We start from the raw sequence: 115,343 nt of genomic DNA on the forward strand, positions 1-115,343 counted from the left end.
CGGGTCTCAGGTCAGAACCGGAACACTTCCATATCCGTACGAATTGGCACGGCCATCGGCATCTTCGGTTTCTGCGGCTCTGCCGGCCTGGCCTGTACCGGGGCTTGCTTGCGCGGCGCCTCGGCGATTGGCGGCTGGTTGGCCAATGGCTTGAGGGCTACCGACAGCTGCTGCGCCAGGTTCTGCAACAGCACGCCCTGGGCCTGGACCTGGGACGCGGTGGTGCCGGTGTGTTGCTCCTGCAGGTGCACGATACGGTTGTCGCGCACCTGGCCACGGCGGTCGATCAAACGCCACTGCGCGTCAAGGATCGCCGGCTGCGAAGCACCGGAGTCGAGCCGGGTAATCGTCAGCAACACCTGTACATCGGGGCTGAAGCCGGTAGGCGCTGGGGCCAGGACCACACGCTGGCTATCAAGATGACCCGCCACCTGGCGCAGCATCAGTTGGTTGATGTCGGACGATAAACTGCCCGCCCAGCGACCATCGGTGGAACCTTGCAGGCTGCCGTCGTTCTGACGTTGCAGCAGGGTTTCGCGTTGCAGGTAGTCAGCCACGACCACCGGGCCAAGCAAGACGGCCATGCCGGCGCTCTGTGCTGGCTGCGCTGGACTTCCGCTGTCCAGTTGATACAGCGACACCGGCTGGTGAGTGCTGCAACCCGCCAGCCCCAAAAGGCCAGCGAGCATGAAAATAAAAGGAAGGCGTGGAGCAGTCATCATCCCATCCAGGTGGCTGCCACAAGGCGAACCACAATGTAATACTTAAAAATAACCTAAACACGCTCGGCCACGCCGGCGCTGGAAAGGCCATATCATCCGTGAATATGCGCCATGACTCCAGCGCCAAAGCGTCGATCTACGCGTTAAATCGTAGATCGAGGGCTCTAATACGCGTTAAACCGGCGTTTCCACCAGCAAAGCATCCACTCGTTGGAAGCCACGCGGCAGTTTATTACCACGACGGCCACGCTCGCCCTTGTAATGTTCCAGGTCGTCAGGGCGCAATGACAACGTGCGCTTGCCGGCCTGAAGCACCAAGGTCGCACCTTCCGGGATCACTGCGATGTCGGTCACGTACTCTTCGCGACTGGCCACCCGCTCGCCGGGAATACCAATGATCTTGTTGCCCTTGCCTTTGCCCAACTGCGGCAGGTCGCTGATCTTGAACACCAGCAAGCGCCCTTCGGTGGTCACCGACGCCAGCCAATTGCTCTCGCGGTTCTCCACCGGCCGCGGCAGGATCACCTTGGCGTTGTTCGGCAAGCTCAACAGCGCCTTGCCCGCCTTGTTCTTGGCCTGCAGGTCTTCACCCTTGACCACGAACCCGTAACCCGCGTCGGAAGCGATCACATACAGCGCGTCGTCTTCCGGCAGCAGCACACATTCAAAATTCGCCCCCGGTGGCGGCGTCAGGCGCCCGGTCAGCGGCTCGCCCTGGCCTCGTGCCGAGGGCAAGGTGTGGGCCGGCACCGAGTAACTGCGCCCGGTGGAGTCGATAAACACCGCAAACTGGTTGGAACGCCCGGCCGCAGCCGTCTTGAAGCCATCACCGGCCTTGTACGACAAACCGGTGGCGTCAATATCATGCCCTTTGGCAGAACGAACCCAACCCTTTTCCGACAGAACGACGGTAATTTTCTCGTTCGGCAGCAACTCGGTTTCTGTCAGCGCTTTAGCTTCGGCGCGTTGCACGATCGGCGACCGACGGTCATCGCCATAGGTTTCAGCGTCTTTGATCAACTCACTGCGCACCAGCTTCTTGAGCTTGGCTTCGCTGCCCAGCAGGGCTTGCAGCTTGGCTTGCTCCTTGAGCAGGGCGTCTTGCTCGTCGCGCAGCTTCATCTCTTCCAGTCGCGCCAACTGGCGCAAGCGGGTGTCGAGGATGTAGTCGGCCTGGATCTCGCTCAGCTCGAAACGCGCGATCAGCTCGGCTTTCGGGTGCTCGGCGGTACGGATGATGTGGATCACTTCATCCAGGTTGAGGTAGGCAATCAGCAAGCCGTCCAACAGGTGCAGGCGGCGCTCGACCTTGTCTAGACGGAACTGCAGGCGGCGGCGCACGGTGTTGACGCGGAATTCCAGCCACTCCACCAGCAGGTTGCGCAGGTTTTTCAGCTGCGGCTTGCCGTCCAGGCCAATGATGTTGACGTTGACCCGGTAGCTGGACTCCAGGTCGGTGCTGGCGAACAGGTGCTGCATCAGGACTTCGTGGTCGACCCGGCTATTGGTCGGGATGATCACGATGCGGCACGGGTTTTCGTGGTCAGACTCGTCACGCAGGTCGGCGACTTGCGGCAATTTCGACGGTTTGGCCTGCATCAACGCGGCGATCTGCTCCAGCACCTTGGCGCCGGACACCTGGTGCGGCAGCGCAGTAACAATAATGTCGCCGTCTTCAATGTGGTACACGGCGCGCATGCGCACCGAGCCCTTGCCGGTTTCGTACATCTTCAGCAGGTCGGCACGCGGCGTGATGATTTCCGCTTCGGTCGGGTAGTCCGGGCCCTGGATATGCTCGCAGAGCTGCTCGACCGTGGCTTTTGGCTCATCGAGCAAACGCACGCACGCCGTGGCGACTTCACGCAGATTGTGCGGCGGCACGTCGGTGGCCATGCCGACCGCGATACCGGTGGTGCCATTGAGCAGGATATTCGGCAAACGTGCCGGCAACACCAAGGGTTCGTCGAGGGTGCCGTCAAAGTTCGGGCCCCAGTCGGCGGTGCCCTGCCCCAGTTCGCTCAGCAACACTTCCGAATAGCGCGACAGGCGCGCCTCGGTGTAACGCATGGCCGCGAAGGACTTGGGATCATCCGGCGCACCCCAGTTACCCTGGCCGTCCACCAGCGTGTAGCGGTAGCTGAACGGCTGGGCCATCAGCACCATGGCTTCGTAGCACGCCGAGTCGCCGTGGGGGTGGAACTTGCCGAGCACGTCACCGACGGTACGCGCCGACTTCTTGTGCTTGGAATCGGCGTCCAGGCCCAACTCACTCATGGCGTAGATGATGCGCCGTTGCACGGGCTTCAGGCCGTCGCCGATATGCGGCAAGGCACGGTCCATGATCACGTACATGGAATAGTTGAGGTAGGCATTTTCGGTGAAGTCAGCCAGCGACCGGCGTTCTACGCCGTCTAAGCTGTCTGCAAGGATGTCACTCATGCGGGCCTCATCATTATTGGGTAAGGCGCAGCGGAACTGCCGCAGCGCTGATTCAATTCAAAAAGTGGATAGCTCATGGGCGCGCGCTCCAGCCACCGGCGGGGGCGGCGAAACGATAGACCACGGGGCGTTTTTCGCCATCGGCGCGGGCGCCGAAGTTATTGTCGATACCCAGCCACGCCCCCTCGGCGTCGATCACCAAGGCTTCGGCCAGGCCATAGGGCTGGGCGTAGCGACGCTCAGGCGTCAGGGTTTCGTCGGCAAACGACCAGCACAGCTCAACTTTGGCCGTGATGGGATCGCGTCGGCAAATCTGGAATGCATTGCGCTCCAGGGTGAAAAGCTTGCCGCTGAACAGTGCCAAATCGGCAAAATCCTTGGACACCGCCTTGGCACTGGGGAACCTGGCCGGTTGCACTTCCTGGCCGGCCTCGCTCAGCAACACGCAGGGGCCGTCACAATCCCAGAGGCTCTGTGGACGCTTGATCGAGATTAAACCCCGTCGCTCGCGCTCGGCCGCCAGCCAAATCTGGTTACCTTCGGGATTTATCGCCAGGCCTTCGAACAAGGCATTGAAGTGCAGCAGCATGCCGCTGGCACGCGCTTCACGCACCATGCCGGGGGCAATTTTCAACCACTCGGGCGCCCCGCTCACAGGCACTTGCAGCACGGCGGCATGGGCTTCGCTGACGATGTAGCGGTTACCGGCGGCATCACAGGTGATGCCTTCAAAGTCCAGGTCGCCACCACGGATGAGCGCCGCGGCCTTGGTGCGCGAGCGCAGGCCCCAGGGCAAGCCGGAATCAGGCACTGGCGGCACGTCGATCTTCACCGCTTCGGCCTGCCAGGTCGGTGCGCTGATATCGAGGCGATAGATCTGGTCGTCGTCGCGGTCGGAAACCGTCCACAACTCCTTGCCGCACAGGGCGAGGCCCGACAGGTTGCCGCCGCGCATGCCGTCCACCGGGTGCTCGGACAGCATTTTCAGCTCAGCCGCAGGCGCAGCGAGCGCCTGGGTGGCCGCCAACCCGCTCAACATCAGGATCGCCAGGGCGACACCTGTGCGCATCAGCCCAGCACCTCGGCCAGGTTGCCTTTGGATTCCAGCCAGGCTTTGCGGTCCGGCGCGCGTTTTTTCGCCAGCAGCATGTCCATCATTTCCGAGGTGCCGGCGTAGTCTTCCAGGGTCAACTGCACCAGGCGACGGGTGTTCGGGTCCATGGTGGTCTCGCGCAGTTGCGGCGGGTTCATCTCACCCAGGCCTTTGAATCGCGTGACCTGCGGCTTGCCGCGCTTCTTCTCGGCGACCAGGCGGTCGAGGATGCCATCGCGCTCGGCTTCGTCCAGGGCGTAGAAAATTTCCTTGCCCAGGTCGATCCGGTACAGCGGCGGCATGGCGACATAGACGTGACCGGCATCCACCAATGGGCGGAAATGCTGCACGAACAGCGCGCACAGCAAGGTCGCAATGTGCAGGCCGTCGGAGTCGGCGTCGGCGAGGATGCAGATCTTGCCGTAGCGCAACTGGCTGATATCGGCCGCGCCCGGGTCGACACCAATGGCCACGGCGATGTTGTGCACTTCCTGGCTGGCCAGCACTTCGCTGCCATCGACTTCCCAGGTGTTGAGGATCTTGCCGCGCAACGGCAGGATCGCCTGGAATTCCTTGTCCCGCGCTTGCTTGGCGGAACCGCCGGCGGAATCACCTTCGACCAGGAACAGCTCGGAACGCATCGGGTCCTGCCCGGCGCAATCGGCCAGCTTACCCGGCAGTGCCGGGCCCTGGGTGATGCGTTTGCGCTCGACCTTCTTGCTGGCTTTGAGGCGACGGCCAGCGTTGTTGATCGCCAGTTCCGCCAGGGCCAGGCCCAGCTCCGGGTGCTCGTTGAGCCACAGGCTGAAGGCGTCCTTGACCACACCGGAAACGAACGCCGCCGCCTCGCGGGACGACAGGCGCTCTTTGGTCTGGCCAGAGAATTGTGGCTCCTGCATTTTCATCGACAGCACGAACGCGATGCGCTCCCACACGTCTTCCGGCGCCAGCTTCACGCCGCGTGGCAACAGGCTGCGGTATTCGCAGAACTCGCGCATGGCGTCCAGCAAGCCCTGGCGCAAACCGTTGACGTGGGTGCCGCCCTGGGCCGTCGGGATCAGGTTGACGTAGCTTTCCTGCACGCTGTCGCCACCTTCGGGCAACCACAGCAGCGCCCAGTCGACGGCTTCCTTGTTACCGGCCAGACTGCCGCAGAACGGCTCGTTGGGCAGGCGTTCGAAGTCGCTGACGGAATCTTCCAGGTAGGAGCGCAGGCCGTCCTCAAAGTGCCACTCGACCTTCTCGCCGGTGCCTTTGTCTTCAAAGGTAACCAGCAGGCCTGGGCACAGGACAGCCTTGGCCTTGAGCACGTGCTTGAGGCGGCTGATGGAGAATTTTGGCGAATCGAAGTATTTCGGGTCCGGCGCGAAGTACACGCTGGTACCCGTGTTGCGCTTGCCCACGGTGCCGATCACGGCCAGGTCGGTGGCTTTGTAGCCATCGGCGAAGGTCATCTCGTATTCGTTGCCGTCGCGCTTGACCCGCACCCGCACCAGCGTGGACAGGGCGTTGACCACGGAAATACCCACGCCGTGCAAGCCACCGGAGAACTGGTAGTTCTTGTTGGAGAACTTGCCACCCGCATGGAGCTTGGTGAGGATCAGCTCAACGCCAGGCACACCCTCTTCCGGGTGAATGTCCACCGGCATGCCGCGGCCATCGTCGGACACTTCCAGGGAATGGTCGGCGTGGAGAATGACATGCACCGACTTGGCGTGGCCGGCCAGGGCTTCGTCGACGCTGTTGTCGATGACTTCCTGGGCAAGGTGGTTCGGCCGGCTGGTGTCGGTGTACATGCCGGGGCGTTTGCGCACCGGGTCGAGGCCCGAGAGGACTTCGATGGCGTCGGCGTTATAAGAGCTAGCGCTGGGAGTGGCCATGGGGTCTCGTCGTGAGTCGTTCGATTAAAAAGTAACCTGCGGTTTCCAAGGCAATTACAGTGCCGAAAAATCGAAGGATTGATACTGATCTGCGCCAATGCCGGCAAAACTGAGCAACGCCGGCAATTGCGCGGCGAAGCCTTGGTAACCATGGTCGCCACCGGCCTGGATGCGCAAGGCACAGGCCCGGTAATACTGTTGGGCGAGGCGATAATCCAGTGTTTCATCGCCGGTCTGCAACCACACCTGATAGCGCGCGGCGTCCTGCGGGGCCGGCACTTCCAGCTCGGCCAGGGCCGTGACGTGGTCGTGGGTCAGTTCCCAGGTTTCATCGGTATAGAGGTTCTTCTGGGTGCCCAGGTAACCGTCGAACATCCGATGCGGGCTTACTGCCGGGTTGACCAGCAGCGCCTTGAGGCCATGGCGCTCGGCAAGATGGGTTGCATAGTAGCCGCCGAGTGAGCTGCCTACCAGCAGCGGCCGCCCCAGTTCGGCAATGGCCTGCTCCAATTGAGGAATCGCCTGACGCGGGTGGTGATGCAGGGCCGGCACACGCAGTTGGTCGGCCAGGCCGAGGTGGTCCATCACCGTGATCAACTGGCAGGCCTTGTTGGACGCGGGCGCGCTGTTGAAACCGTGGATGTACAGGATCGAAGCGGACATGCCGGGCTCTCCGTGCTTGCGCCAAAAGGGCGCAGTTTACAGGGATCCAAGCGCTGTGTGATGACCTCAATCCACAGGACACCAAAGTACTAATGTGGGAGGGGGCAAGCCCCCTCCCACATTTTGATCAGTGTTTACAGGGGTTAGTAGCCGTTGCTGCCGTAATCGATGGTGAAGGTGAAGCCCTGGACGCGTTCCACACCCGTCTCCAACCGCCCGTCGGCATGCAGGCGCAGCCAGCGATAGCCAGGCGCTTGCTCGCTGACCTTGAAATCCTCGCTGCCCGGCGCGAACTGGATGCAGGTGGACGGCGACGCCAACAGGCGCACGCCGTTGCGCTCGCGGTCGATTTCCTGGTGCACATGGCCCCAGAGCACCGCCCTTACCTGCGGGAAACGGTCGAGTACGGCAAACAAAGCCTCAGGGTTACGCAGCCCGATAGGCTCCATCCACGCGCAGCCGATGGACACCGGGTGATGGTGAAAACACACCAGGTGATGACGGCTCGGCGCCTCGCTCAAGGCCTGGGCGAGCAATTGCAGTTGCTGGTCCTGCAGGTAACCGGGCACCGAGCCGGGCACGGCGGAGTCCAGCAGGGTGACGCGCCAGTTGCCGACATCGACCACAGGTTCCAGCAAATCACTGTGCACGGCGGCGTGGGCCATGACCTGCGGTTCGTCGTGGTTACCGGGGATCCAGCGCGTGGGAACGCCGAAGGGCGCGGTCATCTCGCGAAACTGCTGATAGGACTCCAGCGTGCCGTCCTGGGACAGATCCCCCGTGGCCAGCAGCAAATCAATCTGCGGCTGCTGCTCGCGCACCAACTCGATCACCCGCTGCAGGCTTTCGCGGGTGTTCATGCCCAGCAGCGTGGCATCCGCCTCGGCGAACAGGTGGCTATCGGACAGTTGCACCAGCAACGCCGGCGCATCGGGGTTCACGGTGGATACGCTCGGCAAGGCGCTCTCCCAGGGCAATCACAGGAAATGGACAGTTGGCGCGATTATGCTGGGGCAGGACGCAAAGAGGAAACCCTGGAAGCAGACGCAGTTCACATCTACCGCACGACTTCGAACTCATGGCCCAGGGCCAGGCAATGGCTCAGCCACTCACCGAGGAACACATTGAGTTGTGCTTTCTCATCGGGCTGGTGCATGAACACATTGGGGTAAGGATAGATGCTGCGAAAACGCCGCGCATGTTCGGCGCTGATCACTTCGGCCATCCGCGCGTCGTGGTACACCTGCACTTCCAGTTGCGGCACCGGCAGCCATGGCAGGCTGTGCTCCTGGCGAACGCGCAGGGTGGTGGTGTACGGGCAGTTGACGATGACTTCCAGGGCCAGCACGCCGAGCATCTGGTCGCCATGGGTCACGCCGATGCGCCGCGCGTCGGGCGTGTGGCGCATGTCGGGGAGCAAGCGCATCAGCCGCGCATAGTTGGCCTCGCAGGCGGCTTGCAGCCCGATCAGGTCGACTCGGTATCGTTCCCGTGCCTTTACTGCCATAACCCCCTCACTTCCGCGCGATTAAGCGCAAGCCATTGCAGGGCGATGATGCTGGCTGCGTTGGAAATTTTGCCGTCACGCACCGCTTGCAGGGCATCTTCGAACGCCCAGGTGGTAACGCGTATGTCTTCTGCCTCTTCTTCCAATCCATGGACGCCCCCCACACCGGTGCTGTCGCAACGCCCCAGGTACAAGTGGACATATTCGGTACTGCCGCCGGGCGACGGGAAATACTTGGTGATCGGCCACAGCGCGGAGAATGTCAGCCCAGCTTCCTCCTCGGCTTCACGGTGTGCAACCTCCTCGGGTTGCTCATCCTTGTCGATCAGGCCGGCGACCATCTCGATCATCCAGGGGTTGTCGGTACGGCCCATGGCGCCGACGCGGAACTGCTCGTTCAAGACCACTTCATCGCGTTGCGGGTCGTAGGGCAGCACGCACACGGCGTCGTGGCGCACGAAGACTTCGCGGTTGATGATCCGGCTCATGCCGCCGTCGAATTTTTCGTGGCGCAGCTGCACGCGATCAAGCTTGTAAAAGCCTTTGTAGGCGTTGTCGCGCTGAACAATTTCGATCTTGCTCGGCGTCGATTTTGTAAAGTCCGTCATATCCCTTCCTCGTTAAGCCTGAGCAATGGGCGCCATCCTAACGCGCTCGCGGCCGTTGGTGCAGCCCCTTTGCGGTTGCCGGGATAGACGGCGGAGGTCAAACTCACTCTAATCAGCTTAGTGGCGAACTGACTGCCTTGCCGGTAGTCGAAGCTGCACAATTTCGCTCTTATCGATAGACGAAGGACATCCATGTCACTTTTAAAAATCGCTTCTGTGGCCTGCATCGCCCTGACCCTCGGCGCCTGCCAAAGCCTGTTCCAACCCAGCTGGCGCACCCCGCTGGAAGCCACCCGCGACACCACCGAACAAACCCGGCCGGGCTGCGCCAGCGCCGATTGCGCGCTGGTGAATATCGACACCGTGCACTTCGCCAAGGAACCCAAGCTGGATGCCTTGATCGAACAGCGCCTGCTCGAAATGAGCGGCGCCAACCCGCTGCCGACCAGCCTTGCGACCTATCGCGAGCAATTCCTGCAGACCGCGGCGCCGAACAACAGCATGTATCTACAGGCCAAGGTACGCGAGCAGCATGACGGCTTGGTGATCATCGAACTGTCCAGCTACCTGGACCAGGGCGCCACCCACGGCGAGCCGGGCCGCGCGTTCATCAACTATTCGCGCCAGCAGCAAAAGGCCCTGTCGCTGACCGACATGCTGCTGCCCGGCAAGGAAGAGGCCTTCTGGAAGGCCGCCCAGGTTGCGCACAACAGCTGGCTGATCAGTACGCGCCTGAGCCTGGAGCCGGAGTTCGTGAAAACCTACCCCTTCCAGAAAACCCCGAACGTGGCACTGACCTACGGCGGCGTGATCCTCAAGTACCCCACCACCACCATCGCGCCGTATGCCTTGGGCCACGTCGAGTTGCAGATTCCCTATTCGCGCCTGGACGGCATCCTCAAGCCTGAGCTGGTGCCTGTGCGCCACTGAAGGCCCGACCCAGGATGAACTGCAACAGCCCTGCCAGCACCAGTGCCGGCAGGGTCGCGCCGATATCCGGGTACAGGTTGGCCAGCAAGTGGTAAGTCCCGATGCCACCCAGCCAGGCCAATAGCGCCGTCCAACGCAGGCTGGCGACCACGCCCTGGCCTCGGCGACGCAGGATGAAGTGGTCCACCAGCACCACACCGAACAGCGGCGCAAACACCGAGCCAATCAGCAACAGGAAGTTCTGGTATTGCGCCAGGGGTGCAAAACACGCGATCAACGTGCAGACCACGCCAATGGCCAACGCCAGGTGCTCAACCTTCACGCGCAACAGCATGCCGCTGGACACCGCCGCCGAATGGATGTCGGCAAAGGCGTTTTCCGACTCGTCCAACAGGATCAGCAGCAGCGGAATCCCCAGGCCCGCCCCGGCCAACGCCAGCAACAGCGCATTCACTTCACCGCTCGGCGCAAACGCCAGGGTGTAGGCGACGCCCAGGCTCATCAGCCAGAAATTACCGATAAAAAAGCCCAGCGCGGTGCCCCCGAACACGCTTTTGGCGCGCTTGCCGAAACGTGAGTAATCGGCGATCAGCGGCAGCCACGACAGTGGCATGGCGATGGCGATATCAAAACCCACCGCAAACGGCATCGAGCCATCACCGGCCTGAGCCCAGAGGGCGGCGAGGTCGGCCTTGGCGAACAGGTTCCAGCTCAGCCACAGGCAAGCGGCGAGCAGCAGCCAGATGCCCCATTTGCGCAGGATCTGCCGCACGAAAGTCAGCGGGCCGCTGACCGCCAACAGGGTCGCCAGACCGCCGAAAAACAGGGTCCACAGCAATGGGCTGGCCAACAGGCTGCCGTCGCTGAACGCTCGAGTGCCCAACAGGCTGGCGGCGTCGCGCATCACAATGATTTCGAACGAGCCCCAGCCGATCAGCTGCAGCAGGTTCAGCAACGCCGGCAGGCTCGCGCCTTTGGCACCGAGGCTGAGCTTGAGGGCGGCCATGGCGGACAGGCCGGTGTCGCTGCCGATCACGCCGACGGCGGCCAGCAGCAGCACGCCCACCAGGGTGCCGAGGAAAATTGCCAGCAGCGAGCCGGACAGGCCCAGGCCCGGCGCCAGGAGGGCGCCGGTTTGCAGGACCATCAGGCCGATGCCGAGGGAGAACCATAGGGAGAACAGGTCGCGGGCGCCGAAGACTCTTTTGTCAGCGGGCACCTTGATGTCGGGGGAATAGGTGCTGGGTTGGATGTTCAAGGGTGGTATCTCTGAGGGGCATTTTGTTGTTTGGGTGATTGCTATCGGGGGCAAGCCCCCTCCCACATTTTGAATTGTGAACACTTTCAAAACTGTGGGAGGGTGCTTGCCCCCGATGAGGCCCTTACAGGCATCTACAATCCGGGATCAGACCTTCTTGTAAAGCTGACTCCCTTCCTGCTTGAACCGCTCCGCCTGCTCGGCCAAGCCCTTGGCCACATCCACATCCACCGCTTCAATGCGCTGGTTGGCCGCGTACTCACGCACTTCCTGGGTGATTTTCATCGAGCAGAATTTCGGCCCGCACATCGAACAGAAATGCGCGACCTTGGCCGAGTCCTTCGGCAGGGTTTCGTCGTGATATGAGCGCGCGGTGTCCGGGTCGAGACCGAGGTTGAACTGGTCTTCCCAGCGGAATTCAAAGCGCGCCTTGCTCAGGGCGTTGTCGCGAATCTGCGCGCCCGGATGCCCCTTGGCCAAGTCCGCCGCATGCGCGGCGATCTTGTAGGTGATGATCCCGGTCTTCACGTCATCCTTGTTCGGCAGACCCAAGTGCTCCTTGGGCGTGACGTAGCAGAGCATGGCGCAACCGAACCAGCCGATCATCGCCGCACCGATGCCGGAGGTGATGTGGTCGTAGCCGGGTGCAATGTCGGTGGTCAGCGGGCCGAGGGTGTAGAACGGCGCTTCGTCGCAGCATTCCAGCTGCTTGTCCATGTTCTCCTTGATCAGTTGCATCGGCACGTGGCCCGGGCCTTCGATCATGGTTTGTACGTCGTGCTTCCAGGCGATCTTGGTCAATTCGCCAAGGGTTTCCAGCTCGCCGAATTGCGCGGCGTCGTTGGCGTCGGCAATCGAGCCCGGGCGCAGGCCGTCGCCGAGGGAGAAGCTGACGTCGTAGGCCTTCATGATTTCGCAGATTTCGTCGAAATGCGTGTAGGTGAAGTTCTCTTTGTGGTGCGCCAGGCACCACTTGGCCATGATCGAACCGCCACGGGAGACGATACCGGTGACGCGCTTGGCGGTCAGCGGCACGTAGCGCAGCAGCACGCCGGCGTGGATGGTGAAGTAATCCACGCCCTGCTCGGCCTGTTCGATCAGGGTGTCGCGGAACAGCTCCCAGGTCAGGTCTTCGGCGGCGCCGCCGACTTTTTCCAGGGCCTGGTAGATCGGTACGGTCCCGATCGGCACCGGCGAGTTGCGGATGATCCACTCGCGGGTTTCGTGGATGTGTTTGCCGGTGGACAGGTCCATCACCGTGTCCGAACCCCAGCGAATGCCCCAGGTGAGTTTTGCCACTTCTTCTTCGATGGACGAGCCCAGGGCGCTGTTGCCGATGTTGCCGTTGATCTTCACCAGGAAGTTACGGCCGATGATCATCGGTTCCAGCTCGGTGTGGTTGATGTTGGCCGGGATGATCGCGCGGCCACGGGCGATTTCTTCGCGCACAAATTCCGGAGTGATGATTTTCGGCACGCTGGCGCCGAAGCTGTGGCCGGCGTGTTGCTGGTCCAGCAGGCCGCTGGCGCGGGCTTCTTCAAGCTTCATGTTTTCGCGGATGGCGACGTATTCCATCTCGGCAGTAATGATGCCTTTGCGCGCGTAGTGCATCTGCGTGACGTTGGCCCCGGCCTTGGCGCGACGCGGGTTCTTCACGTGGGCGAAGCGCAGGGCAGTCAGCTCTGCGTCGCTGAGGCGCTGCTGGCCGAAATGCGAGCTGAGGCCCGACAGGCGCTCGGTGTCGTCGCGCACTTCGATCCACGGCGAACGCACATCGCCCAGGCCTTTGCGCACGTCGATGATCACATTGGGGTCGGTGTAGGGGCCGGAAGTGTCGTAGACCACCACGGGCGCGTTGATTTCACCGCCGAAATCGGTGGGGGTCACGTCCAGGCTGATTTCGCGCATCGGCACACGAATGTCCGGGCGGGTGCCTTGTACATAGATTTTTTGCGAGCGGGTAAACGGCTGCACAGAGCCGGAGTCGACCTTGGCCGATTCACTCAAATGCACGGTGTTTTTTGGTTTTGTACTCATCACGGGCTCCAACTTATCCAGGCGGTGGATTGTTGTCGGAGCGAACCTGAGACGGATGGACGCACTGAAACCAGTGCTGTGCTTGGCGCACGGGCTGTTCGATTGTCGAACAACATCCCGGACGAAGCACAAGAGGACTCGCCGGGTGACGAGAAATCTTGTTCCCTACGCAGGCGCTAACCTGATCAGGTTCAACGGGATCCGGTATTTACCGATCTCAGCCTTCCAACAAGGCACCCCGACAAGAACGCGGCCAGTCTAGACCAAGCCGCGGGCAAATTGCCAATAGCGGAGCATTCAGCGTGATGAATGGCGTGATTGCGGGATTGTTGCGCCGTGTCACCGCCACTACACTCGATTGCCGCCACAGTGCTTGACGCCGGGATTGGCCAGCCTTAGCCTTGGGCGCTAAATTATCACCATAATATTTAATCTAGGGATCGCCTCATGCTGCGCAAACTCTCACTGGCGCTCGCCGTGTCTTGTGCGACCAACGGAATGGTCTGGGCAGCTGAAGCGCCCTTGTCCGCGAAAACCGACCTGGTCAGCGTCTACCAGGAAGCGGTGGACAACAACGCCGACCTGGCCGCCGCCCGCGCCCAATACGGCGCGCAAAAAGAAGTGGTGCCCCAGGCGCGCGCAGGCTTGCTGCCAAACCTGTCGGGTGGCGCGGATATCAACAATGTGCGCACCCAGATCGACACCCCAGCCGCCACCGCCAACCGCGATGCGCATTCCTGGCGCGCGACCCTGAGCCAGCCGCTGTTCCGCGCCGACCGCTGGTTCCAGCTGCAAGCGGCCGAGGCCACCAATGAGCAGGCCGCGCTGCAATTGTCGGCCACCGAACAGAACCTGATCCTGCAAAGCGCCGAAAGCTACTTCGCCGTGCTGCGCGCCCAGGACAACCTGGCCTCCACCAAGGCCGAAGAAAACGCCTTCAAGCGCCAGCTGGACCAATCCAACGAACGCTTCGACGTCGGCCTGTCGGACAAGACCGACGTGCTGCAGTCCCAGGCCAGCTACGACACCGCGCGGGCCAACCGGATCCTGGCCCAGCGCCAGGTCGACGACGCCTTTGAAGCGCTGATCACCCTGACCAACCGCCAGTACAACTCGATCCAGGGCATTGTGCACACGTTGCCGGTGTTGCCACCGCTGCCGAATGATGCCAAGGCCTGGGTCGAGACGGCCGGCCGCCAGAACCTCAACCTGCTCGCCAGCAACTACGCGGTGACTGCCGCCGAAGAAACCCTCAAGCAACGCAAGGCCGGGCATGCGCCGACCCTGGACGCCGTGGCGCAATACGAAAAAGGTGACAACGACGCGCTGGGTTTCAGCAACCCGAATGCCTTCGGCACGCCGTATCGCGGTGATGTGGAGCAACGCACCATCGGCCTGCGCCTGAATATCCCCATCTACAGCGGCGGACTGACCAGCTCGCAGGTGCGTGAGTCCTACTCGCGCCTGGGCCAGACCGAGCAACAGCGCGAGGGCCTGCGCCGCCAGGTGGTGGAAAACACCCGCAACCTGCACCGCGCGGTGAACACCGACGTGGAGCAGGTGCAGGCGCGCCGCCAGTCGATCATCTCCAACCAGAGCGCGGTGGAAGCCACGGAAATCGGTTACCAGGTGGGCACGCGCAACATCGTCGATGTGCTGGATTCACAGCGCCAGCTCTATGCGTCGGTGCGCAACTACAACAACAGCCGCTACGACTACATCCTCGACAACCTGCGCCTGAAGCAGGCGGCGGGTACGTTGAACCCAGGGGATCTGCAGGACCTGGCGCGGTATCTCAAGGCGGACTACAACCCGGACCGCGACTTCCTGCCGCCGGACCTGGCCAAGGCTGCGGCGGAGCAGCTCAAGGCCCGCCCAGGTTACTGATTCAACATAGATCCAAATGTGGGAGGGGCTGTGTCAGTTGATCAGGCGCCCAAGACCGTCCAGCAAACGCTTCAACGCGCCCTGATTGGCCTGCATCACCTTAAGCCCCGCCTCGGCCATCTTCCGCGCATCCCGCGGCAACTCGAACAACTGCCGCACCGCCTCGGCCAACCCTTGCGCGTCATCCACCTCACGCAACGCCCCGGCATCACGCATCATCGCGGTGATTTCGAGGAAGTTGAACACGTGCGGGCCCATGATCACCGGTTTTGCCAGCGCCGCCGGCTCCAGCGGGTTATGCCCCCCGGTGGCGACCAGGCTGCCGCCGACAAAGGCGCTGTCGGCCAGGGCATACAGAAACAGCAACTCGCCCATGGTATCGCCGAGCAGCACGGAGGTTTGCGCGGTGACGGGCTCGCCGCTGGAACGGCGCACCGTGGCAAAACCTTGCTGCCCGCACAGTTCGAACATCGGGCCAAAGCGCTCTTGATGGCGCGGCACCAGAATCAGCAATGCATTGGGGTAGCTTTCGAGCAATTGGCGATGGGCCGCGAGCACCACTTCATCTTCGCCTTCATGGGTGCTGGCGGCGATCCACACCGGGCGCTCGCTGGCACCCCATTGTTCGCGCAGGGCGGCGGCGCGGGCCGGCAGCTCGGGGTCGATGGTCAGGTCGAACTTGATCGAGCCGGTGACCTCGACGGTCTGCGGCCGCGCGCCGAGGCTGCGGAAGCGCTGGGCTTCGGTTTCGGTTTGCACGGCGAACAGGCTCATTTGCGCCAGCATGGGCGCGGTGAGCTTGGCAAATTTTGCATAACCCTTGGCCGAGCGCGCCGACAGCCGCGCATTGGCCAGCGCTACCGGGATCCCGCGCTGGGCGCAGGCGTGGATATGGTTGGGCCACAGCTCGGTTTCCATGATCACGGCCAGCTTGGGCTGCACGCGATCAAGAAAACGCTTGGCCGCGCAAGGCAAGTCATACGGCAGGTAGCAGTGCTGAATGCGCGGCTCATTGGCGAACAATGCCTGGATGCGCTCGGAGCCGGTCGGCGTCATGCACGTCACCGTGATTGGCAACGTCGGGTAACGCGCCAGCAGCCCGCGAACCATCGGCGCGGCGGCAATGCTCTCGCCCACCGACACCGCGTGCACCCAGATCCCGCCCGGCTGCATCACCGGCAAGCCATAGGAAAACCGCTCGCCGACGCGCTTGGCGTAAGCCGGCGCCTTGCGCGCGCGCAGCCACAGACGTAAGGCCACCAACGGCAGCGCCAGGTAAAACAGACAGCTATAGAGAGTTCTATTCATGGCGGCGGAGTTTATCGGCTTTTTCAGTCAATGGCCCGCAGGCACTCGGCAAAACGTTCGGTGAGGAAGCGCGCGGCGGGCCCGAGGTGTTCGTCGCGGCGCCACACCAGCTCCACCACCAGGGCCGGCGGGGTCCATTCGCTGTCCAGCTCGACCATTTGTTGCTGGTAGGCCGGGTATTGCACGATATGCCGGGGCAGCCACGCCCAGCCCAGGCCGCTCATCAGCCATTCGGCCAACACGTAGAAACTGTCGGCGCGCCACACCAGCGGGCTGGCGGCTTCGCTGCCGGGGTAGACGCTGGTCTGGGTCGACATCAACAGCTGGCGAAACTGCGCGAGGCGCTGGCAGGTCACGTATTTGTCCTGGGCCAGCGGGTGGTTGACGCCGCACACCGTGACCATTTCCACGCTGCCCACCACGCGCCGCTCCAGGGCCTCGGGGATCTGGTCGTGATAGAACAACAGGCCCAGGTCGGCCTTGCGCTCCACCAGCTTGCGCGCCACATCGCCCTGGGCGGCACTGGACAGTTGCACTTCGAGCAGCGGGTACTGCAACGCCAGCGCTTCGAGGCTGTCGAGCACCGGCTGGAACAACATGGCTTCATCCTGCGCCAGGCGCAGGCAGGCCTCTTCACCCCGGGTCAGGGAAAGCGCGCGCCCGTTGAGACGCTCGCACTGGCGCAGCACTTCGCGGGCTTCCTCCAGCAGCACCGCGCCGGCCTCAGTGAGGCTGGGCTGACGACCACTGCTACGCTCGAACAGGCTCACGCCAAGGTCTGCTTCCAGCAAGGCAATTCCGTTGCTGACCGCCGACTGCGCCTTGCGCTGCCCGCGCGCCACCGCCGAAAAGGAACGCTGCTCGGCGACGTCGACAAACAGGCGCATTTGCTCAAGATTCCACTGCATGGCCAACCCATCTTCTATTCGGATAGGTAATGACTTTACCCCATCTGGTAACCCTCTAAAATGCCGACCTTATCAAGCGTGCTGCACTTCGAGGATTGATCCATGAACCCTGCCTACTACTACCTGGCCATCGCCATCTGCTCGGAAGTGATCGCCACCGTTTCCATGAAAGCCATCAAGGGCTGGAGCACGCCGATCCCTTTGCTGCTGGTGATCGTCGGCTACGGCGTGGCCTTCTGGATGCTGACCCTGGTGGTGCGCACCGTGCCGGTGGGCGTGGCGTATGCCGTGTGGGCCGGGATGGGCATCGTGATGGTCAGCATCGCGGCGCTGTTTATCTACGGGCAGAAACTCGATGTGCCGGCGATGCTGGGCATGGGCCTGATTGTGCTTGGGGTTGTGGTGATTCAGCTGTTCTCGAAAACCGCCGGGCACTGACCGCTACTCAACAGCCTGTATACTGCGCCTCTTGTCTTGAACACTGAGGTCGCCGATGCCATCCGTTATTTCCACCGACGTTGTGATTGTCGGCGCCGGGGTTGCCGGCCTCTGGCTGAATGCGCGCCTGCGCCGCCAGGGGTTTTCCACGGTGGTGGTGGAAAGCGCCACCTTGGGCGGCGGGCAAAGCGTGAAGTCCCAGGGGATCATTCACGGCGGCGCGAAATACGCCCTGCATGGCGCCCTCACCGGCGCCTCCGAAGCGATTGCCGACATGCCGCGCCGCTGGCGCGAGGCCCTGGCCGGCAGCGGTGAGCTGGACCTGTCCGGCGTACGCCTGCTCTCCGAAGCGCATTACCTGTGGTCCCCGGGCACCCTCGCCGGCAACCTCACCAGCTTCTTCGCCAGCAAGGCCGTGCGCGGCCGCGTCGACCAGGTCAAGGGCGACGACCTGCCGCCCGCCCTGCAAGACCGCCGCTTCAAGGGCAAGGTCTATCGCCTGGCCGAACTGGTCATCGACGTGCCGAGCCTGATCGAACGCCTGGCGCAGCTGGCCGGGGATGGCCTGCTTGCCGGCCAGCACATCGAACCGCTGCTTGACGGCGACAGCCTGGTGGGCCTGAAGGTCGATGGCCGCGAGATCCGCGCCCAGCGCATCGTACTGAGTGCCGGCGGCGGCACTGCCGAGCTGTTGGCCGCCCTGGGCCTGAGCCAGCCGGCCATGCAAACCCGCCCGCTGCACATGATCATCGCCAAGGGCCCTGGCCTGAAGCCGCTGTACGCCCACTGCCTGGGCGGCGGCACCAAGCCGCGCATCACCGTGACCACCCACCCGGCCGCCGATGGCAACTGGGTGTGGTACATGGGCGGCGACATCGCCGAGGCCGACGGCGTGGCGCGTACCCCTGAAGAACAGATCGCCACCGCGCAGAAAGAGCTGGCGCAGTTGCTGCCGTGGATCGACATGAGCCAGACCCGCTGGGCCACCTTGCGCGTCGACCGCGCCGAGCCGCTGCAATCGGGCCTGAGCCGGCCCGACAACGCCTTCCTCGCCGAGCAGGGCAACCTGCTGGTGGGCTGGCCGACCAAGCTGGCCCTGGCGCCGGACTTTGCCGACCGAGTGATCAGCAGCCTGCAACGCGACGGCATCCGCCCAACGGCCGGCGAGCCCCTGCCCGACCTGCCAAAACCCGCCATCGGCGTACCTGCCTGGGAGCAACTGTTGCCATGAGCCTGCCTACCCTGCACGACCTGCATCGCCCACTGGGCAGCACCGGCCTGCTGGTGTCGCCGCTGGGCCTGGGCACCGTAAAGCTCGGCCGCGACCAGGGGGTGAAATACCCTAACGGCTTCACGATTCCGGACGACGACGCCGCACGCATGCTGCTGCGCCAGGCCCGCCAGCTGGGGATCAACCTGATCGACACCGCGCCGGCCTATGGCATGAGCGAGGAACGCCTGGGGCCGCTGCTGCGTGACCAGCGCAAGGACTGGGTGATTGTCAGCAAGGTCGGTGAAGAGTTCGAAAACGGCGTGTCCAGTCACGATTTCAGCGCGGCCCACACGCGGATGTCCATCGAGCGCAGCTTGAAACGCCTTGAAACTGATTTTATCGACCTGGTGCTGGTGCACTCCGACGGCAATGACCTGCATATCCTCAATGACTGCGAGGTCTACCAGACCCTGGCCGAGCTGAAACGCGAAGGCAAGATTCGCGGTTTCGGCTTCTCCGGCAAAACCGTCGAGGGCGGCGTGAAGGCTCTGGAACAAGGTGATTGCGCGATGGTCACCTACAATCTGAACGAACAGGCCGAAAAAGCCGTCATTGATTACGCGGCCGCCCATGGCAAGGGCATCCTGGTGAAAAAGGCCCTGGCCAGCGGCCATGTGTGCCTGGAGCCTGGAATGGATCCAATTCGCGCCAGTTTCATGTTGTTGTTTGCGCAAACGGGCGTCGCCAGTGCTATTGTCGGGACCATTAATCCGCTGCACCTGGCCCATAACGTGGCGACCGCTGCCCAAGTCATTCGTCAACTCTGATGCCGCCGACGCGGCCGACCCCGTCGCAGAAAGGAGCCGACATGCCGCGAACGCTCATAAGAAAAAACCCCAGCAACTTTAAAACACTGCCGCTGCACGTCGAAGCCACACCCGAAGGCCTGAGCTACCAGAGCGTGGGCATGCCGCTCAACTTTGCCCAAACCTTGCAGCGCCGCAAGCCGGTCGAGGTGGCCGACCCCGAACGCTTCGTGCTGGAACTGGCCAACCTCGGCGTGTCGGTACGCCTGACCCTGCACTGGCAAAACAAGGATTACTGGGTGCTGGTGCGCCAGCGTCGCCAGGACCGTGGTGACGTGGTGCTCAAGCTGATCTCCGGCTATGTGCCCGCCCACGAGTTGAACCTGCCGCTGCACACCGCCATCCAGGAGATTGCCGAGGAATGCCTGCTGGAGACGCCCGAGGGCTGGCTCAGTGGGCGCTTCAACGACACCTGGCTGCCGGCGCCCTACGCGGCGGCCCTGCATTACCGCGAGGCGCTGCCCTTTCGCTTGAGCCCGCTGTCCGGCGCCGCGCGCCCGGTGCGTTGCGCCACCACCCAACTGATCGAACGCCCACGGGCTTACGTGCACTTGCCCACGGCGTCGCTGCAATTGATTTATGACTTGCGGCTTGAAGTGCCGAAAGAGGCCAAGTCGCTGAGCCTGTTTCATGTGGATGAGCGGCTGGAAGGTGATCAGTTGGTGGCGCGCCTGGACCGTCAGCGCCCGGACCTGTACCTGATGCCGCTCAAAGACGGTCAGCCACTGGCCGAGCTGTACACCTTGAAGAAAGACCAACTGTACCCGGCCAGTACGCGGGGTTTGTACCTGGCGGAAAGCTTCGCCCAGCAGGAAGGCTGGCTGGTGCGTGAGGAGCGTATTCGCTGGAAGGATTGGCTCAGGCAGCAAGGCCTGGCGGCGCCGGAGAAAGAGTCGAAATTGAAGCGCCTGGCCCAGCGGGTGCTGCGCAAGATTGTGCCGAAGAAGAAAGTTAAAGGTTAAACCGCAATCAAAATGTGGGAGGGGGCTTGCCCCCTCCCACATTTGATTTAGGTTAGCTGTTAAGAAGGCGTTCCAGGCCAACTTTGAGTGGGGTGGGTTCCGGCAACTTGAAACTCGCCAACAACCGCTGGTTGTTCGCCCGCGAATGGCGGATATCCCCCGAGCGCGCCGGCCCGTAGGTCACAGGCGGCAAACTGCCCACCGCTTCTTCCAACGCCTGCAGCACTTGCTTGAGCGTGGTAGTGCGGTTCCAGCCCACGTTGATCGCACCCAACGGCGCTTCCGGTGTTTCGATGGCCTGCACCAGCACGTCGACCAGGTCTTCCACGTACATGAAATCGCGGGTCTGCTCGCCGTCGCCGAACACGGCAATCGGCAGGCCCTGCTGGGCGCGTTCGCTGAAAATGCTGATCACCCCGGAGTACGGCGAGGACGGATCCTGGCGCGGCCCGAAGATATTGAAGAAGCGGAAAATCACCGGCTCCAGGCCATGCTGGCGCCGGTAGAAATCGAAGTAATGCTCGCCGGCCAGCTTGTCGGACGCATAGGGCGTCAGCGGCGCCTTGGTGGTGTCTTCGTCAATCGAAGCACCCTCGCCGTTGTTGCCATACACCGCCGCGCTGGAGGCGAAAACCACACGCTTCACCCCGGCCTGGCGCATGGCTTCGCAGACATTCAAGGTGCCGACGAAATTGCTCTGGTGCGTGCTGACCGGGTCATCCACCGACGCCTGCACCGAGGCCACCGCCGCCAGGTGCACCACCGCCGTGGTGCCGATGGCGGCACGCGCCACCAAGGCCGCATCGGCGACGTCACCTTCCAGCAGCTCAACGCGCGGGTTGGCCAGCGGCAAGTTGCTGCGCTTGCCCGTGGACAGGTTATCCAGCACCCGCACGGCGTAGCCCTTGGCGAGCAGCGCATCGACCAGGTGCGAGCCGATAAAGCCCGCGCCGCCGGTAATCAGAACCCACTTTTCAGCGTTACTCATTGTTGCGGATCTTCTCGACAATGGCAGTGGTCGAGCTGTTCTCGACCAGGCCCAGGACTTTGACCTTGCCACCGTAGGCACTGACGATATCGGCACCCACCACCTGGTCGACGGAATAATCGCCGCCCTTGACCAGCACGTCCGGCTTGACCTGGGCCAGCAGGTTTTCCGGAGTCGCTTCAGGGAAGCTGATCACCCAGTCCACCGCACCCAGGCCGGCCAGCACGGCCATGCGCCGGTCAACACTGTTGATCGGGCGGCCCGGGCCTTTGAGGCGGCTGACCGAGGCGTCGTCGTTGACCGCGACGATCAGGCGATCGCCTTGGGCACGCGCCTGCTCCAGGTAGGTCACGTGGCCGGCGTGCAGGATGTCGAAGCAGCCATTGGTGAACACAATGCTTTCGTTGTGGGCACGCGCGTCGTCAATCGCCAGCAGCAATTGTTCGATGGTCAGCACGCCACGTTCCGAGCCTTCGGAACGCTGGATCGCGCGGCGCAGCTCAGGCGCGCTGATTGCAGCGGTACCCAGCTTGCCGACCACGATGCCCGCCGCCAGGTTGGCCAGGGCCACCGCGTGGGGCAGCTCTTCGCCAGCTGCGATGGAGGCGGCCAGGGTGGAGATCACCGTGTCGCCGGCGCCAGTGACGTCGAACACTTCCCGGGCGCGCGCCGGCAGGTGCATGGCCGGGTGGCCTGGGCGCAGCAGGGTCATGCCGTGCTCGCCGCGGGTCACCAGCAAGGCGCCCAGGTCGAGGTCGGCCATCAGCGTGGCGCCTTTGGTGACCAACTCGTGCTCATCGGCGCAACCGCCAACAATGGCTTCGAACTCGCTGAGGTTCGGCGTGATCAGGCTGGCCCCGCGATAAATCGAGAAGTCCTTGCCCTTGGGATCGGCCAGCACCGGGATGCCCTTGGCCTTGGCGGCCTGGATCAACACCTGGTGGTTCTTCAACGCGCCTTTGCCGTAGTCGGACAACACCAGCACCTTGATGCCTTCGAGCAGCTCGTCGACCTGGCCACTGAGGGCCAGGGCGTCGGTGGCGAAGGGTTCTTCGAAATCGATACGCAGCAATTGCTGGTGACGGCTCATGACCCGCAGCTTGACGATTGTGGGCTGGTGGGCAATGCGCTGGAACAGCGCGCGCACGCCGGCGCCGCGCAGGCTGTTGGCCAGGCTGTCGGCGGCTTCGTCGTCGCCGGTCACACCCACCAGGGAGGCCGGGGCGCCGAGGGCGGCAATATTGAGGGCAACGTTGGCAGCGCCACCCGGGCGGTCTTCGATTTGCTCGACCTTGACGACCGGCACCGGCGCCTCAGGGGAAATCCGTGAGGTACCACCATGCCAGTAACGGTCGAGCATGACATCGCCGACCACCAAGACAGGGGCTTGATCGAATCGCGGCATGGACAACTTCATGGAGCAACCCACATACAAAATGAACAGGGGCGCGATATTAGCACAGGGTGAGCGCCGCCTAGTTCGAGAGCTTTATCCGCGATGTGTCAGGCGGCAAAACTGCTCACTTTTTAAACAGAACCGTCAGGATGTGCTCCACGGCGTCGGTCAGTTCGACGTCATCGGTGTTGATTGTGCAGTCGGCAGCCAGCGGCGCCTCATAGGGGCTGTCCAGGCCGGTGAAGGCCTTGATGCGCCCTTCCAGTGCCGCGCGGTACAGCCCCTTGGGGTCGCGCCGCGCACACACGTCGAACGGCGTGCTGATATACACCTCGAAAAACTGCCCCGGCCCGAACAGCGCCCTGGCGGTGGCCCGGTCTGCATTGAACGGGGAAATGGCCGAGACGATCACGATCAAGCCCGCGTCCACCATCAACCGCGCGACTTCGCCAATACGCCGGATATTCTCCTTGCGCGCCGCATCGCTCATGCCGAGGTCATTGCACAAACCGGTGCGCAAATTGTCACCGTCGAGCACAAAGGTATGCCGCCCCTGCTCGTTGAGCTGCACTTCCAGTGCATTGGCCAGGGTCGACTTGCCCGACCCGGACAACCCCGTGAGCCACAGGCAGCAAGGCTGCTGATGCTTGAGCGCGGCGCGCGCCGCCACCGATAACGACAAGGCAAAGGGGCGAATGGCAGCAGAACCACCGGCAAGCGACTGACTATTCATAACCCAGGACCTCGTAATCACGTTGATAGGCACGTCGAACCAGACGGCGCGTGCGCACGGAGCAGAACTCCCTGACCGGCTCGCTGCGACGCCCGAGGGAAACATTCAGGTGTGGCAGGGATGAGCTCACCCCGAGGCGTTCGCACAGGTGCTGGAAATCCTGCTCCAGGGATTCCTGGCGCCCAAGAAAATCCATCGCCATGTGCCCCATGTGATCGACCAGGAAATCGGTCTGGGGCGCGAAGTGCAGTTGCCGACGCAGGTTGTCCGGGTGCAGCTAGCCGCTGACAAAAGCGTCGAAATCGCGGTAGCTGGAGACGAGTGCCTGGGCGTGCAGGTCGCGCGCGCCCATGTGGTTGCTGCGCAGGTAGGTGTAGGCCGAGTAGGCACGCTCCAGCGGGTCACGCACGAAGGCAAACTTGAAGCTGCGTTCGCAGTGTTCGGGAAATTGCTGCTGGTACCAGTAGTACGGCAAATGCCCCGGCCAGCGCCCCTCCAGCAGCGCCGAACAGACGCTGCTGCCGGCGCATTTGGGCACGTGGATAAACACACAATTGTGCCGCGCAAAGGCCGGGTTGAGCGTTGTCACACCCGACAGGGATTTATTGACTGCCTGGCGATCCACCACCGACAAGCGCCCCAGCAAAAACACCCGTTGGGGCTTGGGAAGCAGTTTCCACAACAGACGTTGCAACATTCCATTACCCACGCAAGAAGGTTAGCCCTCTCGTTCTTGATTCGAATCGAGGGGGCCAACATAACAAACGACAGGCGGTGAATTATTTGGCTTTGGTAAAGCCTGTAAGGGCTTTGACACAAAAACCGGGGCGCATTGCGCGCCCCGGTGTATCAGGTGATGTTGGCCGTTGCCGGCTCATCCAGGCCCATGGCGTGCAGGCGCGAATAATAGCCGCCCATGGCCAGCAGCTCGAGGTGTGTACCACGCTCGACAATTTCACCGTGGTCCATCACCAGAATCAGGTCGGCTTTCTCGATGGTGGACAAGCGGTGCGCAATCACCAGGGTGGTACGGCCTTTCATGACCTTGTCCAGCGCGGCCTGAATGTGGCGTTCCGACTCAGTGTCCAGCGCCGAAGTCGCCTCGTCCAGAATCAGCAACGGCGCGTTTTTCAGCAGCGCGCGGGCAATGGCCAGGCGCTGGCGCTGGCCGCCGGAAAGCAGCACGCCGTTTTCGCCGACTTCGGTGTCCAGGCCTTTTGGCAGCTCGGCGATGAAGTCCATGGCATAGGCATCCGCCGCGGCTTTTTCGATGTCGGCACGCGGTGCATCCGCCAGGTCGCCGTAGGCAATGTTGTTGGCCACGGTGTCGTTGAACAGGGTCACGTGCTGGGTCACTTGGGCCACGTGTCGGCGCAGGTTGCGCAGGCGGTAGTCTTCGATCTCGACCTCATCCAGCAGGATTTCGCCGGTTTCGTGATGGTAGAAACGCGGGATCAGGCTGGCCAGGGTCGACTTGCCGCTGCCCGAGCGGCCGACCAGGGCAATCATCTGCCCAGGCGCTGCGCTGAAGCTGATGTTCTTGAGTACTTCGCGCTCGGTGCCCGGGTAGGTGAAGCTCAGGTTGCGCACGTCCAGGCGACCGCTGACGCGATCACGCTCCACGGTACCGCCGTCGACTTCAGGCACTTCATCCAACTGTTCGAAGATGCTCTCGGCACCGGCCACGCCTTTCTGGATCGTCGAGCTGACTTCCGAAAGCTGGCGGATCGGCTTGGGCAGCAGGCCCGCTGCGGTGATATAGGCCACCAGGTCACCGGCCGTGGCATCGCCGCGCAGCAGCAATACCAGGAACATCAACGTGGCCATGGCGGTGTAGATCACCAATTGCAGCATCGGCGTGTAGACCGCGCCGGTCTTGTTCATGCGCAGTTGCTTGTCGGTGTTGCTTTGGCTGGCGGCGGCGAAACGCCGTTCTTCATAGCTTTCGCCACCGAAGCTGCGCACCACGCGGTAGCCCTGGATAGTCTCCGAGGCCACGTGGGTCACGTCGCCCATCGCGACCTGGATCTTCTTGCTCTGCTTGCGGAATTTCTTGCTGGTGCTGCTGACCATTACCGCGATCAGCGGCAGGATCGCCAACATCACCAGGGTCAGCTTCCAGTTCATCCACAGCAGGTAGCCGAACAGGAACACCACCGTCAGGCCTTCGCGGATCACCACCTTGATCGCATCCGTGGCGGCACCGGTCACCATGGTCACGTTGAAGGTGATGCGCGAAATCAGGTGGCCCGAGTTATGCGTATCGAAGTAGCGGTTGGGCAGTACCAGCAGTTTGTTGAACAACGAAACGCGCAGGTCATGCACCAGCCCCAGGGAAACCTTGGCCAGATAGTAGTTGCCCAGGAACGAGCCAAGGCCCTGCCAGGCCGCGATCAGGATGATCAGCAGCGGCACGGCCATCAGCAGTTTCAAGTCCTTGAACAGCGGGATCTTGGGCAGGAACACCACATCGGGATTGCTCAGGCCATCCACGAAGTACTTGAGAATCCCCGCGAGCATGGGCTGGGTGGACGCAAAAATCACGAAGCCCAAGATACTCAGCATGAACATGCCGAGATACGGTTTCACATAGCCCAGCAGCCGCAAATAGATTTTGAGGCTGGACTCCTGGTCCGCTTTGGGCGGTGTGTCACTCATGTGTCGGGCTCACTGATTGGATAGGACGCGAACTTTATCACAAGCATCGGGTTTGGCCCGCGCCCAGACCAAAACGCTGGCCAGCGCGATCGGTAGCCACGAAATGAACCACTCGGCGCGCGGCGTCCCGGTGAGGCTAGCCGCATCGAACTGCATGGCCAGGAACGAGAACACCCATACGCCGATGACACCCTTGCCGTAGAGCGTGTCGCGCGCCTTCCAGGCTTGCCACAACACGCCGAACCACAGCCCGCACCACAGCAACAAGCCCGGCAGGCCCAGTTCGATGGTGATGTGGGTGAACAGGTTGTGGGAGTGATCGAAATAAATGCCGTCCGCAAGTACCTTGTAATCTCCGCCCAGGCCCAGGCCGGTCCACGGGTGCTCGGAAATCATCTGCAGCGCCGACATGAAGATCTGCGGCCGATACGAAACGCCACGGGCCAGCATCAGCGATTGCATGGCAAAAAACACCGCCACTGCCGCCACGACCGCGCCGATGGCAATCACGGTGGTGCGCCGGTCGCGGCACCAGGCCGGCATGGCAACCACGGTCAACAGCAGGGCCAACGCGGCACCACGGCTCTGACTCAATACCACGAACAGCCCGAGGAATCCGACGGACAGCACCCACGCCACCTGCATCCAACGACCACGGGGCAGCCAGTGCAGCAGCCACACCGCCGCCACGCCAATCACGTAGGCGCCCAGGATCGGGTGGGACAACTGCCCCAGGCCTTCGAGGCGGGCCGACCAGGCATTATGCTCAACGCCATAAAACTTGATGATCGCCACCAGCGACGACAAGGCGAGGCCGAAACCACCCCACTGCATCGCGCGAATCACCCGTTCGGACTGGCCACAGGCAAACACCGGGAAAAACAGCAGGAACATGCCGATATACAGCAGCCGCTTGGTCTCACGCGACGGGTCTTCGGTATTGGTCCACAACAAACTGACCGCGCCCCACACCGCGAGCGCGGCAATCATCAGGCAGATCCAGCGTTGCTCACGCCAGACTTCCTTGAGGCGCTCACGGGACGACCAGGCAAACACCACCGCCGGCAACCACAGAAACAGCGTCAGCCCCTGCTGATAAATCTTGTTGGTTGGCGCGAAGGCAATCGCCAGCAAAAACCACAGTAACCCGAAAACCATCCATACCTGCGCCCAACGACTTGCTTGCATCACCCGCTCCTGAATACGTCCAACCCGCCAACCGGCATGGTTAAAAACCAAAACTTTCGGCATTATTACCGATCACTGTGCCCCGCGAATCCCACAAGGCTTTCCCACGATGCAATGTTCAAGGCTTGCCCAAGCCGATCTAGACAAGATGATTGAAGGTGCCAGAATCCTCGAGAAGGACAGCTACGGGCCGAAAGTCTACCTGCTGTCTGACGGAAATATCCTCAAACTTTTCCGGCGCAAACGCCTGTTTTCCTCGGCATTGTTTCGCCCCTACTCCAAGCGATTCATCGACAACGTCGCGCAGTTGCAACAGCGCGGCATCCCCACCTTGAGCGTAATTGCGTTCTTTCAACTGGAAGCGCCCGGCATGACCGCCGTGTTGTATCGGCCGCTGCCGGGGGAAACCCTGCGGCAGATTTCCAACCAGGAAGGCTTTGAGTGGGAAGCTAACCTCGGCCCGCTGGTGGCGCTTATCCGCCGCTTGCATGGCGCAGGCATCTACTTCCGTTCCTTGCACCTGGGCAACATTGTCGTGACGCCAGACAATGAAATGGGGCTGATCGACGTGGCCGACATGCGCTTCCTGCGCGCCCCCCTGAACCCGGAACTCGCACGGCGCAACCTGCAGCACTTCGCACGCTATATTGCGCGCGAGAAGCTGAACGATCGCTTTCCAATGCAGGCATTGGAGCAAGCGCTGCTAGCGGCATGAAAACAGGCGCTGGGAGGTCTCACTGAAGTCCTTCCAGGCTTGCTCCGGCGCCAGTGCCCGCGACTGGGCCTCGGCCACCTCTGGCGCAGAGGCCGCGAAGGCACGCTCCATCAGATGCGCCCAGGCCTGCGTATTGTCTGACGGGGCGTACCAGCCGGCGTCGCCCAACTGCTCGCGAAACACCGGCAACTCACTGGTCAGCACGGGCACGCCGGCCATCACCGCCTCTTGCACGATCAATCCCAAGCCCTCTTGCGTCGACGGAATGGCCACCCAGTCAAACGCCCGGTACAGCGTCGCCGCGTCCGGCAGATGACCCGGCAGTGATACTTTGCCCTGCAAGCCGAGCTGCTTGATGCACGCTTCAAGGGCCGGCCTTGCGGGCCCTTCGCCGATGATCACCAGGTGCGCGTCAGGCAGGTCGGCCGACACGTCGGCGAACGCCTCCAGCAAACAGCCAAAGCCTTTGCCGTCGACCAATCGGCCCACCGCCCCCAGCACCGGCGCGCCGTGCAGCGCCAGGCCCAGGCGCGACCGCGCCTGCTCTCGGGACAGCCCGGCGGCACGGAAAGCTACAGGGTCAAAGGCGCTGCGCAGCACCGCCACCGGCCGCTCCAGATAACGCTCAAGGGAGGCGGCCAGGGTTTGCGACACCGCTGCCAGGGTCAATTGCCCCGTGGGAAACTGGTCAAACAGCTGGCGGTCGGCCCGCCGCAGGCGCGTAGCCCCATGAAACACCACCACGGCCCGCACCTGCGGCACACGCTGGAGCACGGGCAACATCACCCGGGCAACCCCGATCCCGTCCAGCAAGACGATTTCCAGCTCGGCAGGCAGCGCCTTCTGAAAACGCGCACGCATAAAGGGGGTCAGCAATTTCCACAGGTGTCGGCCCTTGAGCCGCGCGGATGAGAGCTTCCACTCGTGCGCCGGCTCACCGCCATCCGCACTGCCTTGAAGCAGCCAGGTGTCGATCGGTGCATGGCTCACGGCGTGGGAAAGTATTTGCTGATGAACCTTCTGCACCGAAGCGAATGCAGAACCGCCGGCCCACATGATGTTAAGAATGCTCATCGAAAAAAAGACCTTATGCGGCGTTGTGATGGCGTGTTCTATGTCGCTAATTGAGCAACCAACCGATACCAACCCCCAGTATCAGCATGGCTACCAGCTTGATCCGTTCGCGCCGCTTGCGCCGCGCCTTGGTCAAACGCTCTTCTGCCGTCGCCACATGCAAACCGAAACCGGTGTGCAAAACCGCGTCGCCTTCCAGGGTCACCGCCGCCAGATTCAACTCGGCGTAACGCCTGGAAAGCCCCTTCTCACCCTCGAACCCTGCATAGGGTGCGCATAACCGGTATTCCTTGATACGTCGCAGGCCCGGGTTCAGCGAAAACCCCTGCCACTCAGGTTTGTCGGACAGCAGGGGATAACACGGCACCCCGCCGATTACCTCGCGCGGCCCCAAGTGGATATAGGGGCTGTGCACCTGCAAGTCGTACACATAATTGCGCAACCAGACCTGAAGAATATCCGGCCGCTGCTCCAGTACCGTCTTGGAATCCTCGACAAACCCGGGTCGATAAAACGCCCAGTCATCTTCGCAATGGAATATGTAGGGGGTCTTGACCGACTCGTAGGCCAGGTCGATGGATGCCAATTGCCCAAGCTTCGGGCGGTTGATCAAGAACGTGCAATGACTGCGCCAATGCTCAGGGATCGCCTGGCGCACGCCTTCATCGCCGGAGTCTTCCGTGATGAAAACTTCGCGGATATCTGCCGTATTGAACAGATCGAAGCTCTCGAGCGTGCGTTTCAACAAATCGAAGCGACCGCAACTGGTCACCACGAGCGTTATGTCGCTTTGATCGGAGAATTGCATTCAATGCCTCGATAATATCATACGGCCATCATTTACGGCCAGGAAGCCGCCCTTACACGCCCAGTTTCAGGCGCAACAGTTCCAGCCAACTCAGTGCTGCCCGAGGCCGCAGGGGCGGCTGGAGCACCTCGACAATACGCTGGCCGATACGCGCAAAGCTGAACTCGCCCACCACCAGCGCTTGCCCGTTACGCGCAATACTGGCCGCCAGCTGCGGGTCGGCCCGCAACACCGCGAGCTTTTCCTGCAACTGCGGGATGTCTTTGTAGAACACCACATTGACCATGTCCTGGAAACCAAGGGCCGCGTTTTCCGCCGCCCCTTGATCAAACGCCAGCAGCACGCAGCCACAGGCCATGGCCTCGAAATTCTTGATCATGTACTCGCCCATGCCCACGTCGGCACTGACGAAAAAGCGAATCCGGTTGAGTGTCGCACAGTATTCCTCACCGGATTTGGTACGCGTCACCACCAGAGGCTCAACCTGCGCCAACTCGTCCAGCAACGCCTTGCGACCACTGTAGGCCACGCTGTTGGTGCTGCCGACAAACGCCAGCTCGATGTCGCGCTCACGGTCCTGCGGCTGCAGCAGCGCCTGATCATAGCCCTTGGGCACGAACACCGCGTCAAAGCCTTCGGCGCGCAGGCGTTCGGTGACCATGTGGCCGGAGCTGATCACCCGCACCCACGGCAGGCGGCGGTAATGCGCGCTGAATTTGCCGGTGTATTTGCAGGGGATGTAATTCTGGTAGGCATCGTGTTCGAGGATCACCAGGTTGGGGATCGTACGAATAAACCCGGCCTGACGGATTTCCTGCTTGAAGCGCAGGAAGAACACGATGCGGTCATAGCGGCTCACGTCGACTTCGCGCTTGAAGTAGCCGCGCAGGTTGCGCTGCTCAGCACTGCTCAGCCAGCGGGTATCACACTCGCAGTGCTCGGCAATGCCTTCGTACAGGCGATCCAGAATGGCGCGCTGTTCTTTCTGCACCAGAAACAAAACTTTCATGACTTTCCCTTTCACAAACGCCAGAACAACTCATGCCGTCGTACGGCCTTGCGGAAAAACTCGTTCTCACCGTAAGGCGAGCGCGCACGCCCCGCCAATACGCGCTGCAACCACCGACGCACACGCCGCTTGAAGGGTGGCGCGGGCTGCAGGTCATGCATCATGCCCAGCGCCATGGCCTTGTCGCGCTGTTGTGCCAACGACAGCGGCAGGCTGCACGGCTGCAACGCCAGCGCGTCATCGAACACCGGCGGCAAGGCAATCCCCGTACCCGCGTCGCCCATGGGCCAGCGGTCGTTGTCATGCAGATGGTTGGCGTAGCCCAGCAGCGTCGTCGGCTGCCATTGCAAACCGTCCAAGGCCTCAAGCACCGCTTGCTGCGCGCAGATGTGGTCGGGATGCGGATCGATGACCGGGTGCGGCAATACAATCACCTCAGGCCGCGCGGTCAGCAGCAATTGGCGCAGATCGGCGAGCAGGTTATTCCAGGTCGGCAGGCCATCTTGATCCGCCGGCAACGCAAACGGGTTGAATTGGCGGAACAGGCGGATATCCGACAGTTCGGCCTCACGCGAAGCCACCGGCTGATCAGGTGACGCACGCATGGCCGGCAATTGCAGGCAGAAGTAGCCCAATTGCACGCAATGCGCCTCGGGCACACCGGCCCAACGCGGCACGGCAATGCTGTCCCAGGCGCGCAAACGGCCCTTGATCCGCGAGGCTTCAACCGGGTCCAGACCCATCTGCTGATAATGCTCGGCTTCGATTTCACCGGCGGTGAGGGTCACGATCCAGGGTTTTTCGGCCTGGCTGTATAGGCCGAAAGCCGCCAGCTCGGCGTCGTCGGCATGGGGCGCGATCACCATCACGCGCTGCGCGGCGTAATCCGGATTGGCCCAGGCCCACAGCCGGGGCGTGCCCAGCACCCTGCAGAAACGCCCGCGCAACTGCAGCTCGTCCACTGCCAAACCACTGAGATTGAGATAACGCACGCCGTTCACGCCGCGCTCAAAGGCCTGCCGATCCGGGCTGTCACCGCCCGAAATCTCCACCGCCGGATCCAGGAAACGCCCCAGCCAGGTACTCTTGACCTTGATCGCCAGCACCAGCGTCGCATTGGCTGGCAGGGCCGTATCCACCCGCAGCCGGCCGCCTTCGAAGCGAACCCCGGCCACCTCGGCATCCGCCGAAAAACGGTAGTGATAGTCTTCGCTCGGCGCATAAAACAGGTGGTCGGCAAACCAGGCTTCATGGGCCGCCCAGGCCAGCACGCCGAGCAGCAGCGGCAACCACCAGGCGACGCCGACGCCAATCGCCACCAGCAGCACCAGGCCAATCAATACGCCGATGCGTTTGTTGCGCCGGTGGCGCTTGAGCAATTGCTGTTTGCGGCTCATACGGTCAGCACCGGCACAGGGTTGCACCAACGGTCCTTGTACTCGCGGTCGGCGCGCCCGAAGGAGAACCGCAGCGGCTTGCCGACTTCACGCGCCTGCTCCCAGGCGCTTTGGGTGTTGAGGAAACTCAACACGCTGCCCGGGCTGAACGCGCGGGTTTCGGGGTCTACGCCGCCGTTGACGTACTCCACGCTGATCCACTCGGGCGACTCGACCCGGTACACCAGTTGGACGGCAATCGGCGCGTCATTGAGGAAAATCACCGAGCCGATCAGCCACTCGCGCAGCAGCTCGATCACCTCGGCCATGCGCTCGGCACCCGTGGCGACAAAACCCCAACGGCGCAGGAACAGATCGCAGTAGATCGCTGCCAATTCGCTGCTGGAGAACTCGCTGACCGGGCGCACAACGCCCCCGGCCTCTTCCAGCAAACGCAGTTCGCGGCGCTGGTTGTAGCGGAATTTCTTCGACAGTTCTTCCGGCGTACGCGCCATGGCCAACTGCTCGGCCTGCGGTTTGAGGCCACTGAAACGGCCCTCATTCAGCGCCGACAGGTAGCGCGCACGGTGACGCAACGGCGCCTGGGCCGCAGGCGCGGCAGGCAGGATCAACTCGGCGTTGCCCAGGTCGAACAGGCCCTTTTTGCCGCGCTGCTTGAGCACATCCTTGGACAAGGCCAGGTCACGGCCCCAGGTGGCGATGCAGGCTTGCAGTTCGCCGCCCTGCTCCCAGGCCAGGTAACGCACCGGGATGTCGGCGAGCCCGGCCAGGCGTTCGATCACTTGCGGATGGGTCGCGACGCTACCGCCAAAACGTTGCCAGGCGGCACTGTAGGCAGGTGCGTCGACGACGGACCAGCCGCGCTCGCGCCAGCCTTGAAATCGATTGAGCATCAAGCCCCCGCGGTCAGTTCAATAACGTGCGGCAGTTGCCAGAAGGTATCGCGTACCGCCTGATCCGAAAACCGCGTGCGCAGGCGCTCCAGCATCATCTCGGCGCACTGCCGTTGCTGGTGCGGGTCCATTGCCGCCAGGTGCCGCAGCCCCTGGGCGAGGTGTTCGGCATCGCCGAACGGGAACAGAATCCCCACGCCCTCGACCACTTCGCGCGCGCCGCCACAAGCCGTGGCCAGCAACGGCACGCCGGCGGCCATGGCTTCCAGCAACACCATGCCGAACGGCTCGTGATCGGAGCTGAGCGCAAACACATCAAACGCACGGAAATACCGGCGTGCATCCGGCACCTGGCCGAGGAACAGCACCTTGTCGGCAATATTGAGCTCGCGGGCCAGTTCCTTGAGGTCCTGCTCCAGGCGCCCGCTGCCGAGGATCGCCAGGCGGCTTTGCTCCGGCAAATGCGGCAGCGCCAGGGCAAAGCCCTTGAGCAGCGTGGCCTGGTCCTTGTCCGGGTGCAGGCGGCCGACATTGCCGACCACCCATTCATCCGGCGACAGGCCCAAGGCATCGCGCGCCGCTTCCACAGGCACCTGGATGGCCTGCAAGGCGTCGACATCGATGCGGTTATACAAGGTCTGGATCCGTGCGGCGGGCCACGCCGGCAGGCAGCGGCGCATGTCGTCACGCACGGCGTCGGAAACTCCCAACAGGCTCAGACGCTTGCGGAAGATGCCGGCAAACAGCTTGCGACTGCGGCGCTGGTAGTCACCAAAGGCGTGATGCACGCCAATCACCGGCAACCGCGTGGCCAGCAAGGCCACGTAGATCGGCTTGAAGCGGTGAGCGATACAGAAACTGAAGTTGCGTGACGCGGCAATCTTGCGCAGTTGGCCGATGGCCCCGAGCTTCAAGCCACGCACGGCCTTGGAGCTGAATTCCATGAACAACACTTCATCACTGGCGCAACCGGCCGCCACCTCGGGGTCGGCGACCCCGGTGAGAAACACCGTGGTCACCTTGTAGCCCGAGCCCGCGAACAAGCTGGCGTACTGCCGCGCGCAGTCCAGAAACGGCCCGTCATAGCCGTGGCAGAACTGCAGGACGTGGCGTTCAGCCGAGCGCGTCATAAGGGTCCACGCCGTCTTTGACGACCAGGATGTCTTCCATGATCAGGTACTGCAGGTCGGAGCCGAAGAACATGTCCAACGCGTCTTTGGGCGAGCAGATCATCGCTTCGCCACGACGGTTGAGCGAGGTGTTCAGCGACACGCCATTGCCGGTCAGTACTTCGAGTTCTTTCATCATGTCGTAGTAGCGCGGGTTGTACTCGCGCTTGAGCACCTGGGCGCGGGAGGTACCATCTTCATGGACCACTTCCGGCACGCGGGTTTTCCACTCTTCCGATACTTCAAAGGTGAAGGTCATGAACGGCGCCGGGTGATCGACCTTGATCATCTGTGGCGCGACGGTGTCGAGCATCGACGGGCAGAAAGGCCTCCAGCGCTCGCGGAACTTGATCTGGTGGTTGATGCGGTCGGCCACGCCGGTGGCGCTTGGGCAACCGATGATCGAACGCCCGCCCAACGCACGCGGGCCAAACTCCATGCGGCCCTGGAACCAGGCCACCGGGTTGCCGTCGACCATGATCTTGGCGATGCGCTGGGGCATGTTCTCGATCTTGCGCCACTTGGGCTTGCTCTCGTGCTTGGCGCACGCGGCAATCACTTCTTCGTTGCTGTAGGACGGGCCGAGGTAGACATGCTCCATCTTCTCCACCGGCACACCACGGGCGTGGGACACATAGGCCGCCGCACCGACCGCGGTGCCGGCATCGCCGGACGCAGGCTGTACGAACAGCTCTTTGACGTCGTCACGGGCAATGATCTTCTGGTTCAGCTTGACGTTCAGCGCGCAGCCGCCGGCGAACGCCAGCTTGCCGGTGTCCTTGAGGATGTCGCCCAGGTAATGGTCGATCATCTGCAAGGCCAGCTTCTCGAACAGTGCCTGCATGCTGGCCGCGTAGTGGATGTACGGTTCGTCGGCGATGTCGCCTTCGCGTTTCGGGCCCAGCCACTCGATCAGTTTCGGCGAGAAGTAGAAGCCCTTGCCCTTCTCTTTATAACGACGCAGGCCGATGACGTTGGCGTAGTCGGTGTTGATCACCAGCTCGCCGTTTTCAAACGAGGCCAGCCGCGAGAAATCGTACTTGCTCGCGTCGCCATACGGCGCCATGCCCATGACCTTGAACTCGCCGTCGAGCATCTCGAAACCGAGGAACTCGGTGATTGCGCCGTACAGGCCACCGAGGGAGTCCGGATCGTAGAATTCCTTGATCTTGTGGATCTTGCCGTTTTCGCCGTAGCCGAAGAACGTGGTGGCGTACTCACCTTTACCGTCGATGCCGAGGATCGCGGTTTTCTCCTGGAAGCCGGAGCAGTGGTAGGCGCTGGACGCGTGGGCCAGGTGGTGTTCAACCGGTTCGATCTTGATTTTCTTCGGATCGAAGCCCAACTGCTCCAGGCACCAGACGATCTTGTTGCGATAGCGCTTGTAGCGACGGTTGCCCATCAGGATCGCGTCGAGGGCGCGGTCCGGGGCGTACCAGTAACGCTTGGCGTAGTGCCAGCGCGCCTCGCCGAACAGGCTGATCGGGGCGAACGGGATCGCCACCACATCAACGTCGGAAGGCTTGATGCCGGCCTGTTCCAGGCAGAACTTCGCCGATTCGTAGGGCATGCGGTTCTTTGCATGTTTGTCGCGTACGAAGCGCTCTTCTTCGGCGGCCGCGATCAGCTTGCCGTCGATATACAAGGCTGCGGAAGGATCATGGCTAAGGGCGCCGGACAGGCCAAGAATCGTCAATGCCACAGGGGTCTAGCCTCTTTTAGTCTGCATGCAGGCGGGTCGCGCCTGAAAAAAGTGTGCTTCCCGCCTGGGCAGGAAACAGCTAAAGGGCGGGATTATAGCGTAAACGTGACGGGAATATCCCTGTGGTGATTAGCCCCGTGCTGATGGCAATGTGCGTACCCGGCCCTAGCGGATGATGATGCTCCCGTCGCTGCTTTGCCGATAAATCGTATAAGGCAGGAGGGCCGTATCCAAAACGCCGGAAATCAAGGAATCCACGAATACAAACGGCACGAAATTCAGCTGGCTATCAAACCCACCGTGAGGGTTGGGCTCGCCGTTGAGGCGGCAAAGGTTGTAGCCAACACCGCTGTAGACCCGGGGAATCGACTGACAATAGGTTTTCTGGCGCTTGAGCTCGCGCGCGGCGACACCGTCTTCGCGCATCACGGTATTGATGGTTCCGCAGCCGGCAAGCGCCAGGAACATTGCAATGCATACGACTTTCGACGCAATCCTCACGCACCACTCCTTTTGACCCATTGGCCATTGTCATTGGCAGGATTGAGCACGCTAACATCGATATCCTTGAGACCTGCGTGGGCATGGCGCCATTACAACGTGGGACGATTCTGAAATGAAAAAAAACGTCCGAGCCACTAAACTCGCGCCCTTTTGCGCGTTTACACCCTAAACGCCACGGATGCCGGCTGACTGATGAACACTCCCGCTCGCCTCACCTTGTTACTGCTCGCCCTGTGCGACACCGCGCTGGCCGACGAAGCAGCCCTAGTCCTCGACCCGAGCGTGGTCACCGGCTCGCGCAGCGCCAGCCCGACGTTCGACCTGCCGTACTCGGTGGACGGCATCAGCCGCGAGCAGATCAGCGACGGTCAACTGGGCATCAACGCCTCCGAAGCGCTGTCCCGCGTGCCCGGGCTGGTGGTGCAGAATCGTCAGAACTATGCCCAGGACCTGCAAATTTCGTCCCGCGGCTTTGGCGCCCGCTCGGCGTTCGGCGTGCGCGGCATCAAGCTGATCGCCGACGGCATCCCCGCCAGCACCCCGGACGGCCAGGGCCAGGCCGCCACCTTCAACCTCGACACCGCCGAACGCATCGAAGTGTTGCGCGGGCCGGCCGCTACGCTGTATGGCAGCAACGCCGGCGGGGTGATCCAGATGTTCTCCCGCGACGGCGAAGGCCCGCCGCGCATCGGCGCCGAGACCCTGGTGGGCAGCGACGGCCTGAACAAAAACCACCTCACCGCCGAGGGCGCGGCGAATGGCGCAGGTTTTGTGCTCGACGCCTCGCGCATGGATACCAAAGGCTACCGCGATCACAGCAGCGCGCGTCGCGACCAAACGTTCGCCAAGCTCAACTTCCAGCCGGATGACGACAGCAAGCTCGCGCTGATCTACAGCAGCCTGGAACAGAACGGCACCCAGGACCCGCTGGGGCAGACCTGGGATGCGTACAAGGCCGACCCACGCTCGGTAAGCACCAACGCGCTGATCTACAACACACGCAAAAGTATCGATCATCAGCAATTGGGCCTGAATTACGAGCGCTACTTCGGCGATGCAACGTTGCAGGTGAATGGCTACACCGGGCGGCGCAGCGTAATCCAGTATTTGTCGATCCCAGGCACTCTCCCCGCCGGCAAGCGCGGTGGCGTAGTGGCCTTCGACCGCAAATTCTATGGCGGCTCCGCACACTGGCTGCAACCCATCAGCAGCGCGCCCGGCGACCTCACTCTGATCGCCGGCCTCGACTACGACCGCAGCCAGGATGATCGCCAGGGTTATTCCAACACCGTCAACGGCGTGCAAGGCGTCAAAGGCGCCCTCGGCCGCGACGAGATCGACACCGCCACCAGCCTGGACCCCTTTGTGCAAGCCAACTGGCTGCTGGGCGACTGGACCCTGCAAGCCGGCCTGCGCCACAGCACCATGGAAATGAAGGTGGACGACCACTTCCTCAGCGACGGCAACGACAGCGGCAGCAAGACCTACCAGAAGAACACTCCGTCGGTCAGCGTGATGTACGCCTTCACCCCCGACCTGCACGGCTATATGAGCGCGGGCAAGGGTTTCGAAACCCCGACCCAGGCGGAATCGGCGTATTCCAGCACGGCCAACGGCTTCAACTTTGCGCTCAAGCCGTCGGTCAGCAAACAGTATGAAGTCGGCCTCAAAGCCCGCGTGGGCCAGGACACCCGTGTGAATGCGGCCATCTTCCAGATCACCACCGAAGACGAACTGGTGGTGCAGCAGTCCAGCGGCGGTCGCACCACTTACCAGAACGCCGGCCGCACCCTGCGTCGCGGCTTCGAACTGGGCATCGAAAGCCAGCTGGCCGAGCACTGGAGCACCAACCTCGCCTACACCCGCCTGCAAGCCACCTATGACAGCGACTTCGTCAGCGGCGGCAGCACCGCCGTCGACAAGGGTAACTACCTGCCCGGCGTGCCGCAGACCACCCTGTTCGCCGAGCTGAACTGGAAGCCCCGCGACTGGGTCAGCACCGCTCTTGAGGGCATGTACCGCAGCAAAGTCTACGTCGAAGACACCAACCAGCAACACGCCGCTCCGGGCTACAGCGTTTTCAACTGGCGCGCGCGTTTCGAACAGAAGGTCGAGCACTGGACCTTCCACCAGACCCTGCGCCTGGACAACCTGCTGGACCGCCAGTACGTCGGCTCGGTGATCGTCGGCGACGGCAATGGCCGTTACTACGAAGCGGCGCCAGGCCGTTCGTGGTACGCCGGCGCTGGCGCCGAATACCAGTTTTGATCCGGGCACGCGGCTCATATAGCATCCCGAATCCCTCTCCCCGCAAGGAACGCCCATGAAACGCATCGCGGTTGTCGTCACCCTCGGCTTGCTCAGTGGTTGCGGCCTTCAAGCCATGAAGACTGGCACCAAGACCGAGCCAGTGTTTGGCGAAGTGCTCAAGCAGCCGCCGCTGCCCGACACGATCCTGCGCGATGGCGACACCCTCAGCTACCAAGTGCAGGTCACACCGGGCAAAGGCGCCAGCGTGCCGGATATCGCCCAGGTCCAGGCGTCCTGCGCCAAGCCCGAGGCAAGCCTGCTGTTTCTGGAGTCACCCGGCACGTTGAAAGCCGATGGTCAGCCCACGCGCTTTACGGTGATGCGTAACCTCACTCCAGCCGTGGTCGGCAACCTCAAGCAGAACGCCGGCTTCAACGACGCGTGCGCCCACACGCCACGCCCCGATTGGCGGCTCGTCAGCGGCACGGCGACGCAACGCCAACTGCTGATCGACCGCGCGAGCCTCAAGCCGGCGGGCGACAACCTGCAATTCTGGGGCGCCGTTGATGAGCCGTTGATCCTCACCAACAAACTCAAGAAGATGCCCTACGCCCAGACGCGCACGCATTGGCAGGTCAGTTGCCCCCGCCAGACCTACCGCACACTGGCGACCTTCGGCCTGAACCAGCACAACGTGGTGACCTTCGGTTCCACGCAAAGCGCGCAGGGAGATACGCCCTTCAGCGCAGCCGACGCGGACACCCGGCAGCTGCTGACGGCCGCCTGCGCGCCGACACTCGCGCAGTTGCCCGCCGCGACTTCGCGCACCAAGCCCCAGGAAACCCTGGTACCGCCGCCGCTCTCGGCAGACGTGAACACGGCGATCAGTGCACTGGGCATGGCAACGCCCGACAAGACGCTGCGCCACCTCGAGGAAAAACGCGACATGGGCTACGGCCCGATGCAAGTGGACCGCTACCTCGAACCGAGTGCCGAGAGCGGTCAATGGCGCATCCGCAACGTCACGAAATATTCCACCTACTCCAGCACCTCATTCCGAGGCCTGATCAGCCTGACCTTCCAGAGCCAGTTCGAGCTGCATGGGATAAGCACCTCGGCCGCCAGCCATCTCGAACAACTGAGTTTCACCGGCGACTGGCAACACATGCCGGTCGGCGCGACCCTCGGTTACACCACCAGGGACCTGAACCGCAATACCGCCGAGGAGGACCGCACACTGGCGCGCAGCGCGACCTGCCAGGTGAAACGCGAACTGCCGGCGAGCAAGATCAACTCAGCGCTGACGGGCACTGCCAAGGAGCTGAATTGCAGCACAACCGGCGATAAGTACAGCGCCACCAGCACCGAAATGTACTTGCAGGACTATGGGTACTTCTTCACCAGCCTGAGTGATATCAACGGCTCCAAGACGCGTAACACGCTGGTCAAGGCCGAGTGATGGCGGTCAATGGCGCTCCAGCACCCGCCGGCTGGCAAAGCTGAACGCCAGCACCACAAAAATCAGCACCCCGGTCGCCACCTGCTGCCAGTAGAAATTCCAGCCGATCAGCAGCAGGCCGTTGGCGATCACGTTGATAAACAACACCCCCAGCAGGGTCCCGGGAATATTCGCGCGGCCCTGCCGGCTCAGGGTGGTGCCGATAAACACCGCGCCAATTGCGTTAAGCAAAAACGCGTTGCCGGACAGCGGCACATAGGCACTGACCGTGGCACTGAGCAACACCCCGGCCACTGCACACGCCAGGGCGGTGGCCAGGGCCACGACGGTGACGATGCGCCGCACCGACAACCCCGAGTAATACGCCAACAGCGGTTGGGTGCCTTGCGCGAGCAATTCGCGGCCCAGGCGCCCGCGCGCCAGGGCCAGGCCGTAGAACAGCGCCAGCCCCAGGACGATCAGCAAGGGGGTCAGGCCCGCCAGCTCGGGTTTGAGGCCCTGAGCCAGATAGATCGGTTGCCCGCCGTCTGATAGCAGCTGCTGGGCGCTGGTGCCGATAAACAAGGTACCCAGGGTCGCCAGGAACGGGCTGATCCGCAACCCGGCAATCAACCCGGCGTTCACCAGCCCCACCAGCAGCCCGGCAGCCAGCGCGCCCGTCACCGCCAGCGCCCAGCCATGCCCGCCGTTGAGCAACACCACAAAGCTGAAACTGGCGAAATCCAGCGCCGTGCCTACCGACAAATCCATGCCACCGGCGGCCACCGCATAGGTCATGCCGATGGCAACAATCGCCAGCAACACAAAGTTGTTCAGCAGCAGGCTTTTGAGGTTGCCGGTACTCAGAAAGCCCGGCGCCTGCAGCGCAAACACCACGACGATAAGGGCAAACACCAGCGGCAAGGTCAGCGGCAACACCGAACGCAGGTTCATGCGTGGGCCCCGCGACTCAAGGCGCTGGACGCGGCCACCACCAGCAAAATCAAAACGCCTTGCACGCCGTTGACCCAGAAGCTCGACACGTTGAGCAGTTGAAAGCCATTGATCAGAAACCCGATCAACAGGGCCGCCAGCAACGTGCCGGGGATGCTCGCCACCAACCGCCGCGAGAACACCACACCGAGAAACGCAATCGCCACCACTGACAGCAACATGTCGCCGGAGCCGGTGGTGCTGCCGCTGAAAAACGCCGCCGAACACAGAGCGGCCACGGCGGCACACAGCCCCGACAGTGCATAACTCGACAGCACATAGGCCGGCACGCGCAGGCCCGCCGCCTCGGCCGCCTGGGGATATTCGCCGACCGCATGCAAGCGCAACCCGTAGGCCGAATGCTGGATCAACAAGGTCAGCAACCCCGCCGTCAGCAACAACACCCAAGCCAGCGCGGGCACCGCCAGCCAGGTCCCGCCGCTGAGCAGGTCGAGTAACGGCGAGTCGGTGGACACCACGGTATTTTCCGTCAGCACCAGCTCCAGCCCGGCCAGCACATTCATGCTGGCCAGAGTCGCCAGCAACGGCGGCAAGCGCAGCACCACCACGGCCACGCCATTGAGCAAACCGACCGCCAGGCCGCAACCCAGGGTCAGCAGCAAGGTCAGCCAGAGGTCCAGGCCGGCATTGTTGAGGCGGCTGAACACCGCCGCACACAGCCCGAGGTTGGCTGCCAGCGACAGATCGAGCCCACCCGCCAGCACATTCGAGCCGCCGCCGATAATCACGCAGGTCAGCCCGAAGGCCAGCACCCCAAGGATCGCCGACTGGCTGAACACATTGGCCAGGTTACCCAGCGACAAAAAATTCGGCGCCGCCACGGCAAACCCCAACAGGATCGCCAGGAACACGCCCATCGAACCCCGGCGCAAGATCGCCTCAAGCATGCTCGACCTCCCGCACAGGCACCGCCGGCACCGCCCCGGTAGCGCACGCCAGCAACTGATCGCTGTCGACTTCGCCCGCGCGAAACTCACCGGCGATTGCGCCGCGATGCAACACCACAATCCGGTCACTGATGCCCAGCAATTCCGGTAAATCCGAGGACAACACCAACACCGCCGCGCCCTGTTCCACCAGGCGCCCGATCAAACGATAAATCTCTACCTTGGCCCCCACATCCACGCCCACGCAGGGCTCATCCAGCAGGTACACCGCCGAACGGCGGCTGAGCCATTTGCCCAGCGCAACTTTCTGCTGGTTGCCGCCACTCAGCTGACTGACCGCCGCGTGCGGCCCCGGCGCCTTGATCGCCAGTTCATCAATCAAGCGGGTGGTTTCCGCCAGCTCCTTGCGCCGGCTCAGCAGGCCCCAGCGGCTGAACCGCCAGAGCCCCGCCAGCGTGAGGTTTTCCAGCACCGACAGCACAGGCGAAATGCCCTGGCTGCGGCGTTCTTCCGGCACCAGCGCAATGCCCTCGGCAATCGCCTGGCCCGGTGAGCGCAGGCGCAGTAAACGCCCATCCAGATGCACGCTGCCGCTGTCGGCGCGCTCGACGCCAAACAGGGTCTTGAACAATTCCTTGGCCCCCGAACCGACCAGCCCGGTCAGGCCGAGAATTTCACCGCGCCGCACCTGCAGGTCAATCTGCCGATAACGCCGCGCCAGGCTCAATCCGCGCACCTGCAACAGCGGCGGCCCGAGTTGGACCTTGGCCTTGGGGTACATTTCCTGCACCTCACGGTTGACCATCAGCCGCGCAATCTCGGCGCTCGACGTTTGCCGAGGCTGCACCACCGCCACGTCGCGGCCGTTGCGCAGCACCGTGACTTCATCGCACAGACTGTCGATTTCCTGCAGGTAATGGGAGATGTACAGAATCGACAACCCCTGGTCGCGCAGGCGCTTGACGATGCGCAGCAACTGGTCGACCTCGCGCTTGACCAACGCCACGCTGGGTTCGTCGAACACCAAAATTTTCGGCTGGCGAATCAACGCGCGGGTGATTTGCAGCACCTGGCGTTCAGCGCTGTTCAGCTCGCCCACCAGGGCGCCGGCGGGCAGTTGCAAGTCGAAATATTCGCCCAGCAAACGCTCGGCTTCACGCTGCTGCCGACGCCGATCCACGAACGGACCACGGCGCAACTCATGGCCGAAAAACAGCGCCTCGCCCACGGTAAAACTCGCCGGCAACAGACGCTCCTGATGGATGAACTGCACGCCCAGCCCATCCACCTGACGCGGCGACAGCGACGCATAGGCCTGGCCGTCGATACTCACCTGCCCCGCATCCGCCTTGTGCAGGCCGGCGAGGATCTTGATCAGCGTCGACTTGCCCGCGCCGTTCTCGCCCACCAACCCGTGGATGCTGCCGCGCTCGACCTTAAGGCTGGCGTCATCCAGCGCCAGGGTGGCGCCGAAGCGTTTACGCAAATGCTGCAGGTGCAACGCCGCCATCAGTCACCCCGCAGTTGCTGGACCTGCGCCAGGTTGCCGGCGGTGGTCAACAGCGTGGCCACCTGGGTTTCCTTGGGCAGGTCGCGCTGGCCGGCCAGGTAGCGCGCGACGTTCTGCACCGCGGTCTTGCCGATCAGCGCCGGTTGTTGCGCCACCACCGCGCCCACTGGCGAGTTGGCCTGGCCGAGCAGCGCCAGCACTTCCGGCGTGCCATCGACGCCGTAGGTTTTGATTTCGGTGCGCTTGGCGTCGATCAACGCCTTGCTTGCGCCCAGTTGCGGAATATCCCACGCCGACCAGATCGCCGAGACACTGCCCGCCGGGTACTTGTTGAGCAACGCCGAGACCTGGGAATAAGCGTCCTGCACCGTGTTGGGGATCACGTCCCGCAGCTCCGGCTGGATGATTTCCAGTTGCGGATGATCCTTGAGCGCCAGCTTCAGTTGGTCATAACGGATCGCACACACCGGCACGCCGTAGAAGCCGTTGAACACCAGGATCTTGCCCTTGCCGCCGGCGTCCTTGATCAGCTGGTCGGCCAGGGCCTTGCCGGTGGCGACGTTATCCGAGGTGGTGTTATTGAGGCTGTACTGCGACGGCGCATCGATGGTGAACAGCGGAATGCCGGCCTTGCTGATGCGCTTGAGCCAGGGGTCGATCACGCTGAGGGTGCCAAGGGTCTGGATCACCGCGTCGGGCTTCTGGGTGACCACGGTTTGCAGCTGGGTCACCAGGTTCTTGTCATTACGCCCGGCATCCAGGGTGATGGGCGTGCCGCCCAGGCGCTTGATCTCATCGACCTGGGCTTGGAACGCCTTGATATCAAAATAATGACTGGTGCCGGTCATGCTCACCGCAATGCGCTTGCCGGCCAGGGACGGCACCGCATCGTCGCCCTCTGCGGCATGCGTCGCGACGCTCAGCAGCAGGCTGGCGCCAAGGCAGATCAAACGGGAAAGCGAGGAAAGACTGAAAGGCATACAGGGCTCCGCTGCGACCGATGAAAGGGTTCACCGAACGCTATTGCAGAGCCCGTGCCAGGATTTTTATCGCGTTAAATCAACGGGATAAAAGCCTGAAGCGGAATCGGGCTGTCGTTATTGGCCGTCAACTGCTTGATGGGTGTTGCTCAGGCAACAGTTGCCAAACCTGAGTGCCTCACTTAATCCTTCGCGCTCAGCGGCCGCCGACGGCTTGGGCTGCCCGCGTTGACACTCTAAATCCGCAAGCTTAGAATCGGCCGCACAAATGGACTGGGGGATCCCGGTCGGCGCTATAGCCTCGGTGAGTTTCACCGGGGCTTTTCGCTTTCTGCAGCGGGGAAATTTTTAATCCCCAGTTTTCAAAACCTTCACCTACCTTGCCCCGCCCTCCGCTGCAATAAAACTTGCGCTTGAGCACGTCAAAGGCACGATTCTCCTGACCGGGCCGTAGAACGCTCATGCCGATGGGCCGCGCAACAAGATCCGCAAGCTGCAATCCTGTCGAATTGACCTGTTTGGTCGCGAACACGATATCAAACGGCAGACGAATACCCGGACGATTGGCACCGTCGCACATCCGACGAAACTCCAACTCAAGCTCATTATCCTCTTTACGGCCTCGGCGCTCGAAAATCGCGTGAGTCAACGCTCCCTGCTGATTTTTCTCTAGGAGAAACTCGTAAAGCGTTTCAAGGCAGAACCCCAATGCCAGATGGTAGGGGTTATGTACCGGGCCTTGCTGCTCCCGAAGAGTGGCTTTATCAATCACACAACTGATCAAAACAAAGTTGCTCGACTCAATGATGCTTGTCAGCTCCTCCAGAAAGGCATGCTTGTGCAAACGAGAGACGAACATGTTCGAGAACGCCCCTTTTTCCTTCCGAGTTTCAAGCTCATGCAAGCCGACAAGATCATGCCCCATGTGGTTGAACTTGAACTTTTGAAGGGCAGGAATGACCTTTTCACAATAATGCCGCTTATGAAAAACACAGAACGCCAAAACAAACATGGGATAGTTGGGATCGAGTGTTTGCATCCCGTGATCGCCACTTTCATCCACATAGACAATGAAGTCGCTGAACTCCCCTTTCGGCGGATTTGCTGCCACGACCTCAGCAGCGCGCTCAGCCTCGCTTTCACTTTCAAAGAGCAAGAACTGCTGGGAAGTTAGTTTCTCATCTGCCATGGAATGCTCAATCCTGAGGGGGCTTATTTTTTTGTCGCTGACCCCACCCATATTGCCCTCACGTTCTGCTACAGAGGGCCACCACCCTGAATTGCTTTCGGCAACCGCTGATCAATCAGTTGGTACAACGCACTGCTCGCAGGCCAGTTACGCATAAACCGCGCGCGGTCCTTGGCGTAGGCCGGGGCGAAGCTGGCGAGGGTGCGGTGTTGGCACATCGCGTCCAGGTCGATCAGGGCCCAGCGGTCTTCGTGCCAGAACAGGTTATGGCCCTTGAAGTCGCCATGGCTGATACGTTCGCGGATCAGCTCGGCGAACAGGTGGTCCAGCGCCTGCAGCTCGTTTTCCGGTGCATCGCCGAGCTCCACATAGGGCGCGAAACGCTCGATGATGTCCGGCCCCGGCAGGTATTCGGTGATCAGGTACGCGCGGCTGCGCAGCCACAGGAAACGCGTTTCCAGCACGGCCAGCGGCTTGGGCGTGGCGATGCCGAGGAACGCCAGGCGGTTGCCTTCGCGCCACGAATGCCAGGCGCGGCTCGGGCGCCAGAAGCGTTTGAGCCAATGGGCAAAACCCTTGATGTTGTAGCGCTTGATCACCAGCGGCCGGCCGGCCACGTCGACCTTGGCCACGCTCGCTGCGCCACCGGTCTTGTACAGGTGACCCTGATCCAGCAGCGCATCCGCCTGCGCCAGCACCGGCAGCATCGCGGGCTCTTCCTCGCGGCGGATCGCACGCAAGGCAAAGGCGCCGCGCTGCACGCTGAACAGCGTGCATTCGCGGCCGACCTTGTTCAGAAAGTCTTTCAGGCGCCAGGCACTGACCTTGCGCACCTGTGCTTCCAGCGCCTGCAGGGGCAAAGCGTGTTCGCCATTGCTCAGCAGGTAGTACACCAGCAATTCTTCGGTGAACGGTTCGAGGTTTTTCGGCAACTGGGCAAAAAATACTCCGAGGTTTTCCAGCACGCGGTTGCGCGACAGCGGCTTGCCGGCTTCTTCCACGCGGATCCCGGCACCGTCGATCAAGTACAGCTTGCCGTTCTGGCGCAGCAGGTTGTCCAGGTGCAGGTCTTCCTGCCACAGGCCCTTGGCATGCATCTGCGCAATCGCGCCCAGCGCCTCGGCGAGCACGGCGGTTTGTTCGTCGGCCAACGGCGGCAACGCTTCGACGGCGTGCCAGGCATCGGCCAGGCTTTCGGCGCCTTCGATAAATTCAAACAGCAGCCAGCCGCCCTCGCCGTCCTGCAGGCCATCGGCGAGCAGCAGCGGCGTGGTCAGGCCTTGCTCGGCGAGCAGGCGCACGCCACTGCGTTCACGCTGAAAATGCCGCGCCGCCTTGCTGCCCACCAATAACTTGGCCAGCACCGGGCGCCCACGCCAAACCGCCGCGCCCACGTAGCGCTCGCCCGGCAACACGCGCAACAGGCTCAGCAGTTGCAACTGGCCGGGGCCGGCGGCGTCTGCGAGGTCGAGGGTCAGGGGCAGGCTCGGGGTGCGGCCGGCGTGTTTCAGCTCGCTCAAGCGCATCAGCGGTTCTCCTTGTGGCTGCGCCGCTTGGTCAGGCGTTGCAGCCAGGTGCTGACGAGCGCGCTGTCTTCGGGCTGGTCGAGATAGGCCGCCAGCAGCTGGCGCACCTGCGCGTCGGACCACGGCCGCGCACGGCGCAACAGCGGCTCCAGGTCCTTGACCCGATCGCGCCAACCGAACAGCAGCGGGCGGGTTTTCTCCAGGTCGATTAACTGCGCGGCATAACCGTCGCCGGTGGCCTGCAGGAAAATATGCTTGGGGTAAAAGCAGCCATGCACCTGGCCGACGTTGTGCAGCCGGCGCGCCAGCTGACCACAGGCCAACAGGATCGCGCGGTGCTGAGCGTCGCTCAGTTGCGACCACTGCTCCAGCAACGACTCCAGGTCATTCCAGCCGTCCAGGGCGCGGGTCAGCAGCATCGCGCGGTGTTCGCCGGCGACTTTGCGTTCGCCATAGAACGCCGCCTGCAACGCCGGGATGCCGAGCGTGCGGTAGCGGCTGATATTGCGAAATTCGCGGGAGAAGCTTGGCTCGCCGAGCGGCCGGTGCAAGCTGCGCGTGAGGTAGTTGCTCTGGCGCTTGAGGTAATAGCCGTGGCCGTCCAGCTCCAGGCGGAACACGCTGCTCCAGCCGCCACGGCTGGTGTTCGGTTCGTCCACGGCGTCCAATTGCTTGGCCCACAGCGCGTCGAAAGTGGCCAGGCCATGGCGCTCCAGCAGCGCACGGTCTTCAGCCGCCAGGAAATCACTCATTCGCGTCCCTCGAAAAACTTCACCACGTGGCGAATACGCCGCTTGTCCGAGTCACTCAAGTGCCGGCATTGGCGGTACTGCATGTAGAAGCGCAGGCGCTGGGTGGCTGACAGGTGATACTTGGCCACCTTGTCCAGGCACGCCAGGTCTTTGGTGATGCGGTACTTGAGCCAGAAACCGCGCCAGAAATCGCCGTTGGGGCAGTCGATCAGGTACAGGGTCGACTGGTCGTCGATCAGCAGGTTGCGCCACTTCAAATCGTTATGGGTGAAGCGGTGGTCGTGCATGGTCCGCGTGTATTCGGCGAGCTGGCGGCTCACCGCACTGACCCACTTGGGGTCGCGCAGGCGCGCGTCGTTGCGGTCGGCGAGCACCGAGAGGTCTTCGGTGTTCGGCAGCTCGCGGGTGATCATCGCGCCACGGTCGTAGGCCAGGCCGTTGCGCTCCAGGCCCCAGGCAACCACATCCGCCGTGGGGATGCCCCACTTGGCGAAGCGCTTGAGGTTCTGCCACTCGGACTTGACCCGTGGTTTGCCCAGGTAGCGCCGCAGCCCTTTGCCAGCGCCGGTGTAGCGCTTGACGTAGTAATTGACCCCGCCGCGCTCCACACGGATCACTTCCGACAGTGGGTCACGGGTCAGGCGTTGCCCTTGCAGGTCAAACACCGCCTCGAGGCTGCCAAAATCATCCGCCAGATTCGCGTAAGCAGGTTCCAGGTTCCAACCCGCCATCAGATCGCATCCCCGTAACGTTGCTTGCGTGCATAGAGTTTGTCGGCCTTGCGCTGCATCAGGCTCAGGGACGCCGATTGCTCCGCCAGGATCTGGCGCAGCGGCTGGCGGAAATAGCCCTTGAGGAAACGCAGCTTGTCGCGGCGGGTCAGGCCGATGTCCAGCGCCGAGTAGTACAGCGCCGACAAGTCTTTATCGCGCCAGCGCAGCGGCAAATGCGCGCGCAGCTGGGCGCGGTGCAGGTCGATCACTGAGAGCTTGATGTTATTCGCGTCGACAGGCCTGGAGGTGTCGAGCAGGAAGTGGCATAGGTAGCAGTCGCGGTGGTTGACGCCGCCACGGTGCATGTCGCCGACCATGCGCGCCAGCTCCGCCGTAAGCGCGTGGCGCAACGCCGGTGCTGGCGGTTCGGCGACCCAGTTGATCGTCACGTCTTCGAGGCTGAGGGTTGGCGCCAGCTCTTCGGTGATGATGAACGAGTGCTGGTCCGCCGGGTTGCTGCCCTTTTCGCCGAAGGCCACGCCGGTCATGGTCGGCACGCCGAGCTCCTGCAGGCGGTGAATGGCATCCCATTCCAGGCCGGCACCGAGCACCGGCAACTTGGCGGTGATCAGGTTTTTGAAGATTTCCGCCCAGCCGATGCCACGGTGGATTTTCACGAAATACGGGCGACCCGCGACCTCGGTGCGCAATGTGCGACGCGCCGCCAGCTCACGGAATACCTGGCCTTGCAGTTTCTCGACTTCGGCGAAGGCATCGAGCCCGGCCCATAGCGTCTTGAACGGTTCGGCAAGAATCAACTTCATGGTTTTGGCTCCGCCAGAATCACATCCGCAGCGTGCTGCGGCATGCTGTAGAGGTCGGCCGTCTCGGCGAAGGCCAACCCATTGCGGCCCCAGGCCGCGCGCTGTGCAGAATCGGTCAACATGCGGGTCAGGTACTGGTTCAACTGCGCCTGTTCAAACGGCTCATCGAGCACCAGGCCGCTGTCGGCTTCGCCAATGTAATGGGCATAACCACACACCGCCGAGACAAGTACCGGCAGCCCGGCCACCAGGGCTTCGAGCAGCACGGTGCCGGTGTTTTCGTTGTACGCCGGGTGAATCAACAGGTCGGCGCCCAGCAGGAAACGCGGGATATCGCTGCGGCCCTTGAGGAACTGCACGTTATCGCCCAACCCCAGGGTCGCGCTTTGCAGTTGGAATACTTTGGGGTCGTCCTGGCCGATTACAAACAGGCGCGTGCGTTTCTTCAGCTCGGACGGCAACGCGGCCACCGCTTTGAGGCTGCGGTCGACGCCCTTGGTCTTGAAGCCGGAACCGATCTGCACCAGCAGCAGGTCGTCGTCGCCGAGGTTGAATTCCTGGCGGAAACCTTCGCGGATTTGCGCCGCATTCGGCGGCGCGCGACGGTCCTGGGCGATGCCCGGCGGCAGCAGATGGAAGCGCTCCAGCGGGGTGTCGTAGTGCTTGATGAACAGCGGCTGCTGCACTTCGGAAATCATCAACACTTCGGTCTTGGCGTCCTTGGCGAACACCGCGCGCTCGTACTCGGCAAAGTGCTTGTAGCGGCCAAAGTAGCGGTACAGCGAGTGGCGCAGGTTTTGCGCCTTGTCTTCAAAGCAGCCGTCGGCGGCGTAGTACACGTCCAGGCCGGGCATTTTGTTAAAGCCGATCAGGCGGTCCACCGGGCGCTTGGCCAGGTCGGCGTCCATCCATTCCAGCAGCTTCTCGTTGCGCCGATGGTTGAAGAACGCCTTGACCGGCGCCACCAGCACTTCAAAGCCGGGCGGGATATCGCCTTCCCAGATCAGCGTGTAGACGCGAATCGTATGGCCGCGCTGCTGGCACTCCAGGGCGATGCGCATGAAGTCGCGCTGCAGACCACCGAACGGGAAGTATTTGTACAAAACAAAAGCCAGTTGCATCAGTGCAGCTCCTCAGCCAATAACAACGTGCTCAGTCGGCTTGCCACACGCTCAGGGTTCAAGCGCGTGAAGCACAGGGGCGACTCGCGCTTGATGTCGAACCGACGCAGGTCGTCGGCCGTCGGTTGATAGGTACATTGTTTTTGCAGGCACGGCGCGCAGGGGAAGTCGCTGGCCAGGTGAATCTGGCCCTTGCCGTAGGCGCCTGTCAGGCCGGGGTTGGTGGGGCCGAACAGGGAAATGGTCGGCACATCCAGCGCCGCGGCCAGGTGGCCCAGGCCGGTGTCCACCGCCACACAGGCACGGGCGCCGGCCAGCACGCGGGCCACGCCGGCCAGGTTGAGCTTGGGCAGCACTTCGGCGTTTTTCAGGCCTTGGGCCAGGCGCTCGGCGCGGGCTTTTTCGGCGGGGTTGCCCCACGGCAGTTTCACGTCCACCCCCAGGCGACCCATGCGCTCGGCCAGCTCGCGCCAGTAGGCTTCGGGCCAATGCTTGGTGTCCCAGGTGGTGCCATGCAGCAGCAGTACAAAAGGTTTTTCCGGCGGCAGGCCGAGCAGTTTTTCCGTGCTCAGGCCGTAGTCACCCAGGCCTTTGGGCAGGTCGTAGCCCAGCGCCACGGCAAACAGTTGGCGCAGGCGCTCCACGGCGTGCTGCCCACGCGCCACGGCCAGGCGTCGCGAATAGAAGCGCGCGGCGAGCGGTTCACGGGCGGAGTTCTTGTCAAAACCGGCAACGGGAGCGCGCACGTAACGGGTCAGCCAGGCGCTTTTCAGCAGGCCCTGGGCATCGATCACCAAGTCGTACTTGGTCGACTGGACGCTCTGCTTGAAGCGTCGCCACTCGCCGCTCTTGATGGTCTGCCAGAGGTTCTTGCGCCAGCGGCGGATCGCCACCGGGATCACCTTGCCCACCGCCGGGTGCCAGGTGGGGATTTCGGCAAAGCCTTCTTCCACCACCCAGTCGAACTGAATGCCGGGGATCGCCCGCGCCGCGTCGGTAAGTGCCGGCAACGCATGGATCACGTCGCCCAGGGATGAGGTCTTGATTACCAGTACCCGCAACTCAGTGGACCTCGACCGCAGTGCCTTGCAAGCGCTGCAAAGCCTCGTTCACCGGCTGCGGCAACAACTGGCGCATGCAGTTGTAGTGGCCGAAACGGCAGGTGCGATCAAAGCACGGGCTGCAATCGAGGCCCAGGCGCACCACTTCGACCTTGTCGGCCAGCGGCGGGGTAAAGCCCGGCGATGTGGAACCGTACACCGCCACCAGCGGGCGGTTCAGCGCGGCGGCCACGTGCATCAGGCCGGAGTCGTTGGATACCACCGAGTCAGCGCAGGACAGCAAGTCGATGGCCTCGGCCAACGAGGTGTCGCCACTGAGGTTCACCGCCTCTTCGCGCAGGCCGGGGATCAGGCGCTGGCGAATGTCTTCACCCACCGGGTGATCCTTTTTCGAACCGAACAACCACACCTGCCAGCCTTCGCGAATTTTCGCCTCGGCGACCTTGGCGTAATGCTCCGACGGCCAGCGCTTGGACTCGCCAAACTCGGCCCCTGGGCACAGCGCCAACACCGGGCGATCCAGTTGCAGGCCGAACTTGGCCAGCGCGGCGTCGCGGCTCACCGGGTCAATCTGCAGGCTCGGGCGCGGGTACGGCTTGGGCAGCTCGGCGCCGGGCGCGTAGGCCAGGGCCATGAAGCGTTCGATCATCAGCGGGTAGCGGGCTTTGTCCAGCGTGCGCACGTCGTTGAGCAGCACGTAGCGGAATTCGCCGCGCCAGCCGGTGCGCTTGGGGATGCCGGCAAAATACGGCACCAACGCCGACTTCAGCGAATTGGGCAGCAGGATCGCCTGGTCGTACTGGCCGGCCAGGGATTTGCCGATACGCCGGCGGGTCGCCAGTTCCAGCGCGCCATGGCCGAGCGGAAAGCTCAAGGCCGCGCGCACTTCGGGCATGCGCTCAAGGATCGGCCGGCTCCACTCGGGGGCGAGCACGTCGATCTGGCAGTCTGGATAGCGCTGGCGCAGGCACTGGAACAGTGTCTGTGCCATCACCATGTCACCGACCCAACTGGGCCCAACGATCAGAATATTCATGTAGTTTCCACAAACGATGCGGGGAGGCTTATGCCTCCCCGCCCTAATAGTGTTTCAGCTCAAGCCCAGCGCCTGCCAGATTCGCATCACCTGCCGCCGTTCGTCGGCGAACTGGTCCCCGGCAACCGTACCGGCCTCGTTTTGCAGGGCCTGGCGGTGCGCGGCGGAACGGTAGGCCTTATACACCTCGCGCAGCAGATGGGCATCGGCGGCGGGCATCAACCCCACCTGCTCCAGGCCTTCCAGAATGCGGATATTGTCGGTATAGCGCAGCAACGATGGATGTTGCGCAGACCACGCCAAAGCCGCGTATTGCACCATAAATTCAATATCGACGATACCTCCGGCGTCCTGCTTGAGGTCGAACGCCGCCGTGGCCTCGAAGGCATTGGCGCCGGTTCCGGCCGCGGTGCTCTTGGTGCCGAGGTTGTCACGCATCTTCGCGCGCATCTCGCTGACCTCCTGGCGCAGCGTGGCCAAGTCGCGCTCACGCCCCAACACTTTAGCGCGTACCTGCTCGAACGCCTGGCCCACATCCTGGCTGCCGACCAGCACCCGCGCGCGGATCAGGGCCTGATGCTCCCAGGTCCAGGCTTCATTTTGTTGATAGCGCTCGAACGCCCCCAGCGAACTCACCAGCAAACCGGACGCGCCGGAAGGTCGCAGGCGCATGTCCACTTCATACAACTGGCCGGAGTTGGTCTGGGTGGTCAGCAAGTGAATGATCCTCTGGCCCAGGCGCGTAAAAAACTGCGCGCCATCAATCGGCTTGGCGCCGTCGGTTTCGGCCTGCGGGTCGCCGTCGTGGACAAATACCAGGTCCAGGTCGGAACCATGCCCCAGTTCGATCCCGCCGACTTTGCCATAGCCGACAATGATGAACCCCGGGTCGCACAGGGTGCCGTCCAAACGCTGCGGCGAGCCGTGGCGCGCCACGGTCTGGCGCCAGGCCAGGGCCAGCACTTGTTCGAGGATGGCTTCGGCGAGCCAGGTGAGGTAGTCGCTGACTTTCATCAACGGCAGGCTGCCGGCGATTTCCGAGGCGGCCACGCGCAGGCGGTGGGCCAGTTTGAAGTGACGCAGGGCTTCCATCTGCTGCTCAAGGTCGTCCTCGGGGATGCGCGTGAGGCGCTCGCGCAGCTCGGCGGCGAGTTCCGGCGCCAAGGGCGGCTTGAACAGGCGGCCTTCGTTGAGCAATTCATCCAGCAGCAGCGGGAAGCGCGTGATCTGCTCGGCGATCCAGGGGCTGGCGGCGCACAGGGTCAGCAGACGGCGCAGAGCGTCGGGGTTTTCGGTGAGCAGCACCAGGTAGGCGGAACGCCGCGCGACGGCTTCCACCAATGGCAGCACGCGCTCAAGCACCAAGTCAGGGTTGGCGTGCTCGACGGACTGGGCCAGCAGGCGCGGAATAAAGGCATCCAGCCGCTCGCGACCGAGGCGCTGCATGGCGCGCAATTGCGGGCTGCCGCGCAGGCCGGCGAGAGCCTTGAGCGCCTTGGGCGCGTCGGTAAAGCCGCCCTCGGCAAGCTGGCGGCAGGCAGCGTCTTCGTCCTGGGATTCTTCCCACAGCGGCAACCACTCCCCGCCCACGACCAGCTCGCCTTCTTCGCCGTCTTCTTCATCAGGATCGGCAATCACCTGGCGGAAGTGCCAATCCACCCGGCCACGCCAGTGCATCAGGCGCTCATGGAACGCGGCCCAGTCGGCAAAACCCAACATAAAGGCAATGCGCGCCTGGTCTTCCGGGGTGTGGGGGAGCATTTGCGTCTGGCGATCGGCAATCGCCTGGATCGCGTGTTCGGTGTAGCGCAAAAATTCATAGCCATTGCGCAACTCGGCGATCACCGCCGGCGGCAGGTAGCCCTGGCCTTCGAGGGTGCCGAGCACCTTGAGCAGCGGGCGCTGTTGCAGGCTGAGGTCGCGGCCGCCGTGGATCAGCTGGAACGCCTGGGCGATAAATTCCACTTCGCGGATGCCGCCCGAGCCCAGCTTGATATTGTCGGCCATGCCCTTGCGCCGCACTTCCTGCTGGATCAGCTGCTTCATGGTGCGCAGCGCTTCGATGGCGGAAAAGTCCAGGTAACGGCGGTACACGAAGGGTCGCAACATATCCAGCAACTGCGCGCCAGCCAACTGGTCGCCGGCCACCACGCGGGCCTTGATCATCGCGTAGCGCTCCCAGTCGCGGCCCTGGTCCTGGTAGTACTGCTCCAGCGCATTGAAACTGAGCACCAGCGCGCCGGCCGACCCGTAGGGACGCAGGCGCATGTCGACACGGAACACGAAGCCGTCGACGGTCATCGGGTCGAGGGCCTTGATCAGTTTTTGACCAAGGCGAATGAAGAATTCCTGGTTATCCAGCGAGCGCTTCACGCCGACGGTCTCGCCGCCTTCGGGGTAGGCAAAGATCAGGTCGATATCCGACGACAGGTTCAACTCCACCGCGCCGAGCTTGCCCATGCCGAGGATGACCATGTGCTGGGCTTCGCCGCTGCGCCGGCCGGTAGGCGTGCCGAATTGCACGCAGTGGCGCTGGTACAACCACTGGTAGGCCTGATCGATGCTGGCGTCGGCCATGTCGGAGAGGTCGCGGCAGGTTTGCACCAGGTCGGCCTGGCGGGTCAGGTCGCGCCAGATGATGCGCACTTGCTGGCGCGTGCGCTGGCGGCGCAGCACGCGGCCCAGTTCATCTTCTGTTTCGGCCTGTTGCACCGCGCCGGCGATCTGGCTGCACAGCTCACCCGGCGCAAAGCCGCGGTCCAGCTCACCCCAGGCTACGAGCTCGAGCAACATCAAAGGGTCACGAACACTCTGTTCAATCACGAAATCACTGGCGGCGCACACGCGGGCGAAGTCGGCCCACCGTTGCGGCGTCCACGCAGAAAGTCCATGATCGTCGTCCAGCGCGGCCACGGCGTCACGAAATGACTGCTCGGCCCGCTGGGCGTAAGGCAAGAGAATGGCCGGCAGTTTGGCCAGCGTTGGAAGGCTCATGGTCTATCCTTGATCGGCGCGTAAATGGCCTGTTGCTGTGAACGCAAGAACCACGCTCGGTGAAGGACTGTCGAACAAAGGTTAGAAATAGCTGAAATTAATTTCATTTTGGCAGCCAACATCAAACATTCACCTTTTCTTGTTCGCAAATGATCAACAATAACGATTATGCTCACCAGCCAGACCGAGCAATCCGCTCAGTCTTGTGTAGTTTTACTACTCGTATATACATTCGAAAGGCTGAAATGGCCGACGATTTGTAGTAAAACTACAGGACGCCGAAGCAACCTTCGGCCATCCAAGAATTTATGTCGTCTGCCCACAAGGCCAGTCGCAAACTTCAGGCAACCGATTCTGGTAGCCTTTCCGCCCTGGAGCAAGCCATGCAAGACCTCGATCCCGTCGAAACCCAGGAATGGCTGGACGCCCTGGAATCGGTTCTCGACAAAGAAGGCGAAGACCGTGCTCACTACCTGATGACCCGTATGGGCGAACTCGCAACCCGCAGCGGTTCGCAATTGCCTTACGCCATCACTACGCCGTACCGCAACACCATCCCCGTTACCCACGAAGCACGCATGCCTGGCGACCTGTTCATGGAACGCCGCATTCGCTCGCTGGTACGTTGGAACGCCATGGCGATGGTAATGCGCACGAACTTGAAAGATTCTGACTTGGGCGGTCACATCTCCAGCTTCGCTTCCAGCGCAACCCTGTATGACATCGGCTTCAACTACTTCTTCCAGGCCCCGACCGACGAACACGGCGGCGACCTGATCTACTTCCAGGGCCACACCTCGCCAGGCGTCTACGCCCGTGCGTTCATGGAAGGCCGCATCACCGAAGACCAGATGAACAACTTCCGCCAGGAAGTCGACGGTGGCGGCTTGTCGTCGTACCCGCACCCATGGCTGATGCCTGATTTCTGGCAGTTCCCGACTGTGTCCATGGGCCTTGGCCCGATCCAGGCGATCTACCAGGCACGCTTCATGAAGTACCTGGAAGCCCGTGGTTTCATCCCGGAAGGCAAGCAGAAAGTCTGGTGCTTCCTGGGCGACGGCGAGTGCGACGAGCCGGAATCCCTGGGTGCCATCTCCCTGGCCGGCCGCGAGAAGCTGGACAACCTGATCTTCGTCATCAACTGCAACCTGCAGCGCCTCGACGGCCCGGTTCGCGGCAACGGCAAGATCATCCAGGAACTCGAAGGCGTGTTCCGCGGTGCACACTGGAACGTGACCAAAGTCATCTGGGGCCGTTTCTGGGACCCACTGCTGGCCAAGGACGTCGACGGCATCCTGCAACGTCGCATGGACGAAGTCATCGACGGCGAGTACCAGAACTACAAAGCCAAAGACGGCGCGTTCGTGCGTGAACACTTCTTCAACACGCCAGAACTCAAGGCGATGGTTGCAGACCTGTCCGACGACGAGATCTGGAAACTCAACCGTGGCGGCCACGACCCGTACAAGGTCTACGCGGCGTACCACGAAGCGGTCAACCACAAAGAACAACCAACCGTCATCCTGGCCAAGACCATCAAGGGTTATGGCACCGGTGCCGGCGAAGCGAAGAACACTGCGCACAACACCAAGAAAGTCGATGTCGACAGCCTGAAGTTGTTCCGCGACCGTTTCGACATCCCGGTCAAAGACGAAGAGCTGGAGAACCTGCCGTTCTTCAAGCCAGAGCCAAACAGCGCCGAAGCCCGCTACCTGGCCGAGCGCCGCGCCGCACTGGGCGGTTTCGTGCCACAGCGCCGTGCGCAGAGCTTCAGCGTACCGACGCCGGACCTCAGCACCCTCAAGGCTATCCTTGACGGTTCGGGCGACCGTGAAATCTCCACCACCATGGCTTTCGTGCGCATCCTGGCGCAGCTGGTCAAGGACAAGGAAATCGGCCCGCGCATCGTTCCGATCATCCCGGACGAAGCCCGTACCTTCGGTATGGAAGGCATGTTCCGTCAGTTGGGCATCTACTCCTCCGTCGGCCAGCTCTACGAGCCAGTCGATAAAGACCAGGTGATGTTCTACAAGGAAGACAAGAAGGGCCAGATCCTCGAAGAAGGCATCAACGAAGCGGGCGCCATGAGCTCCTTCATCGCTGCCGGTACTTCGTACTCCAGCCACAACCAGCCGATGCTGCCGTTCTACATCTTCTACTCGATGTTCGGTTTCCAGCGCATTGGCGACCTGGCGTGGGCAGCCGGCGACAGCCGTACCCGTGGCTTCCTGATCGGCGGTACCGCCGGCCGGACTACGTTGAACGGCGAAGGCCTGCAACACGAAGACGGTCACAGCCACATCCTGGCTGCCACCATCCCGAACTGCCGCACCTTTGATCCAACCTACGGCTACGAGCTGGCGGTGATCATCCAGGACGGCATGAAGAAGATGACCGAAGAGCAGCAGGACGTTTTCTACTACATCACCGTGATGAACGAGTCCTACCAGCAGCCAGCCATGCCGGCCGGTGTCGAGGAAGGCATCATCAAGGGCATGTACCTGCTCGAAGAAGACACCAAGGAAGCAGCGCACCACGTACAGCTGATGGGCTCCGGCACCATCCTGCGCGAAGTGCGTGAAGCGGCGAAGATCTTGCGTGACGAGTTCAACGTCGGCGCCGACGTGTGGAGCGTTACCAGCTTCAACGAACTGCGCCGCGACGGCCTGGCCGTTGAGCGCAACAACCGCCTGCACCCTGGCCAGAAGCCACAACTGAGCTACGTCGAAGAATGCCTGAACGGCCGTAAAGGTCCGGTCATCGCGTCCACCGACTACATGAAGCTGTTTGCTGAACAGATTCGCCAGTGGGTCCCGTCCAAGGAATTCAAAGTCCTGGGCACCGACGGTTTCGGTCGCAGTGACAGCCGTAAAAAGCTGCGTCACTTCTTCGAAGTCGACCGTCATTTCGTGGTGTTGGCAGCCCTGGAAGCCTTGGCTGACCGTGGTGAGATCGAACCCAAGGTGGTAGCAGACGCTATCGTCAAGTTCGGGATCAACCCGGAAAAACGCAACCCACTGGACTGCTGAGGAGATTTTTTGTGAGCGAACTCATTCGCGTACCTGACATCGGCAGCGGTGAAGGTGAAGTAATCGAACTGTTTGTGAAGGTCGGCGACAAAGTCGAAGCCGACCAGAGCATCCTGACCCTGGAATCGGACAAGGCGAGCATGGAAATCCCTGCTCCCAAGGCCGGCGTGGTCAAGAGCCTGAAAGTGAAGCTGGGCGACCGTCTGAAAGAAGGCGACGAACTGCTGGAACTGGAAATCGAAGGCGCCGCTGATGCGGCCCCTGCGGCGGCGGCTCCTGCTGCTGCGGCTGCACCAGCGCCTGCTGCCGAAAAACCTGCTGCTGCCGAGGCCCCAGCGGCCCCGGCTGCTGCACCGACCGCCGCCACTGTCCAGGAAATTCATGTTCCGGACATCGGTTCGTCGGGCAAGGCCAAGATCATCGAGCTGCTGGTCAAGGTCGGCGACACCGTCGAAGCCGACCAGTCGCTGATCACCCTGGAGTCCGACAAGGCCTCCATGGAAATCCCTTCGCCGGCTGCCGGCGTGGTGGAAAGCATCGCGGTCAAGCTGGAAGACGAAGTTGGCACTGGCGACTTCATCCTCAAGCTGAAAGTACAAGGCGCTGCAGCTGCAGCTGCCGCTGCTCCAGCCCCGGCTGCTGCTCCGGCCGCCAAGGCTGAAGCTGCACCGGCTGCCGCCGCACCTGCGCCTGCTGCAAAAGCCGAGGCCGCTCCGGCCCCTGCCGCTGCTGCACCTGCGCCAAGCGGTGCCAAAGTTCACGCCGGCCCTGCCGTGCGTCAACTGGCCCGTGAGTTCGGCGTAGAGCTCAACGCTGTGTCGGCCACCGGCCCGCACGGTCGCGTGCTGAAAGAAGACGTGCAGGTTTACGTCAAAAACATGATGCAGAAAGCCAAGGAAGCGCCGGCTGCCGGCGGCGCTACCGGTGGTTCGGGCATTCCGCCGATCCGCACCGTGGACTTCAGCCGCTTCGGCGAAACCGAAGAAGTGCCGATGACCCGCCTGATGCAAATCGGCGCGGCCGGCCTGCACGCCAGCTGGCTGAACATCCCGCACGTGACTCAGTTCGACCAGGCCGACATCACCGACCTGGAAGCTTTCCGCGTTGCGCAGAAAGCCGTGGCCGAGAAGGCCGGCGTGAAACTGACCGTGCTGCCACTGCTGCTCAAAGCCTGTGCGCACCTGCTCAAGGAGCTGCCAGACTTCAACAGTTCGCTGGCGCCAAGCGGCAAGGCGATCATTCGCAAGAAGTACGTGAACGTTGGCTTCGCCGTCGATACCCCGGATGGCCTGCTGGTACCGGTCATCAAGAACGTCGACCAGAAGAGCCTGCTGCAGCTGGCCGCTGAGGCTGCTGCACTGGCTGCCAAGGCGCGTGACAAGAAGCTCACCCCGGACGACATGCAGGGCGCGTGCTTCACCATCTCCAGCCTCGGTCACATTGGCGGCACTGGCTTCACGCCAATCGTCAACGCGCCGGAAGTGGCGATCCTGGGTGTGTCCAAGGCCACTATCCAGCCTGTGTGGGACGGTAAAGCATTCCAGCCGAAGCTGATGCTGCCGCTGTCGCTGTCCTACGATCACCGTGTGATCAACGGCGCCGCTGCTGCACGCTTCACGCAGCGCCTGAGCCAACTGCTCAACGACATCCGCACCATCTTGCTGTAACCCGCAGCGCGCCTCCCCTTCACCGGGAAGGCGCGCTTGCAACGATTTCCGAGCGCCACGCTCGTACCTCAACCCCGCCCTCTGGCGGGGCTTTTTTTGCCTGTTTTGCGCGAATAAATTGGACAGACAAAACAGGTTTGTACACCTTCCATCACCGCGACTGTAGAAATCCCCCGCGCGGCCGATAACACCCTTATAGCACTTAGCCTTCATCCTCTCTTGTCAGCCCGCGCCGCATGATGCAACCTTGCCGCAGGCAACAGAAAAGAGGGCGTGAGCCCGGCGCCGTGCGCGTTATTTCAAGTGAGTTCCCCCCATGAAAAGCCAACCCGATGTCGCCCGTATGGCGGCCGAGGTAGTGACGCAGTTACCGGTGCCCTCGCGCCTCGGTATGCTGCGTTTCGAGCGGCTGAATGAGGCTAGCTGGGCGCTCCTTTACCTCGACCCCAACTGCGAGCGCCAATTCGGCCTGCCGGCGGTCGAGCTGTGCGCCCTGCTCGGCACGCCCTACGCCAGCCTGATGGAACCCCAGGCGCGCTATCAACTGCACGACACCATCCAGCAACAACTGACGCTGAGCCCTCACTATCTGGTGCGCTACACCCTGCACACCAACGACGGCCCGCTGAGCCTGCTGGAAATGGGCGAAGCCTACAAACAACACAATCGCCACCTGTTGCGCGGCTACCTGATGGTGGTCGACGGCCTGTTCAGCGAAATCCCCAGCGCCGCCCCCACGGCAGACCTGGAAAGCCAGAACAGCCGCCTGCAGATCGCCCTGGAGCTCAACCAGCGCGCCCAGCTGGAACAACTGCAGCACCTGGAACGGGTGCGCGCCCAGCAGGAACTGATCCTGCTGCTGGCCCGCCAGCGCTACACCGGCAACAATTCGCTGCAGGAAGCCGCCGAGCTGATCACCCGCAGCGCCTGCGACATCTACCAGATCGACTGCGCGAGCATCTGGAACCTCGAAGGCCAGCGCCTGGTGCCGATCTCGGCGTACCACCGCGCCGACCAGCAGCACCACTTGCCCGAGCCGATCGACGCCAGCTGCTTCCCGGATTATCTCGAAGCCCTGCACACCAGCCGCGCCATCGACGCCACCAATGCCATGCGCGACCCGCGCACCCGCGAAATGGCCGAGAACCTGCGCGCCAAGGACATCCACGCCATGCTCGACGCGAGCATCCGTGTCGACGGCCAGGTGGTCGGCGTGCTGTGCCTGGAACAGGGCGGCAGCTCGCGCGCCTGGCAGGCCGATGAGATTGCCTTCGCCGGCGAACTGGCCGACCAGTTCGCGCAAGTGATCAACAACCACAACCGCCGCACCGCCACCAGCGCCCTGCACCTGTTCCAGCGTGCGGTGGAGCAAAGTGCCAACGCCTTTTTGCTGGTCAACTGCGATGGCGTGGTCGAGTACGTCAACCCGAGCTTTACCGCGATCACCCAGTACAGCGCCGAAGAAGTCCACGGCCACCGCCTGGCGCAACTGCCGGCCCTGGAAAACCTCAGTGAATTGCTGTTCGACGCGCCGTCCAGCCTGGCCAAGAGCAACAGCTGGCAGGGCGAGTTCAAGAGCCGGCGCAAAAACCTCGAACCCTACTGGGGCCAGCTGTCGATCTCCAAGGTGTATGGCGACAACCGTGAGCTGACCCACTACATCGGCATCTACGAAGACATCACCCAGACCAAGCTGGCGCAGCAGCGCATCGAACGCCTGGCTTACACCGACAACCTGACGAACCTGGGCAACCGCCCGGCGTTCATCCGCAACCTTGACGAACGCTTTGCGCGCGACAGCGACAGCCCGATCAGCCTGTTGCTGGTGGACATCGACAACTTCAAGCGGATCAACGACAGCCTCGGCCACCAGACCGGCGACAAGCTGCTGATCAGCCTGGCACGGCGCCTGCGCAACAGCCTGAGCAGCGGCGGCAGCCTGGCGCGGTTTGCCAGTAACGAATTTGCCGTGCTGCTCGATGACGCAGATTTGGAGAGCGGCCAGCAGGTCGCCAGCCAGTTGTTGGCGACCCTCGACAAGCCGATGTTCGTCGACAACCAGTTGATCAGCGTCACCGGCTCCGTGGGCCTCGCCTGCGCGCCGCTGCATGGCCGCGACCCGCAGACCCTGATGCGTAACGCCGGGCTGGCCCTGCACAAGGCCAAGGCCAACGGCAAACACCAGGTACAGGTGTTTACCGAAGCGCTGAACGCCGAGGCCAGCTACAAGCTGTTCGTGGAAAACAACCTGCGCCGCGCCCTGACCCAGAACGAGCTGGACGTGTTCTACCAGCCCAAGCTCTGCCTGCGCAGCGGCCGCCTGCTGGGCATGGAAGCGCTGCTGCGCTGGAACCACCCGGAAAAGGGCATGATCCGCCCCGACCAGTTCATCAGCGTGGCCGAAGAGACCGGGCTGATCATCCCCATCGGCAAGTGGATCGCGCGCCAGGCCTGCCGCATGAGCAAGCAACTGAGCGCCGCCGGCATGGGCAACTTGCAGGTGGCGATCAACCTGTCACCCAAGCAGTTCTCCGACCCCGACCTGGTGGCCTCGATTGCCACGATCCTCAAGGAAGAACAGCTGCCGGCCAACCTGCTGGAGCTTGAACTGACCGAAGGCCTGCTGCTGGAAGCCACCGAAGACACGCGCCTGCAGCTGGACCAGTTGAAGAGCTTTGGCCTGACCCTGGCCATGGACGACTTCGGCACCGGTTACTCGTCGCTGAGCTACCTGAAAAAATTCCCCATCGACATCATCAAGATCGATCGCAGCTTTATCCACGAAATCCCGGACAACCAGGACGACATGGAAATCACCTCGGCCGTGATCGCCATGGCCCACAACCTCAAGCTCAAGGTGGTGGCCGAAGGCATCGAGACCTCCGAGCAACTGGCGTTCCTGCGCCGGCATCGTTGCGACGTGGGCCAGGGCTACCTGTTCGACCGGCCAATCCCCGGTGCCGAGCTGCTCGAGAAGCTCAAACGCTACCCGCGCGGGCCAATCGCCTGACAGCGCCGTAACACTCGGGCACACTGGCGGTCTGAATTTTTACCCAACTCAATCTGACTGAGAGGACTGATCATGGTCTTGCGCTCGGAAATTCTGGTGAACAAAAACGTGTTGCCTACTCAAGAACAAGCTTTGCCTGGCCGTGAAACCCCGATGAACCTGCCGGAAACACACTTCGTCAACGGCAACCCCTTGCTGGGCCCGTTCCTGGATGACGTGGGTTTTGCGATCTTCGGCCTGGGCTGCTTCTGGGGCGCCGAGCGCAAGTTCTGGCAGCGCGATGGCGTGGTCAGCACCGTGGTCGGCTACGCCGGCGGCTACACGCCGAACCCGACCTACGAAGAAGTCTGCTCGGGCCTGACTGGCCACAGCGAAGTGGTGCTGGTGGTGTACGACCAGGCCAAGCTCAAGTATGAAGACCTGCTGAAAATGTTCTGGGAACTGCACAACCCGACCCAGGGCATGCGCCAGGGTAACGACATCGGCAGCCAGTACCGTTCGGTGATCTACGCGACCACCCCTGAGCAATTGGCCGCGGCACAGGCCAGCGCCGAGGCGTATCAGGCTGAATTGACCAAAGCGGGCCTGGGTGTGATTACCACCGAGATCGACGAGGCGCCAACGGTGTACTTCGCCGAGACCTATCACCAGCAGTACCTGGCGAAAAATCCCCAGGGCTATTGCGGGATCGGCGGGACTGGCGTGACCTGCCCGATCTGAGGTCGAAGCAAATTAAAATGTGGGAGGGGGCAAGTCGAATCGTCGCACCGCCCCTCCCACATTTGATATGTATCTGGCTTGGGAGCTGATTACTCAGCAATCAGCCAATCCATCTGCCAGCCACCCTGGGTCTGGCCAAGCTGCTTGGACAACCACGGCAGCAACTCACGCAATTCCTCCTCCAAACCCCATGGCGGGTTGGCGATCGCCAGGCCCGAGCCGGTCAGGGTGTTGGGTGTGTCCAGCGGGTGTACCAGCAATTCCACGCGCAGCAATTTCGGCGCGCCAGTGCCGGCCAGGTCCTGGTAGAAGCGGCGCAACATGCGTTGGTCCTTCACCGGGTACCAGATGGCCGCGACGGTCTGGCGCATGCGGCTCACGGCTTCCTTGAGGGAGGCGGCGCAGCGCTGCATTTCATCGAGTTTCTCGAACGGCGGATCGATCAGCATCAGCGCGCGTTTTTCAGGCACCGGCAACAACGCCCGGGGCACGTGCCAACCCTCGCCCAGGTGCACCTTGACGCGACGATCACCCTTCATGTTGTCCTTGAGCAGCACGCCGTCTTCCGGGTGTTTTTCATTCAGCAACACACGGTCCTGCGGGCGGGTGAGGCGTCGTGCCAGCTCCGGCGAGCCTGGGTAGTAGCGCAACTGGCCATCCGGGTTCATCTCGTGCAGTACGCGCATGTAGTCGGAGGTCAGCGGCGGCAGGTCGCTTTGGCCCCACAGGCGGGCGATGCCTTCCAGGTATTCACCGGTGCGGTTGGCCTGGTCGCCTTGCAGGTCGTACAGCCCAATGCCCGCGTGGGTGTCGAGGTAGGCGAACGGCTGCTCCTTGCGCGACATCAAGGCGATGAGGCGGGTCAAGGTCAGGTGTTTGAAGACATCGGCGTGGTTGCCCGCGTGAAAGGCGTGACGATAATTCATGGTTGCTCCTGCGCAGGGTGCGAAGTTTACCTTTTACCGGCGCAAAGGTGCAGGGCCGCATGCCCGGCGGTGCTTATGCCGCAAACACAGCGGGCGGGGCGAAAAAAATCTAAATGGCAGCGCGGGCGCGGATTTATTGTGGCGGGCAGCCCATCCAAGGAGGACAACAATAATCATGAAAGACGCCACCATCGCCCTGCACCACGGCTTCAAGTCCGACCCGACCACCAAGGCCGTCGCGGTGCCGATCTACCAGAACGTCGCCTTCGAATTCGATAACGCCCAGCACGGCGCCGACCTGTTCAACCTCGACGTGCCCGGCAACATCTACACGCGGATCATGAACCCCACCAACGACGTGCTGGAGCAGCGCCTCGCCGCCCTCGAAGGCGGTATCGCGGCCCTGGCCGTGTCGGCCGGCAGCGCCGCGATCCACTACGCGATCCAGACCCTCACCCGCGCCGGCGACAATATCGTCACCACCCCGCAGCTGTACGGCGGCACCTACACCCTGTTCGCCCACCTGCTGCCGAGCTTCGGCGTTGACGTACGCTTTGCCCGCGACGACTCCGCTGAGGCCATCGCCGAGCTGATCGATGACAACACCAAGCTGGTGTACTGCGAAAGCATCGGCAACCCGGCGGGCAATATCATCGACATCGAAGCCCTGGCCAACGTAGCCCACGCCCGTGGCGTGCCGCTGGTGGTGGACAACACCGTGGCCACGCCGATCCTGTGCAAGCCGATCCAGTTCGGCGCCGACATCGTGGTGCACTCGGTGACCAAATACGTCGGCGGTCACGGCAACTCCCTGGGCGGGGTGATCGTCGACAGCGGCACCTTCCCCTGGGCGCAACACGCGGACAAATTCCCCGGCCTCAACAGGCCCGAGCCGGCCTATCACGGCGTGGTCTATACCGAAAAATTCGGCCCCGCCGCGTTTATCGCCCGGGCCCGCACCGTGCCATTGCGCAACACCGGCGCAGCGCTGGCGCCGATGAACGCTTTCCTGCTGCTGCAAGGCCTGGAAACCCTGGCGCTGCGCATGGAACGCCACACCGAAAATGCGCTGAAAGTCGCACAGTTCCTGCAAGGTCACGCCGAGGTGGAATGGGTCAGCTACGCCGGCCTGCCGGACCATCCGCACCACGCCCTGGCGCAAAAATACATGCAAGGCAAACCCTCGGCGATCCTGTCCTTCGGCTTGAAGGGCGGCTTTGATGCCGGCGTACGCTTCTACGACGCACTGCAAATCTTCAAGCGCCTGGTCAACATCGGTGACGCCAAATCCCTCGCCTGCCACCCAGCCTCCACCACCCATCGGCAGATGAATGAACAGGAGCAAGCCAAGGCCGGCGTGAAGCCGGAGATGATCCGCCTGTCGGTGGGCATCGAGGCGATTGAAGACCTGATCGACGACCTGCAACAGGCACTGGGCTCAACCCGAGTCTGACGCCAGGGCGTTGGCCAGTGCCTCATAGCGGGTATCGGTACCGCGCGCGAAGTAGGCGACCTTGTGCCGCAAGGTCGCCGGCGGGAAGGCGGTGTACAGGTCCGGGCGCTGTTCTTCGAGCCATTGCAGCAGGTTGTCGATCAGGGTTTGCGGTGACTGCTCAGCCAGATGCTTGAGCAAAGGTGCAGGCACTTGCCACCACGGGCTGGCCTTGGCCGGGGTTAAAGGGCCCGGCGCAACCGTCAGCGGCTGGCCATTGATCAGGTAACGCTGGAACACCGGCAACACCGTTGCCGCCGCGTCGCCCAAGCCCTGCAACATCGGTAGAAATTGGCGGCCATCCCAGAAACGCAGAAACACTTCCTGCTTGTCGGGCAGATAAACCTTGGTCAAGCCTCGCAAGTGCGCAATCACGGTTTCCAATGGGCTGGAGGACACTGCCAGCCAGCCCCAGTCCGTGGATTCGGTGGTTTCTATCCAGTCGAGAAAGGGGCTGTCGGGCTCGATGATGGCGACGTAGGGCATTACCTCATTCCATTCGGCGTAGGCTGTGCCGGCCCAGATCGGTTGGGGCGGCATGCCGGCTGCCATTTTTCGCCAGGCGTCGACTGGCTTTGCGTCGCTGGCGTGGCTGAGAATGACGAAGAAGCGCTCGCCTGATTCGAGTAGGTGGTGGGCTAGCCAAGTCCGAGGCGCTAACTGCTTAAGCATTCGAAATAATCCTTTGCACACAGAAGTTAAATAAATAGTCCACCTTCAACCACTGCGATGCCCTGAAAGTTTTCATCCAAGCCAGCCCATATATTCACCCACACACCACACAGTAACCGCGTACCCCCCCATACCCATCAAGAAAACCCCCCACAGTCTTAACTCACGCATTAGCCGGCGAGGAACCTTGTCCAGATCTTCACGCGTAATGGCCCCATCCTTAATATGCAATTTCTGGAAGACAAACATTCCAGCGACAGTATTCACGAAAAAAGTTTTGCTGAAAAAATCAGGGCCAATAAAACGCTTACGGTAAGAGACCAATCCTGAAGCACCCAAGCACTCCAATATCTCATCGACTTTACGATATGAAAAATATACCTGCCCTACCAAAACAAGAACGACCCATAACACCGCGATCACCAAACAATAGATATATAAAACCCTTGCGCCTTCCATATTTACTTCACCCCCTCATAAACAACTTCCCCCAACTTGTCCCCTATGCGAGCTCCGGCATTCCCCCCTATTACGGCTCCAGCTCCCACAACCACCACACCGCAAATTAACCCACCAACGCCAAAGGTTCCTACACCTATAGCAATACACACCGGAGTGGCCGCCAATGTGCCAAAATACGCGCCTGCCGCACCACCGCCTACGGAGCCTAAAAAGCTCCCGCCCTCCGTGAGCTTCACTTTCTTACACTCCGCAGCAGTTCCAACTTGGCAAGTTTCCTTCACCTTTAACGCTGAAGCCGATGCCCCTAAACCAATACCGACAAAACCACCAACTTTCATATATTGGCTCGCCCGTGCAACACCCTGTATGTGAGTCGCATAACCGGGGATCCCCCCTGAAACACCCGACTTTTTCCAATGATGGACAAGGCTGCGACTAGAGATACCCATCGCACTTTTCAGCTTTGGATGATCAGGAATGCCAACGCCTTTACGTACCAAAGGCCCAAGACCGTTATCCAGTTGGCTCAGCAGTAATTTCCGCTCAGCGAAAAACTTAGCGCCTTGCAGCTTGCCGTGCTGTTGAAAGGTTTTTACGTGTAACTTCTCAATATCTGTAAGGATCTTCTCAATGTCGCTCAAATGCTTGCTCACCATGGAGGCCCCCATACCCACCGCCATCGAACCCTCCGCCAAAAAACCCTGAACCACCTCATGGTGCTCCACCATAAACGCCGCTTCCTCATCACTCATCGGCGTCAGCGCATTGTTCACCTCCTGCGCGGCCTCCATCAGCAACGCTTCCTCGCGGGTACATTGGCTGTTGAGTGGGTCGCTGAGGACGAGCATCTGCCCCGGCCGGGCGTACTGCGTGAGGTGTGGATTCAGGCTGCGAAAACGCTCCAGCACAATCGCACTGGGAGACTCGAACAGCGTTTTTTCCAACTCACCACGCGGCATGGCGCGTTGCACAATATGAAAGCCCAGCTCTACTGCCGAGGCTTTCCCATCAGGCCCCCGCGACCTCTATTACTACCGCCGCCATGCTCCGTGATATCGCACTGCCCATTCTTGCAACGCTCACACTCCTCACAAAACGGCGCACTGCGTTTGAGGCTGGCGACCTGCACACGGCTCAGCGGCGCGGGAATCAACGCCAACAGCTTCTCCTTAACGCCTGGCATTAACGGCGCCGGCGCAGGCCCCGGCCCGCCGCCAATCTGGATCGGCACGCTGCTGAATATGCCGCCCGCCGACAGCGTGATCGACTGCCCTCCCGCCTGGATCGTCACGGTGGCCCCCGCATCGATCACGATGCTTTGCCCTGCACCGATCTGAATGGTCAGCCCAGCCTTTACCTGCTGCGAGCCGCCGACCACCAGGTGATCATCCTGCTTGAGTTCGGTCAGGCGGTTGCCGTGAGTGATGCGTTGTTCTTCGCCCTGCAGCTCATGGTGCGATTCACCGCCGACCCTCACCCGGCGCTGATTGTCGACCTGCACCTGCTGGTCATGCAGCACGTGCTGGGTCCAGTCGCGCTGGGCACGCAGGTAGATTTCCTCGGCGCCCTTGCGGTCCTCGATGCGCAGTTCGTTGTAACCACCGCCCCCGGGGCTGCTCTGGCTGCGGAAGATGCTGCGGGTCTTGTCGGCCGGCAGGTCGAGGGGCACCGGAGTCGCCGCGTTGGGCAGGCAGCCCATCACCAGCGGCATGTCCAGGTCGCCATTGACGAAACCCACCAGCACTTCCATGCCGACCCTGGGGATCAGCACCGCGCCATAACGGTCATGGGCCCAACCGCTGGCGACCCGCAACCAGCAACTGGAATGATCGTTATGTTCCCCGGCGCGATCCCAGGCCAGTTGCACCTTGACCCGGCCGTACTCGTCGCAGTGGATTTCACTGTCGGCAGGCCCGGTAACCACAGCGTTCTGATAACCCGAGATAGCCGGGCGTGGCTGCGCGGGCAACGGCGGGCGGAAGATCACATCCCAAGGTGCCGCGACAAACTCATTGCGATAACCCTGGCGGAATTCACCGCCGGATACCTCAGTCACCGCCTCCTCAAGCACCTGCGGCTGTTTGCCTTCGTGGCTCACTTGGCGCACCAGCCACAACTCATTCCAGCCCTCACGGGGGTGACCTGACAGTTTAAGGAAACCACCACAGGCCAATGCCGGCTCATCGCCCTCGCCATGGGCGAGTTGATAGTCGCTGCGATGACGCTCCAACCCTCGCTGCGCAAGGTATTTGCCATGGGGCCGGTCGCTGAATTGGCCCGGATAGCCCTGCTGCTCAAGCTTGGGAAGTTGTTCACCGGCGACCGCGCTTTCCAACGCCAGGCGCGGCTTGCGAAAATCGTAATCGCGCAGGTTCACCGCCGTGGTGCGGGTCGCCAATTGCACGGCAAAGCGCTTGATAGCCGGCGTTTGCGCCACCATCCCGGAGCCGGGCATGTAAGGGGTGGGCTGCTCCGGCTGGGCGAACACGGTTTGGTCATCGCCAAACACCAGCCGATGGCCTTCGGGTGAATGCTGGAAATGATAGTGAATGCCCAACTCGGCACACAGGCGGTGGATGAACGCCAGGTCGGTTTCACCGAACTGCACGCAGTACTCGCGCTCGGGGTAAGTGCTACTCAGGCGAAATTCGAATCGGTCGCTCTGGATGCCCTGCCCCGTCAGCACCAACGCTACAATCTGCGGCACCGTCTTGTGCTGGAAAATACGCTGATGGCTGCTGTACGCCAGATAGGCCAGCTGCGGCACCAGGCTAAGCCGATAGCGCGTGAGGCGCCGCCCGGAATCGCCCTGCGCGACCCGATGCACCAGGCCGTGAACACCATGGCCCTGGTCATCAAAGGCAAGATACGCCTGGCGATGCAGCAGGCTCTCCAAATCCAGGTCGGGTTGCTCGCAGACCAGTTCAAGGTTGAAACAGTAAGGCTGACTGAGCGCCTCCTCACCGGTGAAACTGTAGACCTTGAGGTCGCTTGCAACGCCATCCAGGGTCAAGGTAAAGGCGCTTTGGTTGGCAGGAGCGAACATCCGGTGTTTCTCTGCAAAGGGATAGGTCGCCGATTCTGCACCACCGCGCCCGGCTACTGAGCACGCCCCGAACAAATCAGTAAAACCCTACACGCGGACGTCAGAAATTTCCTAGAGACACCTTAAATCGCACACAAAAAAAGGCCCGCCATCCGTAGGACGCGGGCCTCTTTTTCAACTCATCGGGCGCCTAGCGCCCGGCGAATTACTTGTTGAGGTTGTAGTCTTTTTCCGCTGCATCAAAACGCTCGACCATACCGGCAGTCGGTGCGCCCATCTTGCTCACGAAGTAGATCGCCAGGCTGGCGAAGATGAAGCCTGGGATGATTTCGTACAGACCCAGCAATTCGAAGTGTTTCCAAACGATCACAGTGATCGCGCCCACCAGGATACCGGCCAGTGCGCCGTTGCGGGTCATGCCTTTCCAGATCACCGAGATCAGCACAACCGGGCCAAACGCGGCGCCGAAACCGGCCCAGGCGTAGCTCACCAGGCCCAGCACACGGTTTTCCGGGTTGGCGGCCATGGCGATGGCGATCAGCGCAACCAGCAGCACCATCAGGCGGCCGACCCATACCAGCTCAACCTGGGAGGCGTTCTTGCGCAGGAAGGTCTTGTAGAAGTCTTCGGTCAGGGCGCTGGAGCACACCAGCAGCTGGCAGCTCAGGGTGCTCATCACCGCAGCCAGGATGGCCGACAGCAGCACGCCCGCGATCCATGGGTTGAACAGCAGCTTGGCCAGCTCAATGAACACACGCTCGTGGTTCTCGTTCACCGGACCAGCGACTTCCGGGTGCGCCGAGAAGTAGGCGATACCGAAGAAACCCACCGCCACGGTGCCGCCCAGGCACAAGATCATCCAGGTCATGGAGATGCGACGCGCGTTGGCGATCGACTTCACCGAATCCGCCGCCATGAAGCGCGCAAGGATGTGCGGCTGGCCGAAGTAACCCAGGCCCCAGCCCATCAGCGAAATGATGCCGATGAAGGTGGTGTTTTTCAGCATGTTGAAGTTGTCGGGGTTCTTGGCTTCAATCGCCAGGAAAGTGGTGTCGACGCCACCGGTAGCCAGCAGCACAATGATCGGCGTGAGGATCAACGCGAAGATCATCAGCGTGGCTTGTACGGTATCGGTCCAGCTGACGGCCAGGAAACCGCCGACGAAGGTGTAGGCAATGGTCGCCGCAGCACCGGCCCACAGCGCCGTCTCGTAGGACATGCCGAAGGTGCTTTCGAACAGACGGGCGCCGGCCACGATGCCGGACGCGCAATAGATGGTGAAGAACACCAGGATCACCACCGCAGAGATGATCCGCAGCAGGCCGCTTTGATCTTCGAAACGGCTGGAGAAGTAGTCCGGCAGGGTCAGGGCGTCGCCGTTGTGTTCGGTCTGTACCCGCAGGCGACCGGCCACGAACAGCCAGTTGAGGTAGGCACCGACGATCAGGCCGATGGCGATCCAGCTTTCCGACAGGCCGGACATGTAGATCGCGCCCGGCAAGCCCATCAACAACCAGCCGCTCATATCGGAGGCACCGGCCGACAGGGCCGTGACCACGCTACCGAGGCTGCGACCGCCGAGGATGTAATCGGAAAGGTTGTTGGTGGAGCGATAGGCCATGAAGCCAATCAGCACCATTGCTGCGATGTAGATCACGAACGTGATCAGGGTTGGATTACTAACGCTCATAAGAGTGACGCCCTGGCTTTGTTTTTATGTAGCAGCGGTCTGTCAGACGGCTACCCACCGACAAGTGAGTAAACGTACCTGCGTGCCGCGCATTTATGACTGACGTTTCCCCAGGAAAGCCGTCAGCCGATGAACCAAACGTTTAAGTGGTTGCACCTTGGGCGCGAATGCTATTCAACAAAGCAAATAAGGTGCAACCAGTTTCTTGAGAATAAGTTGCACCTAAGTGTGTTTTACGCAAAACACCCTGTTTTTGCTCCTTTTTGGAGCAAGAACAGCCGAACTCAGAAGCAAAAGCACCAAGGGTGAGCGGATTCGGCTGAGGGTGTTAATTTTTCTCGAACACCATCAAAAATTTCCTGAATAAAAAGGGTTGCACCCGGTTGCACCTCTTATCACGCAAAGCTAATCTTGCCGCCAGCTGATGCCACTCGGTAGTGGCACCCATGAGGATAAGAAAATGGCTACGACCACCCTTGGGGTCAAACTCGACGACCCGACCCGCGAGCGCCTGAAGGCAGCCGCGACCTCCATTGATCGCACGCCGCACTGGCTGATCAAGCAGGCGATTTTCAATTACCTGGAGAAACTCGAGGGTGGTGCAACCCTGACCGAGCTCAATGGCTTGAGCAGCAAGGACGCTGAAGACGCAGGCGAGGTCCAGGCGGACCACGCCCATCAGTGCTTCCTGGAGTTCGCCGAGAGCATCCTGCCGCAATCCGTATTGCGCGCTTCGATCACCGCCGCTTACCGTCGCCCGGAGCCGGAAGTGGTGCCGATGCTGATCGAGCAGGCCCGCCTGCCGGTGCAAATGGCTGAAGCCACCAACAAGCTGGCCGCCTCGATTGCGGAAAAACTGCGCAATCAGAAGAGTGCCGGCGGCCGTGCCGGGATTGTTCAGGGCCTGCTGCAGGAATTTTCCCTGTCGTCCCAGGAAGGCGTAGCGCTGATGTGCCTGGCCGAAGCGCTGCTGCGCATCCCGGACAAAGGCACCCGTGACGCGCTGATCCGCGACAAGATCAGCACCGGCAACTGGCAGCCGCACCTGGGCAACAGCCCATCGCTGTTCGTCAACGCCGCCACCTGGGGCCTGCTGCTGACCGGCAAACTGGTCGCCACCCATAACGAAGCAGGCTTGACCTCGTCCCTGAGCCGCATCATCGGCAAGAGCGGCGAGCCGATGATCCGCAAGGGCGTCGACATGGCCATGCGCCTGATGGGCGAGCAGTTCGTCACCGGCGAAACCATCGCCGAAGCCCTGGCCAACGCGAGCAAGTTCGAAGCCAAAGGCTTCCGCTATTCCTACGACATGCTCGGTGAAGCCGCACTCACCGAACACGACGCGCAGAAGTATCTGGCCTCGTACGAACAAGCCATTCACTCCATCGGCAAAGCCTCCCACGGCCGTGGGATTTATGAAGGCCCGGGCATTTCCATCAAGCTCTCCGCCCTGCACCCGCGCTACAGCCGCGCCCAGTACGAGCGCGTGATGGACGAGTTGTACCCGCGCCTGCTGTCCCTGACCCTGCTGGCCAAGCACTACGACATCGGCTTGAACATTGATGCCGAAGAAGCCGACCGCCTGGAGCTGTCCCTGGACCTGCTGGAGCGCCTGTGCTTCGAGCCGCAACTGACCGGCTGGAACGGCATCGGTTTCGTGATCCAGGCCTACCAGAAGCGTTGCCCGTATGTGATCGACTATGTGATCGACCTGGCGCGCCGCAGCCGCCATCGCCTGATGATCCGCCTGGTAAAAGGCGCGTACTGGGACAGCGAAATCAAGCGCGCCCAGGTCGAAGGCCTGGAAGGCTACCCGGTGTATACCCGCAAGGTGTACACCGACGTTTCCTACATTGCCTGCGCACGCAAACTGCTGTCGGTGCCGGAAGTCATCTACCCGCAGTTCGCCACGCACAACGCCCATACCCTGTCGGCCATTTATCATATCGCCGGTCAGAACTATTACCCCGGCCAGTACGAGTTCCAATGCCTGCACGGCATGGGTGAGCCTCTGTACGAGCAGGTTGTAGGCAAGGTTTCCGAAGGCAAGCTGAACCGTCCGTGCCGCGTGTACGCCCCGGTTGGCACCCACGAAACACTGCTGGCCTACCTGGTGCGTCGCCTGCTGGAAAACGGCGCCAACACCTCGTTCGTCAACCGGATTGCCGACCAGTCCATCTCGATTCAGGAGCTGGTGGCCGACCCGGTGGCCAGCATCGAGCAAATGGCGACGCTGGAAGGCGGCTTCGGCCTGCCGCACCCGCGCATCCCGCTGCCCCGCGACCTGTATGGCAGCGACCGCGCCAACTCGGCCGGTATCGACCTGGCCAACGAACACCGCTTGGCGTCGTTGTCCTGCGCCTTGCTGGCCACTGCTCACAATGACTGGAAAGCCGCGCCGATGCTCGGTTGCGCCGCCAGCAATGAAGCCGCGCAACCGGTGCTGAACCCATCCGACCTGCGTGATGTGGTCGGCCACGTACAGGAAGCCACCGTCACAGACGTCGACAACGCCATCCAGTGCGCTATCAATGCCGGCCCGATCTGGCAGGCCACCCCGCCGGCCGAACGCGCCGCGATCCTGGAGCGCGCCGCCGACCTGATGGAAGGCGAGATCCAGCCGCTGATGGGCCTGCTGGCCCGCGAAGCCGGCAAGACCTTCGCCAACGCTATCGCCGAAGTGCGTGAAGCCGTGGACTTCCTGCGTTACTACGCGGTGCAGGCGCGCAACGACTTCACCAACGACGCCCACCGCCCACTGGGCCCGGTGGTGTGCATCAGCCCGTGGAACTTCCCGCTGGCCATCTTCAGTGGCCAGGTCGCCGCTGCACTGGCCGCCGGCAACCCGGTATTGGCCAAGCCTGCGGAGCAAACCCCGCTGGTAGCGGCACAAGCCGTGCGCATCCTGCTCGAAGCCGGCATTCCGGAAGGTGTGCTGCAATTGCTGCCGGGCCAGGGCGAAAGCGTCGGCGCTCGCCTGGTTGGTGATGATCGCGTCAAAGGCGTGATGTTCACCGGCTCCACTGAAGTCGCGCGCTTGCTGCAACGCAATGTCGCGGGCCGCCTGGACGCCCAGGGCCGTCCGATCCCGCTGATCGCCGAAACCGGCGGCCAGAACGCGATGATCGTGGATTCCTCGGCCCTCACCGAACAAGTGGTGATCGACGTGGTGTCCTCGGCCTTCGACAGTGCCGGCCAACGCTGCTCGGCCCTGCGTGTGCTGTGCCTGCAGGAAGATTCGGCAGACCGTGTAATCGAAATGCTCAAGGGCGCCATGGCTGAATGCCGCCTGGGCAACCCGGAGCGCCTGTCGGTGGACATCGGCCCGGTGATCGACGCCGAAGCCAAGGCCGGCATCGAGAAACACATCCAGGCCATGCGCGACAAAGGCCGCAACGTGTACCAGGTGGCGATTGCCGACGGCGAAGAAATCAAGCGCGGCACCTTCGTGATGCCAACCCTGATCGAGCTGGAAAGCTTCGACGAACTGCAGCGCGAAATCTTCGGCCCGGTGCTGCACGTGGTGCGCTACAAGCGCAAAGAGATCGACCAGTTGATCGGCCAGATCAATGCCTCCGGCTACGGCCTGACCCTGGGCGTGCACACCCGTATCGACGAGACCATCGCCAAGGTGATCGACAACGTCAATGCCGGTAACGTCTACGTGAATCGCAACATCGTGGGTGCCGTGGTCGGCGTGCAGCCGTTCGGCGGCGAAGGCCTGTCGGGTACTGGTCCGAAAGCCGGTGGTCCGCTGTACCTGTACCGCCTGCTGTCGACCCGTCCTACGGATGCCATCGAGCAATCCTTCGTTCGCGGCGACAAGTTGACCGCACCGGATGTACGCCTGCGCGATGCCATGAGCCAACCGCTGACCGCCCTCAAAACCTGGGCCGACAGCCACCAGTTCAGCCAGCTGAGCGCGCTGTGCAGCCAGTTCGCCGCGCAGTCGCAAAGCGGTATCACCCGCCAACTGGCCGGCCCGACCGGCGAGCGCAACAGCTACGCGATCCTGCCGCGCGAGCACGTGCTGTGCCTGGCTGAGGTCGAAGGCGATTTGCTGACCCAACTGGCCGCGGTATTGGCCGTCGGCGGTTCGGCGGTATGGCCGGAAACCGAGCTGACCAAGGCGTTGTTCCCACGCTTGCCGAAGGAAATTCAGGCGAAGATCAAGCGCGTGGCCGACTGGACCAAGGACGAGGTGGTGTTTGACGCGGTCATTCATCACGGCGATTCCGACCAACTGCGTGCGGTTTGCCAGCAAGTCGCGCAGCGTGGTGGGGCGATTGTCGGGGTGCATGGTTTGTCGCAGGGTGAAACGGCGATTGCGCTGGAGCGCCTGGTGATTGAGCGGGCGTTGAGCGTCAACACCGCTGCGGCGGGTGGCAACGCCAGCCTGATGACCATCGGCTAACTGTCGAAATGCAGTAATAATGTGGGAGGGGGCTTGCCCCCTCCCACATTTGGCCTCATTGCAATTCCCTGGCTGCGTTTGGCCCCTGCATCACTTAAATCAATCTTGCTATCCACCCTCCATTCGCGCACTTAGACTCCGGCCTATTCCCACGTAGGTAAGCCGCCATGTCCGAGACGCTGCTCAGTTCCCGCAATCTGGCTTTCGAGCTGTACGAAGTCCTCGATGCCGAGGGCCTGACCCAGCGCGAGCGGTTTGCCGAGCACAATCGCGAAACCTTCGATGCAGCCATCAGTACCGCGCGCTCCATCGCCGAAAAGTACTTCGCGCCCCACAACCGTAAAAACGATGAAAACGAACCGCGCTTTGAGGACGGTAAGGCGATTCTGATTCCGGAAGTGAAACCGGCCGTGGATGCCTTTCTCGAAGCCGGTTTTCTCAATGCTGCGCGCAGTTTCGAGGCCGGCGGCATGCAGTTGCCGACCTTGCTGTCCCAGGCCTGTTTCGCGCATTTCCAGTCGGCCAACGCGGCGTCTACGTCCTACCCGTTCCTGACCATGGGCGCGGCCAACCTGATCGAAAGCTTTGGCACCGAGGAGCAGAAACAACGCTTCCTGCAGCCGATGATCGACGGGCGCTTTTTCGGCACCATGGCCCTCACCGAGCCGCATGCAGGGTCGTCTTTGTCGGATATTCGTACACGCGCAGAGCCTGCGGCCGACGGCAGCTATCGGCTCAAGGGCAATAAAATCTTCATCTCCGGCGGCGATCACCCGCTGTCGGAAAACATCGTGCACATGGTGCTGGCCAAGCTGCCGGATGCGCCCGCCGGGGTTAAGGGCATTTCGCTGTTTATCGTGCCCAAATTCCTGGTCAACGACGACGGCAGCCTGGGCGAACGCAACGACGTACTGCTGGCCGGGCTGTTCCACAAGATGGGCTGGCGCGGCACCACCTCCACGGCGCTGAATTTCGGCGATAACGGCAACTGCGTCGGCTATCTGGTGGGCAAACCGCACCAGGGCCTGAGCTGCATGTTCCAGATGATGAACGAGGCACGCATCGGCGTCGGCATGGGCGCGGTGATGCTCGGTTACGCCGGCTACCTGTACTCGCTGGAGTACGCACGCGAACGCCCCCAGGGTCGCCTGCCCGACAGCAAAGACCCGAGCACCGCGCCGGTGTCGATCATCCAGCACGCCGATATCAAGCGCATGCTGCTGACCCAAAAGGCCTACGTGGAAGGTGCCTTTGACCTGGGCCTGTACGCCGCGCGGCTGTTCGACGACACCACCACCCTGGCAACCGAAGCCGAACGCAAACAGGCCCACGAACTGCTGGACCTGCTGACCCCCATCGTCAAATCCTGGCCGTCGGAGTTCTGCCTCAAGGCCAACGAGTTGGCGATCCAGATTCTCGGCGGCCACGGCTACACCCGTGAATACCCGGTGGAGCAGTATTACCGCGACAACCGCCTGAACCCGATCCATGAAGGCACCCATGGCATCCAGTCCCTGGACCTGCTGGGGCGCAAGCTGGCGCAAAATGGCGGCGCAGGGTTGAAGCAACTGATCCGCCTGATCGCCGAAACCGGCGCACGGGCACAGGAATACCCAACGCTCACCGCCCTACGCGAACCGTTGGAGCAACTGGTGGCCCGCCTGCAAAGCGTGACCATTGGCCTGCTGACGGACCTCGCCCACGGCAAGGTCAACAGCAGCCTGGCGAACTCGGCGCTGTACCTGAAGGTATTCGGGCATACGGTGATCGGCTGGCGCTGGCTGGAACAGGCGATTCGCGCCGAAGAGGGGTTGGCCAAGGGCACTGCGGCGGATGTGGCCTTCTATAAAGGCAAGCTCCAGGCCGCCCGGTACTTCCTGACCTGGGAAGTACCGAGCTGCCATCATGAACTGGCGATCCTGGAGGCACGCGATGACACGTGCCTGGGCATGCAGGATGCGTGGTTCTAAGGCTGGATCGCCTTGGAAATCACCTCGACCGTGGCGCTGACTTGCTCTTGGTAACGGTCGAGTTCCTGTTGGTGAGCCTGCTGCAGCTCGATCTGCTCGGCGCACAGGTTCAGCGCCGCCAGCACCAGTAATTTGTCCCCGATGAGGGTCGGGTACTTTTTCTTGGTGGTGGCCAGGGAGGCCTTGAGCATGGTCACGGCGTGCATCAGGGTTTTGTCTTCCCCGGCCGGCGCCTTGATCGAGTAATCCTCTCCGAGAATCGAAACGACCTTTATCCCTTCATTCATGCGCTGACAGGCCCTGCGCTCACACGCTCAACCAGCGCCTGGATACGCGCGGCAGTGGCGCCGTGTTTTTCTTCCTGCTCCATCAGGTTCAGTTGCAGGCTGTCGTTTTCGTCCTTGGCACGCGCCAGTTCGGCCTTGAGGGATTCGTTGCTGCCCAGCAGGTCCTGATTCTGTTGTACGAGGTCAGTGACCAGCTGTTCAAGCTGGCTGAGGGATGCTTCTAACATTTTGATTTCTCGGGTTTTTTCAAAGGGCGGTGAAGATAAAGAAAATTCACCTCGCAAGCCAGGGTTATCCCCGGCGCGCAGCCCGTTTTTTAAGGGCCGGGCCACACTTTCGAGCCTTAGTGACTGCATTTACCCCATCTGGTTCCTGAATTGGCGTAACCCCTCGTCAGATGCGACAAAAACGCACACGCCCCTTTAGACTTTAGTCGTACGACCGATAGAGAAGCACACCCTGTCTCACGCCCGCACGGATCGCGCTTCTCCCCAGGATTCCCGCATGTCGCTTCGTAATATGAATATTGCTCCGAGGGCCTTTCTTGGCTTCGCGCTGATTGGTGCCCTCATGTTGTTTCTCGGCGTGTTTGCCCTGAACCAGATGAGCAAGATCCGTGGCGCTACCGAAGACATTACCCTGTCCAGCGTGCCAAGCATTCGCGCCCTCGACGAGTTCACCCAACTGACCCTGCGCCTGCGGGTGCTGTCGTATCGCCTGCTGACCAACCGCGAGCCAGACGTCCAGCAAAAGACCCTGGAAAACTTCGAACTGCGCAACCAGCAGATTCGCACGGCCCAGGCGGTCTACGAAAAACTCATCGACAGCCGTGAAGAGCGCGCTACCTACGACGAATACGTGCGCCTGCTCGGCCAGTACCATCAGATCGAAGAGCGCATGAAGAGTTTGTCGCAGGCCAATCAGGTCGACGATCTGCGCAAGTTGCTCAACACCGAGTTACTGAGCAACTCCGAGCAGGTCAACGCGGTGCTGGCGCGCTTGCTGGACATCAACAACAAAATGGCGCTCGACACCAATCAGCAAGCCGAGGACCAGTACAACCTGGCCTTTAACATGGTGGTGGGCCTGCTGGTGATCGCCACGGCGCTGACCCTGTTGTTCGCCTGGCTGCTGACCCGCAGCATCACCGCGCCGATTTCCCAGGCCCTGGATGCCGCCGAAGAAATCGCCGAAGGCAACCTGACCCGTCCGATCAAGGTCGAGGGCAACGACGAAGCCGGCCGCCTGCTGGCCGCCATGGCCAAGATGCAGGACAAGCTGCGCGACACCCTGCAACGCATCTCGGGCTCCGCCACCCAGCTCGCGTCTGCAGCGGAAGAGCTGAACGCCGTCACCGACGAAAGCGCTCGCGGCCTGACCCAGCAGAACAACGAAATCGAACAGGCCGCCACCGCGGTCAACGAGATGACCAGCGCTGTCGAAGAAGTCGCACGCAATGCGGTGAGCACCTCCGAAGCCTCGCGCAACGCCACCACCTCGGCGGGCGATGGGCGTGACCTGGTGCAGGAAACCGTCAGCGCCATCGAGCGCATGAGCGGCGACGTGCAAGCCACCGCCACATTGATTGGCGACCTGGCCAACGAATCGCGGGATATCGGCAAGGTGCTCGACGTGATTCGCGGCCTCGCCGACCAGACCAACCTGCTCGCCCTGAACGCCGCCATCGAAGCCGCCCGTGCCGGTGAGGCCGGCCGTGGGTTTGCCGTGGTTGCCGACGAAGTGCGCGCCCTGGCCCATCGCACCCAGCAGTCCACCAGCGAAATCGAGCGCATGATCGGCAGCATCCAGGCCGGCACCGAGCACGCCGTGGACTCGATGCGCAACAGCACCGAACGCGCCGAGTCGACGCTGAACATTGCCAAGGGCGCGGGGATGTCGCTGGACACCATCAATACCGCGATTGTGGAGATCAACGAGCGCAATCTAGTCATCGCCAGCGCGGCGGAAGAGCAGGCGCAAGTGGCACGGGAAGTGGACCGCAACCTGGTGAATATCCGTGATCTGTCGGTGCAATCGGCCACCGGCGCCAGCCAGACCAGCGCGGCGAGCAGCGAACTGTCGCGCCTGGCGGTGGATTTGAACGGGATGGTGGGGCGCTTCCGCCTCTGACTGACTGCACTGGGTTAAAAAAATGTGGGAGGGGCGATGCGACGATTCGACTTGCCCCTCCCACATTTGGATCTGGGTGAATCAGAAAAACCTTTTTGACAGCGCAGCAATTCAACAGGTTAGAATCGCTGGCACGCAGACTGCATGGTCAGTTTGCGCCCCGTCTTATCTACTCATGGAGTACTGCCTTTGAATGCGACGACCATCAACAGCCTGTTCTTGATCGGCGCGTTGCTGGTGAGTGCGAGCATTCTGGTGAGTTCTCTTTCGTCCCGCCTGGGAATCCCGATCCTGGTGATCATCCTGGCCGTGGGCATGGTCGCCGGCGTCGACGGCGGCGGCATCATTTTCGATAACTACCCGACCGCCTATCTGGTGGGCAACCTCGCGCTGGCCGTGATCCTGCTCGACGGCGGCCTGCGCACGCGGGTGGCGAGTTTCCGCGTGGCGCTATGGCCGGCCTTGTCGCTTGCCACGGTGGGGGTGTTGATCACCACCGGCCTCACCGGCATGGCGGCAGCCTGGCTGTTTGACCTCAATATCATCCAGGGCCTGCTGATCGGCGCCATCGTCGGCTCCACGGACGCTGCGGCGGTGTTCTCGCTGCTCGGCGGCAAGGGCCTCAACGAGCGGGTCACCGCAAGCCTGGAAATCGAATCCGGCAGCAACGACCCGATGGCGGTGTTCCTCACCGTCACCCTGATCGACATGCTGGCCAGCGGCCAGACCGGCCTGCACTGGAGCCTGCTGACCCACCTGGTGCGCGAATTCGGCATCGGCGGCATCGTCGGTCTCGGTGGCGGCTGGCTGATGCTGCAGATGGTCAACCGCATCAACCTGGCCACCGGCCTGTACCCGATCCTGGTGATCGCCGGCGGCCTGTTCGTCTTCGCCCTGACCAACGCCTTCCACGGGAGCGGCTTCCTCGCCGTGTACCTGTGCGGCCTGGTGATCGGCAACCGCCCGGTGCGCAGCCGTCATGGCATTTTGCATATGCTCGACGGCATGGCCTGGCTCGCCCAGATCGGCATGTTCCTGGTGCTGGGCCTGTTGGTCACGCCCCATGACTTGCTGCCGATCGCCCTGCCGGCGCTGGGCCTGGCGCTGTGGATGATCCTGTTTGCGCGGCCGCTGTCGGTGATGGTCGGCCTGCTGCCGTTCAAGGCCTTCCACGGGCGCGAAAAAGCCTTTATCGCCTGGGTCGGCCTGCGCGGCGCGGTACCCATCATTCTGGCGGTGTTCCCGTTGATGGCCGGCCTGCCCCATGCGCAGCTGTACTTCAACCTGGCGTTCTTTATCGTGCTGGTCTCGCTCTTGGTGCAGGGCACCAGCCTGCCGTGGGTGGCCAAGCTGCTGAAAGTGACGGTACCGCCGGACCCGGCGCCGATCTCGCGCGCGGCCCTGGAAGTGCACGTCACCAGCGAGTGGGAGCTGTTTGTCTACCGCCTGGGCGCGGAGAAATGGTGCATCGGCGCCGCGCTGCGCGAGCTGAAAATGCCCGAAGGCACGCGCATCGCCGCATTGTTCCGTGGCCAACAACTGCTCCATCCGTCGGGTAGTACCGTGCTGGAAGTCGACGACCTGCTCTGTGTGATTGGCCACGAACACAACCTTTCGGCCCTGGGCAAGCTGTTCAGCCAGGCGCCGCAACGCGGCCTGGACCTGCGCTTCTTCGGCGACTTCGTGCTCGAAGGCGACGCCCAACTGGGCGCGGTTTCCGCCTTGTACGGGCTCAAGCTCGAGGGTATCGACCCGGATATGCCATTGAGCCGCTTCATCACCCAGAAAGTCGGCGGCGCTCCGGTCGTGGGCGATCAGGTAGAGTGGAACAACACGCTCTGGACCGTCGCAGTCATGGACGGGAACAAGATCGGAAAAGTCGGCGTCAAATTTCCCGAAGGGAGTCGTCCAGGTCCTGGACTCTTCCTCTAAACTGCGGGGCTATCTATGGCGCCACGCCCCCATTTTCTCTGCCTTGCTCGACCGGTATCCATGACAATCCTGCGCACCTTTTTAGCCACTGCCCTGCTGGGCCTGACCCTTTGTGTCGGCAGCGTCTACGCCGCCGACCCGCCCAGCGCCGATGCCATCCAGCAAAGCCTGGACAAACTGCCCGACCGCAAACTGCCCGACGCCGACATGAAGGCGCTGCAGGCGATCCTGCAACAGACCCTGACCTATCTGGGCAACAAGCAGGATTACGAGCAGCGCCTGGCCGACCTCAAGCGCCAGCTCGAAGATGCACCGCGCCAGACCAGCGATAACCAGCGCGACCTGACCCGGCTCAAGGCCACCAAGATCATCCCCGTGGCCCAACGCTACGCCAGCCTGCCGGTGCCGCAGCTTGAGCAATTGCTGGTGCAGCGCAGCACCCAGCAAGGCGATCTGCAAAAAGAACTGGCCGACGCCAACAGCCTGACCATCGCCGCCCAGACCCGCCCCGAGCGCGCCCAGACCGAAATCAGCAGCAGCCAGACGCGTATCCTGCAGATCAACTCGATCCTCAAGGCCGGCAAGGACAATGGCAAAACCCTCAGCGGCGACCAACGCAACCAGCTGAACGCAGAACTCGCCGCCCTGAATGCGCTGATCCCCCTGCGTCGCCAGGAGTTGGCCGGCAACAGCCAGTTGCAAGACCTGGGCAACAGCCAGCACGACCTGGTGGTGGAAAAGACCGCGCGCCTGGAGCAGGAGATCCAGGACCTGCAAACCCTGATCAACCAGAAACGCCTGGCCCAGTCCCAGCAAACCGTTACCCAGCAATCGATCGAAGCGCAGAAGGCCGGCGGTAGCAGCCTCTTGGCCACGGAAAGCGCGGCCAACCTGAAGCTGTCCGACTACCTGCTCAAAAGCACCGACCGCCTCAACGACCTGACCCAGAAAAACCTGCAGACCAAGCAGCAACTGGACACCGTGACCCAGAGCGACTCGGCTCTGGACGAGCAGATCAATGTGCTCAAGGGCAGCCTGCTGCTCTCCAAGATTCTCTACAAACAGAAACAGGCCCTGCCGCGCCTGACCGTGGACCGCGACCTGGCGGACGACATCGCCAACATTCGCCTGTACCAGTTCGAGGTCAACCAGCAGCGCGAGCTGATCAGCTCGCCCAGCACGTATGTGGATAACTTGCTGGCCAACCAGCCACCCGCCGACGTCACGCCCCAACTGCGGCGTACCCTGCTGGAGCTGGCGATTACCCGCAGCGACCTGCTGGAACGCCTGAGCCGCGAGCTGAGCGCGCTGCTGAACGAATCCATCACCCTGCAACTGAACCAGAAACAACTGCTGAGTACCGCTACCACCCTGCGCGCGACCCTCGATGAGCAAATGTTCTGGATCCCCAGCAACAAGCCGCTGGACACCGAGTGGCTGGAAACCGTACCGGCGCACCTGAGCAAACAGGTCACCACCCTGCCCTGGGCCTCCAGCGTCAGCGAGTTGTACGACGGCCTGACCCAGCGCCCGCTGCTGTTTCTGCCATTGCTGTTGTTGATCGGCGCGCTGCTGTGGCGACGCAAAGCCCTGTACCAGCGGCTGAACAAGGTCCACCAGGACATCGGCCACTTCAAGCGTGACAGCCAGTGGCACACGCCCCAGGCGATCCTGGTGAATATCTTGCTGGCGATGCCGGTGGCCCTGGGCCTGGCGCTGTGCGGCTACGCGCTGCAGATCGACGCCCGTGGGCAAAACGCAAACCTGGGCGCGGCGTTGCTGCAGATCGCCCAGGCCTGGCTGGTGTTCTACACCGCCTACCGCATCCTCGCGCCGGGCGGCGTGGCCGAGTTGCATTTCCGCTGGGAAAAACCCCAGGTCGAATTCCTCCAGGGCTGGGTGCGCAAGCTCGGCCTGGTGGTGCTGGCCCTGGTGGCCGTGGTGGCGATTGCCGAGCATCAACCGGCGGCCTTGGCCGACGACGTGCTGGGCATCGGCGTGGTTCTGACCTGCTACGCCCTGATGGCCTGGCTGCTGAGTCGCCTGCTGCTCAACAGCCCGACCCATGAAAAAGCCTCACTGTTCCGCAAGGCCGTGGGCCTGGTGTTTACCGCGTTACCCATCGCGCTGTTTATCGCCGTGTGCTTCGGCTACTACTACACCGCGCTCAAGCTCAGCGACCGGTTGATCAACACCCTGTACCTGCTGATGTTCTGGCTGGTGATCGAAGCCACTTTCGTCCGTGGCCTGGGGGTTGCCGCACGGCGCCTGGCCTATGCGCGGGCCCTGGCAAAACGCCAGGCCGCCAAGGAAGCCGGTGACGGCGAAGCGGTGATTGAAGAGCCGACTCTGGACATCGAACAGGTCAACGAACAGTCCATGCGCCTGATTCGCCTGGCCTTGCTCGGCGGCTTTATCGCGGCGTTGTACTGGGTGTGGTCGGACCTGATCTCGGTGTTCTCCTACCTCGACAACGTAACCCTCTACGAATACACCAGCGGCACCGGCGCCAATATCAGCATGGTGCCGATCAGCATCGGCGACCTGCTCGGCGCCTCGATCATCGTCGGCATCACCTTCGCCCTGGCGCGCAACCTGCCGGGTTTGCTGGAAGTACTGGTGTTGTCCAAGCTGGACCTGGCCCAAGGCAGCGCCTACGCGACCACCACCTTGCTGTCCTACGTGATTGCCGGCGTCGGTTTCGTGTCCACCCTGTCGACCCTCGGCGTGAGCTGGGACAAGTTGCAATGGCTGGTGGCCGCGCTGTCGGTGGGGTTGGGCTTCGGGATGCAGGAGATCTTCGCCAACTTCATCTCCGGCATCATGATCCTGTTCGAGCGCCCGGTGCGCATCGGCGACACCATCACCATCGGCAACCTGTCGGGCACGGTGAGCAAGATCCGCATCCGCGCCACAACGATTACCGACTTCGATCGCAAGGACATCATTGTCCCGAACAAGACGTTTATCACCGGGCAACTGATCAACTGGTCGCTGACCGACACCATCACCCGCGTGACCTTGAAGCTGGGCGTGGACTACGGCTCCGATCTGGATCTGGTGAAGGAACTGTTACTCAAGGCCGCCAGGGAAAACCCGCGCGTGCTGAAAGAACCGGAACCCCACGTGTACTTCCTCAACTTCGGCGAAAGCACCCTCGACCACGAACTGCGCATGCACGTGCGTGACTTGGGTGACCGCAACCCGGTGCTCGACGAGGTCAACCGCTACATCAACCGTGAATTCAAGAAGCAGCACATCAACATCTCGTTCCGGCAGATGGAGGTGTACCTGAAAAACATGCACGGTCAGGAGTACAAACTGGTGCCGGTCGAGGATGATCGCAAGACCATCGCCAGCCCGGCCACAGAGCAGGACGCCCCCGAGCCGCCCCCCGGCAAAGTCGACGACGCGCCGGAACCGCCGCCCAGCAAACTCGACTAAACGCCCTATCCCCAGCAGAATGCTCGGACATTCTGCTGGAGATGGCCGGTGAAAGCCCTCGACGAACTGACCTTCGACAACCGCTTCGCACGCCTGGGCGACGCGTTTTCAACCCACGTACTGCCCGAGCCCCTCGACGCGCCGCGCCTTGTGGTGGCGAGCGACGCCGCCATGGCTTTGCTCGACCTCGACCCGGCGGTGGCTGAAACGCCGGTGTTCGCCGAGCTGTTTGGCGGCCACAAGCTGTGGGCTGAAGCGGAGCCACGGGCGATGGTCTATTCCGGGCACCAGTTCGGCGGCTACACCCCGCAATTGGGCGATGGCCGTGGGCTGCTGCTGGGCGAGGTGTATGACCAGGCCGGCGCGCACTGGGACCTGCACCTCAAGGGCGCCGGCATGACGCCCTACTCGCGCATGGGCGATGGCCGCGCGGTGCTGCGCTCCTCGATCCGTGAGTTTCTCGCCTCCGAAGCCCTGCATGCATTAGGCATTCCCAGCAGCCGCGCACTCTGTGTGATCGGCTCCGACACGCCGGTATGGCGTGAAAAGCAGGAGCGCGGCGCCATGGTGCTGCGCCTGGCGCCCAGCCATATCCGCTTCGGGCATTTCGAATACTTCTACTACACCAAAAAGCCCGAGCAGCAGGCGGAGCTGGCCGAGCACGTTTTGAATCTGCACTACCCCGAGTGCCGCGAACAGCCCGAGCCCTACCTGGCGATGTTCCGCGAAATCGTCGAGCGCAACGCCGAGATGATCGCCAAATGGCAGGCCTATGGCTTTTGCCACGGCGTGATGAACACCGACAACATGTCGATCCTGGGCATCACCTTCGACTTCGGGCCGTTTGCGTTTCTGGATGACTTCGACGCGCACTTCATCTGCAACCATTCCGATCACGAAGGGCGTTACTCCTTCAGCAACCAGGTGCCGATTGGCCAGTGGAACCTGAGCGCGCTGGCGCAGGCGCTCACGCCGTTTATCAGCGTCGATGCCTTGAAGGAAGCCTTGGGCCTGTACCTGCCGCTCTACCAGGCCCATTACCTGGACCTGATGCGCCGCCGCCTGGGCCTCACCACAGCCGAAGACGACGACCAGGCGCTGGTGGAGCGCCTGCTCAAACTGATGCAGAACAGCGGCGTGGATTACACCTTGTTCTTCCGTCGCTTGGGGGATGAGTCGGCCGCGCTGGCCGTGGCGCGGTTGCGCGATGACTTTGTCGACCTGGCCGGGTTTGATGCCTGGGCCGAGGCTTATAAGGCCCGCGTCGCCCGAGACGGCGATAGCACCGAGGCAGAGCGCCGCGAACGCATGCACGCGGTAAACCCGCTGTACCTGCTGCGTAACTATCTGGCACAAAACGCCATCGCCGCCGCCGAGTCAGGCGACTACAGCGAAGTGCGGCGCTTGCACGAAGTGCTGTCCAAACCGTTTGAAGAGCAAGCAGGGATGGAGCAGTACGCACAGCGGCCGCCGGATTGGGGCAAGCATTTGGAGATCAGTTGCTCGTCGTAAGGAGACGCACCCATGAAGTGTTCTGACATCCCGGCCGCGCTATTACGCGGCCCGCGCCTGCACCTGGCGGCGCCCGCACTTGAACGAGTCGAGGACATGCATCGCCTGATCCTCGCGTTCAGCCGGCCCCACAGCGAATTCCTGGTGTGGGCCAATGGCAACCCGCGCCTGGAAGATGCCCGCGCCAATATGCAAACGGCTGTGGATAACTTCAGCGCTGACCAGAACGAATACAAGTTCCTGATTATCGAAAACAGCAGCGACGCGCTGGTCGGCTGCATCAGCCTGTTTATCCGCGACATAAGCATCCCGCATCTGGAACTCGGCTATTGGGTCGGCAGCGACAGCATGGGCAAAGGCTACGCCAGCGAAGCCTGCGCCCTGGTTCGCGACATTGCCGCGGAGTACTTCCACGCCAAGCGCATCGAACTCACCACCGCCGGGCGCAACCTGGGCAGCATCAAAGTGGCAGAACGCTGCGGGTTTGAACGCGAGGCCATGCTGGCCAAAGCGCGGCGCGATAAAGCCGGGGTGCTCGATGATACCTGTGTGTATGTGTTCACCGGCGCCGCGCCTAAATAAAGGTTTCCACCGACACCCCAAAACGCTCAGCCAACCAACGGATTTGCCGCACGTTAAGCTGGCGTTTTCCGCTCAGCACCTCGGAAACCACCGACTGGGCGCCCACGCCCGGAAGGTCGCTTTGGGTGAGGTTGTGCTCACGCATCATGTAGCGCAGCGTATCGACGCCACTGGCGACGGGCATTGGACGATGCTCATGGTCGTAGGCTTCGATCCAGTCGCTGAGGATGTCCACCAGGCTCATCAGCGGGCTGTTCTCATCTTCACCGACCAGGCTCATTAACGCGTCCAGCCCCCACACCAGGGCATCGTAGTCTGCCTCGTTTTCTGGTTTGCGCAGCACGGGCGCAACAAATTGCCAATGCTCTGCCGCCGTTCGCATAAGCGCGCTCATCTTGATTTTTCCTTCCATTTGTCTTTCTCATAATCGCGATGATCAAGCACATGCTTGATGTAAACGCGCTGCAGCTGATACAGCACGCAAGCAATCAATCTCAGCTTGTTACCCCCGATATCAAACACATGAAATTCTCCGACCTTATCCGTGGCGGGGAACATGGTTTTCATCGCCGCAAAGTCTTCGGGGGCGTTGCGCTTGATCACGCGGTACCACTGATCCAATGCCGTTGCGCAGCGCGGCCACTTTTCCTTTGCTTCCCAAATCTTTTTTTCACTGATGACTCGCATGCAACATCCTTATCGCATCTTGCTATGAAGGGTAGGCCTGAATTCTGAATATCGCAATTTGCTATAGACGCAAACAGACGGATGGCGCAAAAGAGAACAGGCTCTAACAGCCTAGATAGAGGGGCCGACATCAGCTTGAGCAAACTGTGAGCGGATGCGTCCTGTGCTCACCTCCTTGATAAACAAGAGGCCTGACTCCAAATACAGTCCATTGGCCATACCCAGGAGTCCTCCAATGTCCGAACCTCTTGTAATACCCTGCCCCCATTGCAACGGCCTCAACCGCATCCCCGGCGAACGCCTGGCTGATGCGCCAAAATGCGGGCGCTGCAAGCAGCCCGTGTTGCTGAACAAGCCGTTTGAGTTGAAACAAGCCGACTACGCCAGCCAGATCAAGGGCGATTTGCCGTTGCTGGTGGACGTGTGGGCCGAGTGGTGCGGGCCGTGCAAGTCGTTTGCGCCGGTGTTCGAGCAAGCGGCCGGGCAGCTGGAGGGCAAGTGCCGGCTGGCCAAGCTGGACAGTGAGGCTAACCAGCAGTTGTCGGCGCAGCTGGGGATTCGTTCGATTCCCAGCTTGATTCTGTTCAAGAACGGCCGCGAAGTGGCGCGCCAGAGTGGGGCGTTTCCCTTGCCACAGTTGATGAGCTGGTTGCGTAGCCAAGGGATCTAACCCGACCTCAAGAACACTGCGGTTTAAATGTGGGAGGGGGCTTGCCCCCGATAGCAGTGGGTCAGTCAGCCTATCTGGTACTGATACACCGCCATCGGGGGCAAGCCCCCTCCCACATTGGATCTCTTTAACGCCTGAGATCAGCCGTTTTCCAGCAGGTTATGCAACTCCACAAACTGCAACGTCAGCTTGTGCCGCGGGTCCAGGTGGATCAGCGGTTTGCTCTCCTGGTGCGACTCGCGCATGCGCACGGAGCTGGCCAGGTACACCGGCAGCACCGGCAAGCCTTCGGCGATCAACTCATCGAGCATCTGCTGCGGCAGGCTGGCGCGGGCCTGGAACTGGTTGACCACAATGCCTTCCACTTCGAGGCCTTCGTTGTGGTCGTCCTTCAATTCTTCGATTTCACGCAGCAGGCCATACAGCGCCTGGCGCGAGAAGCTGTCGCAGTCGAAGGGGATCAGTACACGATCAGCGGCGATCAGCGCTGAAACCGCATAAAAATTCAAGGCTGGCGGCGTATCCAGGTAAATCCGGTCGTAATCTTCGCTCAACTCATCCAGCAGCTTTCGCAGCTTGTTGATCTTGTGCTTGGCCTCAAGCTTGGGCTGCAGGTCGGCCAACTCGGCGGTGGCGGTGATCACATGCAGGTTGTCGAACGGAGTTTCGTAGATATCTACCTGGTTTTTCTTGGAAAACGGCCCGGAAGACAGGGTTTGCTTGAAAAAATCCGCGATCCCCATGGGGATGTCGTCGCCCGTCAGCCCAGTCAGGTACTGGGTTGAGTTGGCTTGTGCATCGAGGTCCACCAACAGGGTCCGATAGCCTTCGCTGGCGCTGACCGCCGCCAGGTTGCAGGCAATGCTGGACTTGCCAACGCCGCCCTTCTGATTGAACACCACACGCCGCATGGAAAAACCTCCGTGTATCAATGAATGTCCGAGTGTAGAGGGCAAAAGCGCCTGTTAGCTACCTCGTTCATCGATGCACTACTGCATCAACGACCAGTCACGTACGGGTGAATAGGAACAGTCCCACAACCCAACCAGAGCCCGGGTAAAGGACAATCTGTAAATCTTTTCCAGCAAATTGTATTTAGCCATGCACATTTCTTTACCAAAGTTTGCTAGAACCCCACAGCACCGGGATAATGCGCGCCATTCGGCTATTGCTCCCTGTCCCGGTATTCGGGGCCAAAAGCCGCACATGGAAGCCCGCAGGGGCGGGATACTTTCTCAGTGATCACTTTCAACATCGCCCAATGGCGTGCCTGGGGCCCTGGCCTCGAGAGCGCGGACGACTGGCACGCCTGGTGCCGGAACCCGGTGTTGCTGCCCGCCAGCGAAGCGGCCCCCGATGTGTCCTTCCTGCCGGCCATGCAACGCCGCCGCCTGAGCCGCCTGGCGCGCATGGCGTTCAGCGTCGGCTGGCCGCTGGCCGAGGGTCTGCAGGATCTGCCGCTGGTGTTTGTGTCGCGCCACGGCGAAACCCCGCGCACCCTCGATATCCTCAGTGACCTGGCCAATGAACAGCCGCTGTCGCCAACCCAGTTCAGCCTGTCGGTGCATAACGCGGTGATTGGCCTGTGGTCGATCCTGCGCAATGAAACCAGCGAAATGACCGCCCTCGCCGCCGCCGGCGATGGCCTGGAACACGGCATGCTCGAAGCCGCCGCGCTGCTCAACGAAGGCGCCCCGGCTGTGTTGCTAGTGATTACCGAGGAACAGCCACCGCAAGCCTATGCCGGCTGGATCCACGACGTGCCGTTCCCCTATGCCCTCGGCCTGCTGCTGACGCCGGGCGACGAATGGCAACTGGAACTGAGTACCGGCACTGTCCAACCCACTCAAACCCAGTGGCCCCACGCCCTGACCCTGCTGCGCACCCTGCTCACCGAACAGGTCGCCTGCCAACATGCCTGGAAGAACCGCGTATGGAACTGGCAACGCAAGCCCTGACCACCAAGCCACGAGACGCCTACTACTGGCGCCTGTTCGCCACCGCCGCCAGCTTCGCGCTGTTCGGCTTCGGTGGGCTGTGCCTGCGTTTGCTGGTATTTCCGCTGCTCAGTTGCTTGCCCGGAGACGCGGCCAACCACCGGCGCCGTGCCCGCCACACCATCAGTTGGTTGTTCTGGTTCTTTATCCGCCTGATGCAAAAAGCCGGCGTGCTGACCTACAGCGTCGAAGGCGCCGACAAACTCGGGCGCCCCGGCCAGATGATCATCGCCAACCATCCGTCGCTGATCGACGTGGTGTTTCTGATCGGCCTGGTGCGCCAGGCCAACTGCGTGGTCAAGCAAAGCTTGTGGCAGAACCCCTTCACGCGCGGCCCGGTGCGCGACGCGGGCTACATCAGCAACGACGGCAGCGCCGAAATGCTCGATGCCGCCGCCGATGCGTTGAAAAGCGGCCAGACCCTGATCATCTTTCCCGAAGGCACCCGCACCACACCCGGCGCGGCGCCTGCCTTTCATCGCGGGGGCGCCGCCATTGCGCTGCGCGGTGCGACAATCATCACCCCCGTGGTGATCAAGGTCAGCCCCACCACGCTGACCAAGGCCGAACCCTGGTATCGCATCCCTAAATGCCGCGTGCACTTCAGTTTGCGCGTGGGTGCCGATATAGAACCACAGGCGTTCGCTGCAATGGGGCCCGCGCCCCAGGCCTCACGCAAGCTCAACGATTACCTGCACCACTATTTTATTAAGGAGCTCGCCGAAGATGAGCGACCAACACCGCCTTGAGCACGACATAAAGACGCTGATCATCGAGGCCCTGGGCCTGGAAGACATCAGCGCCGACGACATCGGCAGCGAGCAAACCCTGTTCGGCGAAGGCCTCGGCCTGGATTCGGTAGACGCCCTGGAATTGGGCCTGGCGATCCAGAAAAAGTACGGCATCAAAATCGATGCCGACGCCAAGGACACCCGCAATCACTTCACCAACGTGGCGAGCCTTGCGGCCTTCGTCACGGCCAGACAGGCAGCTTGAGACCGGACCATGCAAACTCGTGACGATATTTTCAACACCCTGCGCGATGCCTTGGTGGAACTGTTTGAACTGCCGCCGGAGCGCGTCACCCTTGACGCCAACCTGTACCAGGACCTGGAAATCGACAGCATCGATGCCGTCGACCTGATCGACCATATCAAGCGCCAGACCGGCAAGAAGATCGCCGCCGAAGAGTTCAAGGCGGTGCGCACCGTCAACGACGTGGTTGAGGCGGTGTACCGTCTGGTCACGCCTGTCGCATGAGCCGGCTGATCGGCCTCGGCCTGTTGCTGGCGGGGCTGCTGTACCCCTTTGCGGTGTATTACGGCACCGAGCACTTTGCGCCCTGGCAATTCGGCTTGTTGCTGGGCAGCCTGTGGCTGTTGCGCGCGCTCACCGGCGCACGGCGCCCCGGCAGTCGCTGGATGGCGCTGGCGGTGATCGTGTTTTGCCTGTTGCTGGCCTGGTTCGACAACCCGCACTTGCTGCGCTGGTACCCGAGCCTCGTCAGTGCGTTCATGCTGTCGCTGTTTGGCTTGAGCCTCAAATATGGCCCGCCGATGGTCGAGCGCCTGGCGCGCATGACCGACCCGGTGCTGCCACCGCACGCGATTGTGTACACGCGCCAGGTCACCGTGGTGTGGAGTGTGTTTTTTCTGTGTAATGGCCTGCTCGCCGCCGCCCTCACCCTGTGGGCGCCGCTGAGTTGGTGGACGTTGTACAACGGCCTGATCGCCTACGGGCTGATGGGGCTGTTGTTTGCCGTGGAATGGCTGGTACGACAAAGGGTTCGAGGCCGCGTATGAATGGGTTGAAACTTGAGCACTTGCTGCTTGAGCCGCTGGAACAGCGTCGGGTTACCACCGACCCTGCCATGAATCACGCCCAACTGTGGGCACACTCCCTGAGCCTGGCTGCAGGCCTGCAAGCGCGTGGCATCCGGCGCGTGGCCGTGCACCTGGAAGACGCCGGTTTGCTGGCGATTGCCCTGCTGGGCGCCTGGCGGGCCGGGGTCGGCGTGTTGCTGCCCGCCGACCTGCAACCCCAGACCCGCCAGCGCTGGAACGAGTCTGTCGACGCCTGGCTGGTAGACGCCGCCGATCTCGACGCGTTGTACCAAAAGCCCTTGAGCCCTGCCGCCCTGGACCTCGACGCCTGCCAACTGAGCCTGTGCACCTCCGGCTCCAGCGGCGAGCCCAAGCGCATCGACAAGACCCTGCGCCAACTGGCCAACGAAGTCGAGGCGCTGGAAGCCCTATGGGGCGCCGACCTCAAAGACGCCTGCATCATCGGCAGCGTCGCCACCCAGCACATCTACGGTTTGCTGTTTCGCGTGTTGTGGCCGTTGTGCGCCGGTCGCACCTTTGTGCGCAAACAACTGGCGTTCCCCGAAGACCTGCAGCGCGCCAGCCGCGAGCACGCGCAGTTCGCCTGGGTGGCGAGCCCGGCGCTGCTCAAGCGCATGGGCGATAACCTCGACTGGCCCGCGCTGAGCCAGGTATCACGGGTGTTCTCCTCCGGCGGCGCCTTGCCGGTGGAAGCCGCTGGCGGCCTGTACGAGCGCTTGCAACAGTGGCCGACCGAGATCCTAGGCAGCTCGGAAACCGGCGGTATCGCCTGGCGCCAAGGCGCGCAACCCTGGCAGCCGTTCCCCGACGTGCAATTGAGCCAGGACGCCGACGGTGCCTTGCGCATTGCTTCGCCGTACCTGCCCGCCGGGCATATCGAACAGACCGCCGACGCGGCGCGCATCCACGCCGACGGCCGCTTCGAGCTGCTCGGGCGCCTGGACCGCATCGTCAAGCTGGAAGAAAAACGCATCTCCCTGCCCATGCTAGAGCAGGCGCTGATGGCCCACCCGTGGGTCGCTGAGACGCGCCTGGGTGTGGTGCAGGAAAACCGCGCCTCCCTCGGCGCCCTGGTGGTACTCAGCGCCGAAGGCCTGCATGCCCTGCGCAACCAGGGCCGGCGCAGCCTCACCCAAACCCTGCGCCAGCACCTGAGCCAACATTGCGAAGCCCTGGCGCTACCGCGTCGCTGGCGTGTGCTGCGCCAGCTGCCGCTGAACAGCCAGGGCAAGCTGCCCCAGGCTGACGTCGAAGCCCTGCTGCTGGCGCCACGGCCGAAAGCGCCGGAGGTGCTGGAGCAGGTCGAAGCCAATGGCGAATGGACCTTGCAACTGAGTGTGCCGCCAGACCTGGCGTATTTCAGCGGGCATTTTCCGGTCACCCCCGTGCTGCCTGGCGTGGTGCAGGTGGAGTGGGCGTTCAACCTCGGCCAGCAACTGCTGGACTTGCCGAGCACCTTCGCCGGCATGGAAGTACTCAAGTTCCAGCAACTGGTGCGCCCCGGCGATGCGATCGAACTGCACCTGCGCTTCGACGCGGAGCGCGGCAAGCTGTATTTCGCCTATCGCAATGGCGTCGCGGCCTGTTCCAGTGGCCGGATTCAGCTGGAAACCGCCCATGTATAACCCCTGCGCCCTGATCCCCGTCTACAACCACGAAGCCGCCGTGCCCGCCGTGGTCAGCAGCCTGTTGAACAGCGGCCTGCCGTGCCTGTTGGTCGACGACGGCAGCAGCCCGGCGTGCGCAGCCGTGCTGGCGCAGTTGGCCACACTGGAAAACGTCACCCTGCTGACCTTGCCCAACAACCAGGGCAAAGGCGGCGCCGTCATGGCCGGTTTCCGCGAAGCGGCGCGCCTGGGCTACACCCACGCCCTGCAAGTCGACGCCGACGGCCAGCACGACCTGCGTGAAGTCGAGACCTTTATCGACACCTCGCGCAGGCACCCCAACGCAATCATCTGCGGCTACCCCGAATACGACGACAGCGTGCCCAAGGGCCGCCTGTACGCGCGCTACCTGACCCACGTGTGGGTGTGGATCAACACGCTGTCGCTGCAGATTCGCGACTCGATGTGCGGCTTTCGCGTGTACCCGCTGGCACCGGTGCTGGCGCTGATGGACTCGGCCTATATCGGCACGCGCATGGATTTCGACTCCGACATCCTGGTGCGCCTGGCCTGGCGCAACCAGCCGATGCGCTGGCTGCCGACCCAGGTGCATTACCCGGCCGATGGCTTGTCGCACTTTCGTTTGTTCCGCGACAACGTGCGCATTAGTGCCATGCACACCCGGCTGTTTTTCGGCATGTTGGTGCGCGCGCCCATGATTTTGTGGCGACGGTGGCAGGCATGAGTGACAGCAGCAAACACTGGGCCGACCGCGAGGAGCGTGGCAGCTTCTGGTTGATGAAATTCACCGCCGTCGCCGCCAAGGTCCTCGGCCGCCGCCTGCTGAGCCCGCTGCTGTACGGCATCGTGTTGTACTTTTTCCTGTTCGGCCGCACCGCGCGCCAGAGCGCCTGGCAATACCAGCAACGCCTGGCCGACTGGAGCGGGCGCGACGAACTGCGCCCCACCCACCGCCGCGTCTTCGGCCAGTTCATGGCGTTTGCCGACGCCCTGCTCGACAAGCTCGACGTGTGGAACGGCAAGCTGCGCCTGGAACAGATCGAGATCAACGACCCGGCGCAACTGCGTGGGCAACTGCGCGGCGAACGCGGGCAGATGCTGGTGGGCGCGCACCTGGGCAACCTCGAAGTGTGCCGCGCGCTGGCCGAGATCGGCGAGCAAGTGACCATGAACGTGCTGGTGCACACCAAGCACGCCGAACGCTTCAACCGCCTGCTCGGCGAAGCCGGCGCGACGCATTTGCGCCTGATCCAGGTCAGCGAGCTGGACCCGGCCACCATGCTGCTGCTCAGCCAGCGCCTGGACGACGGCGAGTGGCTGGCGATTGCCGGCGACCGCGTGCCGCTGCATGGCGGGCGCACGGTGCGCGTGGATTTCCTCGGGCATGACGCCGCCTTCCCCCAAGGCCCATGGCTGCTGGCCGGCCTGCTCAAATGCCCGGTGAACCTGCTGATGTGCCTCAAGCACGACGGCCGCTACCGCCTGAGCATCGAGCCGTTCGCCGAATTGATCGAATGGAAGCGCAGCACCCGCGAGCCGGTCATCGCCCTGTGGACCGCGCGCTACGCCGCACGCCTGGGCCAGTTCTGCCTGGATGCGCCCCAACAATGGTTCAACTTTTATCCTTTCTGGAAGACCGATGACGACGCATCTTGAGCCGGTAACCTTTGGCGAACGCCCCCTGCGCATCGAAGACGTGCTGGCCCTGGCCAACCGTCAGACGCCTACCCAGCTGCAAGGCGACGCCGCCTATCGCCAGCGCATCGCCAAGGGCGCGCAATTCCTCGACTCGCTGCTGGACAAGGAAGGCGTGATCTACGGCGTTACCACCGGCTACGGCGATTCGTGCGTGGTGGCGGTGCCGTTGCAGCACGTCGAGGCGTTGCCGCGTCACCTGTACACCTTCCACGGCTGCGGCCTGGGCAAATTGCTCGACGCCCAAGCCACCCGCGCCGTGCTGGCCGCGCGCTTGCAGTCGCTGTGCCACGGCGTGTCCGGGGTGCGTGTGGAGCTGCTGGAGCGCCTGCACGCGTTCCTTGAACACGACGTGCTGCCGCTGATCCCGGAAGAAGGCTCGGTGGGCGCCAGCGGTGACCTGACGCCGCTGTCCTACGTGGCTGCGACCCTGTCCGGCGAGCGCGAAGTCATGTTTCGTGGCGAACGCCGCGACGCCGCCGATGTGCACCGCGAGCTGGGCTGGGACCCGCTGGTATTGCGCCCCAAAGAAGCCCTGGCGCTGATGAACGGCACCGCGGTGATGACTGGCCTCGCCTGCCTGGCCTTCGCCCGCGCCGACTACCTGCTGCAACTGGCCACGCGCATCACCGCGCTCAACGTGGTGGCGCTGCAAGGCAACCCGGAGCACTTCGACGAGCGCCTGTTCGCCGCCAAGCCGCACCCAGGGCAGATGCAAGTGGCCGCCTGGCTGCGCAAGGACCTGGCGATCGATGCACCAACGGCGCCGCTGCATCGCCTGCAAGACCGCTACTCGCTGCGCTGCGCGCCCCACGTGCTCGGTGTGTTGGCCGACAGCCTGAACTGGCTGCGTTCGTTTATCGAAATCGAGCTGAACAGCGCCAACGACAACCCGATCATCGACGCCGAGGAAGAGCGCGTACTGCACGGCGGGCACTTCTACGGCGGGCATATCGCCTTTGCCATGGACAGCCTCAAGACCCTGGTGGCCAACGTCGCCGACCTGCTCGACCGCCAGCTCGCGCTGCTGGTAGACGTGCGCTACAACCACGGCCTGCCGAGTAACTTGTCGGGCGCCCCGGCTGACCGCGCGATGATCAACCACGGCTTCAAGGCCGTGCAGATCGGCACCAGCGCCTGGACCGCCGAAGCGCTGAAAAACACCATGCCGGCCAGCGTGTTCTCGCGCTCCACCGAGTGCCACAACCAAGACAAAGTGAGCATGGGCACCATCGCCGCCCGTGATGCGATCCGCGTGCTGGAGCTGACCGAACAGGTCGCCGCCGCCACCCTGCTCGCCGCCAACCAGGGCGTGTGGCTGCGCGCCCAGGCCGACGACGCGCGCCCACTGCCTCCGGCATTGGCGGCCATGCACGCCGAACTGGCCGAGGACTTCCCGCCGGTGATCGAAGACCGCGCGCTGGAAGGCGAACTACGCCTGTGCCTCAAGCGCATCGCCGAGCAACGCTGGAGGCTGCATGCGTAGCCCCGGCGTGTTGCACTGCGACACCGAAATCCTCGTACCGTTTTTCGACGTCGACACCATGAACGTGGTGTGGCACGGGCACTACGTGAAGTACCTGGAAGTGGCGCGCTGCGCGCTGCTGGACAAGCTCGGCCACAACTACACGGCGATGCTCGAAGCCGGCTACGCCTGGCCGGTGATCGACATGCAACTGCGCTACGTGCGCGGCGCGGTGTTTGGCCAGACCATCAACGTGCGTGCCAGCCTGGTGGAATGGGAGAACCGCTTGAAGGTCAACTACCTGATCACCGACCTCGCCAGCGGCGAACGCCTGACCCGCGCCACCACCGTGCAAGTCGCCGTGGAAATCGCCAGCCGCGAGATGCAGCTGGCCTCCCCCAAGGTCTTCACCGACGCCGTAGAGAGAGCCCTGAAATGAGATCCCCTGTGGGAGGGGGCTTGCCCCCGATGGTCGTCAACGATAACGCGATCCGCCTGACACTGCGCTTCGCGAGCAAGCTCACTGCCACATTGATCGTGTTGTTGCTGAGCTTCAGCGCCCACGCCTTCGACCTGCAACAACTCAGTGACCAGCTTGCAAAGCCCTCAGTGATCCACGGCAGCTTCATCCAGGAAAAACACCTGCGCGCCCTGCCCCAGCCGCTGGTCAGCAAAGGCACCTTCGTGCTCGCCAAGGACCACGGCCTGCTGTGGCTGCTGAAAACCCCGCTGCAACAGGACTACCGCATCAGCGCGCAGGGCATCGCCCGGCGTGACGCCACGGGCTGGCAACTGCTGCCGAACAAGAGCGCCGGTGCCGAGCAGAATCGCCTGTTCCTCGCCGTGCTGCAGGGCGACAGCAGCGGCTTGCAACGCGACTTCGAGCTGCAACTGCAAGGCGAGGCCGCGCAATGGAAGCTCACGCTGATTCCGCGCTCGCTGTTGCTCAAACAGGTGTTCACCCAGATCAACATCGACGGTGGCGAGCTGGTGCAGAAAATCGAACTGCTGGAAACCCAGGGCGACAGCACCGTGCTGCGCATGCAGGACAGCACGGCCAGCCAAGCGCTGAGCGCAACGGAGCAACACGACTTTGCCCAGTGAGCGCCTGCTGCCTCGCCTGTTTCTGATCCTGCTGGTGGCCGTGCTAGCCCTGGCCGGCTGGCAATGGCGCCATGGCGCGCCGCTGTCGGCCAACCTGATGGAACTGGTGCCGGGCAACACCCCGGACGCCCTGGAGCTGCAAGCCGAGCAGCGCATGCAGGAGCCACTCAACCGCGAAATGCTGGTATTGGTCGGGCACACCGACCGCCAGCAAGCGGTGGCCGTGGCGCAACAACTGGGCGAGCGCTGGCAGGCCAGCGGCCTGTTTGAAAAGGTCCAGTGGAACCTGCAAGCCGACCTGCCGGCCCTGCGTGAACAACTGCTGCGCGGCCGCCTGGCGATGCTCTCGGCCAAGGACCGCGAGCAACTGATCGAGCAGCCCGACGCGTTTATCCAGCAACGCGTGCAAGCACTGTTCGACCCGTTTACCGGCTTCAGCCTGGTGCCGAGCCAGGACGACTGGCTGGGCCTCACCGGGCGTATCCAGAACAGCCAGCCGCAGCACGGCTCGGTGCAGCTGGATATCGGCAGCGGCGCGTTGATCGCCGACGCCGACGGCAAAAGCTGGGTGCTGCTGCGCGCGCGCACCACCGGCAATGCCTTCGACATGAAATTGCCGCTGCAAGTGGCGGACCTGCTCCAGGCCAGCCGCGCGCAAGCCAGTGAGCACGGCGCGCAATTGCTCGCCGCCAGCGGCCTGCTCTACGCCGCCAATGGCCAACAGCAGGCCACGCGAGAAATCACCTGGGTCGGCGGCGGCGCCACAGTCGGCATCCTGTTGCTGTTGTTGCTCGCATTCCGCCGCTGGCGCGTGCTGCTGGCGTTTGTGCCGGTGCTGGTGGGCATGCTGTTTGGCGCGGTGGCCTGTGTGGCGCTGTTTGGCCATATGCATGTGATGACCTTGGTACTGGGCTCCAGCCTGATCGGCGTGGCGGTGGATTACCCACTGCACTACCTGTCGAAAAGCTGGAGTATGAAACCCTGGCGCAGCTGGCCGGCGTTGCGCCTGACCCTGCCGGGGTTGAGCCTGAGCCTGGCCACCAGTTGCATCGGCTACCTGGCGCTGGCCTGGACGCCGTTCCCCGCCTTGACGCAAATCGCGGTGTTCTCCGCCGCAGGTCTGGTCGGCGCGTACCTGTCCGCCGTGTGCCTGTTGCCCGCGCTGCTCAAGGGCGTGGAACTGCGCCCGGCGCAATGGCCGCTGCGCATCGCCGAAGGCTTGTGGCAGATACGTGCGGCGCTGCTCAAGCGCGTGCCAAGCGTGGCGCTGCTGGCGCTGGTGCTGCTGTTTTGCGCCGGCGGCCTGTGGCAGCTGAACAGCAAAAACGATATCCGCCAATGGATCGGCGCCCCGCCGCAATTGCTGCAAGAGGCCCAGGCCGTGGCCCGCATCACCGGGTTCCAGCCCACCAGCCAGTTCTTCCTGGTGCGTGCCGACAACCAGCAGCAATTGCTCGAACGCCAGGCCGCATTGGCCCAGCGTCTGGATCAACTGGTGAACATGGACAAGCTGCAGGGCTACCTGGCGCTCAACCAACTGGTCAACCTGCCCGCCGAACAGCAACAACTGCGCGATGCGCTCAGCGCCCTGCCACGCCACTGGCAACCGCTGCTGGACCTCGGCGTGCCCGCCAGCGCCCTGCAAGCCGAAGTCGCGCAACTGCAGGCGCTGCCCACCGAAGACATCGACGCCGCGCTGATTGGCCCGCTGGCCGAACCCTGGCGCACGCTGTGGCTCGGCCCGGTAGACGGCGGCGTGGCGGCGATGGTCAGCCTGCAAGGCTTGAACAACCCGGCGCTGCTGCGCGTGCAGGCGCTGGATCTGCCCGGCGTGCAACTGGTGGATCGCCTCGGCGATTTGAACCGGGTGTTTGCCGACACGCAGATCAGCGCGGCCGAATTGAAGTTGATGTCGTGCGTGCTGATTGTGCTGTTGCTGATCCTGCCCTTCGGCTTCGGCGGTGCCTTGCGCATCGTCGCCCTGCCGCTGCTGGCCGCGCTGTGCAGCCTGGCCAGCCTCGGTTGGCTGGGCCAGCCGTTGACCCTGTTCAGCCTGTTCGGCCTGCTGCTGGTCACGGCCATCAGCGTCGACTATGCGATCTTGATGCGCGAGCAGATCGGCGGCCCTGCCGTCAGCCTGCTGGGAACCCTTCTGGCCGCGCTGACCACTTGGTTGTCGTTCGGCCTGCTGGCGGTGTCCAGCACCCCGGCGGTGAGTAATTTCGGTCTTTCGGTCAGCCTGGGCCTGGCGTTCAGCTTTATGCTGGCGCCCTGGGCCGGCCAACAGAAGCATGCCTTATGAATGTGATTATCGCCCTTGCGGCAAGGAGCCCTCGTGCCCACAGTTGAAATGGAACGTCGCCAGGTCGTGGTGATCGGGGCCGGCCCGTCCGGTGCCATCGCCGCGGCGCTGTTGAAGCGCAACGGGCATGATGTATTGATCATTGAGCGCCAGCATTTCCCGCGGTTTTCCATCGGCGAAAGCCTGCTGTCGCACTGCATCGATTTTATCGAAGAAGCCGGCATGCTCGACGCCGTGCAGGCCGCCGGGTTCCAGGTAAAAACCGGCGCCGCGTTCGCCTGGGGCGAGCGCTACAGCGCGTTTGATTTCGGCGACACGTTCAGCAATGGCAAGCCGACCACCTTCCAGGTGCAGCGCGGCGAATTCGACAAGCTGCTGGCCGACCAGGCCGCGCTGCAAGGCGTGGAGATCCGCTACGGCGAAACCATCGTCGGCGTGGATTTTTCCGGCCCCTGCCGCTACCTGCATGTGCGCCGCGAGAACGGCAGCGAGTACCACCTCAAGGCCAAGTTCGTGCTCGACGCCAGCGGTTACGGCCGTGTGCTGCCGCGCCTGCTGGACCTGGAAGCGCCGTCGAACTTTCCGGTGCGCCAGGCGGTGTTCACCCACGTTGAAGACCGTATCGAACACCCAGGTTTTGACCGCACCAAGATCCTCGTCACCACCCACCCGACTAAACGCGATATCTGGTTCTGGACCATCCCGTTCAGCAACGGCCGTTGCTCGGTGGGCGTGGTCGCGGCCAAGGAGCATTTCGACGGCCGCAACAGCGACCTCGACGCCTGCCTGCGCGGCTTTATCGCCGAAACCCCGAGCCTGGCCGGCGTGCTGCAAAACGCCGTGTGGGACACCCCCGCGCGCACCATCGGCGGCTACTCGGCCAACGTCAAAACCCTGCACGGCCCGGGCTTTGCGCTGCTGGGCAATGCGGCCGAGTTTCTCGACCCGGTGTTCTCCTCGGGCGTGACCATCGCCATGCGCTCGGCGAGCATGGCCGCCGGCCTGCTGCACCGTCAGCTCATCGGCGAGACCGTAGACTGGCAAACCGAGTTCGCCGAGCCGCTCAAGCGCGGCGTCGACACCTTTCGCTGCTACGTCGAGGGCTGGTACGCGGGCACCTTCCAGGATGTGATTTTCCACCCGGGCAGCGCGCCCGAGATTCGTCGCATGATCAGCTCGATCCTCGCCGGTTACGCGTGGGACGAGCGCAACCCGTTTGTCAGTGAGCCCAAGCGGCGGTTGCGGATGTTGTCGGAAATCTGTGCAGGGGATGCAGCGTGAGCACTCAGTTTTTAAGTAAGAACTACGTCGAAGAAACCAGGTTCGGCTTCTGGTTCCTGCGCAGCCACACCTGGCAGCACCACGTGCTGCGCGTGGCGATCAATGACCTGCGCAGCCTGTTCACCGACCCGCTGCCCGAGGCGCCAGTATTGCTGGACGCCGGCTGCGGCCAGGGCAAGTCGTTCCAGTACCTGCAACAGGTGTTCACCCCGGCACGCCTGATCGGCCTGGACGCCGACCCCCACAGCCTGGAGCTGAGCAAGGCCGAAGCCGCGCACCAGGGCCTGGCCGTGGAGCTGATCGGCAGCGACTGCGCCACCCTGCAAGTCGCGGACGCCAGCGTCGATATCCTGTTCTGCCACCAGACCTTTCACCATCTGGTTGAACAGCAACGCGCGTTGAAGGAGTTCTACCGCGTGCTCAAGCCGGGCGGTTACCTGCTGTTTGCCGAGTCCACCGAAGCTTATATCGACACCTGGGTGATCCGCTGGCTGTTCCGCCACCCGATGCATGTGCAAAAAAGTGCCGAGGAGTACCTGCAGATGCTGCGCGAGCAGGGCTTCGAGTTCGGCGCGCAGAACGTCTCGTACCCGTATTTGTGGTGGAGCCGCTCCAGCGATTTCGGCCTGCTGGAACGCTGGGGCCTGCGCAAGGCGCCGCCGGTGGGCCAGCGTGAGGAAACCCTGGTCAATTGCGTGGCGCGCAAGCCGCTGGCGAGCGTTGCACCATGATGCGTGCGCTGCTGATCGGCTGCCTGATGCTGCTGAGCGCCTGCGCCAGCCAGGCGCCGCTGCCCGATAAAATCCCGGCCCTGGCCCTGCCAATGCAACTGCATGTGCAGCGCCAGGCCGATGGCCAGAGCCAGGACTGGCTGCTGGTGATCCAGCGCGAAGGCGACGGCATCCGCTGGTCGATGATGGACCCGCTGGGCATCCCCCAGGCGCGGCAAAAGTTGGTCGATGGGCAGTGGCAGGCCGACGGCTTGCTGCCGCCCAACCCCCAGGCACGCGAGCTGTTTGCCGCGTTGCTGTTTGCCCTGGCCTCGGCGGATGACCTGCGCGCGCTGTACCCCAACGCCCAGGCGCGCGACCTGACGCGCACGCTGCCGGGGCATTGGCAGATCGTGTATCAGTCCTCCCAGGTGTTCAGCGTGAACATGGCCGGCCAGCCGTTGAGCTACCGGATCACGCCGTTGGGGGTCGCGCGATGACGGCTTATCTGAATGCCCTGGGCGTGATCTGCGCCCTCGGCCGGGGCCAGGCCGACGTCAGCCGCAGCCTGTTTGCCGGTGACTGTTCCGGCATGCGCGCCGAAAGCGGCTGGGTGCCGGAGCGGGTGCTGCCGGTGGGCGGCGTGCACGGCGAATTGGCGACGATCCCGCCGGAACTGGGCCAGCAAAGCAGCCGCAATAACCAGTTGCTGCTGGAAGCCGCGTTGCAGATCGAAGGCGAGATCCGCCAGGCAATCGGCACCTATGGCGCGTCACGGGTCGGCGTCGTGCTGGGCACCAGCACCTCGGGCATCGACGAAGCCAGCCGTGGCATCGCCCACTACCTGCGCGACAGCCAGTTCCCCGGCGACTACGACTACCAGCAACAGGAACTCAGCGCCCCGGCGAATTTCCTCGCCGACTGGCTGCAACTGAGCGGCCCGGCCTATGTGATTTCCACCGCCTGCACCTCCAGCGCCCGGGCGCTGATGAGCGCCCAGCGCCTGTTGGATCTGGGCGTGTGCGACGCGGTGATCTGCGGCGGCGTCGACAGCCTGTGCAAGCTCACGCTCAATGGGTTCAGCGCGTTGGAAGCCGTGTCCAACCAGCGCTGCAATCCGTTTTCGGTGAACCGTAACGGCATCAATATCGGCGAAGCGGCGGTGCTGTTTCTGATGACCAAAACGCCGGCGGCAGTCGCCCTGCTGGGCAGCGGCGCGAGTTGCGATGCGCACCACATCTCCGCCCCCGAGCCGAGCGGCAAAGGCGCGTTGCAGGCGATGCGCAAGGCGCTGGCCAGTGCCAAACTTGCGCCCGAGCAGATCGGTTATTTGAACCTGCACGGCACCGCGACCCAACACAACGACGCCATGGAAAGCCAGGCCGTCGCCAATCTGTTCCCGAGCGGTGTGGCGTGCTCGTCGACCAAACCCATGAGCGGCCACACCCTGGGCGCCGCCGGTGCGCTGGAAGCGGCGTTCTGCTGGCTGAGCCTGACCCACGGCCGGGTACCGCCACACGTGTGGGACGGCCAGGCCGACCCGGCGCTGCCCGCCTTGCAGTGGGCACAGGCCGGGCAGTCTCTGGAGCAACGCTGCCTGATGAGCAACTCGTTTGCCTTCGGCGGCAATAACGTCAGCCTGATTATTGGAGAGGCCCCATGATCGCTTGGCCACTCGCCGAACTGCTGCCCCATGCGGGCGACATGATCCTGATCGACCAGGTGCTGTCGTTCGATGAAGAGCAGATTCACACCCGCGTCACCGTCAAGCCCGGCGGCCTGTTCAACCGCCCCGATGGCGGCCTGCCGGCCTGGGTCGGCATCGAGCTGATGGCGCAAAGCGTCGCTGCCTACGCCGGTTGTCGCGCGCGCCAGCACGGCGCAGCGGTGGAGTTGGGCTTCCTGCTCGGCACACGCAAGTTCGAGTGCAACGTGGACCATTTCCCGGCCGGCACCGAGCTGACGATCCACGGCCTGCGCTCCCTGGAAGACGACAACGGCATGGGTGTGTTCGAATGCCACCTTACCGGCAGCGGTATCCACGCCAGTGCGCGCTTGAACGTATTTCGACCGCCCCAGGCGGCCAACTATTTAGATGAATCGAAGGACGAAACGCCATGACTGAATCTGTACTGGTCACCGGCTCCAGCCGTGGCATCGGCCGCGCCATTGCCCTGCGACTGGCCCAGGCCGGCCACGACATCGTGCTGCATTGCCGCAGTGGCCGCGCCGAAGCCGACGCGGTGCAGGTTGAAATTCAAGCCTTGGGTCGCCAGGCCCGCGTGCTGCAATTCGACGTCGCGGATCGCGCTGCCTGCAAGGAAATCCTTGAAGCCGACGTAGAGCAACATGGCGCCTACTACGGCGTGGTGCTGAATGCCGGCCTGACCCGCGACGGCGCCTTCCCGGCCTTGTCCGAAGACGACTGGGACGTGGTGATGCGCACCAACCTCGACGGTTTCTACAACGTGCTGCACCCGGTGATGATGCCGATGATCCGGCGTCGCGCCGCCGGACGTATTGTGTGCATCACTTCGGTTTCCGGGTTGATCGGCAACCGTGGCCAGGTCAACTACAGCGCCTCCAAGGCCGGCCTGATCGGCGCGGCCAAGGCCCTGGCCATCGAGCTGGGCAAGCGCAAGATCACCGTCAACTGCGTGGCCCCCGGCTTGATCGACACGGCGATGCTGGATGAGAACGTACCGGTGGAAGAGTTGATGAAGATGATCCCCGCGCAGCGCATGGGCACGCCGGAAGAAGTCGCCGGCGCGGTGAATTTCCTGATGTCGGCCGAAGCCGGCTATATCACGCGCCAGGTGTTGGCCGTGAACGGGGGCCTGTGCTGATGAAACGTGTAGTCGTCACCGGCATGGCCGGCATGACCTCCCTGGGCGGCGATTGGGAGACCATCGCGGCCAATTTTCGCGCCAACCGCAGCGGCATCCGCCGCATGGACGAGTGGGACCGTTTCACCGAACTGAACACGCGCCTGGCCGGGCCCATCGACGATTTTGTGGTGCCCGCGCACTGGACGCGCAAGCAACTGCGCAGCATGGGCCGGGTGTCGCGCCTGGCGGTGTGGGCGGCGGAGCAGGCGTTGGCGGACGCTGGCCTGCTCGGCGACGAATCAATCAAGGACGGGCGCATGGGCGTGGCCTGCGGCTCGTCTACCGGCAGCACGGACGAGATCAAGGCGTTCGGCAATATGCTGCTGAACTCGGTGGCCGAGGGGCTGAATGCCAACTCCTACGTGCGCATGATGCCGCACACCACGGCGGCGAATATCAGCATCTTTTTTGGCCTCACCGGGCGGCTGATTCCCACGTCCAGCGCCTGCACCAGCGGCAGCCAGGGCATCGGTTATGCCTACGAGGCGATCAAGTTCGGCCGCCTGCCGCTGATGCTCGCCGGTGGCGCCGAAGAGCTGTGCCCTACCGAGGCCATGGTGTTCGACGCGCTGTACGCCACCAGCCTGAAAAACGACGCCCCGCAAACCAGCCCGCGCCCCTACGACAGCGGCCGCGATGGACTGGTGATCGGCGAAGGCGGCGGCATGCTGGTCCTCGAAGAACTGGAGCACGCCCTGGCGCGCGGTGCGCATATCCATGCCGAGCTGGTCGGCTTTGGCAGCAACGCCGACGGCCAGCACACCACCCGCCCGGAGCAGAAAACCATGCGCCGTGCCATGGAGCTGGCACTCGAAGATGCCGGGCTGGAGCCCTCCGCCATCGGCTACGTGAATGGCCACGGTACTGCCACCGACCAGGGCGACATTGCCGAAACCCTGGCCACCAGCAGCCTGTTCGGCAGCCGCATGCCCATCAGCTCGCAGAAAAGCTTCCTCGGCCACACCTTGGGCGCGTGCGGTGCGCTGGAGTCGTGGTTCAGCATCGAGATGATGAACCGCGACCAGTACGTGCACACCTTCAACCTGGACGCCGTCGACCCGCAATGCGGCGAGCTGGATTACCTGCAAGGGGGCTTTCGCGAGATGCACAACGACTATGTGATGAATAACAACTTTGCCTTTGGCGGCGTCAACACGTCGCTGATCTTCCGCCGCTGGTCCTGACTTTTTAATCGATTGGAGAATACGGAATGTCTTCCTTGCTACGCGCTACCCTGATCACCCTGGCCCTGCTGACCACCGCCGGTTGCACCAGCAAACCGATACTCAACACCCAGCACGACCTGCCGGCCAACACCCAGGCCAGCGAAGAGAAAATCAAACAGGTGATCGTCGCCGCCCTGCAAAAACGTGAATGGACCGTGCAACGCCTGAGCCCGCAACTGGTGCAAGCCGAAATCACCGTGCGCAACCAATTCTATGCCGCCATCGACATCCGCTACACCCGCACCGGCTACGCCATCACCTACCGCGACAGCCGCGACCTGGGCTACAAGGACGGCAAGATTCACCGCAACTACAACCGCTGGGTGAGCATGCTCGACCGCGACATCCTCGCGGGCCTGCGCAACTACGGCGTGAATGAAGCGAATACTTCGCCGCAGAATTGAGCGGAGCAGTACCTGTGGCGAGCAAGCTCGCTCGCCACACAAGCTCACTTACCACAACAAGCTAGCTACCTACATCAGCCCCATTCGCCACTAAAAGCTCCACAAACGCCTTCGCCATCGGCGTTTGCGCGCCTTTGCGTTGTACCAGCCACACGGCCGTCACCGCCTCCTGATCGAGCAGGGTACGGTAGACCACGCCGTCGATGCGTATGCGCTGGTAAGACGCCGGCAACACCGACACCCCCAGCCCCGCCGCCACCAGGCCGATGATGGTCATCGCCTCCCCGGCTTCCTGGGCAACGTGCGGGCTGAAGCCGGCGTCACGGCACAGGTTGAGCAGTTGGGCGTACAGGCCGCTGCCGTAGGTACGTGGGAAAAACACAAAAGGTTCGTCCGCCAGTTGCGCCAGGTGCAAGCCGCGCTCGCTGCCTTCCACCAGCGAGTGGCCGGCGTTCAGCACGGCGACCAGCGGTTCGCGCATCAACTCGATAACACTCAACGAGTCCGGCAACGGCAGCGGGCGCATCAGGCCTACCTGGATCGATTCGTCCACCAGCGACTCGGCGACCTCGGTGCTGCTCATCTCCTGCAGGTTCAGGTGCACGGCCGGGAAGGCCTGGCGAAACGCGAAGATCGCCTGCGGGATGCTGGAGTTGAACGGTGCCGACGAGGTGAAGCCGATCTTCAATTCGCCCAGCTCACCCAATTGCGCGCGGCGCGCCACATCGGCGGCCTTGTCGACCTGGGCCAGCACCAGCCGCGCCTCATGCAGGAACAACCGCCCCGCCTCGCTCAGTTCCACCCGACGATTGGTGCGCTCGAACAAGCGCGCGCCGACTTCCTGCTCCAGCGCCTGGATCTGTTGGCTCAGGGGCGGTTGCGAGAGGCCCAGAACCTGCGCGGCGCGGCCAAAATGCAGTTCTTCGGCGACGGCGATGAAGTACCGCAGATGACGCAATTCCATGCAAACCTCATTAGGTCGTAAAAGCTCTCAAACAGGTCGAACAATATATTGGAAAGAATCATTAGGCAGCTATATTCTTTTTTGCATTGCTCGCCCTGGCCGGCTTTCCCTCCCCGAGGTCCCCGTGAAATCTGCTGTCGCTCCACTCGCTCAAGACGTCCCGCCCACCGCCCTCGATGAAGTCGTGGCGCAACTCAACGAGCAGTACATCGAAAAAGGCACGCCGATGTTCATGCGCACGGTGCTGGCGCTGTTCTCCGGCGGTTTTGCCACGTTTGCTTTGCTGTATTGCGTGCAACCGATGATGCCGGCGCTGTCCCATGAGTTTTCCATCAATGCGGCGCAGAGCAGCCTGATCCTGTCGGTGGCCACCGCGATGTTGGCCCTGGGCCTGCTGATCACCGGGCCGATTTCCGACACCCTGGGGCGCAAGCCGGTGATGGTCGCCGCGCTGTTCTGCGCGGCCCTGGCCACCATCGCCAGCGGCCTGATGCCGTCCTGGGAAGGCATCCTGCTGATGCGCGCGCTGGTGGGGCTTTCCCTCAGCGGCCTGGCTGCGGTGGCGATGACCTATCTGAGCGAAGAGATCCACCCGCAGCACATCGGCCTGGCCATGGGCCTGTACATCGGCGGCAACGCGATTGGCGGCATGAGCGGGCGGCTGATCATGGGCGTGCTGATCGACTTCGTCAGTTGGCACACCGCAACGCTGATCATCGGCGCCCTGGCGCTGATCGCGGCCACGGTGTTCTGGAAGATCCTCCCCGAATCGCGCAACTTCCGCGCCAACAGCCTCAAGCCGCGCAGCCTGGTGGATGGCTTTGTCATGCACTTCAAGGACGCCGGCCTGCCGTGGCTGTTCCTTGAAGCCTTCCTGCTCATGGGCGCGTTCGTGACGATGTTCAACTACATTGGCTACCGCCTGCTGGCCGACCCGTATGACCTGAGCCAGGCCGTGGTCGGCCTGCTGTCGTTGGTGTACCTCTCGGGCATCTATAGCTCGGCGAAAATCGGCTCCCTGGCCGACCGCCTCGGGCGCCGTCGCGTGCTGTGGGCGACCATCGTGCTGATGCTCGCGGGCATGGTTCTGACCCTGTTCACCCCGCTATGGCTGGTGGTGCCGGGCATGTTGATCTTTACCTTCGGCTTCTTCGGCGCCCACTCGGTGGCCAGCAGCTGGATCGGCCGCCGCGCGGTGAAGGCCAAGGGGCAGGCGTCGTCGCTGTACCTGTTCTGCTACTACGTGGGGTCGAGTATTGCGGGGACGGCGGGCGGGTTCTTCTGGCACTTTGCCGGGTGGAACGGGATAGGGGCGTTTATTGTGGCGTTGTTGATCGGGGCGTTGCTGGTGGCATTGAAGCTGGCGAAGTTGCCGCCGTTGGGGCATGTGAAGGCCTGACGGAATTTTGTTTTAAATGTGGGAGGGGGCTTGCCCCCGATGGCAGTGTGTCAGTCAATGAATCTGGTGACTGACACTCCGCCATCGGGGGCAAGCCCCCTCCCACATTTTTGCTCTGCGTGTTACTCGTGGTATTGCGCGGAGAGTTCGTGCACCGCGCGCAGAAACGCACCCGCATGCTCCGGGTTCACTTCCGGGGTGATGCCATGGCCGAGGTTGAACACGTGCCCGCTGCCCTTGCCGTAGCTGGCCAGGATACGGCCGACTTCGGTGCGGATCGCTTCTGGCTTGGCGTACAGCACGGTCGGGTCCATGTTGCCTTGCAGCGCGACCTGGTTGCCGACGCGACGACGGGCTTCGCCCAAATCACAGGTCCAGTCCAGGCCCAGTGCGTCGGCACCGGCGTCGGCAATGCTTTCCAGCCACAGGCCGCCGCCCTTGGTGAACATGATCACCGGCACTTTGCGGCCTTCGTGTTCGCGGATCAGGCCGCTGACGATCTTGCGCATGTAGGCCAGGGAGAATTCCTGGTACGCCGCCGCCGACAGGTTGCCGCCCCAGGTGTCGAAGATCTGCACCGCTTGCGCGCCGGCCATGATCTGGCCGTTGAGGTAGCTGGTGACCGACTGCGCGAGCTTGTCCAGCAGCAGGTGCATGGCTTGCGGGTTGTCGTAGAGCATGGCCTTGGTCTTGCGGAAGTCTTTCGACGAGCCGCCTTCGACCATGTAGGTGGCCAGGGTCCATGGGCTGCCGGAGAAGCCGATCAACGGCACGCGGCCGTTCAGCTCGCGGCGGATGGTGCTCACGGCGTCCATCACGTAGCCAAGGTCTTTGTGCGGATCGGGGATCGGCAGCGCTTCGATATCGGCCAGGGTGCTGACGACTTTCTTGAAGCGCGGGCCTTCGCCGGTTTCAAAGTACAGGCCTTGGCCCATGGCGTCGGGGATGGTGAGGATATCGGAGAAGAGGATGGCCGCGTCCAGTTGTGGGTAGCGGTCCAGCGGCTGCATCGTGACTTCGCAGGCGAACTCCGGGTTCATGCACAGGCTCATGAAATCGCCGGCGTTGGCGCGGCTGGCGCGGTATTCCGGCAGGTAGCGACCGGCCTGGCGCATCATCCACACGGGGGTGACGTCCACGGGTTGCTTGAGCAGGGCACGAAGGAAACGGTCGTTCTTGAGGGCAGTCATGTCGGCATCCGCAAAAAAAGTGCGGGCATTTTCTCAGAGCGCGACGCAAAAGGCACGGAGTGAGCCGTGCCTTTTGTCTATCGGGTCAATTTGTCGCGGAGTCTTGAACATTGCGCAAAACAAATGTGGGAGGGGGCAAGTCGAATCGTCGCACCGCCCCTCCCACATTTTGATCCCATTTCAACCTGGGATCGGGATCAGACCTGCAGGTAATCCAGGATCCCTTCAGCCGCGTTACGACCTTCGAAGATCGCGGTGACTACCAGGTCAGAGCCGCGCACCATATCGCCACCGGCGAAGATTTTCGGGTTGCTGGTCTGGTGCTTGTACTGGCCTTGTTCCGGGGCGACGACGCGGCCCTGGCTGTCGGTCTGGATTTCGAACTGCTCGAACCACGGCGCCGGGCTTGGACGGAAACCGAAGGCGATGACCACGGCGTCAGCCGGGATGATCTCTTCGGAACCCGGGATCGGCTCGGGGCTGCGACGGCCACGGGCGTCCGGTTCGCCGAGACGGGTCTCGACCACCTTCACGCCTTCGACGCGGTCTTCGCCGACGATGGCGATCGGCTGGCGGTTGTAGAGGAATTTCACGCCTTCTTCCTTGGCGTTCTTCACCTCTTTGCGCGAGCCGGGCATGTTGGCTTCGTCACGACGGTACGCACAGGTCACCGACTTGGCGCCCTGGCGGATCGACGTGCGGTTGCAGTCCATCGCGGTGTCACCACCGCCCAGCACCACCACCTTCTTGCCTTTCATGTCGACGAAATCTTCCGGCGACTTTTCAAAACCCAGGTTGCGGTTGACGTTGGCGATCAGGAAGTCGAGCGCGTCATACACGCCCGGCAGATCCTCACCGGCAAAGCCGCCCTTCATGTAGGTGTAGGTGCCCATGCCCATGAACACGGCATCGTATTCTTCGAGCAGTTGCTCCATGGTGATGTCTTTGCCGATTTCGGTATTGAGACGGAACTCGATACCCATGCCGGTGAAGACTTCACGACGGTGACTCAGCACGGTCTTTTCCAGCTTGAACTCGGGGATGCCGAAGGTCAGCAGGCCACCGATTTCCGGGTTCTTGTCGAACACCACCGGGGTCACGCCGCCACGCACCAGCACGTCGGCACAGCCCAGGCCCGCCGGGCCCGCACCGATGATCGCGACGCGCTTGCCGGTCGGCTTGACCTTGGACATGTCCGGGCGCCAGCCCATGGCGAACGCGGTGTCGGTGATGTACTTCTCCACCGAACCGATGGTCACCGCGCCGAAGCCGTCGTTGAGGGTGCACGCACCCTCGCACAGACGGTCCTGCGGGCACACCCGGCCGCATACTTCCGGCAGGGTGTTGGTCTGGTGCGACAGCTCGGCGGCGGCGAGGATGTTGCCCTCGGCCACCAATTTGAGCCAGTTGGGAATGAAGTTGTGCACCGGGCACTTCCATTCGCAATACGGGTTACCGCACCCCAGGCAGCGGTGGGCCTGATCGGCCGAGTGCTGGGGCTTGAAGGGTTCGTAGATCTCCACGAACTCTTTCTTGCGTTGACGCAACAGTTTCTTCTTCGGATCTTTGCGCCCGACATCGATGAACTGGAAGTCGTTATTCAGACGTTCAGCCATGTTAAAACCTCATCAAACTCTTCAGGCGCATATCACTGCGGGTTGGCACGGATGCTGGAAAGCAACGATTTCAGGTTGGCAGCCTTGGGCTTGACCAGCCAGAAACGACGCAGGTAATCATCGAGGTTTTCGGCGAGGTTACGCCCCCATTCGCTGCCGGTCTCCTCGACATACTCGTCCAGCACGTGCTGCAAGTGGTTCCGGTAGGATTCCATGGCTTCGCCGCTGATCCGCTGGATCTCGACCAACTCGTGGTTGACCTTGTCGACGAAGGTGTTGTCCTGGTCGAGCACGTAGGCGAAACCGCCGGTCATGCCCGAACCGAAGTTGTAACCGGTCTTGCCCAGTACCGCGACAAAGCCCCCGGTCATGTACTCGCAGCAGTGATCGCCCGTGCCTTCCACCACGGTGTGGGCACCGGAGTTACGCACGGCGAAACGCTCACCGGCGGTGCCGGCGGCGAACAGCTTGCCGCCGGTAGCGCCGTACAGGCAGGTGTTGCCGATGATCGCGCTTTCCTGCGACTTGTAGACGCTGCCGATTGGCGGAACGATCACCAGCTTGCCGCCGGTCATGCCCTTGCCCACGTAGTCGTTGGCGTCGCCTTCCAGGTACATGTGCAGGCCGCCGGCGTTCCACACGCCAAAGCTCTGGCCCGCAGTGCCCTTGAAGCGGAAGGTGATCGGCGCTTTCGCCATGCCCTGGTTGCCGTGCTTGCGTGCGATTTCGCCGGAGATGCGTGCGCCGATGGAACGGTCGCAGTTGCAGATATCCAGGGCGAATTCGCCACCGCTGGCGTCATTGATCGAGGAACCGGCCATGTCGACCATCTTCTCGGCCAACAGGCCTTTGTCGAACGGCGGGTTACGCTCAACCCCGCAGAACTGCGGTTTGTCCGCCGGGATGTGATCGCTGCCCAACAGCGGCGTCAGGTCCAGATGGTGCTGCTTGGCGGTCTGGCCCTGGAGGATTTCCAGCAGGTCGGTACGCCCGATCAGCTCTTCCAGGGAACGCACGCCCAGCTTGGCCAGCCACTCACG

General features: G+C 62.6%; 94 protein-coding genes, 4 pseudogenes and 1 riboswitch (1 of these 99 running past the window's edge). Of the genes and pseudogenes, 44 read left to right on the forward strand and 54 right to left on the reverse strand.

Annotation, left to right across the window (positions count from 1 at the left end):
• Positions 1-11 precede the first annotated feature (11 nt).
• The 8 genes from AC0IYH_RS21635 to AC0IYH_RS21670 form a co-directional block, all read right to left on the reverse strand.
• Complete coding sequence (locus AC0IYH_RS21635; protein WP_116627354.1) at positions 12-719, reverse strand: ABC-type transport auxiliary lipoprotein family protein; 708 nt, start codon at positions 717-719, stop codon at positions 12-14.
• A 177-nt stretch (positions 720-896) separates the two neighbouring features.
• Entirely contained in the window at positions 897-3,161 is a 2,265-nt protein-coding gene (gene parC / locus AC0IYH_RS21640) for a DNA topoisomerase IV subunit A (protein ID WP_122774805.1), read from the reverse strand.
• 73 nt (positions 3,162-3,234) lie between these two features.
• Positions 3,235-4,230 carry an esterase-like activity of phytase family protein gene (locus AC0IYH_RS21645; protein WP_122774806.1) on the reverse strand — a complete coding sequence of 332 codons (996 nt, stop codon included), beginning with the start codon at positions 4,228-4,230 and terminating at the stop codon, positions 3,235-3,237.
• A complete protein-coding gene (gene parE, locus AC0IYH_RS21650) occupies positions 4,230-6,134 on the reverse strand; it encodes a DNA topoisomerase IV subunit B (protein WP_116627357.1) in 1,905 nt (634 codons plus the stop codon). Before parE ends, AC0IYH_RS21645 begins: the two co-directional genes overlap by 1 nt.
• A gap of 54 nt (positions 6,135-6,188) precedes the next feature.
• Positions 6,189-6,797: a YqiA/YcfP family alpha/beta fold hydrolase gene (locus AC0IYH_RS21655; protein ID WP_116627358.1), complete on the reverse strand. Its 609-nt coding sequence runs from the start codon at positions 6,795-6,797 to the stop codon at positions 6,189-6,191.
• A gap of 143 nt (positions 6,798-6,940) precedes the next feature.
• A complete protein-coding gene (cpdA, locus tag AC0IYH_RS21660; protein WP_471836111.1) occupies positions 6,941-7,756 on the reverse strand; it encodes a 3',5'-cyclic-AMP phosphodiesterase in 816 nt (271 codons plus the stop codon).
• 98 nt (positions 7,757-7,854) lie between these two features.
• On the reverse strand, positions 7,855-8,304 hold the full coding sequence (locus tag AC0IYH_RS21665; RefSeq protein WP_116627361.1) for a DUF1249 domain-containing protein: 450 nt from the start codon (positions 8,302-8,304) through the stop codon (positions 7,855-7,857).
• A complete protein-coding gene (locus AC0IYH_RS21670; protein WP_116627362.1) occupies positions 8,295-8,912 on the reverse strand; it encodes an NUDIX domain-containing protein in 618 nt (205 codons plus the stop codon). Before AC0IYH_RS21670 ends, AC0IYH_RS21665 begins: the two co-directional genes overlap by 10 nt.
• A 192-nt stretch (positions 8,913-9,104) precedes the next feature.
• Between AC0IYH_RS21670 and AC0IYH_RS21675 the strand changes: the two genes are divergently transcribed.
• Positions 9,105-9,842 carry an RsiV family protein gene (locus tag AC0IYH_RS21675; RefSeq protein ID WP_116627363.1) on the forward strand — a complete coding sequence of 246 codons (738 nt, stop codon included), beginning with the start codon at positions 9,105-9,107 and terminating at the stop codon, positions 9,840-9,842.
• Here the strand turns inward: AC0IYH_RS21675 and cytX are convergent.
• Both cytX and thiC read right to left on the reverse strand, forming a co-directional pair.
• Positions 9,811-11,100 carry a putative hydroxymethylpyrimidine transporter CytX gene (gene cytX / locus AC0IYH_RS21680; protein WP_116627364.1) on the reverse strand — a complete coding sequence of 430 codons (1,290 nt, stop codon included), beginning with the start codon at positions 11,098-11,100 and terminating at the stop codon, positions 9,811-9,813. The genes AC0IYH_RS21675 and cytX overlap by 32 nt on opposite strands.
• A 147-nt stretch (positions 11,101-11,247) precedes the next feature.
• Complete coding sequence (gene thiC / locus AC0IYH_RS21685; RefSeq protein ID WP_122774811.1) at positions 11,248-13,137, reverse strand: phosphomethylpyrimidine synthase ThiC; 1,890 nt, start codon at positions 13,135-13,137, stop codon at positions 11,248-11,250.
• Between the two features lie 145 nt (positions 13,138-13,282).
• Positions 13,283-13,388: riboswitch (TPP riboswitch) on the reverse strand.
• 196 nt (positions 13,389-13,584) lie between these two features.
• Here thiC and AC0IYH_RS21690 point away from each other — a divergent pair.
• Positions 13,585-15,024, forward strand: a complete 1,440-nt coding sequence (locus AC0IYH_RS21690; RefSeq protein WP_116627366.1) for a TolC family outer membrane protein — start codon at positions 13,585-13,587, stop codon at positions 15,022-15,024.
• Between the two features lie 33 nt (positions 15,025-15,057).
• Here the strand turns inward: AC0IYH_RS21690 and waaA are convergent, their stop codons facing one another.
• Positions 15,058-16,332, reverse strand: coding sequence for a lipid IV(A) 3-deoxy-D-manno-octulosonic acid transferase (waaA, locus tag AC0IYH_RS21695; protein ID WP_116627367.1), 1,275 nt, complete (start codon positions 16,330-16,332; stop codon positions 15,058-15,060).
• A 23-nt stretch (positions 16,333-16,355) separates the two neighbouring features.
• A complete protein-coding gene (locus AC0IYH_RS21700; RefSeq protein ID WP_471836115.1) occupies positions 16,356-17,246 on the reverse strand; it encodes a LysR family transcriptional regulator in 891 nt (296 codons plus the stop codon).
• A 96-nt stretch (positions 17,247-17,342) separates the two neighbouring features.
• Here AC0IYH_RS21700 and AC0IYH_RS21705 point away from each other — a divergent pair, with 96 nt between their 5' ends.
• Genes AC0IYH_RS21705 through AC0IYH_RS21720 form a run of 4 tightly spaced genes read left to right on the forward strand, consistent with a single transcriptional unit; the run spans position 17,343 to position 20,719 of the window.
• Positions 17,343-17,678 (forward strand): DMT family transporter, encoded by a 336-nt coding sequence (locus tag AC0IYH_RS21705; protein ID WP_003236297.1) that lies wholly within the window; start codon positions 17,343-17,345, stop codon positions 17,676-17,678.
• Positions 17,679-17,733: 55 nt separating this feature from the next.
• A complete protein-coding gene (locus AC0IYH_RS21710; protein ID WP_471836117.1) occupies positions 17,734-18,909 on the forward strand; it encodes an NAD(P)/FAD-dependent oxidoreductase in 1,176 nt (391 codons plus the stop codon).
• Positions 18,906-19,718 (forward strand): aldo/keto reductase, encoded by an 813-nt coding sequence (locus AC0IYH_RS21715; protein WP_122774814.1) that lies wholly within the window; start codon positions 18,906-18,908, stop codon positions 19,716-19,718. Before AC0IYH_RS21710 ends, AC0IYH_RS21715 begins: the two co-directional genes overlap by 4 nt.
• Positions 19,719-19,759: 41 nt before the next feature.
• On the forward strand, positions 19,760-20,719 hold the full coding sequence (locus AC0IYH_RS21720; protein ID WP_122774815.1) for a metal ABC transporter ATPase: 960 nt from the start codon (positions 19,760-19,762) through the stop codon (positions 20,717-20,719).
• A gap of 52 nt (positions 20,720-20,771) precedes the next feature.
• On the opposite strand, the gene AC0IYH_RS21725 is transcribed toward AC0IYH_RS21720, so the two are convergent.
• The 6 genes and pseudogenes from AC0IYH_RS21725 to AC0IYH_RS21750 form a co-directional block, all read right to left on the reverse strand.
• Positions 20,772-21,707, reverse strand: a complete 936-nt coding sequence (locus tag AC0IYH_RS21725) for an NAD-dependent epimerase/dehydratase family protein (protein WP_471836120.1) — start codon at positions 21,705-21,707, stop codon at positions 20,772-20,774.
• A complete protein-coding gene (gene hldE, locus AC0IYH_RS21730) occupies positions 21,700-23,124 on the reverse strand; it encodes a bifunctional D-glycero-beta-D-manno-heptose-7-phosphate kinase/D-glycero-beta-D-manno-heptose 1-phosphate adenylyltransferase HldE (RefSeq protein ID WP_101273713.1) in 1,425 nt (474 codons plus the stop codon). Before hldE ends, AC0IYH_RS21725 begins: the two co-directional genes overlap by 8 nt.
• Positions 23,125-23,227: 103 nt before the next feature.
• Entirely contained in the window at positions 23,228-23,836 is a 609-nt protein-coding gene (cysC, locus tag AC0IYH_RS21735; protein WP_122774817.1) for an adenylyl-sulfate kinase, read from the reverse strand.
• Positions 23,829-24,533: pseudogene (locus tag AC0IYH_RS21740) on the reverse strand (sulfotransferase family 2 domain-containing protein). The gene cysC and the pseudogene AC0IYH_RS21740 overlap by 8 nt, the downstream one beginning before the upstream one ends.
• 152 nt (positions 24,534-24,685) lie before the next feature.
• Positions 24,686-26,494 carry a lipid A export permease/ATP-binding protein MsbA gene (gene msbA / locus AC0IYH_RS21745; protein WP_116627374.1) on the reverse strand — a complete coding sequence of 603 codons (1,809 nt, stop codon included), beginning with the start codon at positions 26,492-26,494 and terminating at the stop codon, positions 24,686-24,688.
• Between the two features lie 9 nt (positions 26,495-26,503).
• Positions 26,504-27,682 (reverse strand): O-antigen ligase family protein, encoded by a 1,179-nt coding sequence (locus tag AC0IYH_RS21750; protein WP_471836123.1) that lies wholly within the window; start codon positions 27,680-27,682, stop codon positions 26,504-26,506.
• A 148-nt stretch (positions 27,683-27,830) separates the two neighbouring features.
• Between AC0IYH_RS21750 and AC0IYH_RS21755 the strand changes: the two genes are divergently transcribed.
• Positions 27,831-28,397 carry a protein kinase family protein gene (locus AC0IYH_RS21755; protein ID WP_206222729.1) on the forward strand — a complete coding sequence of 189 codons (567 nt, stop codon included), beginning with the start codon at positions 27,831-27,833 and terminating at the stop codon, positions 28,395-28,397.
• Here the strand turns inward: AC0IYH_RS21755 and AC0IYH_RS21760 are convergent.
• From AC0IYH_RS21760 to AC0IYH_RS21795, 8 genes are all read right to left on the reverse strand, one after another.
• The gene (locus tag AC0IYH_RS21760; RefSeq protein WP_471836124.1) at positions 28,386-29,471 is read right to left on the reverse strand and encodes a glycosyltransferase; all 1,086 of its coding nucleotides are present in this window, start codon (positions 29,469-29,471) and stop codon (positions 28,386-28,388) included. The two genes, AC0IYH_RS21755 and AC0IYH_RS21760, sit on opposite strands and share 12 nt — an antisense overlap.
• 46 nt (positions 29,472-29,517) lie before the next feature.
• On the reverse strand, positions 29,518-30,279 hold the full coding sequence (locus AC0IYH_RS21765) for a glycosyltransferase family 2 protein (RefSeq protein WP_122774821.1): 762 nt from the start codon (positions 30,277-30,279) through the stop codon (positions 29,518-29,520).
• A gap of 52 nt (positions 30,280-30,331) precedes the next feature.
• Entirely contained in the window at positions 30,332-31,288 is a 957-nt protein-coding gene (locus AC0IYH_RS21770; RefSeq protein ID WP_471836126.1) for a glycosyltransferase family protein, read from the reverse strand.
• An 11-nt stretch (positions 31,289-31,299) separates the two neighbouring features.
• On the reverse strand, positions 31,300-32,685 hold the full coding sequence (locus AC0IYH_RS21775; protein ID WP_471836128.1) for a PIG-L deacetylase family protein: 1,386 nt from the start codon (positions 32,683-32,685) through the stop codon (positions 31,300-31,302).
• Positions 32,682-33,578 carry a GNAT family N-acetyltransferase gene (locus tag AC0IYH_RS21780; protein ID WP_122774823.1) on the reverse strand — a complete coding sequence of 299 codons (897 nt, stop codon included), beginning with the start codon at positions 33,576-33,578 and terminating at the stop codon, positions 32,682-32,684. The genes AC0IYH_RS21775 and AC0IYH_RS21780 overlap by 4 nt, the downstream gene beginning before the upstream one ends.
• Entirely contained in the window at positions 33,578-34,708 is a 1,131-nt protein-coding gene (locus AC0IYH_RS21785) for a glycosyltransferase (RefSeq protein WP_471836130.1), read from the reverse strand. The genes AC0IYH_RS21780 and AC0IYH_RS21785 overlap by 1 nt, the downstream gene beginning before the upstream one ends.
• Positions 34,692-36,449, reverse strand: coding sequence for a carbamoyltransferase family protein (locus AC0IYH_RS21790; RefSeq protein WP_116627383.1), 1,758 nt, complete (start codon positions 36,447-36,449; stop codon positions 34,692-34,694). The genes AC0IYH_RS21785 and AC0IYH_RS21790 overlap by 17 nt, the downstream gene beginning before the upstream one ends.
• 165 nt (positions 36,450-36,614) lie before the next feature.
• Positions 36,615-36,917, reverse strand: a complete 303-nt coding sequence (locus AC0IYH_RS21795) for a YceK/YidQ family lipoprotein (protein WP_471836190.1) — start codon at positions 36,915-36,917, stop codon at positions 36,615-36,617.
• A 228-nt stretch (positions 36,918-37,145) separates the two neighbouring features.
• On the opposite strand from AC0IYH_RS21795, the gene AC0IYH_RS21800 reads away from it, so the two are divergent.
• The gene (locus tag AC0IYH_RS21800; protein ID WP_471836133.1) at positions 37,146-39,221 is read left to right on the forward strand and encodes a TonB-dependent receptor family protein; all 2,076 of its coding nucleotides are present in this window, start codon (positions 37,146-37,148) and stop codon (positions 39,219-39,221) included.
• A 55-nt stretch (positions 39,222-39,276) separates the two neighbouring features.
• Positions 39,277-40,662: a hypothetical protein gene (locus AC0IYH_RS21805; protein ID WP_471836135.1), complete on the forward strand. Its 1,386-nt coding sequence runs from the start codon at positions 39,277-39,279 to the stop codon at positions 40,660-40,662.
• Between the two features lie 6 nt (positions 40,663-40,668).
• Here the strand turns inward: AC0IYH_RS21805 and AC0IYH_RS21810 are convergent, their stop codons facing one another.
• The 13 genes and pseudogenes from AC0IYH_RS21810 to glnE all read right to left on the reverse strand — a co-directional run bounded on the left by AC0IYH_RS21810 (position 40,669) and on the right by glnE (position 56,248).
• Positions 40,669-41,595: an ABC transporter permease gene (locus AC0IYH_RS21810; protein ID WP_122774828.1), complete on the reverse strand. Its 927-nt coding sequence runs from the start codon at positions 41,593-41,595 to the stop codon at positions 40,669-40,671.
• Positions 41,592-42,542, reverse strand: a complete 951-nt coding sequence (locus AC0IYH_RS21815; RefSeq protein WP_471836137.1) for an ABC transporter permease — start codon at positions 42,540-42,542, stop codon at positions 41,592-41,594. The genes AC0IYH_RS21810 and AC0IYH_RS21815 overlap by 4 nt, the downstream gene beginning before the upstream one ends.
• Positions 42,535-44,052, reverse strand: coding sequence for a sugar ABC transporter ATP-binding protein (locus tag AC0IYH_RS21820; protein WP_471836138.1), 1,518 nt, complete (start codon positions 44,050-44,052; stop codon positions 42,535-42,537). The genes AC0IYH_RS21815 and AC0IYH_RS21820 overlap by 8 nt, the downstream gene beginning before the upstream one ends.
• Complete coding sequence (locus AC0IYH_RS21825; protein WP_471836140.1) at positions 44,052-45,032, reverse strand: sugar ABC transporter substrate-binding protein; 981 nt, start codon at positions 45,030-45,032, stop codon at positions 44,052-44,054. The genes AC0IYH_RS21820 and AC0IYH_RS21825 overlap by 1 nt, the downstream gene beginning before the upstream one ends.
• Positions 45,033-45,343: 311 nt before the next feature.
• Positions 45,344-46,221 (reverse strand): annotated as a pseudogene (locus tag AC0IYH_RS21830) (DUF3800 domain-containing protein).
• 68 nt (positions 46,222-46,289) lie between these two features.
• On the reverse strand, positions 46,290-47,747 hold the full coding sequence (locus tag AC0IYH_RS21835) for a lipopolysaccharide kinase InaA family protein (RefSeq protein WP_471836142.1): 1,458 nt from the start codon (positions 47,745-47,747) through the stop codon (positions 46,290-46,292).
• Positions 47,747-48,499 carry a lipopolysaccharide kinase InaA family protein gene (locus AC0IYH_RS21840; protein ID WP_471836144.1) on the reverse strand — a complete coding sequence of 251 codons (753 nt, stop codon included), beginning with the start codon at positions 48,497-48,499 and terminating at the stop codon, positions 47,747-47,749. Before AC0IYH_RS21840 ends, AC0IYH_RS21835 begins: the two co-directional genes overlap by 1 nt.
• On the reverse strand, positions 48,496-49,230 hold the full coding sequence (locus tag AC0IYH_RS21845) for a lipopolysaccharide kinase InaA family protein (protein WP_122774833.1): 735 nt from the start codon (positions 49,228-49,230) through the stop codon (positions 48,496-48,498). The genes AC0IYH_RS21840 and AC0IYH_RS21845 overlap by 4 nt, the downstream gene beginning before the upstream one ends.
• Complete coding sequence (rfaP, locus tag AC0IYH_RS21850; protein WP_116627394.1) at positions 49,230-50,036, reverse strand: lipopolysaccharide core heptose(I) kinase RfaP; 807 nt, start codon at positions 50,034-50,036, stop codon at positions 49,230-49,232. Before rfaP ends, AC0IYH_RS21845 begins: the two co-directional genes overlap by 1 nt.
• Entirely contained in the window at positions 50,033-51,157 is a 1,125-nt protein-coding gene (locus AC0IYH_RS21855) for a glycosyltransferase family 4 protein (RefSeq protein WP_471836146.1), read from the reverse strand. Before AC0IYH_RS21855 ends, rfaP begins: the two co-directional genes overlap by 4 nt.
• Positions 51,157-52,218 (reverse strand): lipopolysaccharide heptosyltransferase I, encoded by a 1,062-nt coding sequence (waaC, locus tag AC0IYH_RS21860; RefSeq protein ID WP_471836148.1) that lies wholly within the window; start codon positions 52,216-52,218, stop codon positions 51,157-51,159. Before waaC ends, AC0IYH_RS21855 begins: the two co-directional genes overlap by 1 nt.
• A 1-nt stretch (position 52,219) precedes the next feature.
• Positions 52,220-53,254, reverse strand: a complete 1,035-nt coding sequence (waaF, locus tag AC0IYH_RS21865; protein ID WP_116627397.1) for a lipopolysaccharide heptosyltransferase II — start codon at positions 53,252-53,254, stop codon at positions 52,220-52,222.
• A 54-nt stretch (positions 53,255-53,308) separates the two neighbouring features.
• Positions 53,309-56,248 (reverse strand): bifunctional [glutamate--ammonia ligase]-adenylyl-L-tyrosine phosphorylase/[glutamate--ammonia-ligase] adenylyltransferase, encoded by a 2,940-nt coding sequence (gene glnE, locus AC0IYH_RS21870; protein WP_471836150.1) that lies wholly within the window; start codon positions 56,246-56,248, stop codon positions 53,309-53,311.
• A 383-nt stretch (positions 56,249-56,631) separates the two neighbouring features.
• Here glnE and aceE point away from each other — a divergent pair, with 383 nt between their 5' ends.
• From aceE to msrA, 4 genes are all read left to right on the forward strand, one after another.
• Positions 56,632-59,277: a pyruvate dehydrogenase (acetyl-transferring), homodimeric type gene (gene aceE / locus AC0IYH_RS21875; protein ID WP_122774837.1), complete on the forward strand. Its 2,646-nt coding sequence runs from the start codon at positions 56,632-56,634 to the stop codon at positions 59,275-59,277.
• Positions 59,278-59,288: 11 nt separating this feature from the next.
• On the forward strand, positions 59,289-60,944 hold the full coding sequence (gene aceF, locus AC0IYH_RS21880) for a dihydrolipoyllysine-residue acetyltransferase (RefSeq protein ID WP_471836152.1): 1,656 nt from the start codon (positions 59,289-59,291) through the stop codon (positions 60,942-60,944).
• Between the two features lie 316 nt (positions 60,945-61,260).
• Entirely contained in the window at positions 61,261-63,954 is a 2,694-nt protein-coding gene (locus AC0IYH_RS21885; protein WP_122774839.1) for a GGDEF and EAL domain-containing protein, read from the forward strand.
• Positions 63,955-64,026: 72 nt separating this feature from the next.
• Complete coding sequence (gene msrA, locus AC0IYH_RS21890) at positions 64,027-64,674, forward strand: peptide-methionine (S)-S-oxide reductase MsrA (RefSeq protein ID WP_116627402.1); 648 nt, start codon at positions 64,027-64,029, stop codon at positions 64,672-64,674.
• Positions 64,675-64,763: 89 nt separating this feature from the next.
• On the opposite strand, the gene AC0IYH_RS21895 is transcribed toward msrA, so the two are convergent.
• The gene (locus AC0IYH_RS21895) at positions 64,764-65,600 is read right to left on the reverse strand and encodes a 23S rRNA (adenine(2030)-N(6))-methyltransferase RlmJ (RefSeq protein WP_116627403.1); all 837 of its coding nucleotides are present in this window, start codon (positions 65,598-65,600) and stop codon (positions 64,764-64,766) included.
• Positions 65,601-65,775: 175 nt separating this feature from the next.
• Here AC0IYH_RS21895 and AC0IYH_RS21900 point away from each other — a divergent pair, with 175 nt between their 5' ends.
• Positions 65,776-67,053, forward strand: coding sequence for an O-acetylhomoserine aminocarboxypropyltransferase/cysteine synthase family protein (locus tag AC0IYH_RS21900; RefSeq protein WP_471836155.1), 1,278 nt, complete (start codon positions 65,776-65,778; stop codon positions 67,051-67,053).
• Here AC0IYH_RS21900 and AC0IYH_RS21905 read toward each other — a convergent pair.
• The 5 genes from AC0IYH_RS21905 to putP form a co-directional block, all read right to left on the reverse strand.
• Entirely contained in the window at positions 67,039-67,764 is a 726-nt protein-coding gene (locus AC0IYH_RS21905; protein WP_471836157.1) for a DUF4123 domain-containing protein, read from the reverse strand. The two genes, AC0IYH_RS21900 and AC0IYH_RS21905, sit on opposite strands and share 15 nt — an antisense overlap.
• A 72-nt stretch (positions 67,765-67,836) precedes the next feature.
• Complete coding sequence (locus tag AC0IYH_RS21910) at positions 67,837-68,223, reverse strand: hypothetical protein (RefSeq protein WP_471836158.1); 387 nt, start codon at positions 68,221-68,223, stop codon at positions 67,837-67,839.
• 2 nt (positions 68,224-68,225) lie between these two features.
• Positions 68,226-69,197: a hypothetical protein gene (locus AC0IYH_RS21915; RefSeq protein ID WP_471836159.1), complete on the reverse strand. Its 972-nt coding sequence runs from the start codon at positions 69,195-69,197 to the stop codon at positions 68,226-68,228.
• Between the two features lie 17 nt (positions 69,198-69,214).
• Complete coding sequence (locus AC0IYH_RS21920; RefSeq protein WP_471836161.1) at positions 69,215-71,272, reverse strand: type VI secretion system Vgr family protein; 2,058 nt, start codon at positions 71,270-71,272, stop codon at positions 69,215-69,217.
• Positions 71,273-71,477: 205 nt separating this feature from the next.
• A complete protein-coding gene (gene putP, locus AC0IYH_RS21925; RefSeq protein ID WP_116627410.1) occupies positions 71,478-72,962 on the reverse strand; it encodes a sodium/proline symporter PutP in 1,485 nt (494 codons plus the stop codon).
• A gap of 460 nt (positions 72,963-73,422) precedes the next feature.
• Between putP and putA the strand changes: the two genes are divergently transcribed.
• Positions 73,423-77,376, forward strand: coding sequence for a trifunctional transcriptional regulator/proline dehydrogenase/L-glutamate gamma-semialdehyde dehydrogenase (gene putA, locus AC0IYH_RS21930; protein ID WP_116627411.1), 3,954 nt, complete (start codon positions 73,423-73,425; stop codon positions 77,374-77,376).
• A 167-nt stretch (positions 77,377-77,543) separates the two neighbouring features.
• A complete protein-coding gene (locus tag AC0IYH_RS21935; protein ID WP_471836163.1) occupies positions 77,544-79,346 on the forward strand; it encodes an acyl-CoA dehydrogenase in 1,803 nt (600 codons plus the stop codon).
• Here AC0IYH_RS21935 and AC0IYH_RS21940 read toward each other — a convergent pair.
• Positions 79,343-79,633, reverse strand: a complete 291-nt coding sequence (locus AC0IYH_RS21940; RefSeq protein WP_032890345.1) for a cell division protein ZapA — start codon at positions 79,631-79,633, stop codon at positions 79,343-79,345. The two genes, AC0IYH_RS21935 and AC0IYH_RS21940, sit on opposite strands and share 4 nt — an antisense overlap.
• Positions 79,630-79,860 (reverse strand): hypothetical protein, encoded by a 231-nt coding sequence (locus AC0IYH_RS21945; RefSeq protein WP_101265776.1) that lies wholly within the window; start codon positions 79,858-79,860, stop codon positions 79,630-79,632. The genes AC0IYH_RS21940 and AC0IYH_RS21945 overlap by 4 nt, the downstream gene beginning before the upstream one ends.
• 343 nt (positions 79,861-80,203) lie before the next feature.
• Between AC0IYH_RS21945 and AC0IYH_RS21950 the strand changes: the two are divergent.
• From AC0IYH_RS21950 to AC0IYH_RS21975, 6 genes and pseudogenes are all read left to right on the forward strand, one after another.
• Positions 80,204-80,860 (forward strand): annotated as a pseudogene (locus AC0IYH_RS21950) (MCP four helix bundle domain-containing protein); the annotation flags it as partial.
• A gap of 303 nt (positions 80,861-81,163) precedes the next feature.
• A pseudogene (locus AC0IYH_RS21955) lies at positions 81,164-81,763 on the forward strand (methyl-accepting chemotaxis protein); the annotation flags it as partial.
• A gap of 189 nt (positions 81,764-81,952) precedes the next feature.
• Positions 81,953-83,695 (forward strand): potassium/proton antiporter, encoded by a 1,743-nt coding sequence (locus tag AC0IYH_RS21960; RefSeq protein WP_116627414.1) that lies wholly within the window; start codon positions 81,953-81,955, stop codon positions 83,693-83,695.
• A 60-nt stretch (positions 83,696-83,755) separates the two neighbouring features.
• Complete coding sequence (mscK, locus tag AC0IYH_RS21965; protein ID WP_471836166.1) at positions 83,756-87,139, forward strand: mechanosensitive channel MscK; 3,384 nt, start codon at positions 83,756-83,758, stop codon at positions 87,137-87,139.
• Positions 87,140-87,187: 48 nt separating this feature from the next.
• The gene (gene selO / locus AC0IYH_RS21970) at positions 87,188-88,651 is read left to right on the forward strand and encodes a protein adenylyltransferase SelO (protein ID WP_471836167.1); all 1,464 of its coding nucleotides are present in this window, start codon (positions 87,188-87,190) and stop codon (positions 88,649-88,651) included.
• A 12-nt stretch (positions 88,652-88,663) separates the two neighbouring features.
• The gene (locus tag AC0IYH_RS21975; protein ID WP_471836168.1) at positions 88,664-89,233 is read left to right on the forward strand and encodes a GNAT family N-acetyltransferase; all 570 of its coding nucleotides are present in this window, start codon (positions 88,664-88,666) and stop codon (positions 89,231-89,233) included.
• Here the strand turns inward: AC0IYH_RS21975 and AC0IYH_RS21980 are convergent.
• Both AC0IYH_RS21980 and AC0IYH_RS21985 read right to left on the reverse strand, forming a co-directional pair.
• A complete protein-coding gene (locus AC0IYH_RS21980; RefSeq protein WP_471836191.1) occupies positions 89,226-89,627 on the reverse strand; it encodes a helix-turn-helix domain-containing protein in 402 nt (133 codons plus the stop codon). The two genes, AC0IYH_RS21975 and AC0IYH_RS21980, sit on opposite strands and share 8 nt — an antisense overlap.
• A complete protein-coding gene (locus AC0IYH_RS21985; RefSeq protein ID WP_116627419.1) occupies positions 89,624-89,920 on the reverse strand; it encodes a type II toxin-antitoxin system HigB family toxin in 297 nt (98 codons plus the stop codon). Before AC0IYH_RS21985 ends, AC0IYH_RS21980 begins: the two co-directional genes overlap by 4 nt.
• Positions 89,921-90,155: 235 nt before the next feature.
• Between AC0IYH_RS21985 and trxC the strand changes: the two genes are divergently transcribed.
• Entirely contained in the window at positions 90,156-90,590 is a 435-nt protein-coding gene (trxC, locus tag AC0IYH_RS21990; RefSeq protein WP_116627420.1) for a thioredoxin TrxC, read from the forward strand.
• A gap of 140 nt (positions 90,591-90,730) precedes the next feature.
• Here trxC and AC0IYH_RS21995 read toward each other — a convergent pair whose 3' ends face one another.
• A complete protein-coding gene (locus tag AC0IYH_RS21995) occupies positions 90,731-91,501 on the reverse strand; it encodes a ParA family protein (protein ID WP_116627421.1) in 771 nt (256 codons plus the stop codon).
• A 327-nt stretch (positions 91,502-91,828) separates the two neighbouring features.
• On the opposite strand from AC0IYH_RS21995, the gene AC0IYH_RS22000 reads away from it, so the two are divergent.
• From AC0IYH_RS22000 to AC0IYH_RS22095, 20 genes are read left to right on the forward strand one after another with little or no spacing between them, the layout of a single operon-like run.
• Entirely contained in the window at positions 91,829-92,548 is a 720-nt protein-coding gene (locus AC0IYH_RS22000; RefSeq protein ID WP_116627422.1) for a beta-ketoacyl synthase chain length factor, read from the forward strand.
• Positions 92,524-93,336, forward strand: coding sequence for a lysophospholipid acyltransferase family protein (locus AC0IYH_RS22005; protein WP_122774851.1), 813 nt, complete (start codon positions 92,524-92,526; stop codon positions 93,334-93,336). The genes AC0IYH_RS22000 and AC0IYH_RS22005 overlap by 25 nt, the downstream gene beginning before the upstream one ends.
• A complete protein-coding gene (locus AC0IYH_RS22010; protein WP_065899982.1) occupies positions 93,314-93,583 on the forward strand; it encodes a phosphopantetheine-binding protein in 270 nt (89 codons plus the stop codon). The genes AC0IYH_RS22005 and AC0IYH_RS22010 overlap by 23 nt, the downstream gene beginning before the upstream one ends.
• 9 nt (positions 93,584-93,592) lie before the next feature.
• Positions 93,593-93,847 carry an acyl carrier protein gene (locus tag AC0IYH_RS22015; RefSeq protein ID WP_116627424.1) on the forward strand — a complete coding sequence of 85 codons (255 nt, stop codon included), beginning with the start codon at positions 93,593-93,595 and terminating at the stop codon, positions 93,845-93,847.
• Positions 93,844-94,389, forward strand: a complete 546-nt coding sequence (locus tag AC0IYH_RS22020) for a COG4648 family protein (protein WP_101265752.1) — start codon at positions 93,844-93,846, stop codon at positions 94,387-94,389. Before AC0IYH_RS22015 ends, AC0IYH_RS22020 begins: the two co-directional genes overlap by 4 nt.
• Positions 94,386-96,056 (forward strand): ApeI family dehydratase, encoded by a 1,671-nt coding sequence (locus AC0IYH_RS22025; RefSeq protein WP_471836170.1) that lies wholly within the window; start codon positions 94,386-94,388, stop codon positions 96,054-96,056. Before AC0IYH_RS22020 ends, AC0IYH_RS22025 begins: the two co-directional genes overlap by 4 nt.
• Positions 96,049-96,783: a glycosyltransferase family 2 protein gene (locus AC0IYH_RS22030; protein WP_122774853.1), complete on the forward strand. Its 735-nt coding sequence runs from the start codon at positions 96,049-96,051 to the stop codon at positions 96,781-96,783. The genes AC0IYH_RS22025 and AC0IYH_RS22030 overlap by 8 nt, the downstream gene beginning before the upstream one ends.
• Positions 96,780-97,715, forward strand: coding sequence for an LpxL/LpxP family acyltransferase (locus tag AC0IYH_RS22035; RefSeq protein ID WP_471836171.1), 936 nt, complete (start codon positions 96,780-96,782; stop codon positions 97,713-97,715). Before AC0IYH_RS22030 ends, AC0IYH_RS22035 begins: the two co-directional genes overlap by 4 nt.
• The gene (locus AC0IYH_RS22040) at positions 97,699-99,240 is read left to right on the forward strand and encodes an HAL/PAL/TAL family ammonia-lyase (protein ID WP_471836173.1); all 1,542 of its coding nucleotides are present in this window, start codon (positions 97,699-97,701) and stop codon (positions 99,238-99,240) included. Before AC0IYH_RS22035 ends, AC0IYH_RS22040 begins: the two co-directional genes overlap by 17 nt.
• Positions 99,233-99,658 (forward strand): acyl-CoA thioesterase, encoded by a 426-nt coding sequence (locus AC0IYH_RS22045; protein ID WP_101265742.1) that lies wholly within the window; start codon positions 99,233-99,235, stop codon positions 99,656-99,658. The genes AC0IYH_RS22040 and AC0IYH_RS22045 overlap by 8 nt, the downstream gene beginning before the upstream one ends.
• A 29-nt stretch (positions 99,659-99,687) precedes the next feature.
• Positions 99,688-100,323, forward strand: a complete 636-nt coding sequence (locus AC0IYH_RS22050; protein WP_471836175.1) for an outer membrane lipoprotein carrier protein LolA — start codon at positions 99,688-99,690, stop codon at positions 100,321-100,323.
• Positions 100,313-102,625 (forward strand): MMPL family transporter, encoded by a 2,313-nt coding sequence (locus AC0IYH_RS22055; RefSeq protein WP_471836176.1) that lies wholly within the window; start codon positions 100,313-100,315, stop codon positions 102,623-102,625. Before AC0IYH_RS22050 ends, AC0IYH_RS22055 begins: the two co-directional genes overlap by 11 nt.
• Before the next feature lie 33 nt (positions 102,626-102,658).
• On the forward strand, positions 102,659-103,906 hold the full coding sequence (locus tag AC0IYH_RS22060; RefSeq protein ID WP_471836177.1) for an NAD(P)/FAD-dependent oxidoreductase: 1,248 nt from the start codon (positions 102,659-102,661) through the stop codon (positions 103,904-103,906).
• Entirely contained in the window at positions 103,903-104,637 is a 735-nt protein-coding gene (locus AC0IYH_RS22065; protein WP_471836179.1) for a class I SAM-dependent methyltransferase, read from the forward strand. Before AC0IYH_RS22060 ends, AC0IYH_RS22065 begins: the two co-directional genes overlap by 4 nt.
• On the forward strand, positions 104,634-105,116 hold the full coding sequence (locus tag AC0IYH_RS22070; protein ID WP_471836180.1) for a hypothetical protein: 483 nt from the start codon (positions 104,634-104,636) through the stop codon (positions 105,114-105,116). The genes AC0IYH_RS22065 and AC0IYH_RS22070 overlap by 4 nt, the downstream gene beginning before the upstream one ends.
• Positions 105,113-106,279, forward strand: a complete 1,167-nt coding sequence (locus AC0IYH_RS22075; RefSeq protein WP_116627436.1) for a beta-ketoacyl-[acyl-carrier-protein] synthase family protein — start codon at positions 105,113-105,115, stop codon at positions 106,277-106,279. The genes AC0IYH_RS22070 and AC0IYH_RS22075 overlap by 4 nt, the downstream gene beginning before the upstream one ends.
• Positions 106,276-106,737: a hotdog family protein gene (locus AC0IYH_RS22080; RefSeq protein WP_122774859.1), complete on the forward strand. Its 462-nt coding sequence runs from the start codon at positions 106,276-106,278 to the stop codon at positions 106,735-106,737. The genes AC0IYH_RS22075 and AC0IYH_RS22080 overlap by 4 nt, the downstream gene beginning before the upstream one ends.
• Positions 106,734-107,462, forward strand: a complete 729-nt coding sequence (gene fabG / locus AC0IYH_RS22085; RefSeq protein WP_116627438.1) for a 3-oxoacyl-ACP reductase FabG — start codon at positions 106,734-106,736, stop codon at positions 107,460-107,462. Before AC0IYH_RS22080 ends, fabG begins: the two co-directional genes overlap by 4 nt.
• Positions 107,462-108,688, forward strand: a complete 1,227-nt coding sequence (locus AC0IYH_RS22090) for a beta-ketoacyl-ACP synthase (protein WP_116627439.1) — start codon at positions 107,462-107,464, stop codon at positions 108,686-108,688. The genes fabG and AC0IYH_RS22090 overlap by 1 nt, the downstream gene beginning before the upstream one ends.
• Before the next feature lie 26 nt (positions 108,689-108,714).
• Entirely contained in the window at positions 108,715-109,134 is a 420-nt protein-coding gene (locus tag AC0IYH_RS22095; RefSeq protein ID WP_116627440.1) for a hypothetical protein, read from the forward strand.
• A gap of 61 nt (positions 109,135-109,195) precedes the next feature.
• Here AC0IYH_RS22095 and AC0IYH_RS22100 read toward each other — a convergent pair whose 3' ends face one another.
• Positions 109,196-110,098, reverse strand: coding sequence for a LysR family transcriptional regulator (locus AC0IYH_RS22100; protein ID WP_471836182.1), 903 nt, complete (start codon positions 110,096-110,098; stop codon positions 109,196-109,198).
• Between the two features lie 184 nt (positions 110,099-110,282).
• On the opposite strand from AC0IYH_RS22100, the gene AC0IYH_RS22105 reads away from it, so the two are divergent.
• The gene (locus AC0IYH_RS22105) at positions 110,283-111,497 is read left to right on the forward strand and encodes an MFS transporter (RefSeq protein WP_471836192.1); all 1,215 of its coding nucleotides are present in this window, start codon (positions 110,283-110,285) and stop codon (positions 111,495-111,497) included.
• A 122-nt stretch (positions 111,498-111,619) separates the two neighbouring features.
• Here the strand turns inward: AC0IYH_RS22105 and hemE are convergent, their stop codons facing one another.
• The 3 genes from hemE to gltB all read right to left on the reverse strand — a co-directional run.
• Positions 111,620-112,687, reverse strand: a complete 1,068-nt coding sequence (hemE, locus tag AC0IYH_RS22110) for a uroporphyrinogen decarboxylase (protein WP_044270735.1) — start codon at positions 112,685-112,687, stop codon at positions 111,620-111,622.
• A 197-nt stretch (positions 112,688-112,884) separates the two neighbouring features.
• On the reverse strand, positions 112,885-114,303 hold the full coding sequence (locus AC0IYH_RS22115) for an FAD-dependent oxidoreductase (protein ID WP_101265717.1): 1,419 nt from the start codon (positions 114,301-114,303) through the stop codon (positions 112,885-112,887).
• Positions 114,304-114,335: 32 nt separating this feature from the next.
• Positions 114,336-115,343 carry the 3' portion of a glutamate synthase large subunit gene (gltB, locus tag AC0IYH_RS22120; RefSeq protein WP_116627443.1) on the reverse strand. Its footprint extends 3,438 nt past the window's final position, so 1,008 of the gene's 4,446 nt are visible here — the last part of the coding sequence; its start codon lies off the right edge, out of view; the stop codon is at positions 114,336-114,338.

The sequence above is a fragment of the Pseudomonas sp. AC463 genome (genome assembly GCF_979253585.1).

What these genes read in the sequence shown, in the direction of transcription:
- AC0IYH_RS21635 (WP_116627354.1), bottom strand. Translation starts at nt 719, where the DNA reads ATGACTGCTCCACGCCTTCCTTTTATTTTCATGCTCGCTGGCCTTTTG.
- parC (WP_122774805.1), bottom strand. Translation starts at nt 3,161, where the DNA reads ATGAGTGACATCCTTGCAGACAGCTTAGACGGCGTAGAACGCCGGTCG.
- AC0IYH_RS21645 (WP_122774806.1), bottom strand. Translation starts at nt 4,230, where the DNA reads ATGCGCACAGGTGTCGCCCTGGCGATCCTGATGTTGAGCGGGTTGGCG.
- parE (WP_116627357.1), bottom strand. Translation starts at nt 6,134, where the DNA reads ATGGCCACTCCCAGCGCTAGCTCTTATAACGCCGACGCCATCGAAGTC.
- AC0IYH_RS21655 (WP_116627358.1), bottom strand. Translation starts at nt 6,797, where the DNA reads ATGTCCGCTTCGATCCTGTACATCCACGGTTTCAACAGCGCGCCCGCG.
- AC0IYH_RS21665 (WP_116627361.1), bottom strand. Translation starts at nt 8,304, where the DNA reads ATGGCAGTAAAGGCACGGGAACGATACCGAGTCGACCTGATCGGGCTG.
- AC0IYH_RS21670 (WP_116627362.1), bottom strand. Translation starts at nt 8,912, where the DNA reads ATGACGGACTTTACAAAATCGACGCCGAGCAAGATCGAAATTGTTCAG.
- AC0IYH_RS21675 (WP_116627363.1), top strand. Translation starts at nt 9,105, where the DNA reads ATGTCACTTTTAAAAATCGCTTCTGTGGCCTGCATCGCCCTGACCCTC.
- thiC (WP_122774811.1), bottom strand. Translation starts at nt 13,137, where the DNA reads ATGAGTACAAAACCAAAAAACACCGTGCATTTGAGTGAATCGGCCAAG.
- AC0IYH_RS21690 (WP_116627366.1), top strand. Translation starts at nt 13,585, where the DNA reads ATGCTGCGCAAACTCTCACTGGCGCTCGCCGTGTCTTGTGCGACCAAC.
- waaA (WP_116627367.1), bottom strand. Translation starts at nt 16,332, where the DNA reads ATGAATAGAACTCTCTATAGCTGTCTGTTTTACCTGGCGCTGCCGTTG.
- AC0IYH_RS21705 (WP_003236297.1), top strand. Translation starts at nt 17,343, where the DNA reads ATGAACCCTGCCTACTACTACCTGGCCATCGCCATCTGCTCGGAAGTG.
- AC0IYH_RS21710 (WP_471836117.1), top strand. Translation starts at nt 17,734, where the DNA reads ATGCCATCCGTTATTTCCACCGACGTTGTGATTGTCGGCGCCGGGGTT.
- AC0IYH_RS21715 (WP_122774814.1), top strand. Translation starts at nt 18,906, where the DNA reads ATGAGCCTGCCTACCCTGCACGACCTGCATCGCCCACTGGGCAGCACC.
- AC0IYH_RS21720 (WP_122774815.1), top strand. Translation starts at nt 19,760, where the DNA reads ATGCCGCGAACGCTCATAAGAAAAAACCCCAGCAACTTTAAAACACTG.
- AC0IYH_RS21725 (WP_471836120.1), bottom strand. Translation starts at nt 21,707, where the DNA reads ATGAGTAACGCTGAAAAGTGGGTTCTGATTACCGGCGGCGCGGGCTTT.
- hldE (WP_101273713.1), bottom strand. Translation starts at nt 23,124, where the DNA reads ATGAAGTTGTCCATGCCGCGATTCGATCAAGCCCCTGTCTTGGTGGTC.
- cysC (WP_122774817.1), bottom strand. Translation starts at nt 23,836, where the DNA reads ATGAATAGTCAGTCGCTTGCCGGTGGTTCTGCTGCCATTCGCCCCTTT.
- msbA (WP_116627374.1), bottom strand. Translation starts at nt 26,494, where the DNA reads ATGAGTGACACACCGCCCAAAGCGGACCAGGAGTCCAGCCTCAAAATC.
- AC0IYH_RS21750 (WP_471836123.1), bottom strand. Translation starts at nt 27,682, where the DNA reads ATGCAAGCAAGTCGTTGGGCGCAGGTATGGATGGTTTTCGGGTTACTG.
- AC0IYH_RS21755 (WP_206222729.1), top strand. Translation starts at nt 27,831, where the DNA reads ATGATTGAAGGTGCCAGAATCCTCGAGAAGGACAGCTACGGGCCGAAA.
- AC0IYH_RS21760 (WP_471836124.1), bottom strand. Translation starts at nt 29,471, where the DNA reads ATGAGCATTCTTAACATCATGTGGGCCGGCGGTTCTGCATTCGCTTCG.
- AC0IYH_RS21765 (WP_122774821.1), bottom strand. Translation starts at nt 30,279, where the DNA reads ATGCAATTCTCCGATCAAAGCGACATAACGCTCGTGGTGACCAGTTGC.
- AC0IYH_RS21770 (WP_471836126.1), bottom strand. Translation starts at nt 31,288, where the DNA reads ATGAAAGTTTTGTTTCTGGTGCAGAAAGAACAGCGCGCCATTCTGGAT.
- AC0IYH_RS21775 (WP_471836128.1), bottom strand. Translation starts at nt 32,685, where the DNA reads ATGAGCCGCAAACAGCAATTGCTCAAGCGCCACCGGCGCAACAAACGC.
- AC0IYH_RS21780 (WP_122774823.1), bottom strand. Translation starts at nt 33,578, where the DNA reads ATGCTCAATCGATTTCAAGGCTGGCGCGAGCGCGGCTGGTCCGTCGTC.
- AC0IYH_RS21785 (WP_471836130.1), bottom strand. Translation starts at nt 34,708, where the DNA reads ATGACGCGCTCGGCTGAACGCCACGTCCTGCAGTTCTGCCACGGCTAT.
- AC0IYH_RS21795 (WP_471836190.1), bottom strand. Translation starts at nt 36,917, where the DNA reads ATGTTCCTGGCGCTTGCCGGCTGCGGAACCATCAATACCGTGATGCGC.
- AC0IYH_RS21800 (WP_471836133.1), top strand. Translation starts at nt 37,146, where the DNA reads ATGAACACTCCCGCTCGCCTCACCTTGTTACTGCTCGCCCTGTGCGAC.
- AC0IYH_RS21805 (WP_471836135.1), top strand. Translation starts at nt 39,277, where the DNA reads ATGAAACGCATCGCGGTTGTCGTCACCCTCGGCTTGCTCAGTGGTTGC.
- AC0IYH_RS21810 (WP_122774828.1), bottom strand. Translation starts at nt 41,595, where the DNA reads ATGAACCTGCGTTCGGTGTTGCCGCTGACCTTGCCGCTGGTGTTTGCC.
- AC0IYH_RS21815 (WP_471836137.1), bottom strand. Translation starts at nt 42,542, where the DNA reads ATGCTTGAGGCGATCTTGCGCCGGGGTTCGATGGGCGTGTTCCTGGCG.
- AC0IYH_RS21820 (WP_471836138.1), bottom strand. Translation starts at nt 44,052, where the DNA reads ATGGCGGCGTTGCACCTGCAGCATTTGCGTAAACGCTTCGGCGCCACC.
- AC0IYH_RS21825 (WP_471836140.1), bottom strand. Translation starts at nt 45,032, where the DNA reads ATGCCTTTCAGTCTTTCCTCGCTTTCCCGTTTGATCTGCCTTGGCGCC.
- AC0IYH_RS21835 (WP_471836142.1), bottom strand. Translation starts at nt 47,747, where the DNA reads ATGCGCTTGAGCGAGCTGAAACACGCCGGCCGCACCCCGAGCCTGCCC.
- AC0IYH_RS21840 (WP_471836144.1), bottom strand. Translation starts at nt 48,499, where the DNA reads ATGAGTGATTTCCTGGCGGCTGAAGACCGTGCGCTGCTGGAGCGCCAT.
- AC0IYH_RS21845 (WP_122774833.1), bottom strand. Translation starts at nt 49,230, where the DNA reads ATGGCGGGTTGGAACCTGGAACCTGCTTACGCGAATCTGGCGGATGAT.
- rfaP (WP_116627394.1), bottom strand. Translation starts at nt 50,036, where the DNA reads ATGAAGTTGATTCTTGCCGAACCGTTCAAGACGCTATGGGCCGGGCTC.
- AC0IYH_RS21855 (WP_471836146.1), bottom strand. Translation starts at nt 51,157, where the DNA reads ATGCAACTGGCTTTTGTTTTGTACAAATACTTCCCGTTCGGTGGTCTG.
- waaF (WP_116627397.1), bottom strand. Translation starts at nt 53,254, where the DNA reads ATGAATATTCTGATCGTTGGGCCCAGTTGGGTCGGTGACATGGTGATG.
- glnE (WP_471836150.1), bottom strand. Translation starts at nt 56,248, where the DNA reads ATGAGCCTTCCAACGCTGGCCAAACTGCCGGCCATTCTCTTGCCTTAC.
- aceE (WP_122774837.1), top strand. Translation starts at nt 56,632, where the DNA reads ATGCAAGACCTCGATCCCGTCGAAACCCAGGAATGGCTGGACGCCCTG.
- AC0IYH_RS21885 (WP_122774839.1), top strand. Translation starts at nt 61,261, where the DNA reads ATGAAAAGCCAACCCGATGTCGCCCGTATGGCGGCCGAGGTAGTGACG.
- msrA (WP_116627402.1), top strand. Translation starts at nt 64,027, where the DNA reads ATGGTCTTGCGCTCGGAAATTCTGGTGAACAAAAACGTGTTGCCTACT.
- AC0IYH_RS21895 (WP_116627403.1), bottom strand. Translation starts at nt 65,600, where the DNA reads ATGAATTATCGTCACGCCTTTCACGCGGGCAACCACGCCGATGTCTTC.
- AC0IYH_RS21900 (WP_471836155.1), top strand. Translation starts at nt 65,776, where the DNA reads ATGAAAGACGCCACCATCGCCCTGCACCACGGCTTCAAGTCCGACCCG.
- AC0IYH_RS21905 (WP_471836157.1), bottom strand. Translation starts at nt 67,764, where the DNA reads ATGCTTAAGCAGTTAGCGCCTCGGACTTGGCTAGCCCACCACCTACTC.
- AC0IYH_RS21910 (WP_471836158.1), bottom strand. Translation starts at nt 68,223, where the DNA reads ATGGAAGGCGCAAGGGTTTTATATATCTATTGTTTGGTGATCGCGGTG.
- AC0IYH_RS21920 (WP_471836161.1), bottom strand. Translation starts at nt 71,272, where the DNA reads ATGTTCGCTCCTGCCAACCAAAGCGCCTTTACCTTGACCCTGGATGGC.
- putP (WP_116627410.1), bottom strand. Translation starts at nt 72,962, where the DNA reads ATGAGCGTTAGTAATCCAACCCTGATCACGTTCGTGATCTACATCGCA.
- putA (WP_116627411.1), top strand. Translation starts at nt 73,423, where the DNA reads ATGGCTACGACCACCCTTGGGGTCAAACTCGACGACCCGACCCGCGAG.
- AC0IYH_RS21935 (WP_471836163.1), top strand. Translation starts at nt 77,544, where the DNA reads ATGTCCGAGACGCTGCTCAGTTCCCGCAATCTGGCTTTCGAGCTGTAC.
- AC0IYH_RS21940 (WP_032890345.1), bottom strand. Translation starts at nt 79,633, where the DNA reads ATGAATGAAGGGATAAAGGTCGTTTCGATTCTCGGAGAGGATTACTCG.
- AC0IYH_RS21945 (WP_101265776.1), bottom strand. Translation starts at nt 79,860, where the DNA reads ATGTTAGAAGCATCCCTCAGCCAGCTTGAACAGCTGGTCACTGACCTC.
- mscK (WP_471836166.1), top strand. Translation starts at nt 83,756, where the DNA reads ATGACAATCCTGCGCACCTTTTTAGCCACTGCCCTGCTGGGCCTGACC.
- AC0IYH_RS21975 (WP_471836168.1), top strand. Translation starts at nt 88,664, where the DNA reads ATGAAGTGTTCTGACATCCCGGCCGCGCTATTACGCGGCCCGCGCCTG.
- AC0IYH_RS21980 (WP_471836191.1), bottom strand. Translation starts at nt 89,627, where the DNA reads ATGAGCGCGCTTATGCGAACGGCGGCAGAGCATTGGCAATTTGTTGCG.
- AC0IYH_RS21985 (WP_116627419.1), bottom strand. Translation starts at nt 89,920, where the DNA reads ATGCGAGTCATCAGTGAAAAAAAGATTTGGGAAGCAAAGGAAAAGTGG.
- trxC (WP_116627420.1), top strand. Translation starts at nt 90,156, where the DNA reads ATGTCCGAACCTCTTGTAATACCCTGCCCCCATTGCAACGGCCTCAAC.
- AC0IYH_RS21995 (WP_116627421.1), bottom strand. Translation starts at nt 91,501, where the DNA reads ATGCGGCGTGTGGTGTTCAATCAGAAGGGCGGCGTTGGCAAGTCCAGC.
- AC0IYH_RS22005 (WP_122774851.1), top strand. Translation starts at nt 92,524, where the DNA reads ATGGAACTGGCAACGCAAGCCCTGACCACCAAGCCACGAGACGCCTAC.
- AC0IYH_RS22010 (WP_065899982.1), top strand. Translation starts at nt 93,314, where the DNA reads ATGAGCGACCAACACCGCCTTGAGCACGACATAAAGACGCTGATCATC.
- AC0IYH_RS22015 (WP_116627424.1), top strand. Translation starts at nt 93,593, where the DNA reads ATGCAAACTCGTGACGATATTTTCAACACCCTGCGCGATGCCTTGGTG.
- AC0IYH_RS22020 (WP_101265752.1), top strand. Translation starts at nt 93,844, where the DNA reads ATGAGCCGGCTGATCGGCCTCGGCCTGTTGCTGGCGGGGCTGCTGTAC.
- AC0IYH_RS22025 (WP_471836170.1), top strand. Translation starts at nt 94,386, where the DNA reads ATGAATGGGTTGAAACTTGAGCACTTGCTGCTTGAGCCGCTGGAACAG.
- AC0IYH_RS22030 (WP_122774853.1), top strand. Translation starts at nt 96,049, where the DNA reads ATGTATAACCCCTGCGCCCTGATCCCCGTCTACAACCACGAAGCCGCC.
- AC0IYH_RS22035 (WP_471836171.1), top strand. Translation starts at nt 96,780, where the DNA reads ATGAGTGACAGCAGCAAACACTGGGCCGACCGCGAGGAGCGTGGCAGC.
- AC0IYH_RS22040 (WP_471836173.1), top strand. Translation starts at nt 97,699, where the DNA reads ATGACGACGCATCTTGAGCCGGTAACCTTTGGCGAACGCCCCCTGCGC.
- AC0IYH_RS22045 (WP_101265742.1), top strand. Translation starts at nt 99,233, where the DNA reads ATGCGTAGCCCCGGCGTGTTGCACTGCGACACCGAAATCCTCGTACCG.
- AC0IYH_RS22050 (WP_471836175.1), top strand. Translation starts at nt 99,688, where the DNA reads ATGGTCGTCAACGATAACGCGATCCGCCTGACACTGCGCTTCGCGAGC.
- AC0IYH_RS22070 (WP_471836180.1), top strand. Translation starts at nt 104,634, where the DNA reads ATGATGCGTGCGCTGCTGATCGGCTGCCTGATGCTGCTGAGCGCCTGC.
- AC0IYH_RS22075 (WP_116627436.1), top strand. Translation starts at nt 105,113, where the DNA reads ATGACGGCTTATCTGAATGCCCTGGGCGTGATCTGCGCCCTCGGCCGG.
- AC0IYH_RS22080 (WP_122774859.1), top strand. Translation starts at nt 106,276, where the DNA reads ATGATCGCTTGGCCACTCGCCGAACTGCTGCCCCATGCGGGCGACATG.
- fabG (WP_116627438.1), top strand. Translation starts at nt 106,734, where the DNA reads ATGACTGAATCTGTACTGGTCACCGGCTCCAGCCGTGGCATCGGCCGC.
- AC0IYH_RS22090 (WP_116627439.1), top strand. Translation starts at nt 107,462, where the DNA reads ATGAAACGTGTAGTCGTCACCGGCATGGCCGGCATGACCTCCCTGGGC.
- AC0IYH_RS22095 (WP_116627440.1), top strand. Translation starts at nt 108,715, where the DNA reads ATGTCTTCCTTGCTACGCGCTACCCTGATCACCCTGGCCCTGCTGACC.
- AC0IYH_RS22100 (WP_471836182.1), bottom strand. Translation starts at nt 110,098, where the DNA reads ATGGAATTGCGTCATCTGCGGTACTTCATCGCCGTCGCCGAAGAACTG.
- hemE (WP_044270735.1), bottom strand. Translation starts at nt 112,687, where the DNA reads ATGACTGCCCTCAAGAACGACCGTTTCCTTCGTGCCCTGCTCAAGCAA.
- AC0IYH_RS22115 (WP_101265717.1), bottom strand. Translation starts at nt 114,303, where the DNA reads ATGGCTGAACGTCTGAATAACGACTTCCAGTTCATCGATGTCGGGCGC.